Source organism: Catellatospora methionotrophica (genome assembly GCF_011297335.1).
GTDB classification, from domain to species: Bacteria; Actinomycetota; Actinomycetes; order Mycobacteriales; family Micromonosporaceae; genus Catellatospora; species Catellatospora methionotrophica.
Genome location: NZ_JAAOTJ010000002.1, coordinates 1 through 115,343, shown reverse-complemented (window position 1 = coordinate 115,343; position 115,343 = coordinate 1). Strand labels below are relative to the sequence as shown.

The 115,343-nt window shown below is 72.5% G+C and carries 95 protein-coding genes (1 of these 95 running past the window's edge); 48 read left to right on the top strand and 47 right to left on the bottom strand.

The annotated features are described in order from the left end of the window. A protein-coding gene (locus HAV40_RS07810) for a universal stress protein (RefSeq protein WP_203670914.1) crosses the window boundary here: on the bottom strand, nt 1–819 show its 5' portion. It extends 51 nt beyond the left edge of the window; only the first 819 of its 870 coding nucleotides appear in the window; the start codon lies at nt 817–819; its stop codon lies beyond the left edge, outside the window. A 121-nt stretch (nt 820–940) separates the two neighbouring features. On the opposite strand from HAV40_RS07810, the gene HAV40_RS07805 reads away from it, so the two are divergent. Continuing rightward, the gene (locus HAV40_RS07805; RefSeq protein ID WP_166380205.1) at nt 941–1,900 is read left to right on the top strand and encodes an alpha/beta hydrolase; all 960 of its coding nucleotides are present in this window, start codon (nt 941–943) and stop codon (nt 1,898–1,900) included. A 293-nt stretch (nt 1,901–2,193) separates the two neighbouring features. Further along, nucleotides 2,194–2,667, top strand: a complete 474-nt coding sequence (locus HAV40_RS07800) for a hypothetical protein (RefSeq protein ID WP_166380204.1) — start codon at nt 2,194–2,196, stop codon at nt 2,665–2,667. 99 nt (nt 2,668–2,766) lie between these two features. Here HAV40_RS07800 and HAV40_RS07795 read toward each other — a convergent pair whose 3' ends face one another. Further along, complete coding sequence (locus HAV40_RS07795) at nt 2,767–3,024, bottom strand: hypothetical protein (RefSeq protein WP_155385943.1); 258 nt, start codon at nt 3,022–3,024, stop codon at nt 2,767–2,769. 326 nt (nt 3,025–3,350) lie between these two features. Between HAV40_RS07795 and HAV40_RS07790 the strand changes: the two genes are divergently transcribed. Further along, nucleotides 3,351–3,788 carry a GNAT family N-acetyltransferase gene (locus HAV40_RS07790; RefSeq protein WP_203670915.1) on the top strand — a complete coding sequence of 146 codons (438 nt, stop codon included), beginning with the start codon at nt 3,351–3,353 and terminating at the stop codon, nt 3,786–3,788. A gap of 34 nt (nt 3,789–3,822) precedes the next feature. On the opposite strand, the gene HAV40_RS07785 is transcribed toward HAV40_RS07790, so the two are convergent. Next, nucleotides 3,823–4,704: a DMT family protein gene (locus HAV40_RS07785; protein WP_203670917.1), complete on the bottom strand. Its 882-nt coding sequence runs from the start codon at nt 4,702–4,704 to the stop codon at nt 3,823–3,825. An 84-nt stretch (nt 4,705–4,788) separates the two neighbouring features. On the opposite strand from HAV40_RS07785, the gene HAV40_RS38820 reads away from it, so the two are divergent. The 4 genes from HAV40_RS38820 to HAV40_RS07770 all read left to right on the top strand — a co-directional run bounded on the left by HAV40_RS38820 (nt 4,789) and on the right by HAV40_RS07770 (nt 8,211). Further along, nucleotides 4,789–4,914, top strand: coding sequence for a hypothetical protein (locus HAV40_RS38820; RefSeq protein WP_275413434.1), 126 nt, complete (start codon nt 4,789–4,791; stop codon nt 4,912–4,914). A gap of 71 nt (nt 4,915–4,985) precedes the next feature. Beyond that, a complete protein-coding gene (locus tag HAV40_RS07780; RefSeq protein ID WP_166380202.1) occupies nt 4,986–6,227 on the top strand; it encodes an acyltransferase family protein in 1,242 nt (413 codons plus the stop codon). A 17-nt stretch (nt 6,228–6,244) separates the two neighbouring features. Next, complete coding sequence (locus tag HAV40_RS07775; protein ID WP_166380201.1) at nt 6,245–7,147, top strand: ABC transporter ATP-binding protein; 903 nt, start codon at nt 6,245–6,247, stop codon at nt 7,145–7,147. Further along, the gene (locus HAV40_RS07770) at nt 7,144–8,211 is read left to right on the top strand and encodes an ABC transporter permease (RefSeq protein WP_166380200.1); all 1,068 of its coding nucleotides are present in this window, start codon (nt 7,144–7,146) and stop codon (nt 8,209–8,211) included. Before HAV40_RS07775 ends, HAV40_RS07770 begins: the two co-directional genes overlap by 4 nt. 18 nt (nt 8,212–8,229) lie before the next feature. Here the strand turns inward: HAV40_RS07770 and HAV40_RS07765 are convergent, their stop codons facing one another. The 4 genes from HAV40_RS07765 to HAV40_RS07750 all read right to left on the bottom strand — a co-directional run bounded on the left by HAV40_RS07765 (nt 8,230) and on the right by HAV40_RS07750 (nt 14,463). Further along, entirely contained in the window at nt 8,230–11,271 is a 3,042-nt protein-coding gene (locus tag HAV40_RS07765; RefSeq protein WP_166380199.1) for a M48 family metalloprotease, read from the bottom strand. A gap of 2 nt (nt 11,272–11,273) precedes the next feature. Beyond that, nucleotides 11,274–11,729 carry a hypothetical protein gene (locus HAV40_RS07760; RefSeq protein WP_166380198.1) on the bottom strand — a complete coding sequence of 152 codons (456 nt, stop codon included), beginning with the start codon at nt 11,727–11,729 and terminating at the stop codon, nt 11,274–11,276. 107 nt (nt 11,730–11,836) lie between these two features. Beyond that, nucleotides 11,837–12,484, bottom strand: a complete 648-nt coding sequence (locus HAV40_RS07755; protein ID WP_166380197.1) for a response regulator transcription factor — start codon at nt 12,482–12,484, stop codon at nt 11,837–11,839. Next, nucleotides 12,448–14,463: a sensor histidine kinase gene (locus HAV40_RS07750; protein ID WP_239085708.1), complete on the bottom strand. Its 2,016-nt coding sequence runs from the start codon at nt 14,461–14,463 to the stop codon at nt 12,448–12,450. Before HAV40_RS07750 ends, HAV40_RS07755 begins: the two co-directional genes overlap by 37 nt. 134 nt (nt 14,464–14,597) lie before the next feature. Here HAV40_RS07750 and HAV40_RS07745 point away from each other — a divergent pair, with 134 nt between their 5' ends. After that, complete coding sequence (locus HAV40_RS07745; protein ID WP_166380196.1) at nt 14,598–15,332, top strand: ABC transporter ATP-binding protein; 735 nt, start codon at nt 14,598–14,600, stop codon at nt 15,330–15,332. A gap of 12 nt (nt 15,333–15,344) precedes the next feature. Then, on the top strand, nt 15,345–16,088 hold the full coding sequence (locus tag HAV40_RS07740; RefSeq protein WP_166380195.1) for an ABC transporter permease: 744 nt from the start codon (nt 15,345–15,347) through the stop codon (nt 16,086–16,088). A 66-nt stretch (nt 16,089–16,154) separates the two neighbouring features. Here HAV40_RS07740 and HAV40_RS07735 read toward each other — a convergent pair whose 3' ends face one another. From HAV40_RS07735 to HAV40_RS07720, 4 genes are all read right to left on the bottom strand, one after another. Then, nucleotides 16,155–16,400: a DUF6458 family protein gene (locus HAV40_RS07735; protein ID WP_166380194.1), complete on the bottom strand. Its 246-nt coding sequence runs from the start codon at nt 16,398–16,400 to the stop codon at nt 16,155–16,157. 37 nt (nt 16,401–16,437) lie between these two features. Beyond that, the gene (locus HAV40_RS07730; RefSeq protein WP_166380193.1) at nt 16,438–17,685 is read right to left on the bottom strand and encodes a cation diffusion facilitator family transporter; all 1,248 of its coding nucleotides are present in this window, start codon (nt 17,683–17,685) and stop codon (nt 16,438–16,440) included. A gap of 94 nt (nt 17,686–17,779) precedes the next feature. Next, nucleotides 17,780–18,619 (bottom strand): alpha/beta hydrolase, encoded by an 840-nt coding sequence (locus HAV40_RS07725; RefSeq protein ID WP_239085709.1) that lies wholly within the window; start codon nt 18,617–18,619, stop codon nt 17,780–17,782. Nucleotides 18,620–18,718: 99 nt separating this feature from the next. Beyond that, entirely contained in the window at nt 18,719–19,879 is a 1,161-nt protein-coding gene (locus tag HAV40_RS07720) for a hypothetical protein (RefSeq protein ID WP_166380192.1), read from the bottom strand. A 173-nt stretch (nt 19,880–20,052) separates the two neighbouring features. Between HAV40_RS07720 and HAV40_RS07715 the strand changes: the two genes are divergently transcribed. Beyond that, nucleotides 20,053–21,858 (top strand): glycoside hydrolase family 15 protein, encoded by a 1,806-nt coding sequence (locus HAV40_RS07715; protein ID WP_166380191.1) that lies wholly within the window; start codon nt 20,053–20,055, stop codon nt 21,856–21,858. Nucleotides 21,859–21,906: 48 nt separating this feature from the next. On the opposite strand, the gene HAV40_RS07710 is transcribed toward HAV40_RS07715, so the two are convergent. Both HAV40_RS07710 and HAV40_RS07705 read right to left on the bottom strand, forming a co-directional pair. Next, on the bottom strand, nt 21,907–24,684 hold the full coding sequence (locus tag HAV40_RS07710) for a glycoside hydrolase family 9 protein (protein ID WP_166380190.1): 2,778 nt from the start codon (nt 24,682–24,684) through the stop codon (nt 21,907–21,909). 118 nt (nt 24,685–24,802) lie between these two features. Continuing rightward, nucleotides 24,803–26,686 carry a cellulase family glycosylhydrolase gene (locus HAV40_RS07705; protein ID WP_239085739.1) on the bottom strand — a complete coding sequence of 628 codons (1,884 nt, stop codon included), beginning with the start codon at nt 26,684–26,686 and terminating at the stop codon, nt 24,803–24,805. A gap of 400 nt (nt 26,687–27,086) precedes the next feature. Here HAV40_RS07705 and HAV40_RS07700 point away from each other — a divergent pair, with 400 nt between their 5' ends. From HAV40_RS07700 to HAV40_RS07690, 3 genes are all read left to right on the top strand, one after another. Beyond that, the gene (locus tag HAV40_RS07700; RefSeq protein WP_166380188.1) at nt 27,087–28,067 is read left to right on the top strand and encodes a phosphotransferase family protein; all 981 of its coding nucleotides are present in this window, start codon (nt 27,087–27,089) and stop codon (nt 28,065–28,067) included. A gap of 79 nt (nt 28,068–28,146) precedes the next feature. Beyond that, on the top strand, nt 28,147–29,805 hold the full coding sequence (locus HAV40_RS07695) for an NAD(P)/FAD-dependent oxidoreductase (protein WP_166380187.1): 1,659 nt from the start codon (nt 28,147–28,149) through the stop codon (nt 29,803–29,805). Further along, nucleotides 29,802–31,223: an ATP-binding protein gene (locus HAV40_RS07690; RefSeq protein WP_203670923.1), complete on the top strand. Its 1,422-nt coding sequence runs from the start codon at nt 29,802–29,804 to the stop codon at nt 31,221–31,223. The genes HAV40_RS07695 and HAV40_RS07690 overlap by 4 nt, the downstream gene beginning before the upstream one ends. 3 nt (nt 31,224–31,226) lie before the next feature. Here the strand turns inward: HAV40_RS07690 and HAV40_RS07685 are convergent, their stop codons facing one another. Both HAV40_RS07685 and HAV40_RS07680 read right to left on the bottom strand, forming a co-directional pair. Beyond that, nucleotides 31,227–32,108 carry a helix-turn-helix domain-containing protein gene (locus HAV40_RS07685; protein ID WP_166380186.1) on the bottom strand — a complete coding sequence of 294 codons (882 nt, stop codon included), beginning with the start codon at nt 32,106–32,108 and terminating at the stop codon, nt 31,227–31,229. A gap of 82 nt (nt 32,109–32,190) precedes the next feature. Further along, nucleotides 32,191–32,424 (bottom strand): DUF397 domain-containing protein, encoded by a 234-nt coding sequence (locus tag HAV40_RS07680; RefSeq protein WP_166380185.1) that lies wholly within the window; start codon nt 32,422–32,424, stop codon nt 32,191–32,193. Between the two features lie 402 nt (nt 32,425–32,826). Here HAV40_RS07680 and HAV40_RS07675 point away from each other — a divergent pair, with 402 nt between their 5' ends. Then, on the top strand, nt 32,827–33,054 hold the full coding sequence (locus tag HAV40_RS07675) for a hypothetical protein (RefSeq protein ID WP_166380184.1): 228 nt from the start codon (nt 32,827–32,829) through the stop codon (nt 33,052–33,054). A 78-nt stretch (nt 33,055–33,132) separates the two neighbouring features. On the opposite strand, the gene HAV40_RS07670 is transcribed toward HAV40_RS07675, so the two are convergent. From HAV40_RS07670 to HAV40_RS07660, 3 genes are all read right to left on the bottom strand, one after another. Continuing rightward, nucleotides 33,133–33,975, bottom strand: coding sequence for an SAM-dependent methyltransferase (locus HAV40_RS07670; RefSeq protein WP_166380183.1), 843 nt, complete (start codon nt 33,973–33,975; stop codon nt 33,133–33,135). Nucleotides 33,976–34,063: 88 nt separating this feature from the next. Next, nucleotides 34,064–35,428, bottom strand: a complete 1,365-nt coding sequence (locus tag HAV40_RS07665) for a lysine N(6)-hydroxylase/L-ornithine N(5)-oxygenase family protein (protein ID WP_166380182.1) — start codon at nt 35,426–35,428, stop codon at nt 34,064–34,066. 153 nt (nt 35,429–35,581) lie between these two features. Beyond that, complete coding sequence (locus HAV40_RS07660; RefSeq protein ID WP_203670925.1) at nt 35,582–36,421, bottom strand: NAD-dependent epimerase/dehydratase family protein; 840 nt, start codon at nt 36,419–36,421, stop codon at nt 35,582–35,584. A 230-nt stretch (nt 36,422–36,651) separates the two neighbouring features. Here HAV40_RS07660 and HAV40_RS07655 point away from each other — a divergent pair, with 230 nt between their 5' ends. Beyond that, the gene (locus HAV40_RS07655; protein ID WP_239085710.1) at nt 36,652–37,827 is read left to right on the top strand and encodes a metallophosphoesterase; all 1,176 of its coding nucleotides are present in this window, start codon (nt 36,652–36,654) and stop codon (nt 37,825–37,827) included. 16 nt (nt 37,828–37,843) lie between these two features. Here HAV40_RS07655 and HAV40_RS07650 read toward each other — a convergent pair whose 3' ends face one another. Both HAV40_RS07650 and HAV40_RS07645 read right to left on the bottom strand, forming a co-directional pair. After that, complete coding sequence (locus tag HAV40_RS07650) at nt 37,844–38,815, bottom strand: DNA polymerase domain-containing protein (RefSeq protein ID WP_166380180.1); 972 nt, start codon at nt 38,813–38,815, stop codon at nt 37,844–37,846. A 90-nt stretch (nt 38,816–38,905) separates the two neighbouring features. Then, a complete protein-coding gene (locus HAV40_RS07645) occupies nt 38,906–39,955 on the bottom strand; it encodes an iron-siderophore ABC transporter substrate-binding protein (RefSeq protein ID WP_166380179.1) in 1,050 nt (349 codons plus the stop codon). Between the two features lie 109 nt (nt 39,956–40,064). On the opposite strand from HAV40_RS07645, the gene HAV40_RS07640 reads away from it, so the two are divergent. Genes HAV40_RS07640 through HAV40_RS07630 form a run of 3 tightly spaced genes read left to right on the top strand, consistent with a single transcriptional unit; the run spans nt 40,065 to nt 43,011 of the window. After that, nucleotides 40,065–41,123, top strand: a complete 1,059-nt coding sequence (locus HAV40_RS07640) for a FecCD family ABC transporter permease (RefSeq protein ID WP_166380178.1) — start codon at nt 40,065–40,067, stop codon at nt 41,121–41,123. Nucleotides 41,124–41,128: 5 nt separating this feature from the next. Next, nucleotides 41,129–42,190, top strand: a complete 1,062-nt coding sequence (locus HAV40_RS07635; protein ID WP_409364918.1) for a FecCD family ABC transporter permease — start codon at nt 41,129–41,131, stop codon at nt 42,188–42,190. Then, nucleotides 42,187–43,011: an ABC transporter ATP-binding protein gene (locus HAV40_RS07630; protein ID WP_166380177.1), complete on the top strand. Its 825-nt coding sequence runs from the start codon at nt 42,187–42,189 to the stop codon at nt 43,009–43,011. Before HAV40_RS07635 ends, HAV40_RS07630 begins: the two co-directional genes overlap by 4 nt. A gap of 69 nt (nt 43,012–43,080) precedes the next feature. Here HAV40_RS07630 and HAV40_RS07625 read toward each other — a convergent pair whose 3' ends face one another. Then, complete coding sequence (locus HAV40_RS07625; RefSeq protein WP_166380176.1) at nt 43,081–44,355, bottom strand: lysine N(6)-hydroxylase/L-ornithine N(5)-oxygenase family protein; 1,275 nt, start codon at nt 44,353–44,355, stop codon at nt 43,081–43,083. A gap of 93 nt (nt 44,356–44,448) precedes the next feature. Here HAV40_RS07625 and HAV40_RS07620 point away from each other — a divergent pair, with 93 nt between their 5' ends. From HAV40_RS07620 to HAV40_RS07605, 4 genes are read left to right on the top strand one after another with little or no spacing between them, the layout of a single operon-like run. Beyond that, on the top strand, nt 44,449–45,402 hold the full coding sequence (locus HAV40_RS07620; protein WP_166380175.1) for a methionyl-tRNA formyltransferase: 954 nt from the start codon (nt 44,449–44,451) through the stop codon (nt 45,400–45,402). Then, entirely contained in the window at nt 45,399–46,592 is a 1,194-nt protein-coding gene (locus tag HAV40_RS07615) for an ArgE/DapE family deacylase (RefSeq protein WP_166380174.1), read from the top strand. The genes HAV40_RS07620 and HAV40_RS07615 overlap by 4 nt, the downstream gene beginning before the upstream one ends. Before the next feature lie 40 nt (nt 46,593–46,632). Then, nucleotides 46,633–48,357, top strand: coding sequence for an ABC transporter ATP-binding protein (locus HAV40_RS07610; protein ID WP_166380173.1), 1,725 nt, complete (start codon nt 46,633–46,635; stop codon nt 48,355–48,357). Continuing rightward, nucleotides 48,354–50,144 carry an ABC transporter ATP-binding protein gene (locus tag HAV40_RS07605; RefSeq protein ID WP_166380172.1) on the top strand — a complete coding sequence of 597 codons (1,791 nt, stop codon included), beginning with the start codon at nt 48,354–48,356 and terminating at the stop codon, nt 50,142–50,144. Before HAV40_RS07610 ends, HAV40_RS07605 begins: the two co-directional genes overlap by 4 nt. A 9-nt stretch (nt 50,145–50,153) precedes the next feature. Here the strand turns inward: HAV40_RS07605 and HAV40_RS07600 are convergent, their stop codons facing one another. After that, nucleotides 50,154–50,996, bottom strand: coding sequence for a HEAT repeat domain-containing protein (locus tag HAV40_RS07600; protein WP_166380171.1), 843 nt, complete (start codon nt 50,994–50,996; stop codon nt 50,154–50,156). A gap of 126 nt (nt 50,997–51,122) precedes the next feature. Between HAV40_RS07600 and HAV40_RS07595 the strand changes: the two genes are divergently transcribed. Then, entirely contained in the window at nt 51,123–52,325 is a 1,203-nt protein-coding gene (locus HAV40_RS07595; RefSeq protein WP_166380170.1) for an FAD-dependent monooxygenase, read from the top strand. Between the two features lie 10 nt (nt 52,326–52,335). On the opposite strand, the gene HAV40_RS07590 is transcribed toward HAV40_RS07595, so the two are convergent. Further along, nucleotides 52,336–52,971 (bottom strand): TetR/AcrR family transcriptional regulator, encoded by a 636-nt coding sequence (locus HAV40_RS07590; protein ID WP_239085712.1) that lies wholly within the window; start codon nt 52,969–52,971, stop codon nt 52,336–52,338. Nucleotides 52,972–53,029: 58 nt separating this feature from the next. On the opposite strand from HAV40_RS07590, the gene HAV40_RS07585 reads away from it, so the two are divergent. From HAV40_RS07585 to HAV40_RS07570, 4 genes are all read left to right on the top strand, one after another. Then, nucleotides 53,030–53,323 carry a hypothetical protein gene (locus HAV40_RS07585; protein WP_166380169.1) on the top strand — a complete coding sequence of 98 codons (294 nt, stop codon included), beginning with the start codon at nt 53,030–53,032 and terminating at the stop codon, nt 53,321–53,323. Further along, nucleotides 53,323–54,180, top strand: coding sequence for a class I SAM-dependent methyltransferase (locus HAV40_RS07580; protein ID WP_166380168.1), 858 nt, complete (start codon nt 53,323–53,325; stop codon nt 54,178–54,180). The genes HAV40_RS07585 and HAV40_RS07580 overlap by 1 nt, the downstream gene beginning before the upstream one ends. Before the next feature lie 52 nt (nt 54,181–54,232). Then, nucleotides 54,233–54,634 (top strand): hypothetical protein, encoded by a 402-nt coding sequence (locus tag HAV40_RS07575; RefSeq protein ID WP_166380167.1) that lies wholly within the window; start codon nt 54,233–54,235, stop codon nt 54,632–54,634. 87 nt (nt 54,635–54,721) lie between these two features. Further along, nucleotides 54,722–56,629 (top strand): Xaa-Pro dipeptidyl-peptidase, encoded by a 1,908-nt coding sequence (locus HAV40_RS07570; RefSeq protein ID WP_166380166.1) that lies wholly within the window; start codon nt 54,722–54,724, stop codon nt 56,627–56,629. 378 nt (nt 56,630–57,007) lie between these two features. Here the strand turns inward: HAV40_RS07570 and HAV40_RS07565 are convergent, their stop codons facing one another. Next, entirely contained in the window at nt 57,008–58,387 is a 1,380-nt protein-coding gene (locus HAV40_RS07565) for a hypothetical protein (RefSeq protein WP_166380165.1), read from the bottom strand. A 319-nt stretch (nt 58,388–58,706) separates the two neighbouring features. Between HAV40_RS07565 and HAV40_RS07560 the strand changes: the two genes are divergently transcribed. Then, nucleotides 58,707–59,657 carry a phosphatase PAP2 family protein gene (locus HAV40_RS07560; RefSeq protein ID WP_166380164.1) on the top strand — a complete coding sequence of 317 codons (951 nt, stop codon included), beginning with the start codon at nt 58,707–58,709 and terminating at the stop codon, nt 59,655–59,657. On the opposite strand, the gene HAV40_RS07555 is transcribed toward HAV40_RS07560, so the two are convergent. Genes HAV40_RS07555 through HAV40_RS07545 form a run of 3 tightly spaced genes read right to left on the bottom strand, consistent with a single transcriptional unit; the run spans nt 59,626 to nt 62,887 of the window. Further along, the gene (locus HAV40_RS07555; RefSeq protein ID WP_166380163.1) at nt 59,626–60,078 is read right to left on the bottom strand and encodes a response regulator; all 453 of its coding nucleotides are present in this window, start codon (nt 60,076–60,078) and stop codon (nt 59,626–59,628) included. The genes HAV40_RS07560 and HAV40_RS07555 overlap by 32 nt on opposite strands. Then, nucleotides 60,075–61,694, bottom strand: coding sequence for a sensor histidine kinase (locus HAV40_RS07550; protein WP_239085713.1), 1,620 nt, complete (start codon nt 61,692–61,694; stop codon nt 60,075–60,077). The genes HAV40_RS07555 and HAV40_RS07550 overlap by 4 nt, the downstream gene beginning before the upstream one ends. Continuing rightward, on the bottom strand, nt 61,691–62,887 hold the full coding sequence (locus HAV40_RS07545) for a PP2C family protein-serine/threonine phosphatase (RefSeq protein ID WP_166380162.1): 1,197 nt from the start codon (nt 62,885–62,887) through the stop codon (nt 61,691–61,693). Before HAV40_RS07545 ends, HAV40_RS07550 begins: the two co-directional genes overlap by 4 nt. 336 nt (nt 62,888–63,223) lie before the next feature. Here HAV40_RS07545 and HAV40_RS07540 point away from each other — a divergent pair, with 336 nt between their 5' ends. Then, nucleotides 63,224–65,713: a transglycosylase domain-containing protein gene (locus HAV40_RS07540; RefSeq protein WP_166380161.1), complete on the top strand. Its 2,490-nt coding sequence runs from the start codon at nt 63,224–63,226 to the stop codon at nt 65,711–65,713. A gap of 72 nt (nt 65,714–65,785) precedes the next feature. On the opposite strand, the gene HAV40_RS07535 is transcribed toward HAV40_RS07540, so the two are convergent. Then, the gene (locus tag HAV40_RS07535; RefSeq protein ID WP_166380160.1) at nt 65,786–67,069 is read right to left on the bottom strand and encodes a cytochrome P450; all 1,284 of its coding nucleotides are present in this window, start codon (nt 67,067–67,069) and stop codon (nt 65,786–65,788) included. 148 nt (nt 67,070–67,217) lie between these two features. Between HAV40_RS07535 and HAV40_RS07530 the strand changes: the two genes are divergently transcribed. Continuing rightward, a complete protein-coding gene (locus tag HAV40_RS07530; RefSeq protein WP_166380159.1) occupies nt 67,218–68,366 on the top strand; it encodes a hypothetical protein in 1,149 nt (382 codons plus the stop codon). Here HAV40_RS07530 and HAV40_RS07525 read toward each other — a convergent pair whose 3' ends face one another. After that, a complete protein-coding gene (locus HAV40_RS07525; RefSeq protein WP_166380158.1) occupies nt 68,367–69,116 on the bottom strand; it encodes an SDR family NAD(P)-dependent oxidoreductase in 750 nt (249 codons plus the stop codon). A gap of 66 nt (nt 69,117–69,182) precedes the next feature. Between HAV40_RS07525 and HAV40_RS07520 the strand changes: the two genes are divergently transcribed. Beyond that, nucleotides 69,183–70,130 (top strand): phosphotransferase enzyme family protein, encoded by a 948-nt coding sequence (locus HAV40_RS07520; RefSeq protein WP_239085741.1) that lies wholly within the window; start codon nt 69,183–69,185, stop codon nt 70,128–70,130. A 472-nt stretch (nt 70,131–70,602) separates the two neighbouring features. Here HAV40_RS07520 and HAV40_RS07515 read toward each other — a convergent pair whose 3' ends face one another. The 3 genes from HAV40_RS07515 to HAV40_RS07505 are packed head-to-tail and all read right to left on the bottom strand — an operon-like array spanning nt 70,603 to nt 87,840. Beyond that, complete coding sequence (locus tag HAV40_RS07515; protein WP_166380156.1) at nt 70,603–70,821, bottom strand: MbtH family protein; 219 nt, start codon at nt 70,819–70,821, stop codon at nt 70,603–70,605. Beyond that, the gene (locus tag HAV40_RS07510) at nt 70,818–86,762 is read right to left on the bottom strand and encodes a non-ribosomal peptide synthetase (protein WP_166380155.1); all 15,945 of its coding nucleotides are present in this window, start codon (nt 86,760–86,762) and stop codon (nt 70,818–70,820) included. The genes HAV40_RS07515 and HAV40_RS07510 overlap by 4 nt, the downstream gene beginning before the upstream one ends. 52 nt (nt 86,763–86,814) lie before the next feature. Then, entirely contained in the window at nt 86,815–87,840 is a 1,026-nt protein-coding gene (locus HAV40_RS07505; RefSeq protein ID WP_239085715.1) for an iron-siderophore ABC transporter substrate-binding protein, read from the bottom strand. 142 nt (nt 87,841–87,982) lie between these two features. Here HAV40_RS07505 and HAV40_RS07500 point away from each other — a divergent pair, with 142 nt between their 5' ends. The 3 genes from HAV40_RS07500 to HAV40_RS07490 are packed head-to-tail and all read left to right on the top strand — an operon-like array spanning nt 87,983 to nt 90,898. After that, a complete protein-coding gene (locus HAV40_RS07500) occupies nt 87,983–89,020 on the top strand; it encodes a FecCD family ABC transporter permease (protein WP_239085716.1) in 1,038 nt (345 codons plus the stop codon). Between the two features lie 5 nt (nt 89,021–89,025). After that, complete coding sequence (locus tag HAV40_RS07495; RefSeq protein WP_203670927.1) at nt 89,026–90,090, top strand: FecCD family ABC transporter permease; 1,065 nt, start codon at nt 89,026–89,028, stop codon at nt 90,088–90,090. A 1-nt stretch (nt 90,091) separates the two neighbouring features. Then, nucleotides 90,092–90,898 (top strand): ABC transporter ATP-binding protein, encoded by an 807-nt coding sequence (locus HAV40_RS07490; RefSeq protein WP_166380154.1) that lies wholly within the window; start codon nt 90,092–90,094, stop codon nt 90,896–90,898. Here HAV40_RS07490 and HAV40_RS07485 read toward each other — a convergent pair. The 3 genes from HAV40_RS07485 to HAV40_RS07475 all read right to left on the bottom strand — a co-directional run bounded on the left by HAV40_RS07485 (nt 90,888) and on the right by HAV40_RS07475 (nt 94,123). Then, the gene (locus tag HAV40_RS07485; RefSeq protein WP_166380153.1) at nt 90,888–91,592 is read right to left on the bottom strand and encodes a hypothetical protein; all 705 of its coding nucleotides are present in this window, start codon (nt 91,590–91,592) and stop codon (nt 90,888–90,890) included. The genes HAV40_RS07490 and HAV40_RS07485 overlap by 11 nt on opposite strands. A gap of 189 nt (nt 91,593–91,781) precedes the next feature. Further along, entirely contained in the window at nt 91,782–92,834 is a 1,053-nt protein-coding gene (locus HAV40_RS07480; RefSeq protein ID WP_203670929.1) for a Gfo/Idh/MocA family protein, read from the bottom strand. Further along, nucleotides 92,831–94,123: an enolase C-terminal domain-like protein gene (locus HAV40_RS07475; protein WP_239085717.1), complete on the bottom strand. Its 1,293-nt coding sequence runs from the start codon at nt 94,121–94,123 to the stop codon at nt 92,831–92,833. Before HAV40_RS07475 ends, HAV40_RS07480 begins: the two co-directional genes overlap by 4 nt. Before the next feature lie 283 nt (nt 94,124–94,406). Here HAV40_RS07475 and HAV40_RS07470 point away from each other — a divergent pair, with 283 nt between their 5' ends. Both HAV40_RS07470 and HAV40_RS07465 read left to right on the top strand, forming a co-directional pair. Further along, a complete protein-coding gene (locus HAV40_RS07470; RefSeq protein WP_166380151.1) occupies nt 94,407–94,817 on the top strand; it encodes a hypothetical protein in 411 nt (136 codons plus the stop codon). 16 nt (nt 94,818–94,833) lie between these two features. Further along, on the top strand, nt 94,834–95,361 hold the full coding sequence (locus HAV40_RS07465) for an SET domain-containing protein (protein WP_166380150.1): 528 nt from the start codon (nt 94,834–94,836) through the stop codon (nt 95,359–95,361). Nucleotides 95,362–95,404: 43 nt separating this feature from the next. On the opposite strand, the gene HAV40_RS07460 is transcribed toward HAV40_RS07465, so the two are convergent. Then, entirely contained in the window at nt 95,405–96,037 is a 633-nt protein-coding gene (locus tag HAV40_RS07460; protein ID WP_166380149.1) for an HNH endonuclease family protein, read from the bottom strand. Between the two features lie 200 nt (nt 96,038–96,237). Between HAV40_RS07460 and HAV40_RS07455 the strand changes: the two genes are divergently transcribed. Beyond that, nucleotides 96,238–96,825 carry a hypothetical protein gene (locus HAV40_RS07455; RefSeq protein ID WP_203670931.1) on the top strand — a complete coding sequence of 196 codons (588 nt, stop codon included), beginning with the start codon at nt 96,238–96,240 and terminating at the stop codon, nt 96,823–96,825. 10 nt (nt 96,826–96,835) lie between these two features. Here HAV40_RS07455 and HAV40_RS07450 read toward each other — a convergent pair whose 3' ends face one another. Together HAV40_RS07450 and HAV40_RS07445 are read right to left on the bottom strand one after the other, a co-directional pair. Next, nucleotides 96,836–97,825, bottom strand: a complete 990-nt coding sequence (locus HAV40_RS07450; protein ID WP_166380148.1) for a LacI family DNA-binding transcriptional regulator — start codon at nt 97,823–97,825, stop codon at nt 96,836–96,838. Then, nucleotides 97,822–100,194: a glycoside hydrolase family 3 C-terminal domain-containing protein gene (locus HAV40_RS07445; protein WP_166380147.1), complete on the bottom strand. Its 2,373-nt coding sequence runs from the start codon at nt 100,192–100,194 to the stop codon at nt 97,822–97,824. The genes HAV40_RS07450 and HAV40_RS07445 overlap by 4 nt, the downstream gene beginning before the upstream one ends. 116 nt (nt 100,195–100,310) lie before the next feature. On the opposite strand from HAV40_RS07445, the gene HAV40_RS07440 reads away from it, so the two are divergent. Further along, nucleotides 100,311–100,622 carry an ArsR/SmtB family transcription factor gene (locus HAV40_RS07440; protein WP_166380146.1) on the top strand — a complete coding sequence of 104 codons (312 nt, stop codon included), beginning with the start codon at nt 100,311–100,313 and terminating at the stop codon, nt 100,620–100,622. Then, nucleotides 100,619–101,023 carry an SRPBCC family protein gene (locus tag HAV40_RS07435; RefSeq protein WP_166380145.1) on the top strand — a complete coding sequence of 135 codons (405 nt, stop codon included), beginning with the start codon at nt 100,619–100,621 and terminating at the stop codon, nt 101,021–101,023. The genes HAV40_RS07440 and HAV40_RS07435 overlap by 4 nt, the downstream gene beginning before the upstream one ends. Nucleotides 101,024–101,087: 64 nt before the next feature. On the opposite strand, the gene HAV40_RS07430 is transcribed toward HAV40_RS07435, so the two are convergent. After that, a complete protein-coding gene (locus tag HAV40_RS07430) occupies nt 101,088–101,249 on the bottom strand; it encodes a hypothetical protein (protein ID WP_166380144.1) in 162 nt (53 codons plus the stop codon). On the opposite strand from HAV40_RS07430, the gene HAV40_RS07425 reads away from it, so the two are divergent. Together HAV40_RS07425 and HAV40_RS07420 are read left to right on the top strand one after the other, a co-directional pair. Beyond that, entirely contained in the window at nt 101,248–101,718 is a 471-nt protein-coding gene (locus HAV40_RS07425; RefSeq protein WP_166380143.1) for a GNAT family N-acetyltransferase, read from the top strand. The genes HAV40_RS07430 and HAV40_RS07425 overlap by 2 nt on opposite strands. Nucleotides 101,719–101,776: 58 nt before the next feature. Further along, nucleotides 101,777–102,388, top strand: a complete 612-nt coding sequence (locus HAV40_RS07420) for a kinase (protein ID WP_166380142.1) — start codon at nt 101,777–101,779, stop codon at nt 102,386–102,388. A gap of 36 nt (nt 102,389–102,424) precedes the next feature. Here HAV40_RS07420 and hemC read toward each other — a convergent pair whose 3' ends face one another. Next, nucleotides 102,425–103,348: a hydroxymethylbilane synthase gene (gene hemC / locus HAV40_RS07415; RefSeq protein WP_203670933.1), complete on the bottom strand. Its 924-nt coding sequence runs from the start codon at nt 103,346–103,348 to the stop codon at nt 102,425–102,427. A 183-nt stretch (nt 103,349–103,531) separates the two neighbouring features. Here hemC and HAV40_RS07410 point away from each other — a divergent pair, with 183 nt between their 5' ends. Continuing rightward, on the top strand, nt 103,532–104,764 hold the full coding sequence (locus HAV40_RS07410) for an SGNH/GDSL hydrolase family protein (RefSeq protein WP_203670999.1): 1,233 nt from the start codon (nt 103,532–103,534) through the stop codon (nt 104,762–104,764). Between the two features lie 66 nt (nt 104,765–104,830). Here the strand turns inward: HAV40_RS07410 and HAV40_RS07405 are convergent, their stop codons facing one another. Next, nucleotides 104,831–105,709 carry a phosphotransferase family protein gene (locus HAV40_RS07405; protein ID WP_166380139.1) on the bottom strand — a complete coding sequence of 293 codons (879 nt, stop codon included), beginning with the start codon at nt 105,707–105,709 and terminating at the stop codon, nt 104,831–104,833. Nucleotides 105,710–105,717: 8 nt separating this feature from the next. Continuing rightward, on the bottom strand, nt 105,718–106,134 hold the full coding sequence (locus tag HAV40_RS07400; protein ID WP_203670935.1) for a DUF4259 domain-containing protein: 417 nt from the start codon (nt 106,132–106,134) through the stop codon (nt 105,718–105,720). A gap of 116 nt (nt 106,135–106,250) precedes the next feature. Between HAV40_RS07400 and HAV40_RS07395 the strand changes: the two genes are divergently transcribed. Further along, nucleotides 106,251–107,615 (top strand): metal-dependent hydrolase family protein, encoded by a 1,365-nt coding sequence (locus tag HAV40_RS07395; RefSeq protein ID WP_166380138.1) that lies wholly within the window; start codon nt 106,251–106,253, stop codon nt 107,613–107,615. A gap of 10 nt (nt 107,616–107,625) precedes the next feature. Continuing rightward, nucleotides 107,626–108,465: an ABC transporter permease gene (locus HAV40_RS07390; RefSeq protein WP_166380137.1), complete on the top strand. Its 840-nt coding sequence runs from the start codon at nt 107,626–107,628 to the stop codon at nt 108,463–108,465. Nucleotides 108,466–108,471: 6 nt separating this feature from the next. Here HAV40_RS07390 and HAV40_RS07385 read toward each other — a convergent pair whose 3' ends face one another. After that, a complete protein-coding gene (locus tag HAV40_RS07385) occupies nt 108,472–108,894 on the bottom strand; it encodes a phage holin family protein (protein ID WP_166380136.1) in 423 nt (140 codons plus the stop codon). 174 nt (nt 108,895–109,068) lie between these two features. On the opposite strand from HAV40_RS07385, the gene HAV40_RS07380 reads away from it, so the two are divergent. From HAV40_RS07380 to HAV40_RS07370, 3 genes are all read left to right on the top strand, one after another. Beyond that, a complete protein-coding gene (locus HAV40_RS07380) occupies nt 109,069–109,899 on the top strand; it encodes an alpha/beta fold hydrolase (protein WP_166380135.1) in 831 nt (276 codons plus the stop codon). A gap of 8 nt (nt 109,900–109,907) precedes the next feature. Then, nucleotides 109,908–110,507: a phosphoribosylanthranilate isomerase gene (locus HAV40_RS07375; RefSeq protein WP_166380134.1), complete on the top strand. Its 600-nt coding sequence runs from the start codon at nt 109,908–109,910 to the stop codon at nt 110,505–110,507. A 148-nt stretch (nt 110,508–110,655) separates the two neighbouring features. Beyond that, nucleotides 110,656–110,937 carry a DUF3040 domain-containing protein gene (locus HAV40_RS07370; protein WP_166380133.1) on the top strand — a complete coding sequence of 94 codons (282 nt, stop codon included), beginning with the start codon at nt 110,656–110,658 and terminating at the stop codon, nt 110,935–110,937. Here HAV40_RS07370 and HAV40_RS07365 read toward each other — a convergent pair. The 3 genes from HAV40_RS07365 to HAV40_RS07355 form a co-directional block, all read right to left on the bottom strand. Then, nucleotides 110,934–111,971 carry a glycoside hydrolase family protein gene (locus HAV40_RS07365; protein WP_203670937.1) on the bottom strand — a complete coding sequence of 346 codons (1,038 nt, stop codon included), beginning with the start codon at nt 111,969–111,971 and terminating at the stop codon, nt 110,934–110,936. The genes HAV40_RS07370 and HAV40_RS07365 overlap by 4 nt on opposite strands. Before the next feature lie 214 nt (nt 111,972–112,185). After that, nucleotides 112,186–113,397 (bottom strand): FAD-dependent oxidoreductase, encoded by a 1,212-nt coding sequence (locus HAV40_RS07360; RefSeq protein WP_166380132.1) that lies wholly within the window; start codon nt 113,395–113,397, stop codon nt 112,186–112,188. 185 nt (nt 113,398–113,582) lie between these two features. Then, nucleotides 113,583–114,230: a PadR family transcriptional regulator gene (locus HAV40_RS07355; RefSeq protein ID WP_166380131.1), complete on the bottom strand. Its 648-nt coding sequence runs from the start codon at nt 114,228–114,230 to the stop codon at nt 113,583–113,585. A 75-nt stretch (nt 114,231–114,305) separates the two neighbouring features. On the opposite strand from HAV40_RS07355, the gene HAV40_RS07350 reads away from it, so the two are divergent. Continuing rightward, nucleotides 114,306–114,461, top strand: coding sequence for a hypothetical protein (locus HAV40_RS07350; RefSeq protein ID WP_166380130.1), 156 nt, complete (start codon nt 114,306–114,308; stop codon nt 114,459–114,461). 12 nt (nt 114,462–114,473) lie between these two features. Here the strand turns inward: HAV40_RS07350 and HAV40_RS07345 are convergent, their stop codons facing one another. Continuing rightward, on the bottom strand, nt 114,474–115,223 hold the full coding sequence (locus HAV40_RS07345) for a phosphotransferase (RefSeq protein ID WP_166380129.1): 750 nt from the start codon (nt 115,221–115,223) through the stop codon (nt 114,474–114,476). Nucleotides 115,224–115,343: the final 120 nt, after the last annotated feature.

Below are 115,343 nucleotides of genomic sequence, written 5' to 3'. Positions count from 1 at the left end.
CAGTTGCTGGCTGACCGAACCCAGCAGCAGCCCCTTGAATCCGCCCCTACCCCGTGCCCCGACCACCATCAACTGCGCCTGCTCGCTCAGCCGCAGCAGCTCCCGCCCGGTCCGCCCGGACACGAGCCGGGTGCGCACCCTCACCTCGGGATGCTGTTTGCGTACGGCGTCGATGGCCGCGTCCAACTCCTGCTGCTCGGCCGTGCGCGCGGCGTCGGCGTCGTAGAGCGCGGGCATCGAGTAGGACAGTGTCGTGGCCGCGTCGTGCCACACCCGCACCGCCAGCACTTCCGTGTCGCGCTGCCGGGCCTCGCCGAACGCCTCCCGTACCGCCGCCGCCGACCCCGGCGAGCCGTCGACCCCGAGCACGACCGGACCGGGCCGGGTCTCGCCGCGTACCACCAGCACGGGCGTGGCGCAGTGCGCCGTAACCTCGACCGCGACCGAGCCCAGCAGCAGTCCGGCGAACCCGCCCAGGCCCCGGTCCCCGAGCACCAGCAGCCGCGCGCCCCGCGCCGCCCCCAGCAGCACTCCCGCCGGACCGCCCGTGACCAGGTCGGCCGTCACCTCGACCCGGCCATTCGCGGCCTTCGCCACCTTGGTCGCCTCGGCCAGCACCCGCTCCGCGTCGTGGCGCAGCCCGCCCTCGGGCACGAGTTCCGACGGGCCGGTGTCGACATGCATGAGGGGCCAGATGAAGGCGTGCACGATCCGCAGCCCGCACCCGCGCCACGCCGCCTCGCGGGTGGCCTCGCGTACCGCCCCCAGCGCCGACGCGGACCCGTCCACGCCCACCACGACCATCGCCTGCTCGCTCATAGCGTGTCCCCCACCCCCAGTATCGATCCAGATGGCGGGCCGTGTGTCCCGGTTGACGGCCGGTCCGGGGATTTCCGCCGAAGGCCCCCCGGTCCAGCCGGGCGCGGCTCAGATTGGAGAGGTGGGACTGGACGAGAGCACGTTCGCGCAGACGGCGTACGCACCTGACGTCGTCGAGTCCAACGCCGCCCTGGGGGCGATCGTCCGGGAGATGGGCTGGCCGCCGGACAGCGCGCAGGCCTACCGGGCCCAGGCCCGCGAGCGGCTCGCCGCACTGGCACCGGGCGGAGTCCTGCCGCGCTCGGCGCTGGCCCGCGAGATCACCGTCCCTCTGCCGCACGGGTCGATGCGCGTCCGCGTGTTCGACGCACCGACCCCGACCGGCCTGTACGTACACGTCCACGGCGGCGGCTGGGTCGTCGGCGCGGCCGACGAGCAGGACTCCTACCTGGAGGACCTGGTGCGCGGCACCGGCCAGACGGTGGCGAGCCTCGACTACGCGCTCGCGCCCGAGCGGCCGTTCCCCGGCCAGCTCGACGACTGCGAGGCAGCCGCCCGCCACCTGCTCGACCACGTCCGCGACCTCGGCGCCGTCACGGCCACCATGGGCGGCGAGTCGGCCGGGGCCAACCTCGCCCTGGCCGTCGCGCTGCGCCTGCGCGAACGCCCCGCCGCAACGGCCCTGCGGGCCCTCAACCTTTGCTACGGCGCATACGACCTGACCCTCACCCCGAGCGCCCGCGACTGGGACGACGCCCGCGGCGGCGTGCTCACCACGGAACGCATGCGCTGGTACGCCGAGCAGTACGCGCCCGACCCCGCCCAGCGCACCGACCCGGCCGCCTCCCCGCTGTACGCCCGCCTCGACGGCCTGCCGCCCGTCCTGCTCACCGTCGGCACCGAGGACCCGCTGCTCGACGACACCCTGTTCCTGTACGCCCGCCTGCTCGCCGCCCGTTCGCCGGCGCGACTGCTGGTGGTGCCGGGAGCGGGCCACAGTTTCAACTTGATGCCGGTGTCGGTCGCCGGACCCGCCAACGCCGCCGCGCAGCGCTTCCTGCGGGACGCGCTCAGCAGCTGAGCACGGCCACTGTCGCGAACCCGTCGCAGGATCTTCTCGCAGGTCGGCCGTTGCGGCAGCGGGAACCGGTCGGACAGCTCTCGCCGAGCGCACACCGTGGTGGGATGATCGGCGCGCCGCTCGCACGGCCCCGTCCGCGAAATGCCCCTCAGCTCCACCGGACCGGTGCTGCGCGACCCTCGCAACCGTACGTCCACCTCGGCCGATGTCGTTCCGATCTGGATGACCGCGGCCGCAGGGGCCCCGCGCCGCGGGAGCGCCGGCGTGAACGGTATCGGTGAGGGAGGAACGCTGTGACGCAGGCAGAAGCCGGCGCATTCAAGATTCTCAAGGGCCTGGGCATCGCGATCGTGATCGTGGTGTCCCTGGTGCTGATCGCGGTGTACTGGCAGCCCGTGCTGTCCACCATCGTGGACCTGTGGAACTACCTGGTCGACCGGATCCCGTCGGACGGCGGCCAGCGCACCGCGGTGCTCGTCTACATGATCGCGGCGGTGGTGATGGGCGTGCTGTTCTCGCAGGCCGGCCACTTCACCGCGTACGGCATCGCGATGGGCCTGGTGCCGCTGCTGTGGGTGCTGTTCTGGGAGGGCTTCCCGCCGCTCGGCCTGGACCCCGTGTGGACGTCCAACATGGGCGTCGCCCACCTGCGCCCCAGCCAGGTCGCGCTGTGGGCCGTCGTCGCCGCGGTGCTCACCACGGCCGTGTTCGTGCCGCTGGAGATGCGCGAGAAGTGGCAGCGCCGCCGGCGCTCCCGCCGGGGCTGAGAAAAGCCGGGGCGGGTGGCGCCGGCATCGTCGGCGCCACCCGCCTGGCCCGGTCCGGCCCCCGAGGCTACGCGAGAGCCGGCTCGGTCTTCGGACACCTCACACGTAGGTCACGGTGTCGATGTAGAGGTACACGTCGTCACGGACCATGAGGTGGGGTGCGGTCATGGTCTCCTCCACGACCCCGGAGTCGCCGCCGCAGATGACCACGGCCTTGTCCGGTGAGATGTCGGAGATGATCCCTGCCTGCCACTTGCGCTCGCGATACACCCAGACCCGATCTCCGGACTGGTACGAGTCGGTGGCCGCGATCTCGGCGGAAGCGCGCCGGGCGGGGTTGATCCTGGGAGCTGGCATACGTGCCTCACTGCGGCGTACGTGCTCACGGATGGGAGGTGGAGCCGGGCGGTCCGGGTGGGGTCCGTGCCGTCCGCCCGGCGCCGTGTCACCACGTCGTCCGGGCCACAGATGCAAGTGCCACAATGCAAACGTTACGTCGTTGCGTATCCCATCATGCAGACGATCCTGTGCAGGCGCAAGCGCCGGATGCACGTGCAGATGACTTTTGGCACTCCTTCCCCGTACAGAGCGTCACCTGCCTGGCGTAACGCGGGCGACATCCGGATGAGATATGGCGCTCGATGGGCTGGTCATCGTCCCACCTGTCGAGAAAAGATCGATTGGTGACCATCATCCGGCCCGTCCGACCCGGCGATCTTCCCGAACTGCTCGCCCTGATCGCCGACCACGCCTCCTACGAACGCGCCGCGCCGCCTCCGCCCGGCCTCGGCGAGCGGCTGGCCCCGGCCCTGTTCGCCGACCCGCCGAAGCTGCGCTGCCTCGTCGCCGACGACGCCGGAACCCTCGCCGGGTACGCCACCTGGACCCGCGACTTCGCCACCTGGACCGGCCGCCCCTACACCCACCTCGACTGCCTCTACCTCGCCGCCACCCATCGCGGCCAGGGCCTCGGCACCCGCCTCCTCGACGCGGTCCGCGCCGCAACCGGCGACGACGACCTCCAATGGCAGACCCCCACCTGGAACACCGACGCCCAGCGCTTCTACGAACGCCAAGGCGCCCGCCCCGCCCCCAAAATCCGCTACACCCTCCCCCGCTGAGCCGCCCGCGGCGGGCGTAGTAGCTACGGCGGGCTCAGCCGGTTCGCGGGAGGGAGACTGACGGTGCGGCGGGGGTGTCGCCGGAGGAAGATTTGCTCAGTTCGCCGAAGCGGGCCAGGGCCAGGGCGCCGCCGACGGCCAGCAGGAAGCCGCCTACGGCGACCGGCACCCAGCCGGGGCGGGCCTCGTCGCCGAGCACCACGACCCCGACCGCCGCGGGCAGCACCGTCTCCCCGATGACCATCGCCGCGGTGGCCGTGGTGACCGAGCCGCCCGCCAGCGCCATCGTCCACAGCACCAGCGCGATCAAGCTCGCCGCCGCGACCAGGTACGTCGCCGGTTCCCGCATGAGCCGCGCCGGGTCCAGCTGCGGCAGGGTCCGCGCCGCCAGCGCCAGCACCCCGAAGCACAGCCCCGCGCACAGGCCCAGGGTCACCGTGCGCCACCGCCCCGGCAGCCGGCCCGCACCCGCGCCGAGCACCGCCAGCCCGACCAGGCAGGCGGCCAGGGCCGTGTAGAAGTCGGTGTGCGCACGGTTCGCCCCCTCGGGCCCCGCCGACACTCCGAGCAGCGCGAGTCCCACGCAGACGGCGGCCACGGCGCACTTCTCCGCCCGCCCGAGCCGCTCCTTCATGACGACGGCCGCCGCGACGGCGGTCACCGCCAGCGCGGACGCGATCGCCGCCTGCACCAGGAACAGCGGCAGATGCCGCAGCGCGACCAGCTCGAACCCGAACCCGAGCAGGTCCAACCCGGTCCCGGCGAGGAAAGGCACCGTCAGCCAGGCGCGTACGAGCGACTTCGGATCCTGCTCGCTGACCGGCCCCGCCCGGCGCATGCCGACGGCCTGCATCACCGACGACAACCCGAAGCACACCGCCGCGGCCAGCGCCCCGCACAGGCTCACCATCAGCACCGCCTCATCGTTTCACCGGCGTACCGGTGTGAGCGGGTGTTCACGGGTCCTGCCGACGAAACTATAGGATCTTCGACACCTCCAGTGAAACCGTTTACTGTCGCTGCGTCCTGCGACTTCGCGGCCACCCACGGCACCCTCGACCCGGCCGACCTCGACGCCACCCCGTGGGTGGAGCAGCCTGGACTCGACGTGTCGAAAGTAGACTGAACGCGGCACCCACCTTCGGCGTCCCCCGGCGCGTCCATCAGCAGGACGCGTTCGGCGGCGAAGGAGGCGGCATGGGCGGCGAGCAGGAAACCGTGACGCGGGTGCGGCGGCGGCCGGAGCTGGACGCGATACGCACGCTGGTCGTGGTGGGTTTGATCTTCTTCCATTCGGCGCTGGTGTTCGACGAGCGCGACGACTACTACGTCAAGAACGCCGACACGACCGAGGTCACCACGATCCTGTCCGGGCTGGCCGTGGTGTGGGCCATGCCCGCGCTGTTCCTGATCGCCGGGTTCGGCGCGCGTCATTCGCTGCGCCGCCGTGGACCGGGTGGTTTCGCCGTGGAACGCCTGCTGCGGCTGGGCGTGCCGCTGCTGTTCGCGCTCGTGGCACTGCTGCCCGTGCCGCAGTGGCTGCGGCTGAAGGCCGCCGATCCCGGCTACCACGAGTCGTACTGGAGCTTCCTGCCGCGCTTCTTCGACGTGCGGTTCGACCTGGGCGAGTTCCCGTTCGTGGTGCAGGGCGAGCATTTCGAGACCGGGCACCTGTGGTTCGTGGTGCTGCTGCTGGCGTGGGCGCTGATGCTGGCCCTCGCGGCCCGCCTGCTGCCCCCCGAACGGCTGCGCCGGGTACGCGACCGCGTGGCCGCCGTAGCCGGTCGGCGCGGCCTGGTGCTGCTGCTGCCCGCGCTGCCACTGGCGCTGATCAGCGCCCTGGACGGCATGGAGGAGAGCCTCGCCGGCTGGAGCCGCTGGGCCTACCTGCTGTTCTTCGGGTACGGCGTCGTGCTCGCCACCGACGACCGGTTCCGCGAGGCGATGCGCCGCGACGCGGTGCTCGCCGCCGTCTCCGGGGTCGTCCTGATGGGCGTCGGCATGCCGCTGTTCTTCGTGGTCAGCGAGAGCGGCGGCGACCCGTTCACCGACCTCACCGGCCCGGCCGTGGCGATGCGCGCCCTGTACGGCATGACGGGCTGGTGCTGCGTGGTCGCCATCCTGGGCCTGCTCGACCGGAGAGCGTCCGCGCGGCGGGAGCCGCCCCCGGCGGATGCTCGGCCGAGCCTGGGCCGACGCGCCTACCTCTACCTGGCGCTCGGCGCGCTGCCGATCTACGTGCTGCACCAGCCGATCGTGGTCGCGGTCGCCTACGGTGTCGTGTCGTGGCACGCGCCGATCGCCGTCAAGTACGCGGCCCTGGTGGCGATCGCGCTGGTGCTCACCATCGCCGCGTACGACCTGCTGGTGCGCCGCAACCCCGTCCTCCGGCCGCTGTTCGGCGTGCGTCCGAACACGACGGAGCGGCCTGGCCAGTGAGGAGTACGGTGCAGGACATGTCACCGACGATCAAGGTCGAGGAGCTGCGCAAGTCGTACGGCGAGCCGCGCGCCGTCGACGGCGTCTCCTTCGACGTGCAGACCGGGGAGTTCTTCGGCATCCTCGGTCCCAACGGCGCGGGCAAGACCACCACCCTGGAGATGATGGAGGGGCTGCGCAAGCCTGACTCCGGCACCGTCACCCTGTTCGGCGAGAGCCCCTGGCCGCGCAACCCGCGCCTGCTCCCCCGCATCGGCGTGCAGTTGCAGGCCAGCGCGTTCTTCGAGCGCCTGACCGCCCGCGAGCAGATCCGCACGTTCGCCTCCCTGTACGGTGTGCCCGCCCGCAAGGCCGACGAGTGGCTGGCCGTGGTCGGGCTCGAGGACATGGCGGGCAAGCGCAACGAGGACCTGTCCGGCGGCCAGCAGCAGCGCCTGTCCATCGCCTGCGCCCTGGCCCACGGGCCGGACCTGGTGTTCCTCGACGAGCCGACCTCGGGCCTGGACCCGCAGGCCCGCCGCAACCTGTGGGACGTGCTGCGCGACATCAGCGCGCAGGGCCGCACCGTGGTGCTGACCACGCACTACCTCGACGAGGCCGAGTCGCTGTGCGACCGGGTCGCCATCATGGACCACGGCCGCATCCTGCAGTCGGGGCCGCCCGCGACACTGGTCCGCGACCTCGACGCGCCGACCCGGATCTCGGTGGAGACCGGCACGATCACCGCCGAGGCGGCGCGCGGCCTGGCCGACGGGCTGGAGGTCAGCGACGACGGGGTGTCGCTGACCATCGCGACGCGTACGCCCGCGCCCGTGCTCTCGGCCCTGGCCGAACGCGACGCGCTGCGCGGCCTGTCCGTGCGCGGCGCCACCCTGGAGGACGTCTTCCTGCACCTGACCGGACGGGAGTACCGCGCGTGACCGGCTTCGTCAGCCTCTCCACGGCGATGGCCCGCGGCTTCTTCCGCGACCGCACCGCCCTGTTCTTCACCATCCTGTTTCCGCTGATGTTCCTGGTGCTGTTCGGCGGCCTGTTCAAGGACGCGGGAGCGTCCAAGACCGACATCCTGCAGATCGGCGCGGTGCCGGTCGTCGACCAACTGCCCGCCGAGGCCGCCGCCGGGCTCGACCAGGTGCTCTCGGTGACCCGCACCGCCGACCGCGCCGCGGCGCTGGACGAGGTGCGCAGGGGCGACAAGGCCGCCGCGATCGAGCAGGTCGGCGGCGAGCTGATCGTGCACTACTCGGCCGCGGACGCGGTCAAGTCGGCCACCGTACGCGGGATCGTCGAGTCGCTGGTCCAGCAGTCGAACCTGGCCGCCGCAGGGGTCACCACACCCGCGGTGACCATGCGCAGCCAGCCGGTCGAGGACCAGTCCCTCAAGGCGATCCAGTACATGACCCCCGGCCTGCTGGGCTGGGCGATCGCCACCGGCGCGACGTTCGGCGCGGCGCTGACCCTGGTCACCTGGCGGCAGAAGAAGATCCTGCGCCGCCTGCGGCTGTCCCCCGTGCCGGTCGCGTCGATCATCGGCGCGCGGGTGTCGGTGAGCATCGCCATCGCGGCCGCGCAGTGCGCGATGTTCATCGGCGTGGCCCTGCTGCCCTACTTCGGCCTCAAGCTGTCCGACCAGTGGTGGGCGTTCATCCCCGTCATGATCGCCGGAACGCTGGCCTTCCTGTCCATCGGCCTGGTCGCCGGTGCCGCCTCCAAGACCCCCGAGGCCGCGAGCGCCATCGCCAACCTGATCACGCTGCCGATGGCGTTCCTGTCGGGCGCGTTCTTCCCGCTCGACGGCGCGCCGAAGTGGCTCCAGCAGGTGTCCGAGTTCTTCCCCCTCAAGCACCTCGTCTCCTCGATGCAGGACGTCATGGTCCGCGGCGAGAGCTTCGCCGTGACGCTCCCCGACATCGGCATCCTGCTCGGCTTCACCGTCGTGCTGGCCGCCGTCGCCGCGTTCCTCTTCCGCTGGGACGACGCCTGACCCGGCAGAGGCCCGTTCTCACGGCACGGCTCCGGCCGCGCTGTCCAGCACCTTGCGGAGCAGTTCCTCGTCGACGGGCTCACTGAACGCGTCGTAGGTGACCTGTACGAGGGTGTGTCCGATGCGGATGAGCACGATGACGAGCGCGCCCTGGAACGACATTCCCGAGGACTCGGCGGTCATCGCGAGGTCCACCCGCCAGGCCTGGTCCCCCAGTGCGGGCGGGCTTACGGCACTGACGGTGTAGTGCAGTTGCATCCCCTCCCCGGTCGTGTAGGTGAACCGGCGACAGGCCTGCTGGGCGTTCTCCGCGGCCGTGAACATCGCCGAGGGCACCGGCTGCGGATACGAGCGCACGGTGACCTTGATCGACGAGGTCGTGATCTTGTCGCCGTCGGTCCACCGGCCGTGGGCGACGACCGGCTCCGGACCGTCCCGGCCCGTCAGGTACTCCTCGTCCACCAGCGCCGTGCAGTGCTCAGGGTCGTCGAGGACCGCTGTGCCGCTGCTCGTCGACTCCGGCAGGGTGCGCCAGTGCCGGGGCAGCACGGGACGCGCGGCGTCGGCGACCCGCTGCACCTCGGCCTGGGTCAGCACGCGGGCCACTGCAGCGCCGGACCGGGTCGGGGCGGGGACGGCCACCGCCGCCGGGGTGTCCGTCATCGCGGTCAGGGTGCTGCCCGCGGCCACGCCTACGGCCACCAGCACCGCGGTCGTGGCGGTGAGGATCGCCGACCGGACCCGGGGCCGGGCCGGCACCAGGCCGGGGAAGACCGCGGCCGCCCGCTTGAGCAGGAGCACGAGCACTCCGACGGCGAGCGCGCCCAGCACACCCTGGACCACGACCGCGTCCAGCAGGAAGTCCGCGTAGGCGAGGTCGATCCCGGCGTTGCACGTGCCCTCGCGCAGCCGCAGCGGCGGCACACACCTGCCGAGCACCGACGCCCCCTGCTCACCGACGATCACCGCGGCGGCACAGGTGAGGGCCGCGACCTGCCCGAGCATGAGCCCTCGGCGCTGCCGGGCCGCCAGCACCCCGCCCACGACCGCCTGCACGGCGATGGCCAGCGCGAGCTGGGCGTACGAGTGGTAGGACACGATCCCCGGCGCGTCGTAGGCGGCCTGGTGCAGCACGGCGCGCAGCACCAGTGTCAGGACGACGAACGCCCCTGCACCGGCCAGCCCGGTCAGCACCGCCGAGCGCACTCCGCGCCTGCCCGGTGGACCCGGCTCGGGGGCAGGCGGGCCGTTCACCGGCTCTGCCCCGGCATCGGCCGGGCGGACGGCGACCCGGCGGGGCAGCAGCGCGGCGAGCGGGTAGAGGCACGCCACCACGAACGCCGGCACGACCAGCGGCCGGGCCGCGAACAGCTGCAACGGCGGGTAGACGGCGGAGAACAGGGCGAACCCGGGCCCTTGCCAGAGCCGTTCGCCCAGGGTCGTGAAGTCGGCTGCGGTGAGGTGGTAGAACCGGCCGATCAGGAAAGGCGCGGGCCGTAATTCCAGCCAGATGCCGAACCACACGGCGAACGGGGTCACCGTGGCGGCGGCACCGGCCAGCCAGGCCCACCGGCCGTACCCGCCGGGCGGCCAGGCGCGGGCACCGGCGGCGCAGGCGGCCGCCACCAGGACTATCCCGATGGTGAACGCGGTCGCGCCGACCAGGCCCGCGGTCAGGCTGAGATTGCCGACCTCGACACTGCCGGCCAGGGCCATCCTGCCCCTGCCGACCGGTCCGCCGAACACGCCCCACATGCCGCCGAGGTTGAGGACCGAGGCCAGGTCGCCGAGCAGGCAGCCCAGGCTGAAGCCCAGCGCGGCGGGCAGCACCGAGGCGCGCGGCGACAGCGCCTCGGCCCGCCAGGCCGCCATGGCCAGCACACCGACCACGACCGGCGCCAGCAGCCAGGCTATGTAGCGGCCGGCCGGGGTGCCGTCGTGGGGCAGCCCGAGACCGCCGACGAGGGTCAGCGACCCCGCCGCGAGCATGGTGGTCATGCCCGCCCCGAACATTTCAGCGAAGCCGGGGCGCAGCGTCGTGAGCGGATGGTCGATCGCCCGCAGCCGCGCCGCGACGGCAGGGTGCACCCCGAACCGGCGCAGCCACGACGGACTGGTTCTCCGCGCTGCGGCGGCGGCCATCACCGCGCGCAGTCCGTCGGCCGCGCCGTGCTCGGCGGCGCGGGCGTCGGCGAGGAGTTCGCGGGTGCGCAGCACGGAGTTTCGCACCAGGTAGACGATCAGCACGAACAGCACCGTGCGGCTGCCGGTGTTGAGCAGATCGCGGGGGTAGTCGGGGTTCACCCACGGGGCGCTCAGCGGGTCGGTCAGGATCCTCGGCTGCACGATCGCGACCGCCATCGGCAGGAGCGCCACCGCGACGAACGCCCGCCACAGAGCCATCGTGGCGTAGGCGATGTCGACGTCTCGGTTGCGCAGGTGGGCCAGTTCGTGCAGGACCACGGCCCGGAACGCGGCGGGATCGGTGACCCGTAGCGGCACCAGCCCGGCGTTCACCCGGACCCAGTAGCGTCCCGCCCGGCCGAAGGCCAGCCCGCCCCGTACGGCGGCGTGCGGTGCCAGCACGAACCGGGGTGGTCGGCGCAGGCCGCTGTCCGTCACGAGTTCGTTCAGCGCGGCGTGCAGGCGAGGGAAACCGTCGGCGGTGATCGGCACGAGTCCGGCCCGCCGCCGGGTCCACCACGGCGCGGCCAGGTAGAGGCCGAACGCCACGGCCAGCAGCAGCGCCAGCCCGGCCATGATCCAGGCTGTCTGGGCCAGTTCCATCGCCTCGAGGCAGCGGCTGGCCCGCAACGAGTCGCGTTCTGCGGCCTCGATCGCGGCAGGGTCCAGGGTCAGGCCGAGTTGGCCGGGCCGCCGCAGCTCGTTGCAGCGTGCGTACGTCATCATGCTCAGCCCGGCGTTGCCCGGCAACCGCGTGTACACGACGCTGAAGGCGAAGGTGCCGGTGCCGATGATGGCCATGACCAGCGATACGAAGCGCAGTGTGGTGCCGGAGACGACGGCGGAGACCGGCCGGTGTGGCCCGGCTGCGGTCATGCTCATACGGCGTCGCGCAGCGCGCCGGCCACGGAGTCGGCGAGCAGCCGCGAGCGGCCTTCCTCAAGTCCCGCCTGCGCGCACTTGTCGAGCACGATGGCACGGACGTGGGCGAGCTGGGCGTCGTCCAGGTGCGGGACGGCGGGTTCGGCATCGGCCGCGCTTGGCCGGGCGCGCCGCAGGGACAGCCTGGCCCGGACCGTGGAGCCGTACTGCTCGGTCAGGTAGCGCACGACCTCGGTGACCGAGGCCAGCACCACGGGCGTGACGAGCGCGGCCAGCGTCTCCACGCCGAAGCCGAGCATCTCGTCGCTGCCCGGCCCGTGGGCCGTGAGCCGGGCGGGGTCCTTGCGGTAGACCCCGTCGAGCACCGTGAACAGCTCGTCCTCTTCGGGTGCGACCAGCGCGGCGACCCGGCGGGCCAGGTCCTGTTCGGCGGCGATGATGTCGGGGTCCACCACGGAAGGATAGGTTCCGGTCACCCTATGTCAGCAGCAGCTGTCGATTTACTGACAGACGTGGAGAATTGCAGCGAGCCGGGCAGACTCGGCACGCTGAGCCCCGGTCAGCCCGCCCCGAGATAGGCCAGCACCGCCAGCACCCGCCGGTTGTCGTCGTCGGACGGCGCGAGGTCGAGCTTGCCGAAGATGCTGGCCGTATGCTTGCCGACCGCGCTGTCCGACAGGAACAGCCGCTGCCCGATCGCCGCGTTGGACCGCCCCTCGGCCATCAGCTCCAGCACCTCCCGCTCCCGCGCCGTCAGCCGGGCCAGCGGCACGTTGCGGGTGGGCTGCTGCAGCAGCTTCGCGATGACCTCCGGATCCATCGCCGTGCCGCCCCCGGCGACCCGGCGCACCGCGTCGAGGAACTGGTCGGCGTTGAAGACCCGGTCCTTGAGCAGGTATCCGATCCCGCCCGTCCCGTCGGCCAGCAGCTCGCGGGCGTACAGCTGCTCGACGTGCTGCGACAGCACCAGCACCGGCAGCCCCGGCACCTGCCGACGTGCCGTCAACGCCGCCTGCAGCCCCTCGTCGGTGTTGGTGGGCGGCAGCCGCACGTCGACGACGGCCACGTCCGGCCGGTGGGTCAGCAGGGCGTCGAGCAGGTCGGGGCCGGTCTCCACGGCGGCCACGACGGTGCAGTCGTGCGCCTCCAGCAGGCGGACCAGCCCCTCCCTCAGCAGGTAGAGGTCCTCGGCGAGGACAACGCGCACGGTATCTCCAGGGTCAGCACGGTCGGGCCGCCCGGCGGGCTGTGCAGGGCGAGGGTTCCGTCGAATGTAGCGAGCCGCCGTCGCAGCCCGTGCAGCCCGCCGCCGTACGACGGCTCGGCTCCCCCGCGCCCGTCGTCGGTGACCGTGACCCGCAGCAGCCCGCGGGTATGCCGGATGTCCACGCCGACCCGGCTGGCCTGGGCGTGCCGGGCGGCGTTGGCCAGTGCCTCGGCGACGGCGAAGTACGCGGCCGTGGCCACCGGCGACGGCGGCTGCCCCGGCAGGTCGGCGCGCACGTCGACCGGCAGCGCCGCGTCCAGGGCCAGGGCCCGTACGGCGTCGGCGAGGCCGCGCTCGGCGAGCACCGGCGGGTGGATGCCGCGGACCAGGTCACGCAGCTCGGCCAGCGCCGCCGCGGAGGTCTCGCGGGCCTGGGCGAGCAGCGCGCGGGCGGCGGCCGGGTCGCGGTCCATCAGCTGCTCGACCGTGCCGAGGCTGAGCCCGACCGCGACCAGCCTGGCCTGCGCCCCGTCGTGCAGGTCGCGTTCGATGCGGCGCAGCTCGGCGCTCTGCGCGTCGACGGCATCACGGCGGGTCTGCGCCAGGTGCTCGACCCGCTCGGTCAGCCGGGCCGAGCGGCTCGGGGAGAGCAGCAGCCGCGCCCAGCCGGTGATCACCCGCAGCACCGGCCTGGCCAGCAGCACGCCGAGCAGGCCGAGGGCGAGGCCGATCGGCACGGACACCCAGCCCGGCACGGCGTCGGCCGCGGGCATACCCAGCGTGAACAGCTGCCAGATGTACCAGGGGCTCACCCACCAGCCGGTGATCAGGCCGAGCGGCACGGCCCACAGCGGCCAGAACACCACCTGCCAGAACAGGCCGAAGTAGCCGATGCCGATCAGCGCGCCGGGAACCACGGCGGGCAGCGCCGTCAGCGGCGCGGTCGCCATCCAGGCCAGGTCGCGCCAGGTGGCCGGGTCACCGAGGACCCACGGGAAGAAGCCGGCCCGGCGGGCCCCGTCGCGGGTGGCGTAGAGGGTGCGCCCGGCCCGGTAGCGGCCGTCGGGTCCGGGTTCGGAGACGTCTTCGCGCTGGCGGTACGGCTCGGGCAGCGGTGCGCCGCCGCCCCACTCCACGCACAGCCGCCGGTAGTGGTTGACCATCGGCCGGATCGCGTACGCCAGCCAGGCGATGCCGAACCCGCCGCTGACCAGGGTCAGCAGGAGGGTCAGCAGGAACACCGCGAACCCGGTCAGCGACAGCCCGAGCAGCAGCGCCGCCTTCCACGCGTCGTGGCCGCCGCGGCGCAGCCACGCACCGATCCCGGACCGCTGCCACCAGTTCAGATAGGGGTCCCCGAGCCAGACGCGGGCCCAGCGGCCGTGCAGTCGCAGCAGCGCGGGCCCCGCGAGCACGCCGATCGCCACCGCGCCGACACCGGCGGCCGCCACGGCCCAGCCCGGCACCACGACATCGGGCCAGGTGACCAGGTCGGTCAGCCCGGTGGCGGCCAGCGCCCGGCGGCCCGGGGCGGTCACGCTCGCCACCAGCAGCAGTCCCGCCACGACCAGCGCCGGGGCGAGCAGCACGACCACCCCGCCGAGCGGGGCGAGCAGCACCAGCCACGTCCAGTCCCGGGCCGACGCCGGGTCGTCGCCGAGCCACTTCATCCGCAGGAAGAAGGCCGGATAGCGCTGAGTCTTGTAGAGCTGGCCGTCGAGCTCGTACCAGCCGTCGGGGCGGCGTGCCGGCGCGGGAGCCGGACCGGCGCGGTACGGCGGGTCGATCCGCACCCCGCCCCAGGCGCTGGCCAGCCGCCGCGACAGGCCCGCCATCCGGCGCACCAGCTGCAGCACGTACGGGTAGGTGACGACCGCGCCGACCGCCGTCATCAGCGGCAGCATGGCGACGCAGCCGAGGACGGCGAGCAGCGCGAGAGCGACGCAGCGCAGCGGGGCGAGGGCGTACGACCGGATCATGCGACACATCGTCGCCGATCGGCCACGGTCGCCGCACTGGGCGAAGGCCTCCGGCCGGGGTGGGGTTTCCTACACCCCCGCTCGGCGCGCAGCCGCATACCGGCGCTCGCCCCGCAGACCTACTGTCTGTCGGCATGACAGTCATCGAAGTCAACGGGCTCAGCAAGCGGTACGGCGACCGCACGGTCGTCGACGGAGTCTCGTTCACCGTCGCCGAGGGCGAGATCTTCGGCATCCTCGGCGAGAACGGCGCGGGCAAGACCACGACGGTCGAGTGCATCTCCGGCCTGCGCACCCCCGACGACGGCAGCATCAGCGTGCTCGGCCTGGACACCCGCACCGAGCGCGAGCAGCTGCGCCGGCTCATCGGCGTGCAGCTGCAGGAGAGCCAGCTCCAGGACCGGCTGCGCGTCGGCGAGGCCATGCAGCTGTACGCCTCGTTCTACCCCGACCCCGCCGACTGGCGGGAGCTGATCGCCGCGGTCGGGCTGACCGACCAGGTCCGGATGCCGTACGCGAAGCTGTCCGGCGGCCAGAAGCAGCGCCTGTCGATCGCGCTGGCGCTGATCGGCAACCCGCGCGTGGCGATCCTCGACGAGCTGACCACCGGCCTGGACCCGCACGCCCGCCGCGAGACGTGGAAGCTGATCCGCCAGATCCGGGACCGCGGGGTGACCGTCCTGCTGGTCACGCACTTCATGGACGAGGCCGAGCGGCTCTGCGACCGGCTCGCCGTGCTCGACGGCGGCAAGATCGTCGCGCTGGACACCCCGGCGGCGCTGATCGCCAACGTCGGCGACGTCGACGGCTACCGCGCCAACCTCGAGGACGCGTTCCTCGCCCTGACCGGCTCCGGCCGCGACAACTGAACAGGAGCGACCATGTCCACCCTGACCCGACTGGCCGGCAGCGAGGCCCGGCTGTTCCTGCGCGAGCCGATGAGCGTGTTCTTCGCGCTCGCCTTCCCCGCCGTGCTGATCGTCGTGCTCGGCAACGCCATCCCCGCGTTCAGCGAGCCGTCCGCCGACTTCGGCGGCGAGCTGCCCATCAACCTGTACCTGCCCGTGGTCCTGGCCCTGGCCGTCGGCACCGTCACGATGACCAGCCTGCTCACCGTGCTCTCGCAGTACCGCGAGCGCGGCGTGCTCAAGCGGCTGGCGACCACCCCGGTGAAGCCGTCGGCGCTGATCGGCGCGCAGCTCATCGTGAACATCGGCGCGCTGCTGGCCGGTTCGGCGCTGATGATGGCGGCCGCGGCCGTCGCGTTCGGCAGCCGGGGGCCCGAGAACTGGCCGGGCCTGCTGGTCGCGTTCCTGCTCGGCAGCGCCGCGATGATCGGGCTGGCGCTGCTCATCGCCGCGGTGACGCCCAATTCCCGCGCCTCGGCGGGCGTCGGCAGCCTCGTGTACTTCCCGATGCTGTTCTTCGCCGGGGTGTGGACGCCCGGCGACATGATGCCGGAGGGCGCCCGGCGCGTCGCGGACTTCACCCCGCTGGGCGCCGCGTCGCAGGCCATGCAGGACGCCTGGTACGGCGACTGGCCGCAGCCCCTGCACCTGGCCGTCACCGCAGGTTACATCGTGGTCACGGGCGTCCTGGCGATCCGGCTGTTCCGCTGGCAGTGACCGTCGGCGCCGACCGGAGCCGACGAAGGCGGGGCCCGCGACGGGCCCCGCCTTCTCGCATGACGGTCAGAGCGTGCCCGGGGGCACGGGGTCGCGGTCCTCCTGGATGACCTGGCGCTCGACGGGCGTGGTGGTCACCACGCTGCGGCGGCGGCCGCTCCAGATGGTGAGGGTCAGGATCATCCCGACCACGCCGACGACCATCAGGATCCAGCCGACCACGTCCAGGTCCAGCCCGCTGATGCTCACGTCCAGGGCGAACGTGAGGATCGCGCCGAGGGCGATCAGAAACAAACTCGCGCCGATACCCATGTCAGCCTCCTTCTGGCGACCTTCGCCTCGCCAGCGGCTATACCCGGTCGTGCGCGCCGCCAACCCGGTTTCCCGGGTCGCGATGGTGGCTCAGGGCCGCGTGCGGATCGGCGTGCGCCCCGGCCGGATCGGCGTGCACCATGGCCGCCGTCAGTTTGGGCACCGCGTGCAGCAGCCGGTGCTCGGCGTCGACCGCGATCGCGTGCGCGCGGACCACGGTCAGCTCGGCGTCGACGGCCACCGCGCACTCCGCCCGCAGCCGGTGCCCGATCCAGCGCAGCCGCACCTCCCCGACGTCCACCACGCCGGGCGTGGCGCGCAGCGTCTGCTCGACCGCGTCGACCAGTTTCGGGTCCACCGCGTCCATCAGCCGCCGGTACACCTCCCGCGCGGCGTCCTTGAGCACCAGCAGGATCGCCACCGTGATGAGCAGGCCCACCACCGGGTCCGCCCACCACCAGCCCAGCGCCGCACCGCCCGCGCCCAGCAGCACCGCGAGCGAGGTGAACCCGTCGGTGCGGGCGTGCAGCCCGTCCGCGACCAGCGCCGCCGAGCCGATCCGCCGCCCGACGACGATGCGGTAACGCGCCACCAGCTCGTTGCCCGCGAACCCGATCAGCGCCGCGGCCGCGACGTAGCCCAGATGCCGTACCGGCTGCGGGTCGAGCAGGCGGCGGAACGCCTCGTACCCGGCCAGCGCCGCCGACGCGGTGATGGTCAGCACGATGAAGATGCCGGCCAGGTCCTCGGCGCGGCCGTAGCCGTACGTGTAGGACCGGGTCGGGCTGCGGCGGCCGAGCAGGAACGCCACGCCCAGCGGCACCGCCGTCAGCGCGTCGGCGACGTTGTGCAAGGTGTCGCCGAGCAGCGCGACGGAGTGGGAGAAGTACACGACGACGCCCTGCAGCACCGCCGTGAAGCCGAGCACCACCAGGGAGATCCACAGCGCGCGCAGGCCCTCGCGGGACGACTCCAGGGCGGAGTCCACCTTGTCCGCCGAGTCGTGCGAGTGCGGGCTGAACAGGTGGCCGACCTGGTGCTTGAGCCGCGAGAACAGGCCGCCGTGGTCGCCGCCGTGCGGGTGGTCATGGCCATGGGCGTGATCGTCGCCATGATCGTGCCGGTCCGCGTGATCGTGCGCGTCGCCGTGGTCGTGGCTGGCGCCGTGGTCGTGGCTGGCGGAGTGGTCGTGCCCGGCGTGGTCGTGGTCGCCGGATGCCGGTCCACCGTGCCCGTGGCCGTTGCTGTGCGCATGGCCGGTGCTGTGGCGGTGATCCTCGCTCATGGCGTACCTCCCGCGCTCACTTAAGCAGAAGTCGATCGTGCGCGCTTCCCGGCACGCCAGCACGGCCGGTCGAGCGAGCCGGCGGCCTCCGGGATCAGGGCTCGCCCTCGATGCGGTCGGCGAGCCGGTCCACCGCCGCCATCAACTCGCCGCCTTCGAACAGCACCGCGTCGTTGTGGTCCGCGCCCTCGACAGGCGAGATCTCCACAGCGCCGCCCGCCGCCTTCGCCACCGCGAGGCTCTGCTCCGCGGGCACGACCGAGTCCTCGGTGCCGTACACGACGGCGGTGGGCACCATGACCCCCGCGATCTGCTCGGCCACCGGGAACCGGTCGCGCAGCAGGAGGCGTACCGGCAGGAACGGGTAGTGCTCGGCGGCGGTCGCGGCGAGGTCCGTGAACGGCGAGCGCAGCAGCAGCCCGGCGGGTGGGTGCTCGGCGGCCAGGCCGGTGACGACGGCGCCGCCCAGGCTCTCACCGAAGTAGATGATCCGGTCCGGGCGCTTGTTCTCGACATCGACGAGGTGGCGGTAGGCCGCGCGGGCGTCCAGGGCCAGTCCGGCCTCACTGGGGCTGCCCGGGTTGCCGCCGTACCCCCGGTAGTCCATGAGCAGCACGGTGAATCCGCGTGCGGCGAGCGACTGCGCGATCGTGGCCCGGCCCGCCCGGTTGCCCGCGTTGCCGGGTGCGACCAGCACGGTCAGGTCGCGGTCCGCGCCGGTCGGCGGCACCAGCCAGGCGGTCAGCGCCAGCCCGTCGGCGGTGTGCAGGGTGACGTCGCGGGCGCCCGGGATGGTCTGGGCGGCGGGGCCGGGGTGCGCGGTGTCCGGCAGGAAGACCAGCCGCCGCTGGAGCAGCCACAGCGCGGTCACCAGCACCGCGATGACCAGCAGCACGATCAGCGCGGGGCGTACCAGCGACGAGGCCTTCAGCACGGCCCCATTCTCCCCCGTCGGCCCGCACCGCGTCCGCAGACCCATGACCGCTGCCGTCGAGCCTACGGCGATGGGAAGGTGCCCTTCCTTCGGCGGGGGTCAGCGGGTGGGGGCGGTGGTCCAGGAAGTCTGGTCGGCGGGGTGGGCGAGGGTGGTCAGGGTGGTCGTGCCGAGGATCTGAATGTGGCGGTAGAAGGGGATGAGGCCGTCGCCGCCGGCCAGGCGGGTGGTCTCCTCATTGCTGGACGAGACGATGACGTACGGGCCGGGGTCGCCGTATACGGCCAGGTCGGTCGCGCCGGTCGGGGACTGCTGCTTGATCGCGCGGCGGCCGTCGACGGTCGCGTTGCTGCGGTCGCCGGTCCAGCCGTATCCGGGGATGATCGCCTCGGCGCGTACCGCGAGCGTGGCCTGTGGGGTCGCACTGCCGTGGCAGTAGGGCCCAGCCGTGAATATCAGGACGCTGCCCCAGCCGACCTTGGAACGCTCGGTCACCGAGGCGACGGCCAGCCGCAGCCCGTCCGGGACGCCGCCGACCACCAGCGGGAAGCGCAGCGACTCGACGCCGTAGTGCAGGTCGTCGGCGATCCGGGCCAAGAGGTCCAGGTTCGCCACCGGGTCGTCACCGGCGCCTGCGGCGAGGTCCTTGCCGACCGCCTCGGCCCACGCGCCGGGTGCGTACTCCCAGCGCAGCCGCCCGTCGACCAGCTTCGCGGGCTTGCCGTGCACGTGTGCGGCGGCCGGGGCAGCCGGTGAGGGCTTCGTCCCTGCGGGCGGGCGGACCATGTTCGCGGCGGCGTGGCAGTCGCGGTGCGGGGCGACACCGTTCGGGAAGAACGTGACCGCCACCTGCGCACCGAGGCTGCGCTCCGGTAGCCCAGCCTCGATGGTGTAACCGCCCCGCTGCCCCGCCTGCACCACGGTGGTGCGGGGCACCATGCCCGCGGGCAGCCGCCCGAACCGCGCGAAGCGCACCAGCGGGTCGAAGGTGCCCGGAGCCTGCGCGGGCGGCGTCGTGCCGAACGCGACCGGAACGACCGGGACATCTGCGACCCGCGCGGACCTGCTGGCGGCACCCGGGCTCGGTGTGGCCGGACCGGTGGCGGTGTCACCGGGCTGCGACGCGCTGACGGCCACACCCGTCACGAGCAGCGCGGCACAGCCCGCGATCGCCCACCGGGCAGCACCGCGGCGGCGCGGCGCGTGGGGTGCCGACGCGGTGACGTCGGGCGAGGCGTACGGCTCGGGCAGCTGGCTCATGGCGGTCTCCGTGATCGGCAGGGGCGGCGCGGCTCTTTGAGCACTCGCTCAAGCCCGAGGATAGTGCCTTTTGAGCAATCGCTCAAGTGACCTCCCGTCAGCCGTGAAGCCTGCCCCGGTAACGTCCGGATCGGAACCGTTAGACCTGGGCGTACGCGGGTAACGTCGGTGCCATGCCACTTCGTATCGAGGATTACGCGGTCATCGGGGACACGCAGACCGCGGCGCTCGTCGGGAACGACGGGTCGATCGACTGGCTCTGCCTGCCCCGGTTCGACTCCGGGGCGATCTTCGCGGCGCTGCTGGGCGAGCCCGAACACGGCCGCTGGCAGATCGCCCCGGCGACGCCGATCCGCGCGGTGCGGCGGCGTTACCGCGGGGACACGCTGGTGCTGGAGACGGAGTTCGACACCGACGAGGGCACCGTACGCCTGGTCGACTTCATGCCGCCGCGGGGCGAGGCCGCCGACGTGGTGCGCATCGTCGAGGGCGTGCACGGCCGGGTGCCGATGCGGATGGACCTGCGGCTGCGCTTCGACTACGGGCACGTCGTGCCGTGGGTGCGCCGCGTCGACACCGACACCGTCGCGATCGCCGGGCCGGACGCGGTGTGGCTGCGGACCCCGGTCGCGCTGCACGGGGAGAACCTGGCCACGGTCGCCGACTTCAGCGTCGGCGCGGGCTTCCACGTCCCGTTCGTGCTGACCTGGCGCGAGTCGCACCTGCCCACCCCGCACCCGGTGGACCCGATCGTGGCCCTGGAGGGCACCGTCTCCTACTGGGAGGAGTGGATCGCGGGCTGCAAGTACGAGGGCCCGTGGCGCGAGGCCGTGATCCGCTCGCTGCTGACCCTCAAGGCCCTGACCTACGGCCCCACCGGCGGCATCGTCGCCGCGGCGACGACGTCGCTGCCCGAGGAGCTGGGCGGGGTGCGCAACTGGGACTACCGCTACTGCTGGCTGCGCGACGCCACGATCACGTTGCAGTCGCTGATGTACGCCGGTTTCGTCGACGAGGCGCGGGCCTGGCGGTCGTGGCTGCTGCGGGCGATCGCGGGCGACCCGTCCCAGCTGCAGATCATGTACGGCGTCGCGGGCGAGCGCCTGCTGACCGAGCGCATCGCGGAGTGGCTGCCCGGCTACTGCGGCAAGCCGGTGCGCATCGGCAACGCCGCCTCCGAGCAGTTCCAGCTCGACGTGTACGGCGAGGTCATGGACGCGCTGCACCAGGCCCGCAAGGCCGGGCTGGAGTACGACCAGCACACCTGGGATCTGCAGCGGGCCCTGATGAGCTTCGTGTCGGAGAACTGGACCCGGCCCGACGACGGCATCTGGGAGGTGCGCGGCGGGGCGCAGCAGTTCACCCACTCGAAGCTGATGGCCTGGGTCGCCGCCGACCGCGCGGTCAAGGACGCCGAGCAGTTCGGCCAGACCGGCCCGGTCGAGCAGTGGCGGGAGCTGCGCGAGCAGATCCGGGCCGACATCCTCGCCAAGGGCTGGGACCCGATCCGCAACACGTTCACGCAGTACTACGGCTCGGTGGAGCTGGACGCGTCGCTGCTGATGGTGCCGCTGGTCGGTTTCCTGCCCGCGACCGACGAGCGGGTGCGCGGCACGGTCGCGGCGATCGAGCGCGAGCTGATGACGGACGGCTTCGTGCAGCGCTACACCCAGCAACCGCAGCAGCATCCCGACACCACCGTGGACGGTCTGCCGCCGGGCGAGGGCTCGTTCCTGGCCTGCACGTTCTGGCTGGCGCAGAACTACGCCCTGATGGGGCGGGTCGACGAGGCCCGCGAGCTGTTCGAGCGGCTGCTGGCCCTGCGCAACGACGTGGGTCTGCTGTCGGAGGAGTACGACTCCGACGCGCGCCGCCTGGTCGGCAACTTCCCGCAGGCGTTCAGCCACGTGCCGCTGATCGACACCGCGCGCCACCTGGCCGACGCGATGGGCCCGGAGGAGAACCGGCCCCGCGAGTGACGGAGGTGCCCGGGGCTCCCCTGGCGGGAGGAGCCCCGGGCGGTCCGGTCACGCCGGTGGGGTGCCCCAGGAGAGCACGCCGCCGGTGTATCCGGGGATGGTGGGCGCGTCCGCGAACGCGGTGTTGGTGCCCCGGCTGTAGTCGCCTACCTCGTTGAACGGTCCCCAGTCGGCCCTGTGCAGCCGTAGCTGGATCTCCCCGGTCGACGCGCCCGCGGCGAGGGTGCCGCCGGTGAACGCGATCTCGACGTAGGTGTCGGCCCCGGCGACCGGGGTCGCCAGGTTCACCACGGTGGTGCGTACGCCGCCGCAGCCGAGCTGGGCCCAGTCGCAGTACACCGTCACGCCCGCCGACCCGTCGCGGGTCAGGTAGTAGCGGGCGGTGACCGTGGTCAGGCCGAGCGCGGCCGTGCCGGTGTTGACGACCTGCACGCCGAACCGGATGGAGTTGTCGGTCGGCGAGCCGTCGTTGTTCTTGTAGCGGACGGCCAGGCCGCCGCCGGTCGGTGGGTTCGTCGTGGTCGCGGTGATCGGCGCGGACCACGCCGACGCGTCACCGGCGGCGTTGCGGGCCTGCACGGTGTACGTGTACGCCGTGTTCGGGCTCAGGCCGGTGTCGGTGTACGACGTGCCGGTCACGACCGCGACCTGCACCCCGCCGCGCCGCACGGCGTAGCCGACCGCCGTCGGCACCGCGTCCCAGGCGATGGTGAGCGTGGCGCTGCCCGCCGCGGTGACCCGCAGGTTGACCGGGGTGGCGGGCGGCTGCACGTCGCCGCCCTGGGTCGTCGCGGTCACCGGCGACGACGCCGCCGATACGTAACCGGCCGCGTCGCGGGCCCGGACCGTGTACTGGTACGCCGTGGACGCGGACAGGCCGGTGTCGGTGTAGGACGTGCCGGTCGGGGTGCCGACCTTGGCCGTGCCCCGGTAGACGTCGTAACCGACGACGCCGACGTTGTCGGTCGACGGGTCCCAGGCCAGCGAGACCGACGACGTGCCGGTCGCGGTGACGCGCAGGTTCGCGGGCACGGTCGGCGGGGTGACGTCGGTGCCGCCGGTCAGGTCGGCCGCGTTGCGGTCCAGGTAGGTGGCGACCCAGGCCAGCGGGGCGTTCCAGTTGATCGTGTTCTCCTTGGAGCCCCACGCGTCGGGCGCGGTGTTCTTCGGCGCGTACGACTTGGCCGCCGGGCGGCCGGTGGGCGTGGCCGGGTCGTTGATCAGCTCGTTGTTCGGGCCGCCGGCGAGCCAGCCCTTCGGGTAGGCCAGTCCCGGGTACTTGCCCCACGCCCAGCGGTCGTGCAGGTCGCTCTCGCTGTACTCGCCGTAGCCGGTGACGTACGACAGGCGCATCGCGTTGTTGCCCATCAGGTAGTTCAGCGCCTTGAGGTAGGTCAGGCTGCCCGAGTCGTCATAGGCCACGCCGAGCACCAGCATCCGGTTGGCGATGAACGAGTTCGATCCCCACGGGTACGCCTGCGCGCCGCCGATCAGCGACGGGTAGCCCTCGCCGCGCAGCGTCGTGACGATCTGGTCGGCGAAGCCGCGCACGTTGGCGCGCATCGTGGCCAGGTCGGCGGCGGGCAGGTCGTTGGCGACGCTGACCAGCGACAGGGTGCCGGTCGCGGCGACCTCGGCCCAGTCGAACTGCCCGATCTCCCGGTAGTGCGCCGACCCGGTCACCGCGCTGCGGTAGCCCGACAGCGCCGTGTCGGTGCGCTTGAGCGCGGTCAGGTACAGCTCGGCGGCCGCCGCGTACCGGTCGTCGCTGTTCTTGCTGTCGCCGTAGTCGCCGCCGCCCTCGGCGTCGGAGGACTCGTTGTAGTCGACGTTCGGCTGCGCCTCGGCCCTGGTCCAGGCGTCCTTCGCGATGCCCCACAGGGTCGCCGCGCGCGCCGCGTCGTACGGTGCGAGCACCCGCGCGAGCTGCGCGTTGGTCCGCGCGACGGCGTACGTGGCGTTGGTCGACGGGCCCATCGCCGAGCGGGCCAGCCCGTTCTCGGAGTCGACCGAGGTCACCGGGAACGCGCTCCAGGCGTGGTTGTGCACCTTGTGCGAGGCCAGGCCGGTCGACGGCAGCAGCCCCGCCATCCAGCGCGAGCCGAACTCGACCTCGTCCAGGACGTCCGGGCGGCCGTTGGCCCGCTCCGGGATCGCCAGCGACCCGTCGCCGTACGCTCCCGGCTCGCGTTCGAGCAGGTTGAGCAGCGTCCACGCGGACACGGCGTGGTTGACCGCGTAGATGCCGAAGTCGCCGGCGTCGGCCCAGGAGTAGCGCACGTTCAGGCGCTGGCTGCCGCACCAGTTGTTGAAGCAGGGCACCGACTCGTCGCCGGGGTGCAGCGCGGCGTGGCCGTGCCCGGCGTTCTGCAGGTACTGCCCGTCGACGGCGGTGCCCATGCGGTGGAAGTAGAAGTACTGCATCGCCTCGCGGCCCAGGGCCGGGTAGAGCGACGACGCCGAGATGGTGAACGGCACGCTGGTGCCGACGCCGTCGACCCAGAGCACATAGTCGCCGGGCGTGGTCAGCGCGCTGAAGTCGGCCTGCTGCACGGCGTCGCCGGAGGCGCGGTCGTTGCCGTACACGCTGGTGGTCCCGGACGCGACCGTGGTGCCGCCGGAGGCCCGGCGCACCTGCCAGGCGCGGGCGCCGCCCGTGGCGACCACGGTGGCGATCTTGTCGGCTCCGGTGAGGTAGCCGATCTGGTTGACCCGCACGGGGCTGGTGTCTACGTCGGCCGCCGCGGGCGCCGCGGGCAGCGGTAGCAGGAGAGCGGCGACGGCCGTGGCGAGCACCACGCGCAGTCGTCGGGAGGGGCGTCTCATCATGGACTCCAGTGATCGGCTGGATGGTCGGCGGTGGTGTGCCCGCGGAACGCGCCGCAGGTGGCGCGTTCCGCGGGCCGGCCGGCGACGGGGAGGGGCCCGCCGCCGGCCGGGGCGGTCACGGCAGCGCGAGTGCGCAGCTGGTCACGGTGACCGTGCCGGTGCCGTTGGCGACGAACCCGAACGTCGTGCTGCCCGACGGGGCCAGCGAGCCGTTGTGCGGGGCGTTGGCGACGGTGCTGCCGGTCCGGCTGCCGTTCCACAGGTTGGCGATGGTCAGCGTCGACGGGATGTTCAGCACCACCGCCCAGGCCGCCGAGGTGGAGGTGGTGGTGTTCTTGACGGTCACCTCCGCCTGCATGCCGCCCTGCCAGGAGCCGGTCACCAGCAGCGTGGCCGTGCAGCCGCTGCCGCCTCCGCCGCCACCGGACGTCGTGCCGGTGACCGCGGCGGAGGCCGCCGAGACGTTGCCCGCCGCGTCCCGCGCCCGCACCGTGTACTGGTACGCCGTCGACGCGGACAGTCCCGTGTCGGTGTACGTCCGCCCGGAGACCGTGGCGACCTTGGTCCCGGCGCGGTAGACCTCGTACGCGGTGACGCCGACGTTGTCGGTGGCCGCGCCCCAGGACAGCGACACCGAGCTGCTGGTCACGCCGGTGACGGCCGGGTTGCCGGGCGCGGACGGGGCAATGGTGTCGCCGCCGGTGCCCCCGCCGCCGTACACGTCGGCGAGGCTGTAGCCGGTGGTGCTGGTGCCGCCGCCAAGCCGGACCTGGTGGTCGAGGCTGACGAACTTGCCCTGGTGCTGCCACAGCGCGGGCTTGAGCAGGTTGTACTTGGCGGTGTCCCAGGTGGCCCAGTCGTCGAGCAGCAGGCCGCCGGTGTCGCCGGAGTTAGGGTTGAGCACCCAGAACGTCTGGTGCAGCCGGTACTGCACGATCAGGTCGCGCAGCGCGGTCATCCACTTGTCCTGGCGGGCGTCCTGGCCGAGGCGGCCGCCCCACTCGCCGATCAGCAGCGGCGCGATGCCGTCCTCGTGGATGTAGAACCAGTTCGGCCGCCACACGTCGTTGGTCAGCGAGGCCTTGTCGAACGTGCCCTGGAACCAGGGCTGCTCGTAGACCAGCGGTCCGTAGTCGTGCGGGGAGTACATCAGCTGGTCCTGGTTGGCCCCGAGGTTGATCGGGTTGGTGCGCACGCCGCGCAGGTTGCCGCCCCACCAGTTGTAGAAGTAGTTCGGCGTCAGGTCCGGGTCGGTGTTCGGGGAGCTCCAGGTCTCGCCGGGACGCGGGTAGACCTCGATGCCCTCGCACAGGATCAGCACGTTGGGGTTGATCGCCAGGATGCGCTTTCCTGCGGTCTCGCAGACGTACTTGAAGTTGTCCTGGTCCGTGCTGTTGTCCCACTTGGCCCGCGGGGGCTGGTTGGGGGTGCCGTGCGGCTCGTTCTTGATGTCCATCGCGACGATGGTGTCGTTGTTCTTGTACCGGTTGGTCACCCACTCCCAGCCCTGGTAGAACTGCTCGGTCGTGATGGTGCCCTTCCACCACACGGGGTGGATGTGGCCGGAGTTGTCGGCCTCGGCGCTGTGCACGTCGAGCATGACCTTGATGCCGTACTGCTCGCACAGCTGCAGCCAGAAGTCGAAGATCTGCAGGTTGTTCTTGCCGAGCAGCTCGGGGTTGGCGTACGTGTTCACGTTCGGCGCGGCGACGGTCTGCCCGGCCTTCCACTCCAGCAGCAGCTGGGTGGAGATCGGCACGCGGACCAGGTTGATGCCGCGGTCGGCCATGCCCTTGGTGATGGTGGTGATGTTGCCCGACCACAGGCCGTGGAAGACCCGCTCGGAGGCGTTGTAGCCGAACCAGTTGACGCCGGTCAGCCAGACCTCGTTACCGGCCTCGTCGACGACCTTGTTGCCCTGGACGTGCAGCCAGTCCTTCTCCGGCACCGCGGCGGCGGCGGTGGTCGGGGCGAGCACGGCCGCGCCGGACGCCAGCATCGTGGCCAGCGTGGCCAGCGCGAGGGGGATGCGCAGTCGCCTGCCGATCCCCGCCTTCCTACTGAGTGCCATGGAGAACCTTCCGGAAGCGGTGGGCGGACGGCGATCGGTAGCCGGCCGCAGGTCGGGAGCGCTCCCATTCACGGGCCGGATACGGCCACTCCCCCGGCGGGCACCGGCGGCGACACGAGCGGTCCGCCGAGGCGGTCCACCCGGTTCCCGACCCTGCCGACGGCGGTCCGGAGTGGACCAGATATAGACGACAGTGAACGGGAGCGCTCCCACTTGTGTTGGAGCGTAGGGCTCCCGTAACCCGGACGCAACAGTCTGCGTCAATCTCGCGCCCGCCGGAGCCGACGGCGGTTGCGACAGGAAGCGCTCTCGCGGCACGATCCGACCTATGCGCAGTATCACCAAGCCCGTGCTGTCCGATGCCGACATCACCCGCCTGATCAGGCAGGGCCTGGGCGACAACGCCGTCGTCACCGGGCACGAGGAGTTCACCGACGGCTTCTTCAACGCCGCGCACGCCGTGCTCCTGGACGACGGCCGGGAGGTCGTGCTGAAGGTCGCGCCGGAACAGGGCCTGACGATGCTGACCTACGAGGTCGACCTGATGCACACCGAGATCGAGTTCTTCGAGCGCGCCGCGGCTGCGGGCGTGCCGCTGCCGACGATGTGGCACGCCGACGCCGACGGCGGCATCATAATCATGTCGCGGTTGCGCGGAGTCTCCTTCGAGCAGGCAAAGCAGACCATGGCCGCCGAGCACGTGCTCGCGATCCGCCGTGAGCTGGGCCGCATAGCCGCGCACAGCACCACCGTCACCGGCGCGCGCTTCGGCTACCCTCGCCGCGACGGACGCACCCGCTCGGCGTCCTGGCGGGAGTCGTTCCTGTGCTTCATCGACGACATCCTGGCCGACGCCACCGCCACCGACCGGCCGCTGCCCAGGCCCGCCGCGCAGATCCGCGAGCTGGTGCTGCGCCACGCGCCGCTGCTCGACGCGGTCACCGTGCCCGCCCTGGTCCACTACGACCTCTGGGACGGCAACGTGTTCGTGCTGCCCGACGGCGACGGCTGGCGGGTCGAGGGCATCATCGACGGCGAGCGCGCCTTCTACGGCGACCCGCTCGCCGAGTTGGTCTCACTGGCCTCGTTCGCGCCCGAGGACCAGGCCGCGGCGGCGGTCGACGGCTTCCTGGGCCGAGCCCTGCATCCCGGCGAGGAGATCCGGCTGGCCATGTACCGCGCCTACCTGTGGCTGATCCTGGTCGCCGAGACGGCCGTGCGCGGCTACCCGGAGAAGGAGAACGCCGACCTGCTCGCCTGGTCCAGCGAGCGGCTGGCCAACGACCTCGACGCGCTGGCGAGCGCGTGAAAGTTACACCTGTGACCGGTGATGCCATTGTGATCAACTTGCCATGGAAAGCGGCCGGGAAGGTGTTTTGATAGGTGACATGAGCACTCCGGCGATCCTGACCGTGGACGACGACCCGAACGTCTCCCGCGCGGTGGCGCGTGACCTGCGCCGGCACTACGGTGAGAACTACCGGGTGGTGCGGGCCAGTTCGGGCGCCGAGGCCCTGGACGCGCTGCGTGAGCTGAAGCTGCGCGGGCAGCAGGTGGCGGTGCTGCTGGCCGACTACCGAATGCCGCAGATGAACGGCATCCAGTTCCTGGAATCGGCGATGGACCTCTACCCCCGCGCGCGGCGGGTGCTGCTGACCGCGTACGCCGACACCGACGCGGCGATCAACGCGATCAACCTGGTCGACCTCGACCACTACCTGCTCAAGCCGTGGAACCCGCCGGAGGAGCACCTCTACCCCGTTGTGGACGACCTGCTGCAGTCCTGGCTGGCGACCCCGGACGCGGCGACGGCCGAGCTGCGCGTCGTCGGGCACCGCTGGTCCGCGCACTCCTACAAGATCCGTGACTTCCTCGCCCGCAACCTGGTCCCGTTCCGCTGGTACGTCGCCGACGACCCCGAGGGCGCGCGCCTGCTGGCCGCGGCCGGGCTGACCGCTGACGACGTGCCCCTGGTGGTGACCGCCGACGGCAAGACCCTGGTCCAGCCGCACGAGGCCGAACTCGCCGCCAACATCGGCCTGACCACCACCCCCGCCTCGGACTTCTACGACGTCATCGTCGTCGGGGCGGGCCCGGCCGGGCTCGGCTCGGCCGTGTACGCCGCCTCCGAGGGCCTGCGCACCGTGCTCGTCGAGCGCCGCGCGACCGGCGGGCAGGCCGGGCAGAGCAGCCGCATCGAGAACTACCTCGGCTTCCCCGACGGCGTCTCCGGCGCGCAGCTCACCGAACGGGCCCGCCGCCAGGCGCTGAAGTTCGGCGCGGAGCTGCTGTCGGCCCGCGAGGTCACCGCCCTGGAGACCTGCGGCTCGGCGCGCGTCGTGCACTTCGCCGACGGCAGCCGCATCGCCGCGCACAGCGTCGTGCTGGCCACGGGTGTGTCGTACCGGATGCTCGACGTGCCCGGCTGCGCGGACCTGACCGGCCGCGGCGTCTACTACGGCTCGGCGGCCACCGAGGCGCCCGGCTGCCAGGACCAGGACGTCTACATCGTCGGCGGGGCCAACTCGGCGGGCCAGGCCGCGGTCTACTTCTCCCGGTACGCCAGCCGCGTGCACATGCTGATCCGCGGGGAGGACCTGCGCCGGTCGATGTCGCGTTACCTGATCGACCAGATCGAGGCGATCGAGAACATCACCGTGCACCCGTACACCCAGGTCAAGGAAGGCAGCGGCGACGACCACCTGGAGCGGCTGACGCTCGTGGACACCCGCACCGGGCAGGAGTCCGCGGTCGACGCGTCCTGGCTGTTCATCTTCATCGGCGCGGAACCGGGCACCGACTGGCTCGACGGCGTCATCGCCCGCGACGAGCACGGCTTCGTGCTGACCGGGCCCGACCTGCTCAGCGGCGGCAAGCGCCCCGCCGGGTGGCGCCTGGAGCGCGACCCCTACCACCTGGAATCCAGCGTGCCGGGCGTGTTCGCCGCCGGTGACGTGCGGTCCGACTCGGTCAAGCGCGTCGCCTCCGCCGTCGGCGAGGGCGCCATGGCCATCTCACTCGTACACCGATACCTGGAGGGGCAGTGACCATCGAACTCACCCCCGAGCTGCTACGCGGGCTGTTCCTGTTCGAGCAGCTCACCGACGACCAGCTCCGCTGGCTGGCCGAGCACGGCCGGATCGAGTGCATCCCCGCCGGTCCCGTCTTCGCCGAGGGCGACGAGGCCAGCTGCTTCTACGTGCTGCTGTCGGGCACCGTCGCGCTCAGCCGCATCGTGCACGGCGACAGCATCGAGGTCAGCCGCACCGACCAGCGCGGCGTCTACGCCGGAGCCACCCAGGCCTATCTCGGCGACCGGGTGCCCCAGAAGTACGTGCACGCTATGCTCGCCGTCTCCGACGCCGAGTTCTTCGTGCTGCCCGCCGCCGACTTCGGCACCGTCATGCGCGACTGGTTCCCGATGGCGATGCACCTGCTCGAAGGCCTGTTCTTCGGCATGCGCAGCATGCAGACCATGGTCGGCGAGCGCGAGCGCCTGCTGGCCCTGGGTTCGCTGTCGGCCGGGCTCACCCACGAGCTGAACAACCCCGCCGCGGCCGCCGTACGCGCCACCGCCGTGCTGCGCCAGCGCGTCGCCGGGATGCGGCACAAGCTGTCGCTGATCGCTGACGGACGCCTCGACGGCACCCAGCTGCGCAAGCTCGTCGACCTGCAGGAGGAGGCCGTCAAACGGATCGACGGCGCGGCCGAGCTGACCCCGGTGCAGACCTCCGACGCCGAGGACGCCCTGGCCGACTGGCTGGAGGACCGCGACATCACCGGCGCGTGGGACATCGCCCCGACGCTGGTCGCGGGCGGTGTCGACCAGGACTGGCTGGAGCGGGTGTCCGACACCGTCGGCGCGGAGAACTTCGAGTCCGCGGTGCGCTGGCTGACCTACACCCTGGAGACCGAGCTGCTGATGGGCGAGATCGACGACTCGGTCACCCGCATCTCCGGCCTGGTCGCCGCGGCCAAGCAGTACTCGCAGCTCGACCGCGCGCCGTACCAGGAGGTCGACGTCAACGACCTGGTCAAGGCGACCCTGGCCATGTTCGCCGGCAAGGTCACCAAGGACCTGACCGTCGTCAAGGAACTGGACCGGACCCTACCCAAGATCCCGGCGTACGCCGCCGAGCTGAACCAGGTCTGGACCAACCTCATCGACAACGCCCTCGGCGCGATGAACGGCTCCGGCACGCTGACCATCCGCACCGGCCGCGAGAACAGCTGCGTGTACGTCGAGATCGGCGACACCGGCGGCGGCATCGACCCGGCGATCCGGCCGCGCATCTTCGAGCCGTTCTTCACCACCAAGCCGGTCGGCGAGGGCACCGGGCTCGGCCTGGACATCTCGTACCGCATCGTGGTCAACAAGCACCACGGCGACATCAAGGTGACCTCGGAGCCCGGCGACACCCGGTTCCGGGTGCTGCTGCCCATCGAGGAGATCCCGGACGCGTGAGGCTCACCCGTCCAGGTCGCGCAGGATGGCCTCCAGGATGCGCGGGGTCTCCTGCGGCGGCGCCGCGTCGACGCACAACTGCTCCATGACGGCGACGTACTGCTCGACGTCCTCGCGCTTGTCCAGGTAGAGCGCGCTGGTCAGCTGCTGCAGGTAGACCACGTCGGGCAGGTCGTGGTCGGGGAAGCGCAGCAGCGAGAACGCGCCGCTGCTGAACGCGTGGCCGCCCTTGTCGAACGTCATCACCTGCAGGGTGACCTTCGGCAGCCTGGCTGCCTTGAGCAGCGCTTCGAGCTGGCCGCGCATCACCGCCCGCCCGCCGACGGGCCTGCGCAGCGCCGCCTCGTCCACCACCGCCCACAGGAACGGCGGGTTCTGCCGGTGCAGGATCTGCTGGCGCGTGATCCGCAGCTCGACGCGCCGGGTGACCTCGGCCTCGGGCTTGCCGCCGTGGCCGAGCATGATGACCGCGCGCGCGTAGTCGGCGGTCTGCAGCAGGCCGGGCACGAACTGCACCTCGTACGTCCGGATGATCTGCGCGGCGGACTCCAGGCCCAGATAGGACTGGAACCACGCCGGGTAGACGTCACCGTACTGGTGCCACCAGCCGGGCTCGTTGGCCTGCCGGGCCAGTGCCGCCATGGCCTCGCGTTCGGCCTCGTCGGTCACCCCGTAGTAGGTCAGCAGGTCGGCGACGTCACGTTCCTTGAAGCCGACCCGGCCCAGCTCCATCCGGCTGATCTTCGACTCCGAGGCGCGGATCTGCCAGCCCGCGTCCTCCCGGGTGATGCCGCGGGACTCCCGCAACCGCCGCAGCTGCGCTCCGAGCAGCATACGCAGCACGGTAGGACCGCCGCCCGACCCACTGTCCGGGTCTGCCGCCATACCTGCGCCCTCCGCCTGCCAGCCCGCGTGATCTCCTGCGCATACTGTCGCAAAGCGCGGGCTGACTGTCGAGAATCAACGGTCAAGAAAGTAGATCGTCGAAGTCACCGTCGTAGACACCCAGCAGAAACGCGTTCATCTCCGCCGGCGTGTAGAGCAGCACCGGCCCCAGCGGGTCCCGCGAATGCCGCACCGCGAAGCCCGACCCCCCGGGCAGCTTGCCGATCTCCACACAGTTCCCGTCCGCCCCGCTGCGTACGCTCTTGCGCCACGCGACCGCGGCGAGTTCCCTCGCACCACCGTGGATGTGCGTCATCGCGATCCTCCGCCCCCAGAGAGATAACAACGCCCCGTGCAGATGACACGATCATCTGCACGTGCATCAGCGCTTGCTTTTGCACAGGATAGCCGTGCATCATGAGGTCGGCTAAACGAACTCAGTCAATGGAAGCGCTGCCGGAGACCAACCCGCCGGTGGCGCGACCCCCTCCACCTGGGCAGACGGCACGGACCCCTCCCGGACCGGCAGGCTCAGCCTTCTCGGGATGCGGCTACCTCCCGGGCGCGTCGCGCTACGCGGTGTGACCGAAGGCGGCCTGTCCTTGGGACGTGGGGAGTCGCCGGGCACACACGGCAACGAGCCACGTCGGAATGTTCCGCCCCACAGGAGGACACCCGATCCATGGCACCACCGAAGATTCACCCAGACGAGCGATCCGTGGCCGACGTCGTACCCACCGACGCGTACGCCCCCCACGACCGGGTCTGGGTGTACCGCGACGGCCAGTGGCGTCCCGGCATCGTCTACGACGCCAGCAGCCACGCCGCCACCGTCATCTACAGCTCGACCACGGCCCGTGGCACGGAGGTCGAGATAAGAACCGCGCGCTACGTGGCGCGGCGTGACCGCATCGACCTGTCGATCGACGCGCTGAGCTACGTCTGACCCTCCTCAGGTCACCGCCGGGCGGGCGACGACAACGGTGCGAGTTGTCCTCGCCCGCCCGGCGGCGGGTCCTGAAGGTCAGCGCTTGCGGGCCATGCCCGCCCAGTAGAAGGCGCCGTTGGCGTCGTCGAGCTCGCTTTCGGGGTGCCAGCCCATGACCGGCACCACGCCCGGCTCGACCAGGTCCCAGCCGTCGAAGAACCGCGCCACGTCAGCCTGGGTGCGCGGGATGACCGTCATGCCGCCGCGCTCGGCCGAGGACCGGATGACCTCCATCGCCTCCTCGTCGAACTCACGCCCCGGGTGCGTGATGGTCAGGTAGCTGCCCGAGGGCAGCGCTTCCATCAGCTCGCGGACGTGGCCCCACGGGTCGTCGGTGTCCTTGAGCAGCATCAGCACCGCGACCATCATCAGCGCCACCGGCTTGCTCAGGTCGAGGGTCTGCAGTAGCGCCGGGTCGGACAGGATCTCCTGCGGCTTGCGCAGGTCGGCGTGGATGTACTCGCTGCGGCCCTCCTCGGAGCTGACCAGCAGCGCCCGCGCGTGCGCCAGCACGATCGGGTCGTTGTCCACGTAGACGACCCGGGTCTCCGGGGCGATGGCCTGCGCGTCCTCGTGCAGGTTGGGCCGCGTCGGGATGCCCGTGCCGATGTCCAGGAACTGCCGGATGCCCACGTCGGCGACCAGGTACTTCACCGCGCGGCCGAGGAACTTCCGGTTCTCCTTCGCCATCGTCTTGATGGTCGGGATCGCCTGGATGAAGGCGTCCCCCATGGCGCGGTCCGCGGCGAAGTTGTCCTTGCCGCCCAGCCACCAGTCGTACATCCGCGCCGAGTGCGGCGTGCTCGTGTCGACGCCCGGCGGCGCGACCTCCTCGCCACCCGCACCCAGACCGCCGTCCTGCGACACTGACGCCTCCATTGACCGTCGTGGTGATGCAGCGGAAGCATAGACCCGCCGCCTCGCATCGAGCCACACGGTGCGCCACGGAAGTGCTACAGAGAGATCATCACAGTGCTCCACCGAGGACGGCCGGTTGCGCGTGGGCGGTCCTCGGACGGGTGATCAGGGCGGGCACCTGCGCGGTCAGCGTCGCCGACGGCCCGTCGCGGTGGTCGAGAACGGACTGCAGGATCTCGCCCGCGCGCACCGCGGTCGCCGACAGCAGCGAGGACGTGATGCCGTGCGAGTGCTCGGTGCCGCCCTGCAGGTACACCCCGCAGCCCAGATCGGACGCCGTGGCCAGCCGGTAGTCGCGCCCGGCCACCAGGCGGCCGTCGCCGTCGCGTCGCACGTGCCCGGCCAGCTCGCCGAGCAGACCCGACGGGTCGGCCTGGCGGTAGCCCGTGGCACAGACCAGGATGTCGGCGTCCAGCGCGGTCTGCTCGCCGGTGAGCAGGGAGGACACCTCGACCTGGACCCGGTCGCCCCGGTCGTGCACGGCCGTCATCCGGCTCGCGTTCAGGATGCGCAGCCGCTGCCTGCCCAGCACCTTCTCCTGGTAGACCCGGCCGTAGAGGTCGTTGATGAGGTCCAGGTCGACGACCGAGTAGTTGGTGCTGCGGTGGTAGTCCAGCAGCATCTGCTTGGTCTGCGGCGGCGAGGTGAAGAAGTCGTCGACCGCGGCCGGGTCGAAGATGCGGTTGGCGAACGGGCTGTCGTCGGCGGGGCTGTAGCCGTACCGGGAGAACACCGCGCAGATCTCGGCCGACGGGAAGCGCTCGTGCAGGAACGCGGTCGCCTCGGCTGCGCTCTGGCCCGCGCCGACCACCACCAGCCGCTGCGGGTCGGTCCACTGCCCCACCTGGTGCAGCAGGTCCTGCGTGTGCCAGACCCGGGGCGAGGCGGCGACGCCGTCCGGCAGCTGCGGGGTCAGTCCGGTCGCGAACACGACATTGCGCGCCCGCAGCGCCGTCGCGGTGCGCGGGCCCTGGGCTACCACCATCAGGTGGTCGGCGCGGCCGCGCTCGTACACCGGGTGCACGTCGACGACCTCGTGGTCGTATCGGACCATGCCGCTGACCTGTGCGGCGGCCCATTCGAGGTAGTCGTGGAACTCGACGCGCAGCGGGTACAGGCTCTTGTGGTTGATGAAGTCGATCAGGCGGCCCCGGCTGTGCAGGTAACACAGGAAGCTGAACCGGCTCGCCGGGTTGCGCAGGGTGACCAGGTCCTTCATGAACGAGACCTGCATCGTGGCGTCGTCGAGCAGCATGCCGCGGTGCCAGCCGAACGCGGCCTGCCGTTCCAGGAACACCGCGCTGACCGGTGCCGGGCTCTCCGCGGCGGCGATCGCCAGGGCCAGGTTGGACGGACCGAATCCCACGCCCACGATGTCATGGACGACGTCCCCGCCGAACGATTGTTCTGTCATTGCGGTCCCGTTCCTAAGCGTCGCCGGCGCGCCTCCTCGCCAGCACTTAGGTTAGGCTAACCTACGCCATTCGGCTTGCCAATACGGGGCCGCTTTCAACGCAGGTCGTGAATGGAATTCTCATCCACATCGGTAAATTAGGCAAGGCAAACCTCAGGCGTACAGGTGCTCAGGAACCAGACCGAGCAGGCGGTCGGCCAGGGAGAGGTCGAACGGGACGGTGCGGCCCGGCAGCGGTGTGCGGCGCGGCACCCCGGGGTGGAAGCGGTCGAGCAGCTCCTCTGTCGGCAGCGCGGCCAGCGTGATCGGGGCGGCGACGAAGATCTCGTGCGCGCCGGACAGCGGCCGGGTCAGGGCCAGCCAGTTGGCCGTGGCCGCGTCGCGGTCCTCCAGGTACGCCCACAGCGACCGGGCACCCTGCACCGGGTCGGCGCGGTAGTGCGAGGCGAACGTGGGCAGGCGCTCGGTCATGCCGCCGAGCAGCGGGAACCGCAGCGTCACCACGGTCATGCCGTAGCGGCGGGCCATCATCTGGCCGGTCTGCTCGTCGACCTGCTTGCTCAGCGCGTACGGGTCGGCGGCCAGCAGCGGGTGCGCCTCGTCGACCGGCAGGTAGAGCGGCGCGATCGGCTCCGGCGACCAGGCGAACCCCAGCGCGGACTGGCTGCCCGCCAGCACCGCGCGGGTCACCCCGGCCTGTGCCGCCTCCTCCAGCACCACGAACGTGCTGCGGGTGTTGCCGCAGAACACGTCCTCGGCGGTGCCGAGCGTCGGCGCGGGGATCGCGGCGCAGTGCACCACCGCGTCCACCCCGGACAGCGCCTCCCGGACCGTCTTCACGTCGCCGGTGTCGCCGACGACGACCCGCGCCGCCGGCAGATCACCGGGATCGTGCAGGTCGAGTGCCGTGGCGGCGACCCCCTCGCGCGCGAGCAGGTCGAGCGTGGCCCGCCCGAGGCGGCCTGCCGCCCCGGTCACCAGCACGCGATTCACCGACGCCACCGTCCGACCCCACTGCGCATAGTCACGTCACCGTTCTACCCGCCCCGCTCCCCCGCCCCACACCCGCCCACCGGAATCTGGATCTTCAGGAGTGGTGCCTGCATGACACGACCCTTCCCGCCAGCACGTCAAAACGGACAAAAAACCACAAGTCACCGATCGGCAGGTGTTCGTTCGAGCGTGGCATGCTTGGCAGTCCGACCTTCGAACGAGGAGTACACGTGTCGACTGGCGAGGCCGTGCAGGCCGCCCCGGCACGGCGGTCACTGCGACCGCTGCTGTTCGGCCTGACCGTGACCACCGTGCTGGCCCTGCTGTTCGGCGTGCCGTGGTGGACGCTGCTGCTGGCCGGAACCCACTGGCCGACCCCGGTGGTCGCCGGCGGAACCGCCCTATTCGCCGTGGCGGCGCTGACCTTCCCGTACCTGATGTTCCAGGGCCACGCCCGCGGCAAGGACTGGGCGTCGCGCATCGCCGACACCACGCTCGGCGTGATCTGGGTGCTGTTCGTGTGGGCGCTGCTCGGCAACGTGCTGCGCGGCGCGCTGGCCCTCGGCGGCGTCGCCGACCCGCTGCGTTCCCGCGTGACGGCCGCGGCGGTCGCGGCAGTCGCCCTGGTCCTGGTCGTCTGGGGGTACGCCGAAGCCATGCGCGTGCCCCGCGTACGCCGTGTCGAAGTGATCCTGCCCCGCCTGGGCAAGGGCCTCGACGGTCTGAAGGTCGTCCTGCTGACCGACACGCACTACGGCCCGATCGAGCGCTCCCGCTGGTCAGCCGGGGTGACCAGGGCGGTCAACGCACTGGACCCCGACATCGTCTGCCACACCGGCGACATCGCCGACGGCACCGTCGCCCAGCGCACCGCGCAGGCCGCGCCGCTCGGCGACATCCGCGCCAAGCTGGCCCGCACCTACGTGACCGGCAACCACGAGTACTACGGCGAGGCCGAGGGCTGGCTCGCGCACATGCAGCATCTGGGCTGGGAGTGCCTGCACAACCGCCACCTGGTGGTCGAGCGCGGCGGCGACCGCCTGGTCGTGGCGGGCGTCGACGACATCACCGCCGCGCACTCGCGCACCGGTCACTCCATGGACCACGCCGCCGCCCTGGCCGGGACCGATCCGGACCTGCCGGTGCTGCTGCTGGCCCACCAGCCCAAGCAGATCGACGCGGCCGTCGCGCACGGCGTCGACCTGCAGATCTCCGGCCACACCCACGGCGGCCAGATCTGGCCGTTCCACTACCTGGTGCGCGTCGACCAGCCCGCGGTGCAGGGCCTGTCCCGCCACGGCGACCGCACCCAGCTCTACACCAGCCGCGGCACCGGCTTCTGGGGCCCGCCGCTGCGCGTCTTCGCCCCGAGCGAGATCACCGAGCTCATCCTGCGCTCCGCCTGACCCCGTCGCGGCGGGCTCAGGCGTCCTCGCCGGCTTCGCGGCGGGCTTTGGCGCGGCGTTTTCCCTCGTGCATGGCCTGGACGCGGGCGATCGGGATGGTGTGGCCCTCGGCGACCAGGTCGGCGGGCAGGGCCTGCGGGGCGGGCATGAGGTCGGCCCACGGGTCGGACTTCGCGACCATGGCGGGCACGGTGCGGATGGTGAAGTCTGCGGGCGTGACACCCTCCAGGTCCGCCCAGGAGACCGGGAAGGACACCGGCAGGCCGGGGCGGATGCGCGGGCTGTAGACGGCGACCACCGTCGCGCCGCCGGAGCGGGTCGCGTCGAGGAAGACCTTGCCGTGCCGGTCCTCGCGGATGAACGCCGTGGTGGCGAGCTTCGGGTCGAGCCGTTCGGCGCGGGCGGCCACGGCCCGGGTCGCCGCGGCGACCTCCTCCGGGTCGGCTTTGCCGTCCAGCGGCACGAACACGTGCACGCCCTTGCTGCCGCTGGTCTTGACCGCGCCGTCCAGCCCGCAGTCGGCCAGCGCCTGGCGGACCAGCAGCGCGCCCTGCACCGCCTTGCCGAAGGTGTCGTCGCCCTCCGGCGGGTCGAGGTCGAGGATCAGGTGCGTCGGCGACAGCGGGGACGCCGCCAGCGCCAGCGCCGCGTGATACTCCACGGCCCGCTGGTTGGCGAACCAGATGAGCGTGCGCCGGTCGTTGCCCAGGGCGTACGTCACCTCGCGGTGCGACGCCTCGGCCCAGACCGCGGCCCGTGGCACCCAGTCCGGGGTGTACTTGGGCAGGTTCTTCTGCATGAACGCGGGCTGCCCGGGGCGGATCCGGATCACCGACAGGGCCCGGTCGCGCAGCGCGGGGATGATCGCCTCGTGTACCGCGTCCAGGTAGTCCACCAGGTCGCGTTTGGTCGCCCCGGCGTCGTCGAACAGGGGCTGGTCGAGGTTGGTCAGCGCCACCCCGTCGCGGGTCTCACCGTCTTTCGGCATGTGATCACCATTACCCGGCGGTGACCGTCCGTCAACGCGAGTACGGAAAACGGGGCGGACGGATGTCCACCCCGTGCTCCGTGCGTCGGGTCAGCTCGCGCGCTTGACCTCGGTCGCCGGGTCGCCGTCGACCGCCGCGGCCAGCTGCGGCACCAGGCCGTCGAGCAGGTACGGCAGGCTCAGCGGGGTGATGAAGGAGGTCGCGCCGCCGAGCACCTCGCCGTTCTCCAGGAAGACCTCGCGGGATTGGGTCTTGACGTCGAGCTTGGCGTACAGCGGGTCGGCGTGGATCTTCGCCGCGTCGGCGTCGTGCTTCTCGACCAGCCAGACCAGCACGTCGGTGTCGAGCAGGTCGGTGCGCTCCCGGCTGATGCTCTTGCCGAACTCCTTGCCGGTGATCGCGTCGAGCCCGTCGGGCAGTTTGAAGCCCAGGTCCTGCAGCAGGCGGCCGCGCGGGTCCTGCGAGCCGTACACGTAGTAGCCCTCCCACGGCGCGGCGATCAGCGCGGTGGCCCCGGCGAACGTCGGGTTGGCGGCCTTGGCGGCGGCGAACTTGGCCTCGACGTCGGCGATGACCTGCTCGGCCTTGTCCTTGCGCCCGACGGCGGTGCCGACGGTGCGGGTGGCCTGCTGCCAGGACACGCCGTAGTCGATGCTGTCCTTCGGCTGGGCCAGCGTCGGCGCGATCTTCGACAGGGTGGCGTAGTCCTCGGCGGTGAGGTTCGAGTACAGGCCGACGATCAGGTCCGGGCGCAGTGCGGCGACCTTCTCGAACGTGATGCCGTCGGTGTTGGTCAGCACCTCGGGCTTGGCCGCCGAGCCGAGCTCGTCGGTCGCCCAGGGCCAGATCGCGCCGGGGTGCCCGCCCCACCACTCGGTGGTCGCGACCGGCACGACACCCAGCGCCAGCAGGGCGTCCTGCTCGACGAGGCCGACCACGACGATGCGCTTGGGCTCGGCCTTGATCTCGGTGCTGCCGTACTTGTGCTCGATCGAGACGGGGAAGGCCGCCGAGGTCGCGCCCTGGCTGCCGGCGCTGCCGGACGGCTCCTGGTCGGTGCCGCACGCGGCGAGGCCGAGGCCGAGGATCACCGCGGTGGCGGTGGCCGTCAGCGTACGGACGGAAGTGAGAAGCCGCACGGTTGGTCCTTTCTGTGCTGGTGGGAGCCGCCCCCTGGCAGGTCCCGCCGAGGAGCATAGGTTAGCCTCGCCTAATCTCAAACCCGGGGTTGATCAGAACGGAGCGGTGATGACGCAGACGACCAGCGTGCTGCCCGCGCCGCGCGAGGCCGCACCGGTCCGCGCGCCGCGCACCGGCCACGCCCGGCGGCGCGGCGGGCTGGTGATCGGCGTACTGGCTCTGGCCTGCGTACTCGCGCTGAGCATCGCCGTCGGCAGCCGCACCATCGCGCTCGACACGGTGTGGCGGGTGCTCTGGCACGACGACGGCTCCCCGCAGTCGGTGATCGTGCACCAGCTGCGCATCCCCCGGACCCTGCTCGGCCTCGGTGTCGGCGCGGCGCTCGGGCTGGCCGGGACGCTGATGCAGGCGCTGACCCGCAACCCGCTGGCCGAACCGGGCCTGCTCGGGGTGAACCTGGGCGCGTCCTCGGGCGTCGTCGTCGCGATCGCGTTCCTCGGCCTGACCTCGCCCAGCGCGTACGTGTGGTTCGCCTTCGGCGGCGCGGCGCTGACCGCCACGGCCGTGTTCGCGCTCGGCGGGTCCGGGCGCTTCCCGACCCCGGAACGCCAGGTGCTGGCCGGGGTGTCCATCACCGCCGTGCTCGGCGCGCTGGTCTGGGCGGTGCTGGTCACCCACCGCGGCACGTTCGACCGCTACCGGCACTGGGACGTCGGCTCGCTGGCCGACCGCGACGGCGACACCCTGGTCCGCATCGCGCCGTTCCTGATCGCCGGGATCCTGCTCACACTGACCCTGGGCGGCCGCCTCAACGCGCTGAGCATGGGGGACGAGGCCGCCACCGCGCTGGGCGCGCACCCGGGCCGGGTCCGCGTGCTCGGCGTCGCCGCGATCACGCTGCTGTGCGGCGGGGCGACCGCCGCCTGCGGCCCGATCTGGTTCCTCGGCCTGGCCGTGCCGTACATCGCCCGGCTGATCACCGGCCCCGACCACCGCTGGATCCTCGCGTACGCCGTGGTGCTCGGCCCGATCCTGCTGCTCGGCGCGGACGTGCTCGGCCGGGTGCTGACTGCCCCGTCCGAGCTGCAGGTCGGCATCGTCACCGCGTTCCTCGGCGCGCCGGTCTTCATCGCGCTGTGCCGCCGCCGAAAGCTGGGCGCCCTGTGAAAACGATCACCGAACCCACGCGGGGCCGACGGGCGCGGCAGCTGGTGCTGCGCACCCCCGGTGGCGCGCTGTCACTGCGGGTGCCCGCCCGCGCCCTGCTCGTCGGCACCACGCTGCTGCTGGCGGCCGTCGCAATCGCGGTGGTCAACCTGTCCAGCGGGGACTTCCCGATCCCGGTCGGCGACGTGCTGCGCAGCCTGGTCGGGCAGGGCGATCCGGGCACCGACTTCATCGTGCACGAGCTGCGGCTGCCCCGGGCGCTGGTCGCGCTGCTGGTCGGCGCGGCGCTCGGCGCGAGCGGCGCGGTGTTCCAGGGCCTGACCCGCAACCCGCTGGGCAGCCCCGACTTCGTCGGCATGACGGTCGGCGCGGCCACCGGCGCGCTCGTGGTCATCCTGCTGCTGGACGGCAGCGGCATGCAGGTCGCCGCCGGTGCGATCGCGGGCTGCGTGCTCACCTCGATCGCCATCTACCTGCTCGCGTTCCGGGGCGGCACCCAGGCGTTCCGCCTCATCCTGATGGGCGTCGGGGTGTCCGCGCTGCTGGAGGCGTTCAACTCGTACCTCATCGTGAAGGGCCGCCTCGACGAGGCGCTGGCCGCGCAGGTGTGGCTCATCGGCAGCCTCGGCGGCCGCGGCTGGACCGAGGTGACCATCGTCGGGCTGACCCTGGCGGTGCTGCTGCCCGTGGTCCTGCACTTCGGCCGCCACCTGAACATGCTGGCGCTGGGCGACGACACCGCGACCCTGCACGGCGTACGCGTCGAGCGCAGCCGGGCCGTGCTCGCCCTGGCCAGCGTCGGGCTGGCCGCGGGCGCGACGGCGGCGGCGGGACCGATCGCGTTCGTGGCGCTGGCCGCCCCGCAGCTGGCCGCCCGGCTGACCCGCTCCCCCGGCCCCGGCATCCTGCCCGCGGCGGGCATGGGCGCGGCGCTGCTCGCGGGCAGCGACTGGGCCGCCCAGCGGGTGCTGCCCGACACCGACATCCCCGCCGGCGTGGTCACCGCCGCGATCGGCGGGCTCTACCTGACCTGGCTGCTGGCCCGCGAATGGCGGCGCGGCCGATGAGCACGAAGGAGCACCCGATGCGGCTGCGGGCCGAGAACCTGACCCTGGCGTACGACCGGCGCGTGGTCGCCCGCGACCTGGGCGTGCAGATCGCCGACGGATCGTTCACCGTCATCGTCGGGCCGAACGCCTGCGGCAAGTCCACGCTGCTCAAGGCACTCGCGCGGGTGCTGAGGCCGCAGGCGGGCACGGTCTACCTCGACGGCGCGGCGATCGCCTCGCTGCCCTCGCGGCAGGTCGCCAAGCAGCTCGGCATGCTGCCGCAGTCGCCGGTGGTCCCCGCCGGGATCGCGGTCGAGGACCTGGTCGCCCGTGGCCGGTTCGCCCACCAGCGACTGCTGCGCCAGTGGTCGGCCGACGACGAGGCCGCGGTCCGTGAGGCGATGGCGGTGACCGAGGTCTCCGACCTGGCCGACCGGTACGTCGACGAGCTGTCGGGCGGGCAGCGCCAGCGCGTCTGGCTGGCCGTGGCGCTAGCCCAGCAGACGCCGATCCTGCTGCTGGACGAGCCGACCACGTTCCTGGACCTCGCGCACCAGTTCGAGGTCCTGGACCTGTGCGCGGAGCTGCACGAGCAGGGCCGCACCGTCGTCGCGGTGCTGCACGACCTGAACCAGGCCTGCCGCTACGCCACCGACCTGGTCGTCATGCGCGCCGGCGAGATCGTCGCCCAGGGCCCGCCCGCAGCAGTCATGACAGCCGACCTGGTCGAGCACGTGTTCGGCGTAGCCAGCCAGGTGATCACCGACCCCCAGACCGGCACCCCCATGGTCGTCCCAGCGGACCGCCACCGCCGCCGCACCCCCCGGACCGCCGCCTGACCCCTGTCGCAACTCTTAAAGACTTGCGGTATCCAGCTGCCCCGGAGCCGCAAGTCTTTAAGAGTTCAGTCAGGCGTGGGCGGGCGTGGCGGCGCGGGTCAGTGAGTGGGCGATTTCTGCGGCGCGGACGGCCGTGTTGGACAGCAGGGTCGAGCTGATGCCGTGGGTGTGCTCGGTCGGGCCCTGTACGTAGATGCCGCAGCGCACGTCGCCCGTGGTGGCGACCCGGTAGTCGCGCTCGACCTGCAGCTGCCCGTCGTCGCGGCGCACGCAGTGCTCGCCGAGCTCGCCGAGCAGCTGCAGCGGGTCACTGCTGCGGTAGCCGGTCGCGCAGACGACCGCGTCGGCCTCCAGCACGGTGCGCTCGCCGGTGGGCAGGAACTCCACGGTCACCCGTACCCGGTCGGCCTCCTCGACCAGCTCGACGACCCGGGACGCGCCCATGATCCGCAGCCGCTCCCGGCCGAGCACCTTCTCCTGGTACATGCGCCGGTAGAGGCCCTGAATGACGTCCAGGTCGACGACCGAGTAGTTCGTGGACCCGTGGTAGCCCATCAGCATCCGCTTGACGTGCTCGGGCGCGGCGTAGAAGTCGTCCACGGCCGCCGGGTCGAAGATGCGGTTGGCGAACGGGCTGTCGTCGGCGGGGGTGTAGCCGTACTTGGCGAACACCGCGCACACCTGCGCGTTCGGGAACGTCCGGTGCAGGTGGTCGACGGCCTCGGCACCGGACTGGCCCGCGCCGATGACCAGAACCCGGCGCGGGTCGCGCAGGTCGGGCAGGCGGCGCAGCAGGTCGCGGGTGTGCCAGACGCGCGGGCCGGAGCGCACGCCCTCGGGCATCCGCGCTTCGAGCCCGGTCGCCACGACCAGGTTGCGGGCCCGCCGGGTGACCAGGTCACCGCCCTGCCGCGCGATGATCTCGCAGCCGGTGATCACGCCGCCGTCGTGGACCGGGCGCACCGCGACGACCTCGGAGCCGTACTCGACCTGGTCGGCGAACCCGGCGGCGGCCCATTCCAGGTAGTCGTGGAACTCCACCCGCGACGGGTACATCGTCTTGTGGTTGATGAAGTCGATCAGCCGGTCCTTGGCCCTCAGGTAGCTCAGGAAGGTGTAGGGGCTGGCCGGGTCGCGCATGGTGGCCAGGTCCTTGAGGAACGACACCTGCATCGTGGTGCCCTCGATGAGCATGCCGCGATGCCAGCCGAACCGCGGCTGCTTCTCCAGGAACACCGCGTCCACGGACTGCTCCAGCTCGCGTAACGCGATGGCCAGAGCCAGGTTGGAGGGCCCGAAGCCGATCCCTGCGAGATCGTGGAGGTGTGCGTCCGGCGTGGACATATGACCCCTTCCGTTGCGTCCCCCGACAATTACATTAGGCTTACCTTAGCAAGGTAAGCCTTGCCTTTTGCTTCGTCCAGAGGAGGGCACCCCATGCGGGTCGCGATGTTCGGTTACCAGACCTGGGGGCACCGCACGCTCCAGGCCCTGCTGGAGGCACCCGACCTGGAGGTCGTCCTCGTCGTCACGCACCCGAAGAGCGACCACGCGTACGAGCGGATCTGGAGCGACTCCGTCGCCGACCTCGCCACCGAGCACGGCGTGCCGGTCCTGATCCGCGAGCGCCCCGACGACGAGGAGCTGATGGCCGCGCTCAAGGAGGCCGACCTCGACGTCATCGTGGCCACCAACTGGCGCACCTGGATCCCGCCGCAGGTCTTCACCCTGCCCCGGCACGGCACCCTCAACATCCACGACTCGCTGCTGCCGAAGTACGCCGGCTTCTCGCCGCTGATCTGGGCGCTCATCAACGACGAGCCCGAGGTCGGCGTCACCGCGCACATGATGGACGACACCCTCGACGCGGGCGACATCGTGCTGCAGCGCGCGGTGCCGGTCGGCCCGCGCGACACCACCGCCGACCTGTTCCACAAGACCCTCGCCCTGTTCGGGCCGCTGACCGTCGACGGGCTGCGCCTGATCGCCGAAGGCCGCACCGAGTGGACGCCGCAGGACCGCACCCAGGCCAGCTTCTTCCACAAGCGCGCCGACGAGGACCTGCGCATCGACTGGACGTGGACCGCACAGGAGCTGGACCGCCTGGTCCGTGCCCAGTGCGACCCGTACCCGAACGCCTACACCTACTACCGCGGCCAGCGCATCCGCGTGGTCAAGGCCTCGGTCTCCGAAGCCGTGTACGGCGGCACCCCCGGCCGGGTCTTCTACCGCGAGGGCGACGGCGTCGCCATCGTCGCCGGGGCCGAGGCCCGGCGTGGCCGCAGCAAGGGCCTGGTCATCGAGCGGGTACGCCTCGACGACGGCACCGAGCTGGCCGCCACGGACCTGTTCAAGACCATGGGCGGCTACCTGGGACACTTCCCGGCATGACGGAACTGACCGAGCTGCTGGCCGACCTGGTCCGCATCCCCAGCGTCGGCGGCTCGCCGCACGAGGCGGGTATCCAGGAGGTGCTGGCCGACTGGATGCGCGCCGAGGGTCTGGAGGTCGACCTGTGGGAGCTGGCCGTGCCCGAACTGGCCGCCCAGCCGGACTTCCCCGGCATGGAGGTCGCCCGGGAGCGGGCGTACGGGCTGGTCGGCCGGCTGCCCGGCACCGGCGGCGGCCGGTCGATGATGTTCAACGGACACGTCGACGTCGTGCCGCCCGGTGACCTGGACGCCTGGACCGACGACCCGTACAGCGGCCGCGTCGACGGCGACCGCCTCTACGGCCGGGGCGCCTGCGACATGAAGGGCGGCCTGGTCGCGGCCCTGTTCGCGATCCGTGAGCTGAAGCGTGACCGCCCGCGCGGCGACGTGCTGGTCGCCTGCGTGGTCGGCGAGGAGGACGGCGGGCTGGGCACGTACGGGCTGCTGGAGCGGGGGTGGCGGGCCGACGCGTGCGTCATCCCCGAGCCGACCGGGCTGGCCGTGGTGCCCGCCAACGCGGGCGCGCTGACGTTCCGGCTGCGCGTGCCGGGGGTCTCGGCGCACGCGTCCCGGCGTACCGCAGGGGTCAGCGCGGTCGAGAAGTTCCTGCCCGTGTTCACGGCGCTGCGCGAACTGGAGGCGACCCGCAACCGCGACGTCGACCCGCTGATGAAGCGCTGGGACGTGCCGTACGCGCTGGAGATCGGCACCGTGCACGCTGGTGACTGGTCGTCGTCGGTCCCGGACCTGCTGATCGCCGAGGGCCGCTACGGCGTGGCCCTCGGCGAGTCCCCGCAGCGGGCCAAAGCCGAGCTGGAAGCGGCCGTGGCCGCCGTCTGCGCCACCGACCCGTGGCTGGCCGAGCACCCGGTCACCGTCGAGTGGTGGGGCGGGCAGTTCCTTCCCGGCCGCAACCCCGACCCGGCGTTCACCGCCGCGCTCGTCGGGGCCACCGGCGTCACGCCCGAGCAGTGGGGTGCGCCATACGGCAGCGACCTGCGACTGCTCTCCGGGGCGGGCATCCCTGCCGTCCAGTACGGACCCGGCGCGATCGAGCTGGCCCACGCCCCCGACGAGTACGTGCCGATCTCCGAGGTGGTCACCGCCAGCGCCACCCTGGCCCGGCTCGCGGCAGCACACTGCCGCTGACCGGCCGCTCCACCCCCACGATCCACCCCCAGGAGGGGACATGCCACAGCTGACCGGCGGCCGCGTGCTGCGCGACGCCCTGCGCGGGCAGGCGGGCCGCATCGCCGGCAGCGCGCTGCTCAGCACCGGCCACCAGGGCGGTGAGGCGATGGTGCCGGTGGTGATCGGCGTGGTCGTCGACCGTGCCGTCGGCACCGGCTCCAGCTCCGAGCTGCTGATCTGGCTCGCCGTGCTGGGGGCGGTGTTCGTGACGCTGTCGTTCAGCTTCCGCTTCGGCGCGCGGCTCGGCGAACGCGCCGCCGAGCAGGCCGGGCACGCGCTGCGGGTGCGGCTGACCGACCGGGTGCTCGACGCGCGCGGCGGGGCCGACACCGGCCGCCTGCCGGGTGCGCTGGCCAGCGTCGCCACCAGCGACGCCGGGCGCGTCGGCATGGTCGCGCTCGCCCTGCCGCTCGGCGTCGCGGGCATCCTCGGCCTGACCGTCGGCGCGGTGGCGCTGCTGCGGGTGTCGCTGACCCTCGGCCTGCTGGTGCTGCTCGGCACCCCGCTCATGATGGGGCTGGCGCACCTGCTGGGCCGCCCCCTGCAGCGGCGCAGCGAGGTCGAGCAGGACCGCATCGCGCACACCGCGGGCCTGGCCGCGGACATGGTCGGCGGTCTGCGCGTGCTCAAGGGCATCGGCGCGGAGCGCGCGGCCGCCGAGCGCTACCGGCTGTCCAGCCGCGCCGCGCTCACCGCCACCGTGCACGCCGCCCGCGCCAAGAGCTGGCACGACGGCACCCTGCTCGCCGTCAACGGCCTCTTCCTGGCCGTCGTGGCGCTGGTCGGCGGGCGGCTGGCCGCTGACGGCGACATCAGCATCGGCGCGCTGATCGCCGCGGTCGGCATGGCGCAGTACCTGATCGGGCCGCTGTCGATGCTGGTCTGGGTCAACGGGGAACTGGCCCAGGGACGCGGCAGCGCCGTACGCATCGCCGAGGTGCTGTCCTCTCCCCCGGCCGTCGGCGGCGACGCCCCGCTGACCGGCCCGGTCACCGGGCACCTGGCCGTACGCGGCCTCACCCACGCGGGCCTGCGCGGCCTCGACCTCGACGTCACCGCCGGTCAGCTCGTCGGCGTCGTCACCGCCGACCCCGCCCACGCCGAGGCCCTGGTCGACCTGCTCGGCCGCGAACGCGAACCCGACTCCGGCACCATCACCCTCGACGGCCACGACCTGTCCACCCTGGAGCCCGAGGCCGTACGCGGCGCGCTGCTGGTAGCCGCCCACGACGCCGACCTGTTCGAAGGCACCCTGCGCGACAACGTCCGCACCCCGGCCGACGACAACGGCCTGCCCCGGCAGCGCACCGGCGAGCAGGCCGACCGCGACCCGCTAGCCGCCGTGCTCGCCGCGTCCGGCGCGGACGAGGTCGCCGCGACCCTGGCCGGGGGTGTCGACGGGGTGCTCGCCGAGCGCGGCCGGTCGCTGTCCGGCGGGCAGCGACAGCGCGTCGCCCTGGCCCGCGCGCTGGCCGCCGACGCCCCCGTACTGGTTCTGCACGAACCCACCACCGCCGTCGACGCGGTCACCGAGCTGCGCATCGTCAACGGCGTACGCCGCCTGCGCGAAGGCCGCACCACCGTCGTCATCACCACCAGCCCCGCGCTGCTGGCCGCCGCCGACACCGTGCACTACGTCGCCGACGGCATCGTCACCGCGACCGGCACCCACGACCAGCTCGTCCGCGAGCACACCGGCTACCGCGCGACGGTGCTGTCATGACCGGCCAGGAGGCGACCCCCATGACCGCGCAGCGCGAACTGCTGCCCACCGCCACCGGCCGGCAGACCGTCGCCGCGCTGCGCGCACTGCTGCGCCCCCGGCGCCGGCTGGCCGCGGCCGGGCTGTTCGTGCTGACCGCCGCCACGGCGATCGGGCTGGCCGTCGCGCCGCTGCTCGGCCACGTCGTCGACCTCGTCACCGGCGGCGCACCCGCGTCCGCGATCACCGATCCGGTCGTCGCCCTCGCCGTGGTCGCGATCGCGTCCGGCGCGGCCACCGCGTACGGCCTCACCCTGATCGCCCGGCTCGGCGAAGGGGCCCTGGCCGAGCTGCGGGAACGTTTCCTCAACCGGGCGCTGCGGCTGCCGCTGGGCCAGGTCGAGCGGGCCGGGTCCGGTGACCTCACCTCCCGCGCGGGCAACGACCTCAACGCCGTCGCCTCGGTAGTCCGCTCCGGCCTGCCCGAGCTGGCCCGCTCGCTGCTCGCGATCGGCCTCACCATGGCCGGGCTCGCCGTGCTCGACTGGCGCTTCATGCTCGCCGCGCTGCTCGCCGCACCCGTGCAGCTCTACACCGTCTGGTGGTACGGCGGCCGCGCCCTGCCGCTGTACGCCCGCCAGCGCGTCGCCGTCGGCGCGCAGCAGCAGCAGCTCCTGGAGACGATCGGCGGCGCGCCGACGGTCCGCGCGCTGCGCCGCCGCGAGCAGCACCTGGGCCTGGTCACCGGGCGCTCGCAGGCCGCCGTCGACCTGACCATGCGCGGGGTCAACCTGATCACCCGTTTCTACGCCCGGCTCAACCTGGCCGAGTTCATCGGCCTGTCGGCGGTGTTGGCCACCGGCTTCCTGCTGGTGCGCTCCGGCGAGGTGACCCTCGGCGCGGCCACCGCCGCGGCGCTGTACTTCCACAACCTGTTCACGCCGGTCAACATCGCCCTCGGGCTCATCGACGACGTGCAGTCGGCGACCGCCGCGCTGGTCCGCATCGTCGGCGTCGCCGAGCTGCCCGAACCGGTCGCGCCGCCCGCGCCGCGTACGCCCGCGGACGCGTCGCTGCACGCCGACGCGGTCAGTCACGCGTACACCGCGGATCGTCCGGTCCTGCACGAGGTCACCATCGCGGTGCCCGCCGGGCAGCGCGTCGCGCTCGTCGGGGCCAGCGGCGCGGGCAAGAGCACCCTGGCCGGGCTGGTCGCCGGGGTGCACGAACCGACGTCGGGCAGCATCCGGGTCGGCGGCGTCGGCATCGGCGACCTCGACCCGTCCGGGCGGCGGGCCGTCGCGCTGATCACCCAGGAGGTGTACGTCTTCGCGGGCACCCTCGCCGAGGACCTGCGGCTGGCCCGCCCCGACGCCACCGACGCCGACCTGACCGCCGCGCTCGACCGCGTCGGCGCGGCCGAATGGGCCGACGCGCTGCCCGACGGACTGTCCACCGTGGTCGGCGAGGGCGGCCACCGCCTCACCGCCGCCCAGGCACAGCAGCTCGCCCTGGCCCGCCTCGTGCTGGCCGACCCCGCCGTGGCCGTGCTGGACGAGGCGACCGCCGAAGCGGGCAGCGCGGGCGCGCGGGTCCTGGAGGCGTCGGTCGCCGCCGCGCTGCACGGGCGCACCGGCCTGCTGGTCGCGCACCGGCTCACCCAGGCGGCGCTCGCCGACCGCGTCATCGTGCTCGACGAGGGCCGCATCGTGGAGAGCGGCTCCCACGACGAACTGCGCGACACCCCCGACGGCCGCTACGCCGAACTCTGGCGCGCCTGGTCCGGCCGCCGCGACTCCGACAGCTGAGGTCGGCGCTCAGGCCGCGTCGTCGTCGTCGCCGGTCTGAGCGCCGTCCCCGCCGGACCGCCCGGCGATGGCGGCCTGGATGCGGCGCTGCGTACGCAGGGCCTTCTTCGCGGCGACGCTGACCCAGCCGTCGAACTCGGTCCTGCCCTTGTCCTGCGCCATCAGCCGCTCCAGCGTCGGCACCACGCTCTCGTCACCGGTCGAGCCCAGCGCGATGGCCGCCCAGTAGCGCAGGTCCGGGTCGTCGTCATCGGCGGCCGCGAGCAGCCTCGGGAGGACGTCCGGCGCGAACTTCGACAGCGCGCTCGCGACGTAGCCGATCCGGGTATAGCCGCGGTACTCGAACGCCTCCCACAGGGCCGCGAGCGCTTCGTCGCCACCGATCGTGGCCAGCGCCTCGGCACCCCGCTCGCGCAGCCATTCGGGTTCGGACCACAGCGTACGCTCCAGCTCCGGCACCGCGGACGCGTCGCCGATCCGGCCCAGGGCGAGCACCGCCTGCTCCTGGCCCATCCAGTCGCCGCGCTCCAGCAGCGCCGTCAGCCCAGGCACCGCCGCCCGCAGGCGCAGCACGCCGCACCCCATCGCGGCCCAGGCCTGGCAGTTGTACCGGGTGTCGGCGAGCGCGGCAAGCAGCGGCTCGGCCAGGGAGTCGTCGACGAAGACCTCGGCGTGGTTCATCGCCCGGCTGTAGAGCGAGCGGTGGAAGTCCGCGTATCCGCGCACGAGCATCCGCAGCGCTTCCAGCGCGGACTCGTCGCCGCCCGCCTTCACCCGGTCGAGGAGCCGGTACAGGTGCTCCTCGCGGGTGTCGAGGTCGCCGTCCTTGAGTGCGCGCTGATCAGGGTTCACCCGGCAACGGTAGACCCCGCTGACGGCGCTGACGCCGTCGGTCCCGCACCGCGCGAGGCGGCCACGTCACCGGATCGCCCGCCCCACGTTGGGAACACTGTCCCCGACCTGCACAGGAGGAAGCCGATGACCGGCCACCGGGTTCTGGTCTCCGGGGCGAGCATCGCCGGTCCCGCGCTGGCCCACTGGCTGCACGAGTACGGAATGACCTCGGTGGTCGTCGAGCGCCACGACGGGATCCGGCCCGGCGGCCAGACCGTCGACCTGCGCGGGGCGGGCCGTACCGTCGCGCAGCGGATGGGCATCGAGGACGCCGTCCGGGCCGCCTCCACGGGCGAGGCCGGGGTCGCGTTCGTCGACGCCCGCGACCGGGTGAAGGCCGCGTTCGCCGCGGAGGCGTTCGGCGGGGAGGGTTTCGTCGCCGAGTTGGAGATCCTGCGCGGCGAGCTGGCGAACCTGCTCTACCAGCGCACCCGCGAACACACCGAGTATGTCTTCGGCGACCGCATCACCGCCCTCGACGACCACACCGACGGTGTCCGGGTCTCCTTCGCGCACGGCCCGGACCGCACCTTCGACCTGGTCGTCGCCGCCGACGGCATCGGCTCCTCGACCCGGACGCTGGCGTTCGGCGACGAGGCGCGCGTCGTGCCGCTCGGGCTCTACACGGCCTACCTCACCATCCCCCGCGCCGCCTCGGACGGGTCGTGGGCGCGCTGGCACAACGCCCCGCGCGGCCGGGTCGTCGCGCTGCGACCCGACAACCTCGGCACGACCAGGGCGCTGATGTCGTTCCTGTGCCCGCCGCGCGGCTACGAGCGGCTCCGGACCGACGAGCAGAAGCAGTTGCTGCGCCACGTCTTCGCCGGGGTCGGCTGGGAGGCGCCGCGCGTGCTGCGCGAACTCGACGCCGCCGACGAGTTCTACTGCGAGCTCGTCGGCCAGGTCCACGCACCGCGCTGGAGCAAGGGTCGGGTAGCCATGCTCGGCGACGCCGCGTACTGCGCCTCGCCGATCAGCGGCATGGGCACCAGCCTGGCCCTGGTCGGGGCGTACGTGCTGGCGGGTGAACTCGCCGCGCACGCCGCGCACCGCGACGCGTTCGGGGCGTACGAACGGATCATGCGCCCTTATGTCGCCCAGGCACAGCACCTGCCGCCGTTCACGCCGCGTATCGCGCACCCGCGCAGCCGACTCGGGATCGGTCTGCTCAACACGCTGCTGGCCACCGCCGCGAACCCGGTCGTGCAACGCGTCGCCAGGCGGTTCACGTCGCCGCCCGCCGACCGGATCGACCTGCCCGACTACACCCGCCTGCGTACTAGATGAGCCTGGGCACTCACGCCAGCACAGCGGCACCGACGGTGTCGACATACCACCGCTCGAACTGCTCGACCGACCAGCCGCGCGTGCGTACCAGCCAGTCGTAGTTGCGCGGGTCCATCGCCAGCCACAGCACGTCGGCGACGCTGTCGACGTCGTGCTCGGGGCGCACCCCGCCGGTCGCGACGAGTTCGGCGGCGAACATGCCCATGCCGCGCCGCCGCTCTTCGACGCTCTTGCGCCAGATCGCGGCGGCGTCGGCGTCGGCGGTGGCGGCCCCGGCCAGCGCGACCATGACCGCGGCGTTGCGCTGGTGGACCTCGGTGAGCTGCCGGGCGTACCGGGCGAGTTTGGCCCGCGGGTCGGCCAGCGCCCGGATCTCGGCGACGAACGCGCGATCGGGGAGCGCCACCGGCTCATCGTCACCGGCGGTCGTCACGTCGACCAGATCGGACAGCAGCTGCCGCTTGTTGCCGAACACCGCGTACACCGTCTGCACCGCGACCCCCGCCTCGGCGGCGACCGCCGTCAGCGGAGTCGCGGCGTATCCGGCCCCGGCGAACAGCCGACCGGCCGCGTCCAGGATCGCGCGGCGGGTCTGCCGGGCCTGCTCCTGTCGCCGCTCGGACTCGTAGCGCCTCTTGACAACCACCGCCTCACTGTAGTGCTCTATTCGTTAGAGCGAAACTCTAACCAAAGGATGTGTTCGTATGCCGTTCGGTGTGCTGCAGGAGATGCCCGGTGTGAGCGAGGCCGAATACCGCCTGGTCGAACAGCACCTCGGCCCGGACCGGCCGCCGGGCCTGCTGGCTCACGTCGCCGGACCGACCGAGGACGGGTGGCGGATCATCAACGTGTGGCAGGACGAGGCGGCGTTCCGGCGCTTCCAGTCCGAACGACTGGTACGTGCCGCTGGCCTGGCCGCCCAGTCCGACGGCTTCGACGCGGCCAAGAGCGCCGGATTCCGGGCGATGACCGTCGACGGCGCCGAGCTGCCGTTCTGATGACCGACACCGCCGAACTGCGCGCCCGCAACAGCGCGTTCTGGGCACAGGCCGCGCCCGGCTGGATCCGGCACGCCGACCGCCAGGACCAGCTCGGCGAGCCGTTGGGCGCGGTCGCGATGACCCGGCTGAACCCGCGGCCCGGCGAGCGTGTCCTTGATGCCGGCTGCGGCTGCGGCGGCACCACCGCGGCACTGGCCGCGGCGGTCGGGCCGACCGGCGCGGCGCTCGGCGTGGACCTGGCGGAGTCCATGGTCGCCGCAGCGGCCACCCGCTTCCCGCCCGAGCACCATCCCGGTCTGCGGTTCGCCGCCGCCGACATCGAAACCGAGGCGCTGCCTGACGGGCCGTACGACGCGGCGTACTCCCGGATGGCCCTGATGCTGCTGGCCGATCCGGTTGCCGGGTGCGCCAACATCCGGCGGGCACTGCGGCCCGGCGGGCGGCTGGCCGCCACGGTCTTCCGCGACGGCACCGCCAACCCGTGGCTACCACTGGCGGTGCTCGGGGCCGCGCCGCACGTGGGGGCGCTCCCACCGCTGCCGGTCGGCGACGAGCCCGGCCCGTTCGCGTTCGCCGACCCGAGCCGGGCGCGCCGGATCCTCGCCGCGGCGGGTTTCGACACGATCGCCGTCGAACGCCACGACACCACGATGCCGGCACCCGACGAACCCGACACCGTGAGCGAGTGGCTCATCGAGATCGGACCGGCCGGAGCCGCGTACCGGGCGGCGCCCGCATCGCAGCAGGCCGCCGCTCGCGTCGCGACGGCCGGGCTGCTCGACCGGTTCCGTGAACCCGGGGTCGGCTACCGGCTCCCCGCCGGACTCTGGCTCATCACGGCGACCGCACCCTGACACCCCCGGACCGCCCGTCCACACGTCGAACCTCTCCAGAACGGCTGACCACATGAAACCCCGAAGCCGCACCACCACCCTGCTCACATCGACGATCCTCTGCCTGGTCCTCGGCCTGACCGCTTGCGGCGACGAGGCGGACCCCGCCCCACCGGCGACGGCCGGCACCTCCGCTGCGGGTGAGCCGACGGACTCCTGCGGCGGGGCCGCCGACCGGGTGAAGGACCACCTGGACAGCGCCAAAGTCGGCTCGGTCGTCGTGAACGGCCAGTGCACCTCGGTCGTGATCACCACGACCCTCGGCGACGACGCCGGTGCCGACGCTGTGCAGCTCTGCGAATCCGCGGCCCAGGTCGCCTACACCGGCGACGTCAACGCCGTCACCGTGCTGGCCGCCTCGACCAGAGAACTCGCCATCGGCATCGCCGGAGCGAAGTGCATGGCCTCGGCCTGACCCGCGTGGGAGCGGCGTTCCCCGCGCGGGAGCGCCGCCCCGCGCGAGCACATGGACAGTGACACATGGCGATGACAATATGTATCGATGCGTCGCATACCCCTCCTGTGCGTGCTCGCCATGCTCGGCGCCACCGCGCTGGCCGCACCCGCATCCGCTGCACCCGTCGCGCTGCTCAGCGACCCGGTCTACGACTACACCACCGCCATCCGCGAGACGGTGTACGTCGAGACGACCCTCGACAACGACGGCAACGGCACCCCCGACAAGGTCGTCGCGGACGTCATCCGACCCCGCGAAGCCGCCACGGCCGGGGTGAAGGTGCCGGTCGTCATGGACGCCTCGCCCTACTACCAGTGCTGCGGGCGCGGCAACGAGTCCGAGAAGAAGGTCTACGCCGCCGACGGCACGGTGACCAAGTTCCCGCTGTACTACGACAACTTCTTCGTGCCGCGCGGCTACGCGTTCGTCGCCGCCGACCTGGCCGGCACCAGCCGCTCCACGGGCTGCGAAGACGTCGGCGGGACCGAGGAGGTGCAGGGCGCCAAAGCGGTCGTCGACTGGCTCAACGGCCGCGCGGTCGGCCGCACCGCGAGCGGCACCATCGTGAACGCGACGACCTGGAGCACCGGCAAGGTCGGCATGATCGGCAAGTCGTGGGACGGCACCATCGCCAACGCCGTCGCCGCGACCGGGGTGCAGGGCCTGGAGACCATCGTGCCGATCGCCGCGATCTCCAGCTGGTACGACTACAACCGGGTCAACGGCATGGTCAACCCGAAGGTCAGCTCCGTGCCCAGCCTGCACACGACCGTCAACGGCCGCCCCTCGGGCACCTGCTCCGCCGTGTCCAGCGCCCTGAGCAGCGGGGCCGTCAGCAACGGCAACTACAACGCGTTCTGGGCCGCCCGCAACTACGTCCCCTCGGCGGCGTCGGTGCACGCCAGCGTCTTCGTCGTACACGGCCAGAACGACCTGAACGTCCAGGGCGTGCACTTCGGACAGTGGTGGGACGCCCTGGCCGCCAACAACGTGCCGCGCAAGATCTGGCTGTCCCAGGAGGGCCACGTCGACCCGTTCGACTTCCGGCGCGCCACGTGGGTCGACACCCTGCACCGCTGGTTCGACTTCTGGCTCAAGGGCATCGACAACGGCATCATGAGCGAGCCGATGGCCGACGTCGAACGCGCCGCCGACGTCTGGCAGACCAGCACGCAGTGGCCGCCGTCGGGCACCACCACGGCCAACTACGTGCTGCAGGGCACGGGCAACCCCGGCGTGCTGGCACCGTCGGGAGCGGGCTCGGGCAGCCTGTCGCTGACCGACGCGCCGTCACTGAGCGAAGCCAACGCGGTCAGCTCGCCGACCACCGCCCGCACCGGCCGCAAGGTCTACCAGACCCCGGTGCTCACCTCCGACCTGCGTATCGCCGGCACCCCGACGATCACGCTCCGGGTCCGGTCCAGCAAGGCCACCACCACGCTGACCGCCAAGCTCGTCACGTACGGCACCGCCACGCGGGTCAACTACCGCGCCTCCGGCGAGGGCATCAGCACCCTGACCAGCCAGTCGTGCTGGGGCTCGTCGTCGAGCACCGACGACGCCTGCTACAAGGACACCGCCAAGGTCGTCTCCAGCGCGGCCTACCAGGTGCTGTCCCGCGGCTGGATGGACGGCCAGCACCGTGACTCGCTGACCAGCACCACCGCGATGAACACCAGCACCTACTACACGATCACCTGGAAACTGCGCCCCATCGACCAGGTCATCCCCGCCAGCCAGCGACTCGGTGTCGTCCTCACCCTCACCGACCCCGAGTTCGTCAGCGCCCACTCCACCGGCGCCACCGCCACCATCGATCTCGCCGGCAGCGTCCTGAAGCTGCCGATCGCGCCCGCCACCGGCCTGTCGGCCCAGACCCTCACCCCGCAGCCCCTCACCCCGCTCGTCATCGACCCGAGCTGGAACCCCAGCACCGGCACCCGCTTCCAGTAACGAAAGGAAGGGCACCTTCCCCTCGAATTCCGTGGTGGAAGGTGCCCTTCTCCACCTCGCCTGTGCCGCGATCAGCGGCTTTCGGCCACGATCCCCTCGCGGGCGTCGAGCAGTTCGTCCCAGTGTTCCCGCGCCCAGGCGCAGGCCGCATCCATCGGCGCGAGCATGCTGCGGCCCAGCGGCGTCAGCGCGTAGGCCGGCCGCCGAGTGAGGACCGCTGCCGCGTCCGCACCAGGGCTCTGGAACCAGCCGACCTGACATAGGTCAATGGATCTGAGGCCTCATCGACGTACTGCCGCAAGCGCTGCGGCGGTGAGTGCCGGGGCGGGCTCGCAAGACCATCTCCCAGCGGACTGCGAGCCCGCCCTCCATGACCCGCTAGCGGCGTACGCGTTCGCGGATGGCGAGCAGGCCCAGCGCCAGCAGCAGCGGGGCGACCAGGCGGAGCACGAGTTCGATCCAGTCGCCGGTCGGGGTGAGTGCCACGTCCGAGCCGCGTAGCAGGGTGGAGGCGGCGCGCAGGGCGTAGCGCAGGGCGTCGTCGTACGCGGTGGGGGTCTGGAAGCCCCAGCGGTCGAGGGCTCCGGCGGCCACGGCGACGACGACGGCGAGGGTCGTGAAGGCCCGCCAGGCCCGCTGGCCGTAGCCGGACAGCAGCCAGTACAGGCACAGCAGCAGCCACTCGCCCATGGCGCTGAACGCCGCCCGCCAGTTCCTGGCCTGTAGCCCGGACCGTACGCTGCGACGCAGGCCGATGCGGCGCATCTCCATCTCGCCGTAGTAGAAGTCGGACGCGGCCCGCTGGTCCTTGCGGTCCTGCATCATGCTGCGCAGGGCGTGGTAGTCGGCCTGCACGCTGTCGAGCGAGGGCGCTTCCCGGCCGGCGGGGCCGGGCAACGCCCACCGGGCGTGGCCGCGTACACGGTGCTCGTCGGCGAGCGTGACGCGGTGGGTGACCCACAGGCCGCGCGGCGAGGTCCGCCAGCCGTGCCAGTCTTCGACGGTCAGCTTGTCGAGGTGGTGCGCGCCGGCGAAGGAGCACTCGGACAGATCCACGTAGGACAGGCGCACCTGGCTGAGATCGGTGCCGAGGGTGCGGCCGAGGATCGGCCGGTCCTGCATCCGCCAGGCTTCGACGGTCGGCGCGGCGGCGGTGATCGCCGACGGGCCGCCGAGGTCGACTTCTTGCAGGTCGAACCGGGTCGGTCCGGCGAAGGTGAGGCGTACGCCGCGCTGGAAGCCTGCCCGCAGCAGGTAGACCCGGGTCACGTCGCCGAGTTGCAGCAGGGCACGGTGCTGGAAGGTGGTACGGCGCAGGTCCAGGCTGTGGGCGCGCCAGCCATCGATCTCCACGGATCCGGCGAGCGTGCTGCGGGCCAGCGTGGCCACGCCCGTGCAGGCGACCCTGGACAGGTACACGTCGCGTTCCAGCACCGCGTCACGCATGCGGAACGGTCCGCCGGCGGTCAGGCCCTGGATCGACACGTACGCCTGCATCTGGGCGTGGTTGAAGTCGACGAACCCGCCGACGTCGACGTCCCTGACCCGCAGCGGGCCGCGGAAGGTGGTGCCGGCGCAGTTGAGATCACCGGTGATCACCAGGTTGTCGAGCTGGACGTCGTCGAGTCGCCGCCCGCTGAGGTCCAGCTCGGCGAGCACGGGCCGGCCGACGTCGTCGGTCGGGCAGCCCTCGATGTGGTGCGGCAGGCACCGTTCGCCGACGACGGCCTCGTTCGAGCACTGCGCGCAGTTCGCCACGGCCGAGACGTTAGCCCATCGGCACCATCACCGGTCACCGGTCCGTCCAATGCAGATCCATTGCTTCCCCTCCAAACAAGATCTGTTTTTGTGGACGCTGGACGCCGCTATAGGGACACCCAGCGTCCACAAAAACAGATCTTGACCGACACCGTGCCGGATTCCGGCTATGTCGCCAGACCGCCCCGAGGCGAACGCGGTCCCGCATAGGCGGCTCAGGCCCGAAGGAACGTTTTGCGAACAAGCGTGGCATTTGCGAGAGTCGGCGGCAGGAAATGTTGCGTCGTTTAGTGCGTCGTTTGGCGGGTACAGTCGAGCCGTGGCCATCGTGCACGACACCGTTACGGCTCGCACCGCCCGTGAGGCACCGGTCGCGGGCGATGCGGCCAAGGGCGGGTTGCGGCCGGTCGATGTCGTGGTGCTCGGCTATCTGGCGGTCGTGTCGACCCTGGTCGCCTCGGGCCATGATCGGCTCCCGCACTGGGGTGGGTATCTCGCCGCCTACGCCGCCATGGCCGCCGCGGTTCTCGGCCTGACAGCCGTGCAGGCCCGCAGACCGCAGGTCATGGCGCTGCGCGTGTTGCGCACCGCCTACCCGCTGGTGCTCGCGCCGATCGCGTACAGCCTGACCGGTCCGACGGTGCTGGTGATACACGGCCGGTACCTCGACGCCGCGATGAACTCCTTCGAATCGGCCGTCTGGAGCGTCCACCCGTCGCTCTGGCTGGACGGCCTGGTCTCGCGACCGCTGACCGAGCTGTTCTACGCCGCCTACATCAGCTACTACCTGTACATCGCCGTGCCGCCGCTGTTGCTGATCATGCGGCGGCGGCTCGACGACCTGGAGCGGCTGGTCACCACGGTCAGCGCCGCAGTGTTCACCTGCTACCTGGGCTTCCTGCTGATGCCGGTGCGCGGACCGGTCCACTCGCTCGCGGGGCAGTTCGACCCGCCCGTGCTGACCGGTTACGTGCTCGCCCCGGCGCAGCAGTTCCTGATGGCGCACGCCGATCCGGCGGGCACCTGCTTCCCGTCGGCGCACGTCGCCGGGGCATGGGCCGTGGTGTTGGCGGTACGCCGGATAGGGGGCCGGGCCGCCTTCCGACGGCTGCTGCTGCCGACGGCCCTGCTCACCATGTCCGTGGTCTACACCCGCTACCACTACACCGCCGACGTGGCGGCCGGGCTGGCGGTCGCGCTGGCAGCGGACGCGCTGGTGAGCAGGATCAGCGGGCGGGTCAGCGACGGGTCGGCAGGCGTACCACGCTGACGAAGAAGTCGTCGATCTGCTTGACGACGGAGATGAACCGCTCGAAGTCGACCGGCTTGGCGACATACGCGTTGGCGTGCAACTGGTAGCTGCGCAGCACGTCCTCCTCGGCCTGCGAGGTGGTCAGCACGACCACCGGGACGCGGCACAGCTCCGGGTCGTTCTTGATCTCGCGGAGCACCTCGCGGCCGTCGCGGCGGGGCAGGTTGAGGTCGAGCAGGATCAGGTCGGGGGTGTGCACGTCGGCGAACTCCCCCTCCTTGCGCAGGTACGCCAGTGCCTCCACGCCGTCGCTGACGACGTGCAGGGTGTTGCGCATCTTGTACTCCTCGAACGCCTCGCGCGTCATGAGCACGTCGCCCGGGTCGTCCTCGACCAGCAGCACCTCGATGGGGCGGCCGCCCCTGTCGTCGTCGATCATGCGGTCAGCTCCTTGTGCTGCGTCGGCACGGCGGGCTGGATCGCCGCGCCGGCGTCCTCGCTGATCGGCAGCGAGAACGTGATGGCCGCACCGTCGGTCCGGGAGGAATCCACCCAGATGCGGCCGTCGTGATATTCCACGATCTTCTTGGCGATGGCCAGTCCCATGCCGGTGCCAGGGTAGGCGTCCTTGGCGTGCAGCCGCTGGAAGATGATGAAGATCTTCTCAGCGAACTCGGCCTCGATGCCGATGCCGTTGTCGCTGACCGTGATGTCCCAGGCGTCGTCCTCGCGCACCGCGGACACCTCGATGCGCGCCGGCACGTCCGTGCGGCGGAACTTGAGGGAGTTGCCGACCAGGTTCGCCAGCAGGGTCTCCAGCAGCGCCTCCTCGCCCGCGACCGTCGGCAGCTCCGACCACGTCACGGCGTCGGCGCCGTACTTCTCCTCGACGTTGAGCTGCTCGAACACGGCGCGCATCACGGCGTCGAGCGAGACCGGCTGGAAGCCGCTGGTGTTGCGGCCGATCCGGGAGAAGGCGAGCAGGTCGTTGATGAGCCGCTGCATCCGCTGCGCGCCGTCGACCGCGAACAGGATGTACTGGTCGGCGCGCTCGTCGAGCTGCCCGGCGTAGCGGCGCTGCAGCAGCTGGCAGAAGCTGGCCACCTTGCGCAGCGGCTCCTGCAGGTCATGCGAGGCGACGTAGGCGAACTGCTCCAGGTCGCGGTTGCTGCGGGTCAGCTCGGAAGCCTGCTGCTGGAGCTGCTGGTTGATCAGTTCGACGGCCTGCCGGGCCTCGCGGACCTCGCTCAGGTCCGAGGCGATCTGGCGGCGCATCCCGTCCACGTCGCGGCCCAGGCGTTCCAGCTCCGGCGAGCCGGTGGCGACGATCTCGGTGTCGTAGGCGCCGGAGGCGACGTGGCGCACCTGCTCGGCGAGGTGCGTCACCGGGCGGCTGACCATCCGGTTGATCAGCACCACCAGGATCGTGCCCATCACCAGCACCACCAGCCCCGCCGCGATCAGCAGCACGACGAGGTTCTCGCTGCCGGACTGGACGTTGGCGACCGCCGCGTTGCGCAGCGTGACGATCTCCTGCTGGAGCGTCGCGAGCTGGGCCCGTGCCTGGTCGAACCGTTCCCGCCCGCCGACCTGGTTGAGCAGCTGCTGACCGGCCGCAGGGCCCTGGTCGCGGGTCGCGGTGACGGCCGGTTCGGCCACGGTCGTCCGCCACGTGGTGGCGGCGGCACGGGCGCGCTCCAGCTGTGCCCGGATCGCGGGCTCGTCGGCCAGCAGCGGGATCATCGTCTCGTACAGCCGCTCCTCGGCCTCCCGGCCGCTGCGGTACGGGCCCAGGTCGGCGGCGTCACCGCTGAGCACGTAGCCGCGCACCCCGGTCTCCTGGTCGACCAGCGAGGCGCCCAGCTGCTCACCCGACAGGCGCAGCACGCCGGTCTTGTTCAGCACCACGTCGAGCTGGTCCAGGTTGGCGGTGGCCAGCAGCGCGGCGCTGATGGCGAACACGGCCAGCAGTGCGGCCGTCGTCGTGACCAGCGCGGTGATCCTGGCACGCAGGGACCAGGTTCGTGGGTGGGTGAACTGCACACGCTTGATCACGAACTGGGTTCCTTACTCAGCAGGACGATGGCGACGTCGTCGGCAAGCGGGCCGCCGTTGAGCGTCTCGGCCGACTCGACCAGGCTCGCGGGCAGGCGTTCCATGGTGTCACCTCGGGCCAGCCGGGTGGCGCACAGGCCGACCAGGCCCTCGTCGCCGAGCCGGTCCGAGCTGTCGCCCAGCCGTCCTTCGACCAGGCCGTCGGTGTAGAGCAGCAGCGACCAGCCGTCGGGCAGGTCGACGTCGGCGGACTCACGTGGCGCGTCGCCGATGCCGAGCAGCAGGCCGTACGGGGCGTCCACCGGCACCGCCCGGCCTTGGGCGACCAGCAGCGGCGGCGGGTGCCCGGCCAGCCAGCAGGTGGCCCGCGCGGCCGCCAGGTCGATCCGCACCAGCGCCATCGTCGCGAACGTGCTCGGGTGGTCGCGCTCGGTGGTGATCACTCGTTCCAGCGCGACGAGCGTCGGCTCGGGCTCGACGCCGGCCAGGGTCAGCGCCCGCCAGGCCACCCGCAGCGCGACGCCCAGCGCCGCGCCGTCGACGTCGTGCCCGCTCACGTCCCCGATCATCGCGTGCACGGTGTCGGGGCTGGTCTGCACGACGTCGAAGAAGTCCCCGCCGAGCAACGCCTCGTAGCGGCCCGGCCGGTAGAAGCTGTGCACGGCGATCTGGTCGGTGGTCATCACCGGCTGGGGCAGCAGGCCGCGCTCCAGCCGGGCCGACTCGGCCTGGCGCAGTTCGACCTCGCGCAGGCGGCCCGCGCTCACCTCGGCGTGCTTGCGCTCCACGGCGTACTGGACCGAGCGCTCGAGCAGCGCGCCGTCTACCTGACCCTTGACCAGGTAGTCCTGCGCGCCCTCGGCGACCGCCGTGATGCCGATGTGGGTGTCCTGCTGGCCGGTCAGCACGCACACGGCGGTGCCGGGCGCGTGGGCGAGCACCCGGCGCAGGCCGTCGATGCCCTGCGCGTCGGGCAGGCCCAGGTCCAGCAGGATGCAGTCGACCTCGGCCATCAGCTCGCGGGCGTCGCGCAGGCTGCGCGCCACCGTCAGCTGGATCGCGGCGTCCTGCTCGTGCAGCAACTCCTCGACCAGGAACGCGTCGCCCTCGTCGTCCTCGATCAGCAGCACACGCAGCCGGGTCAGCCGCGCGGGTCCGCGCGGCTGCGTCGGCACGGATGCAGCACTGAACATGACTCCCCAACGTCTCGTGCCGCAGGTCGGCGATGAATACGGTTTCGTCGACCGCACCGCAGATCATGCCTGTGGCGGGCCGTTCCGCACAACTTACCGGAGCCGCCCCATGCCAAGGCGTTATGCCATCCCAGGGCATCGATCGGGCCCGTCGCGGCCGGTCGCCGACGACCCGCCGAAAGCCCTTGTGCGGCTTGCACCGGAGTCGCATCCTCAAGGTGTGATCGCGGGTGGCGTCCCGACCCTCCGCCCCTGAGGCGATACCCGCCGATCGCCCGATCTGATGCGGTTTGCGGGGGCTTGGGCCAACGCACCCTGATCCGAGGCGGTGACCTGATGAGCTCGCGCTACCGCAATCCACTGGTCAACATCGCGTCCATGCTCGTATGCGGCCTGCTCGCCGGGGTGGTGGTCGCCTCGGCGGCCTTCCCCGCGGTGGCGCTGTCCGGCCTGGCGGCCATCGTCGGCGGCGACGCCCTCGGCAAGCTGCCCGACGAGCTGATCGTCAAGCGCTCACCCCAGCTGAGCTACCTCTACGCCGCCGACGGCAAGAGCCTGCTGGCCACCATGTACGACGAGAACCGGCGCGACCTGCCGCTGGCCGACATCCCGCTGATCGTGCGCCAGGCGGTGCTCGCCGCCGAGGACCAGAAGTTCTACGAGCACAACGGCGTCGACATCAAGGGCATCGCGCGGGCGTACATCGCCAACAAGAAGGCCGGCGACGTCGAGCAGGGCGCCTCGACGCTGACCATGCAGTTCGTCCGCCTCTCCATCTCCTACTCGGCCGACACCGCCCAGGAGGTCGTCGACGCCACCGAGGACACCGCCAAGCGCAAGGTGCGCGAGATGCGCTTCGCGATGGCGATCGAGCAGCGGATGAGCAAGGACGACATCCTCGAGGGGTATCTGAACACCGCATACTTCGGTAACCGGGCATACGGGATCTTCGCCGCCGCCCAGGTGTACTTCGGCAAGCAGCCCGCCACGCTCACCGCCGCCGAGGCCGCGTTCCTCGCCGCGCTGGTCAAGTTCCCGGGCGGCTTCGACGTGATCAGCCTCAAGGGCGCGGCGCTGGCCGTGGACCGGCGCGACTACGTGCTCGGCGAGATGGTGCAGACCGGCGCGCTCACCGAGCAGCAGGCCGCGCTGGCCAGGGCCGAACCGCTGAAGGTCACCGGCAAGTTCACCCCGAACGGCTGCGTGCAGGCGACGAACATCAAGTGGGGCTTCTTCTGCGACTTCTTCCAGCGCTGGTGGAACCAGCAGCCCGTGTTCGGGGTCACGCCGTACGACCGGGAGCGCTCGCTGAAGTCGGGCGGGTTCAGGATCGTCACCTCGCTGGACGTCACCGCGCAGTCCGCGATGGACCGCGGCATCGACCGCTCGGTCAACAACAACCCGGACCTGCCGGGCGGGAAGTGGAAGTACAAGTCCGACGCGGTGATGCTGGCCGCCGTGGAGCCCGGCACGGGCAAGGTGCGCGGCCTGGCCACCAATCGCAACTTCCGGATCGACAGCAGGACCAAGCCGCAGAACGGCAAGGCGTCCAACCCGGCGCTGGCCCGCCGTGGCGTGCGGGGCAGCTACCCCAACACCACCAACCCGCTGCTGTCCGGCGGCCCCGACATCGGCGGCTACCAGCCCGGCTCCGTCATGAAGATCTTCACGCTGGTGGCGGCCCTGGAGAAGGGCTACCCACTGTCCACGATCATCAACACCCGCGCCCCGTACGTCTCCCGCACCAGGATCACCGGGTCCCCTAACTGCGGCGGCTACTGGTGCCCGACCAACTCCGGCGGGCGCAACTTCGGCGCGCAGAACATGTGGAACGGCTTCGGCAGCTCGATCAACACGTTCTTCGTGCCGCTGTTCGAGATGACCGGCGGGTCGCGGGTCGTCGACACCGCCAAGCGCATGGGCCTGACCTTCTACGACAACCCGCGCTCGAACCTCGACGACTACTACTACTCCACCCAGGCCGCCGACGGCTGGGGGCCGTTCACCCTCGGTGCGTCCGACCACACGCCGCTGCAGATCGCCAACGCCTTCGCCACGCTGGCCGCCGACGGCCTCTACTGCGAACCCACGCCCGTCGAGTCGATCACGACGAACAAGGGCGAGAAGCTGGCCGTCGGCGACCCGCGCTGCAAGCAGAACATCGCCGTCGACGTGGCCCGCGCCGCGATCGACGCGGCCCGCTGCCCGGTCGGCGACCAGTCGCTGTACGGCAAGTGCCAGGGCGCGACCGCCCGCGACTCCCGCGAGATCATCGGCCGGTACATCGCGGGCAAGACCGGCACCACCGACAACTCCAAGTCGGTGACACTCACCATCACCACCAAGCAGCTGGCCATCTCCGGTTTCCAGACCGACCCCGACTGGGCGCAGGTCAACCATCAGATGTCACACCGCGTCATCAACCCGGCGGTGCAGTACGCGCTGCGCGACGCGATGAAGGCCAAGAAGTCGATCCAGTTCTCCCGGCCGAGCAACACCCGGCTGATCACCGGATCGCAGGTCACCATCCCCGCGGTCAAGTGCCGCACGCTGCCTCAGGCCCGCTCGATCCTCAACGGCAGGGGCTTCAAGCCCGAGGTCGCGCCCAAGCAGGTCGACTCGGACTGCCCCAAGGGCACCGCGGCGGGCACCAGCCCGTCCGGCCGTACCATCAGGAACGGCGTCGTGGTCATCGAGATCAGCAACGGCAGCCGGGCCAAGCCGAGCACCCCGCCGAGCCCCCGGCCCGGCACCCCGCCGAGCACTCCGCCCAGTCCCGGACCGAACCCGCCGCCGCCCGCCGAGGCGGCCGCACGCTCTGGCTGACCGCCGCGAATCCTGCCTGGTCACCGAGCCGCCCGCCGACTGCGGGTGGCCCGGTGACCGGCCGGCCTCCGATCAGGCCGCCCCGGACGCAGGGAACGCCGCGCCGACCGCCGGGGTCGGCGTGAACGTGGCAGGCATGCCGATGTAGCCGTTGATGGCGCCGATCGACGGGTAGCGCAGCGCGGCGTCCTCGTCGATGACGTAGTCGGGGATGCGCCGCAGGATCTCGTCCAGCATCACCACCGCCTCCACCTTCGCCAGGTGCGCGCCGACGCAGCGGTGCACCCCCGAACCGAACGCCACGTGCCGGTTCGGGCTGCGGTCCAGCCGCATCTCCGACGGGCAGTCGAACGCCGCCGGATCCCGGTTCGCGGCGGCGAAGGCCAGCATCACCCGTTCGCCCGCCGCGATGCGCTGACCGCCCAGCTCCACGTCGCGGGTGGCCGTACGCGACATGAACTGCACCGGGGCCAGCACCCGCAGGAACTCGTCAACGGCCGTCGGCAGCAGATTTGGATCGGCGATCAGCCGGTCCCGCTCGGCCGGGTTGCGGTACAGCCAGTGCAGGGCGTGCGACACCAGCGCGGTGGTGGTGTCCACTCCCCCGGCGACGACCAGCCCGGCGGTCGCGATCACGTGGTCGAGCGGCAGCAGTTCACCGTCGTCGCCCCGTGCCGTGGCCAGCACGCTGACCAGGTCGCCCGTCGGCTCGGCGCGCCGGGCCACGACCAGCGCGCCGAGTGCCGCCATCATCTCGCCGACCGCGGCCATCGCCTCGTCCCAGGTCGGGCTGCCGGGCGGGGAGTAGGTCAGCAGGTGGATGGGACCGGCGTACTTGGCCCAGTCCGCCAGCGGCATGCCGAGGATGCCGAGGGTGACGATCGCGGGGACCGGGTTGGTCAGGTCGGCGACCAGGTCGGCCCGCCCCTGCTCGGTGAACCGGTCCAGGCAGGCGGCGGTGACCTGGCGGATGAACGGCTCCTGGCGGCGCGACTGCTCCGGCGACAGCGGCCCGTTGAGCAGCCGCCGGTAGACGGTGTGCAGCGGCGGGTCCAGTTCCTGCGGCACGTTCAGGGCCGGGATCGGCGGGTTGCTGGTGCCCCGCATCGGCGCGTCCGGGTCGGTGTGGTCCTGGTAGGAGGAGAACACGCCATGGTCGCGCAGGGCCTCCACCACCGGCTCGTACCCGGACACGACCCACGTCCCGCCGTACGCGGCAGTGTGCGCGACGGGGCATCTGGCCACGTTGCCGTCGGAGATCTCCTGCCACCGGTCGCGGTAGTCCGCGCCGTGGTGGTCGAGTTCGATGGTCGCCCGTGCGGTCAGGTCGCCGGCGTCGGGATGGTCAGCCTGCATGGCATCCTCCTCAGTCACCGTCCATCATGGACCGCGGCTCGCCTCGCCCACAGTGACGGTTCGGTCACCCGCGCCCTCGGCCGCTGGTCCCGGGTTTCCGGCCGCCCGGCCGGTGGCGCGCGGGCAGGACCTGATCGATGATGACGGCGTGCTGGAATTCACCGTGCTGAGCGCCGTGCTGGTCCTGTTCAAAGCCGCCTTCGCGGGCGAGGACCTGGATCGCAAGGTCGGCGCGGACGTCATCTCCACCATGCTGAGCGGCCTGCTCCGCACCACCTCGCCCACCGATCCGGTGCTGCTCAAGGTGTACGAGATCGCTAAGGAGCTCAACGCCGCCGACTACCGGCAGGCCATGTCCGGCGGTCACCGCTACCTGGCCGAAGCCCGGCTCGGCACCGGCATACGTCCCGAGAAACTGCAGCTCGCCCGCGCGCAGCTGGTGGACGCGGCCTCGGCGGCGGCACGGATGGACGTCCCGATGCTGATCGCCAACGCCGAGTTCGCCGTCGCCAAGTGCGACGCGCTGCTCGCCGCGCCACTGGACGCCGCCATGGCCCTGGACCGGGCGGCGGCGGCGCTGGAGCAGGCCATCGAGGCGCTCGACGACAGCGGGGCCACCTACCGGCTGCGGATGCTGCGCGAGGCGAAGTCCGCCCAGGACGGCTCGGTGTCGAACTGGCTCACCCGAGCGGCCGACCGCGACCTGATCAGGCAACGCGACCTCGACAACCTGGTCAAGGCCGCCGACGACCTGCAGAGCGAGCTGCTGGAGCTCACCGCGCTGTACAGCGAGGTCCAGACCGCGGCCTTGGCCGCCGACGGCGCCGCGCAGCCGGTGCTCTGGGCGCCGCCGGAAGGCCAGAGCGTGCAGACCGGGCTCGACGCGAAGGCGGTGACGACGGCGACCGCCGACGCCCCGGTCCGCGGCTTCGGCCTGACCCTGCAGGTCCAGCAGCAGCGGATCGCGCGCGACGCCGCAGGCGGGCTCACCGTCGCGCTGGCCCTGAAACTGACCGTGCACGACGAGCGGCTGCTGCACTGCCGCGTCATGGCGTCCCCCACCGCCCGGCCTGCCGCCCCCGGCGCCGGGCTCAGAGGGCTGACCGGCATCCTCGCCCCGCTCAACCCTCCCGGTGCCACCTCGGTCCTCGTGCCCCCGGGCAGCCACCAGCGCGTGCTCACGCTGCCCGTCGAAGGTGGCGCGGTGGACGCGGTGAAGATCAGGATCTCGCGGCCGACCGGTCTCGGCCGCCAGGCCAGCACCGGAGGGTGCATCCTCATCCCGGTGTCCGCCTGATCAGGTACGCAGGTACGACGCGCCGTTCAGGTCGATGATCGTGCCCGACGCCCACTCCGCCTGAGGCGAGGCGAGCCAGTGCACCGCCGCGGCGACCTCCGCCGGCTGGGCGACGCGGCGAAACGGGCTCTGCGCCCGGATCTCGTCGGCCCGGTCGGACCTCAGGTGCTCGCTGACCATGTCCGTCTCCACGAAACCCGGCGCGACCGCCGCCACCGCGATGCCGTACGGGGCGAGGGCCACCGCCAGCGACTGGGTCAGCGAGTTCAGGCCGGCCTTGCTCGCCCCGTACGCGACCTGGCCCGGTTCGCCGCGGAACGCCCCACGCGAGGAGACGTTGACGATGCGGCCGCCGCGCTCGCGCATGTAGCGGGCGGCGCACCAGATCACGTTGGCCGCGCCGACCAGGTTCGTGTCGAGGGTCGCCCGCCACTGCCGCTGCCAGTCCTCGTACGAGGTGTCGAAGATCGGGTGAGGGGTGAACACCCCGGCGTTGTTGACCAGCACGTCCAGCCCGTCGAGCGCGTCGGCGGCCTGGTCGACCATGGTGCGTACGGCGTCCGGGTCGGCCAGGTCGGCCAGCACCACGACATGGCCCGCACCTGGTAGCGCGTCCCGCAGTTCCTCGGCCGCGCGCACCGACGCTCGACAGTGGATCGCGACCCGGTCGCCGCTGGCCGCGAACGCCTCCGCCACCGCTCTGCCGATGCCTCGGGATGCACCTGTCACCAGCACTGCGCGCCCAGTCATTCCGATCATCCTGCCAGGACCCGTGACAGCCGATCAACCGTGTGCTGAGGTGGACCGGTGGACGCCATGGAGATCGCCGCCCGGTTCGATCTCGGCGCGGGTGCGAAGCTGTCGGACGGGCCGGTCGCGAAGGGACGCCAGGGCGCCATCTGGCGGCTGGAGACGTCCGACGGCCGCTGGGCGGTGAAGACCCTCTTCCGCCCCGCCGACGAGGACGAGGTGCGGTCGGCGACCTTGTTCCACGAGGCCGCCCACGCCGCCGGAGTGCCGACGCCGCAGGTACGCCGGACCGTTGCCGGGACCGTGTTCGCTTACGCCGGGGATACGCAGGTCCGGGTGTACGAATGGAAAGATCTCCAGGAATGCGACCCCGGCCTCGATCCGGAGCTGGTGGGCGCCGTGGTCGCCGCGATCCATCAGGTGCCGTGGACCGAGGCCGGGCCGATGCACCCGTGGTATCGCGAACCAGTCGGCCCCGAACGCTGGGACGAGCTGGTCGAGCAGCTGCACGCCGCTGGGGCCCCGTTCGCCGGACGCCTGGCCGGGCTGCGAGACGAGCTGGTCGCGCTGGAGTCATGGCTGGAGCCGCCCGCCGACCTGCGGACCTGCCATCGTGACCTGTGGGCCGACAACGTGCTGCCGACCGCCGACGGCGGCGTGTGCGTCATCGACTGGGAGAACAGCGGTCCGGCGGATCCGAGCCAGGAACTGGCGTGCGCGCTGTTCGAGTTCGCGCGCACCGACCCGGGGCGGGTACGGGCGCTGGTCTCCGCGTACGAGCAGGCAGGCGGGCCTGGCGCGGTGTCCCGGCGCGGCCACTTCTCGATGCTGATCGCGCAGCTCGGGCACATCACCGAGGTCGCCGCCACCGACTGGCTCCACCCGAACTCCCGCAACCCGCGACGCGAGGACTCCGCCGCCTGGATCAGCGAGGTCCTCGACGAGCCCCACACCCGCAAGCTGCTCGATGACCTGCTGCGCACCGTCGGCGGCACCGACTCGCGCAACCGATGACATCGCCCACAACGTATTCATGATCTGTTTTTGTGGACGATGGACGCCCCTATAGGGGCAGTCAGCGCCCACAAAAAAAGATCATGACGGACGGCACCGCGTCCACAGTGGAAGTCGGACGTCCGAGAAACGATGGAGGAAACCATGGGCCGGGTCGTGGTTCCGGTGAGTCTTCACGGGCTCACCGGCGAAGTCGCCAGTGAGCTGGCTGCGGCGTACAGCGATGAGGTGGTCTTTCCAGACCGGATCATGGTCGACCATCCCGGAGATCCGGACAGCAGGTTTCCCGGGTGGCCCACGCCGGTGCTGGTGATCTCCATCGAGAACCAGGGGGTATGCACGTGGGGTGTGCCGCTGGGCAGCCCGGATCCGCCGGTCCTCGTCGGCGGTGAACTACCGGCACCTGGGCGTATCAACGGGCAAGATACGCACAGGTGCCCGGCAAGTCGGATGACCATGACCGGCGACGCGGTCAGGCGGTGGTGGCGGCCATGCGTTCGCGGAGGGTGCGGGGGCGCAGGTCGGTCCAGTGGGACTCGACGTAGGCCAGGCAGGCCTCGCGGGTGTCCTCGCCGAAGACGGTGTGCCAGCCCGCTGGGACGGCCGCGAAGGCGGGCCACAGCGAGTGCTGGTCCTCGTCGTTGACGAGCACGAGGTAGCGGCCGTCGGCGTCTTCGAACGGGTTGGTCATGACTTCATCTCCTGTACTCCGGTGCCTGTCGGGACGAGCCCCGACAGGGTCGTCTCGGGTCGTGCCACCGACGCGGTCAGCACGCTCACCAAGTCGGCGGCGATCCGCTGCGCGGTGGGCCGGTCGAAGCGGGCCGTGGCGTACTCAAGCTCCACGTGCACCGGGCCGTCCCCTGCGGGCTCGTAGAAGCTGACGGTCAGTTCGGCGCGTACGGTGCCGGTCGGTAGCTGGTCGAAGCGCAGCGCGCCGTCGCCCAGGCCGGCCTCCTCGTGGTGCACCACCATGACCCGCGGCCCGTCCAGCCCCGGCGCGACGGCGTCGAGCACGGCCGCGAACGGCACGTCCTGGTGGTCGAGCGCGGCCAGGTCGGTCGCCCGGACCCGGTCGAGCAGCCCGGTGAACGCCGGGTCGCCGGAGGTGTCGGTACGCATGATCACGGTGTTGTAGAAGCAGCCGGCCAGGTCGGTCAGCGTCTCCTCGGTGCGGCCCGCGACGAGGCTGCCGACGGGCAGGTCGGTGCCGCAGCCGTAGCCGGTGAGCAGGGTCGCGAACGCGGCCTGCACGACCATGAACATGCTGGTGCCGGTGCGGCGGGCCAGCTCGTCGATGCCGCGGTGCAGGTCGGCGTCGAGCAGGAACTCGACCGTCTCACCACGCCGCGACACGACACCGTCGCGGGCACGGTCGGCGGGAAGGGCCAGGTCCGGCATCCCCGCCAGGGTCAGCCGCCAGTACGCCAGCTGCCGCGCGTGCCGGCTCGACGGATCCGCCGGATCACCCAGCAGCGCGTACGCCCACCGCGTGTAGTCGGCGTACGCGACCGGCAGCGCCGACCAGTCCGGGGCCGCTCCCCGCTGCCGGGCCTGGTAGGCGGTGCCCAGGTCGCGCAGCAGCGGAACCACCGACCACTCGTCGACGCCCAGGTGATGCGTGGTCAGCAGCAGCGCCCGCTGCGCCGTGCCCTGCTCGTCCGCCCCGATGACCAGCCTGGCCCGCAGCGGCGGCTGTTCGGTCAGGTCGACGTTCTCCCTGGCCAGCGCGTCAAGGCGCTGCGCCAGTGGTGTGCCGTCGTCGGCGACCGGTTCGAGCACCCGCCCGCCCGGCACGCTGCGCGGCGTGCCGTCGGCGCCGGTCACGGTGTGCAGGGGCCGGTGTCGGGTGATCACGTCGCGTAGTGCCGCTTCCAGGGCGACGACGTCCAGGTCGGACGCGGGGACCGCGAAGGCGATGTCCCAGCCCGGTCGGTCGACGGCGCGGTGCAGCCGCCACGGATGCAGTTGCACCGGTGCGAGCCGGTCCGCGAGCCCGTCGGTGACGCGGGCCAGGCGCGGGCGGTCGCCCGTCGCGGCGCGGTCGAGGCGTTCGGCGAGTTCGGCGACGGTCGGGGCGTCGAAGACGTCGCGGATCGCGAGGTCCGCGCCCAGCGCGGTGCGTACGCGGCCGATCAGGCGCATCGAGGCCATGGAGTGGCCGCCGAGGTGGAAGAAGTTGTCGTGGATGCCGACCTCGGGCAGGCCGAGCACGTCGGCGAACAGCTCCGCGAGCTGGTGCTGGCGGGCCGTGACCGGTTTGGCGTCACCGGCCAGCGAACCCCAGTCCGGTGCGGGCAGCGCCCGCCGGTCGACCTTGCCGTTCGGGTTGACCGGCAGCGGCCCGTCGAGCACCACGACCAGCGACGGCACCATGTACTCGGGCAGCACCGCGCCGACGTGGGCGCGCAGCACCGCCGGGTCGGCGGGACCGTCTGGGGAAACGTACGCGACGAGCCTGGTGGTGTCGCCGGTGCGGTCGGCGACCACGGCGGCCTGCCGGACCGTGTCGTGTCCGGCGAGCACGGCCTCGATCTCGCCCGGCTCGATCCGGAAGCCGCGGATCTTCACCTGGTTGTCGGACCGGCCCAGGAAGTCGATGTTGCCGTCGGCCTTCCAGCGGGCCCGGTCGCCGGTGCGGTACATGCGTGCCCCCGGCTCGGCGAACGGGTCGGCGACGAAGCGCTGCGCGGACAGCCCCGGCTTGCCGAGGTAGCCGCGGGCCAGGCCGCGCCCGCCGACGTACAGCTCGCCGACGACGCCGACCGGCACCGGCCGCAGCCGGTCGTCGAGGATGTAGGCCAGCGTGTTCGGGTCGGGGCGGCCGATCGGCACCGGCGCGTCCCACTCGGGCACGGCCCGCCACAGGGTCGAGTTGACCGTGGCCTCGGTGAGGCCGTACGCGGCGAACAGTTTCAGGTGCCCGGCCCAGCGGTTGATCAGTCCGGCGGGCACGGTCTCGGTGCCGACGAGCACGCACAGGCCCTCGGGCAGGTCGGCGTCGGGCGGCAGGATCGAGACCAGGGACGGCGGCAGGATCGCGTGGGTGACCCCGTGGGCGTACAGCAGCTCCGACAGCGCCGCGCCGGGGGTGCGGGCCTCGTCGGGGGTGATGACCAGCGCGGCCCCGGTGCACAGGGCCATCGACACCTCGAACGCGAACACGTCGAAGCCGATCGAGGCGAACTGCAGCACGCGGCTGTCGGCGGTGACGCCCATCGGGTCGACGGCGGTCTCGACGAGGCTGCCTATGCCCTCGTGCGACACCGTCACACCCTTGGGACGGCCGGTGGAGCCGGAGGTGTAGATGACGTACGCGGCGTGGTCCAGGCCCTTCGGCGCGGGCAGCACCGGCCGCACCGGGGTCGCCTCGGTGATGTCGTCCAGCACCAGGACCGGGGTGGCCGTCTCGGGTAGCAGGCCCTTGGCCTTGCCGGTGGTGACCACCAGCGCCGCCCCGGAGTCCTCGATCATGTACGCGAGGCGGTCGGCCGGGTGGTTGAGGTCCAGCGGCAGGAACGCGGCGCCCAGCCGGTTGACGGCGAGCACGGTCACGATGGTCTCCAGCGAGCGGGGCACGGCGACGCCGACCACGCTCTCGGGGCGTACGCCCTGGTGGGCCAGGACCCGTGCGAGCCGCCCGGCGCGGGCGGCCAGCTCCACGTAGGACACCTCGCGCTCGCCGTCGATGACCGCGACCGCTTCAGGGGCACGGGCCACCCGCAGCGCGAACGCCTCGGGCAGGGTCAGCTCGGCCACCGGCCGCGCGGTCGCGTTGAACCCGCGCAGCACCTGCTCGAACTCGCCATCGACGAACAGGTCCAGGTCGGCCAGCGGCAGGTCGGGCGTCGCGCAGACCGCCTCGGACAGTCGCGCCAGCCGCCGCCCGAGCAGCTCCACGGTGTCCCGGTCGAACAGCGCGCCACGGTACGTGAGCAGGCACTGCAGCTCGCCGTCCGCGCTGTCCAGCAGCTCCACGACCAGGTCGAACCGGGCGGTCGTGACGTCCAGCGGCTCGTCGGTGACCTCCAGTCCGGCCAGGCCGGACCAGTCGCCGGTGTGGTTGCGGTGCACGACCATGACCTGGAACAGCGGGTTGCGGCCCGGCGAGCGGGCCGGGTTGACCGCTTCCACGACCGCGTCGAACGGCACGTCGGCGTTGGCGAACGCGGCCAGGTCGGTCTCCCGCACCCGGGCCAGCAGCTCGGTGAACGACGGCGCGCCGGTCAGGTCGGTGCGCAGGACGAGGGTGTTGACGAAGAACCCGACGAGGTCGTCCAGGCCCTCCTCGCCCCGGCCCGCGATCGGCGCGCCCAGCGGCAGGTCGTCGCCCGCGCCGACGCGGTGCAGCAGCGCCGCGGTCAGCGCGTGTGCGGCCATGAACATGCTCGCGCCGGACCTGGCGGCGAGGTCCCGCAGGCCCGTGGCCACGGTCGCGGGCAGGCTGAGGGAGATCGAGCCGCCACGGGCGTCCGGCACCGCCGGGCGGGCCCGGTCGGTCGGCAACGTCAGCTCCTCGGGTGCCCCGGCCAGGGTCTTCGTCCAGTACGCGAGCTGCCGCGCGGCGAGGCTGTCCGGGTCGGCGGGGTCGCCGAGCAGGTCGCGCTGCCAGAGCGTGTAGTCGGCGTACTGGACCGGCAGCGGCTGCCACGACGGGGCGTGTCCCGCGAGGCGAGCCTCGTAGGCGGTGGCGAGGTCGCGCAGGAACGGGCCGTCGGACCACTCGTCGGTCGCGATGTGGTGCAGCAGCAGCGCCAGCACGTGCTCGTCCGGCCCCGCCTCGATCAGCGTGCCGCGCAGCGGAAGCTCAGCGGCGAGGTCGAACGGCCGTGCCAGCACCGCCTCGACCAGCCGCGCCACGGCAGATCCGGTGGCACCGGCCACCTCGTCGGCAGCGGTGGGTCCCGCCTCGCCGTCGGCCCGGCGACCAGCCCCGGCGTGCGGCGGGGCGAGGGAAACGACGTCGGCGGCCAGCACCAGGTCCAATACCGGCCGGGCCTGGTCGGTGGGCAGGATGTGCTGGTGCGGCTCGCCCTCGGCCGTGGCGAACACGGTGCGCAGGGACTCGTGCCGGGCCGCCACGTCGTGCAGGGCGTCGTGCAGCGCCGCCCGATCGAGCGGGCCGCGCAGGCGCACCACCAGCGGGAAGTTGTACGCCGCCGACGGACCCGACAGCTGGTCCAGCAGCCACAGCCGCTGCTGGGCGGCCGACAGCGGCAGCGCGCCCGCGCGGGGGCGGGCGACCAGCTCGGCCCGCGCGGTGGACGCCGCCGGGTCGATCCGGGCGGCGAGCTGCGCCACCGTCGGGGCCTCGAACAGGTCCCGGATGGACAGTTGCGCGCCCAGCGCGGTGCGGGCCCGGCTGACCAGGCGGATCGCCAGCAGCGAGTGGCCGCCCAGGTCGAAGAAGCTGTCCTCGACGCCGACTGCGGGCAGGCCCAGCAGCTGCGCGAACAGCTCGCACAGCGTCTGCTCGGCGGGTGTCGCCGGTGGGCGGCTCGCCGCGCCGGTGACCACGGTCGCCCTGGGCAGGGCCCGGACGTCGAGCTTGCCGTTGACGGTCAGCGGCAGCCGCTCCACGGCCGTCAGCGCGGCGGGCACCATGTAGTCGGGCAGGGAACGCTTGAGGTGTTCACGCAGCGCGGGCAGCACCGCCTCGTCGGGGCCGACCCAGGCGGGGCCGCGTACGACGTAGCCTGCCAGGCGTTTCGCGCCGTCGCCGGAGCTGTCCACGATCACCGCCGCGTGCGCGACGGCCGGGTGGGTGCCCAGCGCCGATTCGATCTCACCGAGCTCGACCCGGTAACCCCGGATCTTGACCTGGTCGTCGGTGCGGCCGAGGAAGTCGATGTTCCCGTCGGCGCGGCGGCGCACCAGGTCACCGGTGCGGTACATGCGCTCGCCCGGCGCGCCGTACGGGTCGGCGACGAAACGCTCGGCGGTCAGGTCCGGGCGCAGGTGGTAGCCCCGGGCCAGGCCGATGCCCGCGATGTACAGCTCACCGGGCGAGCCGGGCGGCACCTCGCGCAGCAGCGCGTCGAGCACGTACGCGCGGGTGTTCCAGATCGGCGCGCCGACCGTCGGGGTGTCGCTGTCCAGGGTGCCGCCGCCGAGGGTGTTGATCGTGTACTCGGTCGGTCCGTACAGGTTGTAGCCCAGCGTGCCGGGGGTGTCGCGCAGCGCGGCCCAGACCGCGTCGGAGACGGCCTCCCCGCCGAGCAGCACCAGCGGCGGCCGATGCCGCCCCGGCCCGTCGGCCAGCAGCCCCTCCTCGATCAGGTGCTGGGCGTACGTCGGGGTCACGTTGACGACGTCGACGCCGTGCCGGTCGCAGTACGCGACCAGCGCGGGCGCGTCGCGGCGCAGCTGCTCGTCGCAGACGTGCACCTCGTGGCCCTCGACGAGCCACAGCAGCTCCTCCCACGACATGTCGAACGCGAACGACACGGTGTGCGCGACCTTCAGGCGGCGTCCGCCCGCGGCCCCGATCACCGGATTGAAGATCGCCTCCCGGTGGTTGAGCTGCATGTTCGTCAAGCCGCGGTATGCCGTGACGACGCCCTTCGGGCGGCCCGTCGACCCCGACGTGAAGATCAGGTACGCGGGGTGGTCCAGCCGCCCCGCCACCCCCGGCGCGAACAGCGGCCGCTCCGCGTCAGCCAGGTCCCCGCCGCCGTACGCGGCCAGCTCGGCGCGGGTGTCCGCGCCGTCCAGCAGCACCAGGCCCGCCAGGCCGCCGGGCAGCCGGTCGGCGACCGTGGACGTGCTGAGCACGCACATCGGGGCCGTGTCCTCGATCATGAAGCCGAGGCGTTCGGTGGGCAGGTCCAGTTCCAGCGGCAGGTACGCCGCACCGGTGCGCAGCACCGCGAACAGCGCCACGACCATGTCCACGGTGCGCGGCAGGGCCAGGCCGACCACGGTCTCCGGTCCCGCGCCCCGCGACAGCAGCAGCCTCGCCATCCGGTTGATCCGCGCGTCGAACGCGGCGTAGGTCAGCGTCAGCGCACCGTCGACCAGGGCCGTCACGTCGGGCGTACGGGCCGCCTGCTCGGCGAGCAGGTCCGCGACGGTCAGCTCGCCGATGTCGTGCGCGGTCCGCGCCCACTCGGCGCTCTGCGCGGCCCGCTCGCCGTCCAGCAGCAGGTCCAGCTCCCGGACCGGCGCGTCCACGTCGGACACGAGCCGGTCGAGCACCGCCAGCAGCCGGTCCAGCACCGCCTGCGCGGCCGGGCCGTCGACGATGTCGGGCCGGTGGTCCAGCGCCACCCGGATCGCCCGCTGCGGCGTCACCACCAGCGTCAGCGGGTAGTGCGTGGCGTCGACGCCGTCGACGGCCTCGATGCCGTGCCGGGCACGCAGGTCGGCGCTGCCGTCCTCGTCGACGAAGTTCTGCAGCACGTACAGCGTGTCGAACAGGGTCGCGTGCCCGCTGTCGCGCTGCACCTGACCCAGCCCCACATGGTCGTACGGCATCAGCGCCAGACGCTGCTCCTGCACCCGGGCCAGCAGGTCGCCGACCCGCTCGCCGGGCGCCGGGGCGATCCGCATCGCGACGGTGTTCAGGAACAGGCCGATGACGTCCTCGACCCCTTCGACCTCACTGTGCCGCCCGGCGACCGTCATACCGAACACGGCGTCCGGCCGTCCGGTCAGCGCGCCCAGGGTCAGGCCCCACGCGGTGGTCAGCACCGTGTTCAGGGTCAGCCCCCGCGCCCGCGCCACCTGCCGCACCCGCTCGCTGACCTGCTCCGGCAGCACCGCCTCGACCCGCTGCGGCACGGCCGGGGCCGGAGTGCGGTCCGCCGGTCCGATCAGCGTCGGCTCCGCCAGCCCCGCCAGCGCCGCGCGCCACGCCGCCGCCGCTTCCTGCCCGTCCTGCTCCCCCAGCCACGCCAGGTGATCGCGGTACGACCCCGGCACCGGCAGCCCCGCCGCGTCCCCGTCCCGCTCGTACAGCGTGAACAGCTGCTCGACGAACAGCTCCTCGGACCAGCCGTCCCACAGGATCAGGTGGTGGGTGATGACGAGCCGGTCCCGGCCGCTCGGCATCCGGATCAGCAGCATCCGGCACAGCGGCGGCCTGGCCAGGTCGAACCGGGCCACCCGGTCCGCCGCCATCAACGCCGCGGTACGCGCCGCGGCCTGCTCCTCGCTCAGCTCCGACAGGTCCGCCTCGGTCAGCGGCAGCTCCAGCCCGTCGGCGACGTACTGCGCCGGACGCGACAGCCCCTCACTGGTGAACCCGGCCCGCATGGCCGTGTTCCGCCCCAGCAGCGCCCGCCCCGCCCGCCGCAACCGCTCCGCGTCGACCCGGTAACCGAGATCGAACGCATCCTGTCCGGTGTAGACGTCCAGCGTCGCGGTGTCATAACTCGCGTGGAAGAACAGCCCCTCCTGCAACGGCGACAACGGCCACACATCCGACACCGTCCCCGGACTCACCTCCGCGAGCCGCACCATCTCCTCCGCGCTCAACTCCAGCAGCGGCCGGGCCGCAGTTTCGGGGAGACTGCGCGCATGCGGGCCGTCATCGGTGCTGTTCGCCTGAATCTGCGGCCCGGCTGCCGCGAGGGCGGCGAGGGCGTCGTGCCAGAGGGTCGCGAGGTCGGTGATGTCAGTGGTGGAGAGGGTGGCGGTGGGCCAGGTCCAGGTGGTGGTGAGGGTGGTGCCGTGAGGGCCTTCGGCGGCGACGATGTCCAGTTGGAGCAGGTGTGTGGCGGGTAGGCCGGCGTTGAGCGGGGTGATCGCGTCGGACTCTGCGGCGGGCGTCCACGGCGCGCCGGTCGCGGCCGGGAAGCGGCCGAAGTAGTTGAACAGCACCTGCGGGGTGGCCAGGCGGGCCAGCAGTGGGGCGGTCTGCGCGTTGAGGTGGCGCAGCATGCCGTGGCCGATGCCGCCGTCGGGCACCGCCCGGACCCGCTCGCCGACGGCTGCGATCAGCGTGGCCGGGTCGGCGTCGGCGAGCGGCAGGCGGACCGGCTGCACGCTGGTGAACCAGCCGACGGTACGGGACAGGTCCAGGTCCGGTTCCAGCTGCTCACGGCCGTGGCGCTCCACGTCGACCAGCAGCTCGCCGGCGGCGCGGCCGTGCTGCTCCTGCCACCGGCGCACGGCGGTCGCCAGCGCGGCCAGCAGCCCGTCGGTGATCTCCCCGCCGAGCGCGGGCACCGCCGCCAGCAGCGACGCGGTCACGTCGGCGGGCAGCGTCGTGGTCCGGCTGTCGACCGCGTCGGCTGCCACGATGCCCGGCAGCAGGTCGGCGCCGGGGGCGAGGGTCCGGGCCCAGTGCTCCAGTTCGGCCAGGCGCTGGGGCTGCTGGGCCTGGGCGGTGATGGCCTGCCCGAAACGGCGCAGCGAGGTGTGGACGGGCGGCAGCGACGCGACGGTGCCCGAGGTGGCGGCGTGCCAGGCGGTGGCCAGGTCCTCGAACAGGATGCGCCAGGACACGCCGTCGACGGCCAGGTGATGCACGGCCAACAGCAGGCGGCCCGGACGGTCGCCCGCGTCGAACCAGACCGCGCGCAGCATGCTGCCCGCGTCCGGGTCGAGCAGCGCGGTGGCCGTGGCGGCGTGCGCGGCCAGCAGACCCGGCAGCGCGGCCTCGTCCACACCAGACACCTCGACACGGAGCAGCAGGTCTGCCGCGATCAGCGTGTCGGCAGGCTCGGTGCGCAGGGTCCACAGCACGGACGCGATGCGCTGCAGGCGCAGCCGCAGGCCGTCGTGGTGGTCCAGGACCGTCTGCAACGTCGCCGCGATGGACCGCTGATCCGCCCCGGCCGGAGTGACCAGCAGCATCGGCATCGTGAACCGGTCGACGGCCGCACCACTGTCTCTGAGCCAGTGCACGATCGGCAGCAGCGGCACATCACCGACCCCGTCGCCGACTGGCCCGGTCACGCCCAGCGGGCGGTGACCGGTCGCCGTCACCGGCGAACCGACGCTATCCTGCGCGCCAGTCGAATCCGTGACCATGCCTGAGTCCACCGATCCGGCGTTCGCGCTCGCGGCAGCCGAGCCCGCGACAGTCGGCGCAGGGGATGTTCCCGTGCGCGGCGACATCATTTCTGATGTGGGCACATCATTCTTGATGTGAGGCAGCGGCGACTTACCTGCTGCGGCGAGGTCGGCCAGGCGGCGCGGGGTGCGGGCGGCGAGCACGTCACGCGGGCTGACCGGCAGCCCCGCGCGGCGGGCGCGGCTGGACACTCCGATGGACAGGATGCTGTCGCCGCCGAGGGCGAAGAAGTCGTCGTCCGGCCCGACGGCCGCGATCCCGAGGACCGCCCCGACGATCTCGCACAGCGTCGCCACCGGCCCGGTCGCGGCCTCGCCCGTGATCGCCGGAGTTGCCTGGCACTCGTGCGTATCGTGGGCGTGCTTTCGCCCACATGCCTGGCAAGTCGGGTGATCGAGGGACGTGGGGTGTGGGGCAGGCAGGGCGGCGCGGTCGAGTTTGCCGCTGGAGGTGCGCGGGAGGGCGTCGAGGACGACGAACGCGGCCGGGACCAGGGCCGGAGGCAGCGCGGCGGTGGCCGCGTCGCGCAGGGCCGCCGGGTCGAGGGCGCGGCCGGGGGCCGGGACCGGGTAGGCGACGAGTTGGACGGCGGGGCCGTCGGCGCGGGCGATGACGGCGGCCTGGACGACGTCGGGGCGGCTGGTCAGCCACGACTCGACGTCGGCGGGATCGATGCGTACACCACGGATCTTGATTTCGTGGTCGGTGCGGGCCAGGTAGGTCAAGGTGCCGTCGGTGTCGCGGACGACCAGGTCGCCGGTGCGGTACATGCGCTCGCCGGGTGCGCCGGACGGGTCGGCGACGAAACGCGTCGCGGTCAGCGCGGCGCGGCCGAGGTAGCCGCGGGCGAGCTGCGCGCCCGAGACGTACAGCTCGCCGGGCACGCCGACGGGCACCGGGCGCAGGCAGTCGTCGAGCACGTGCAGGCCGGTGTTGGCGACGGGGCCGCCGATCGGCACGGCGGTGCCGTGGTTGCCGTCGTTGGGCCACCAGGTGACCTGTACGGCGGTCTCGGAGGGGCCGTAGAAGTTGTCCAGGCGGTTGCCGGTCGCCTGGGCCCAGCGCCGGGCCAGGTCCCCGGTCAGGGCCTCGCCGCCGCAGGAGACCCAGCGCAGGTCGGCGGCCCAGGACGGGTCGGCGAGCACGTCGTCGGCGAGCAGGAACGCCTCCACCATGGACGGCACGAACGTCGCGGCGCTGACCCGGTGGGCGCGCATCAGCGCGGCCAGCTCGGCCGGGTCGTGCTGCGCGCCCGGTTCCGGCAGGACGACAGCCGCACCGGCGGTCAGCGGCCAGAACAGCTCCCACACCGACGTGTCGAACGTCGCGGGGGCCAGTTGCAGCATCCGGTCGGCGGCGTGCAGGCCGAAGACGCGCTGCGACCAGTCGAGCTGGTTGGTGATCGCCCGGTGCGTGACCAGCACGCCCTTGGGGCGGCCGGTCGAACCGGAGGTGTAGATGACGTACGCGGGGTGCTCGGGGTCCACGGGCACGGGGGTGCCTGTGGTTTCGTCGGTTCCGGCGAGCACGTACGACAGCCCGGCCCGGCGGGGCAGCCGGGACAGCAGGTCCGGGGTGGTCACCACGACGGTGACCCCGGCGTCGGCGAGGACCGCGTCCAGGTTCGGTGACGCGGGGTCGACCGGCAGGTACGCGGCCCCGGAATACAGCACGCCGAGCATGGCCGTGACCTGGCGGGCCGAGCGGGGCAGCGCGACGGCGACGACGTTCTCCGGTCCGGCTCCCCGCGCGGCCAGCCGTGCGGCGAGCGCGGCGGCGCGACCGGCGAGCTCGCCGTACGTGAGCTGCTCGTCGGCGGCGATGACGGCGATCGCGTGCGGGGTGTCGGCGGCGTGGGCGGCGACGAGCCCGGCCAGGCCGTGACCGCTCTGGGCGGCGGTTTCGCCGCGCAGCGGTTCGGGCGCGCCGCCGAGGTCGACGGCGCCGGCGGCCAGGTCCGGCGTGGCCAGTACGGCGTCGAGCAGGGCGGGCAGCCCGGTGCGCAGCCGGGTCAGGGTCGCCGCGTCCAGCCGGGCCGGGTCGTACTCGATGACCAGGCAGAGTCCGTCGCCCGGGGTGGCGAGCAGGCTGACGGGGTAGTGGGTGGCCTCGCGGTAGGACACGCCCGCGACGCGGACCGTGCCGGAGGCGTCGCGCAGGTCGCCGTCGGCGGGCAGGTTCTCCACCGTGACGAGGCTGTCGAACAGCTCGCCGCCGCCCGCGAGGCGGGTGATCGCGGTCAGGCCCAGGTGCTGGTGGTCCAGCAGCGCGGTCTGCGCGTCCGCGAGCCGGGACAGGACCTCGCGCAGCGGCTCGTGCGGGGCCCAGCTCACCCGGACCGGCACGGTGTTGATGAACAGGCCGATCATCGACTCGACGCCGGGGGTGTCACCGTCGCGACCGGACACGGTGCTGCCGAACAGCACGTCCCGCCGTCCGGTGAGACGGCCCAGGAGCAGGCCCCAGACGGCGTACAGCAGGGTACTCGGGGTGGTGCCGTGCGCCCGTGCGGCGGCGGCCAACCGTGCCCCGGTGCCGTCCGGCACAGCCACCGCCACCTGACGCACGTCGGTGGGCGCGCTGCCCTGCGGAACGTTCCCGGCCTCGGTCGACACGGGCTCGCCGCCGGTGGACGGCGCCGACCCGGCTTCCGGAGCAGCGCCGGCCACGGACACCGACTCGCTCACGCGCCCGACCAGGGTCGGTCCGTCCACCCCGGACATCGCCGAGCGCCACGCCTGCTCGGTCGCGGCGTGGTCGCGGGCGGCCAGGCGGCGCAGGTGCTCGCGGTACGGGGTCACCGACGGGAGCCGGACGGCGTCGCCGGTGGTGTACAGCGCCGTCAGTTCGCGCAGCGCGATGGTCGCCGACCAGCCGTCGGTGACGATGTGATGGTGGGTGAAGACCAGCGTGTGCCGGTCGTCGCCGTGGTCGACGAGCAGGTGGCGCACCAGGGGCGCGACGGCGGGGTCGAAGACGGCGGCCTTCTCGTCGGCGAGGATCTGCGCGAACAGCTCCGCCGACGCGGCGGCGTCCATGCGCGACAGGTCGACCTGCCGCCAGGGTGCGGTCGCGGTCGCGGAGACGGCCTGGACGAGGCGGCCGTCGGCCAGCTCGTGGAACGACGCGCGCAGCGGCGCGTGCCGGGCGACGATCGTGTCGACGGCGCGGCGGACCGCGTCGGCGTCGACGGGCCCGTGCAGCTCCACGACCTGCTGCACCTGGTAGCTGCCGTCCCCGGTGTACGCGTGGAACAGCAGTCCCTCCTGCAGCGGTGACAGCGGCAGTACGTCGTCGAGGCCCGGCACCAGGGCGGCGAGCCCGTCGACGTCGGCCTGGACCAGTGCGACCAGCGGGAAGTCCGACGGGGTGTGCCCGCCCGCGCCCGGTGCGGCGGCGGCCTCGGCCAGTTCGGCGAGCGCGGCGAACCAGCCCTCGGCCAGCTCGCGTACGGCGTCCTCGCTCAGCAGGTCGGCCGGGAACGCCCAGGTGACCCCGAGCGCGGGCCCGTCCGGGCCCTCCTGCGCGAACGCGTTGACCTCCAGCGTGTACGGCGCGACCGGCATCGCCGCGTCGTAGCCCCCGGCCAGCATGCCGGTGCCGGGCAGGGCGGTGAAGTCACCGGCCTCGTCGACGCCGAAGCGGCCCAGGTAGTTGAAGCTGATCTGCGGCTGGGGCAGGGCGGCCAGCAGCGGGGCGGTCTCCGGGTTGACGTGGCGCAGCAGTCCGTAGCCGACGCCGTGGTCGGGCAGGGCGCGCAGCCGCTCCTTGACGTGCTTGAGCGCCGCGCCGAGATCGTCGGGGTCGGGGCCCAGGTCCAGGCGCACCGGGAAGATGCTGGTGAACCAGCCCAGGGTGCGGGACAGGTCCGCGCCGGGCACCAGGTCCTCCTCGCGCCCGTGGCCTTCGAGGGCGACCAGGACCGGTGGCGTCGCCGTGCCACGGGCCTCGCGCCACCGGTTGACGGCGGTGGCGAGCGCGGTGAGCAGTACGTCGTTGACGCCCGCGTGCCAGGCTGCGGGGACGGTGGTCAGCAGCGGCGCGGTCGCGGCGGCGGGCAGGTGCAGCGTGAGGTGGCGGACCGTGGCCAGGTCACCGACCGGGTCGAGGGCGCGGTGCGACAGTGCGGGGTCGTCGCCGTCGAGCATGCCGGTCCACAGGTCCAGTTCGGCGAGCCGGTCCTCGGCGACGGCGGTGAGCTGCTGGGCCCAGGTGCGCAGCGGAGTGCCGATCGGGGCGAGGCGGGGCAGGCGGCCCGCGGCGGCGTCGGCGTACGCGGCCGCCAGGTCGGGCAGCAGGATGCGCCAGGTGACGCCGTCGACGATCAGGTGGTGCAGCATGACCAGCAGGTGTCCGGGTGCGTCGGGTCCGGCGTCGAGCCACACAGCCTGGAACATCACGCCGCCGGTCGGGTCGAGGCGCTGCCCGGCCTCCTGCGCGGCCGAGTCCAGGCACTCGTGGAGTGCGTTGTCCACGGCCAGCTGAAGGTGGTGCAGGTGGTCGGTGGCCGCGACGGCGCCAGGCGCTAGAACGGTCAGCGATCCGGCGCGGCCGACAGTGGCCCGCGTCAGCCGTGAGCGCAGCACGTCGTGGCGGTCGGTGACGGCCTGCAAGGCGGCGGCCAGGGTCTCGCGGGTCGCGCCGGCGGGTACGCGTACGGCCAGCCACTGGCTGAACGCGTCGATGTCGCCGCCGCAGCCGTCCAGCCAGGACATGATCGGGGTCAGGGGCAGGTCGCCGACGCCGGCAAGCGGGTCGTCGGCGCGGGCCGGGTCGGCCGCGACCGTGACCAGCGCCAGCCGGGCGACGGTGCGCTGCTCGAAGACCTGGCGCGGGGTGACGGTCAGTCCCGCGCGGCGGGCGGCGATGACGAGCTGGATGGACACGATGCTGTCGCCGCCGAGGGCGAAGAAGTCGTCGTCGACGCCCACGCCGGTCAGGCCGAGGACCTGGTCGTAGAGGTCGCACAGCAGCTGCTCGCGGGCGTCGCGGGCGGCCTGCCCGCTGGTCATCGTCGTGAAGTCGGGCGCGGGCAGCGCGGCCCGGTCGAGCTTGCCGCTGGTCGTCACCGGCAGCCGGTCCAGCACCACCACGGCGGCGGGCACCATGTGCTCAGGTAGGAAGCCCTGGGCGTACTCCCGCACGTCCGCCGGTGCCACGTCCTGCCCGTCACGGGCCACCACGTACGCCACGAGCCTGGTGTCGCCGGGGCGGTCCTGGCGGACCACGGCCACGGCCTGCCCGACGGCGTCGTGCTGTAGCAGCACCGACTCGACCTCGCCCAGCTCGACCCGGTATCCACGGATCTTCACCTGGTCGTCGGTGCGGCCGGTGAAGTCCAGGCGGCCGTCGGGCTGCCAGCGCACCAGGTCACCGGTGCGGTAGAGGCGCTCGCCGGGCGCGCCGAACGGGTCGGCGACGAACCGGGTCGCGGTCAGCGCGGGCCGGTTGAGGTAACCACGGGCCAAGCCGGGGCCGCCGAGGTACAGCTCACCCAGCTCGCCGACGGGCACCGGGCGCAGCGCGGCGTCGAGCACGTAGCAGCGGGTCCCCGGGTCGGGCACCCCGATCGGCACGCTGGCCAGCGGGTCCATGTCGGGGTCGCACAGGCCCAGCGTCGAGTTCACGGTCGCCTCGGTCGGGCCGTAGGCGTTGAACATCTCGCGGCCCCGGGCGAAGCGGGCCACCAGCGCGGTCGAGATGCGCTCGGTGCCCGCCAGCAGGGTCGCGCCTTCGGGCAGGTCGCAGCCCTCGGGTAGGGCGGCCAGCAGCGCCGGGGGCAGGATCATGAAGGTGATGCCGTGGGCGCGGGCGTAGTCGGTCAGCTCCGGTCCGGGCACGCGGCGCTCGGCGGGCACGACGACCAGCCGCGCCCCGGTGAGCAGGCCCAGGCACAGGTCGAAGAACGCGACGTCGAAGCTCGGCGACGCGAACTGCAGCACCCGGCTGTCCGGCCCGACGCCGAGCCGGTCGGTGGCCGTGGCCAGCAGCTTCACCACGCCCGCGTGCGACACGACGACGCCCTTGGGCCGTCCGGTCGAACCCGACGTGTAGATGACGTACGCCGCCCCGAGCACGCTCAGCGGCCCGCCGCGCTCCTCATCGGAGGGCGTGGTCTCCGGTGATGCGGCCAGCTCCGCCAGGGTCGCCGCGTCGTCGATCACCAGCAGCGCCGGGTCCCCGGGCAGGACCGAGGTGAGGTCGGTGGTGGTGACCAGGCAGGCCGGGCGCGCGTCGTCGACCATGTACGCGATGCGGTCGGCCGGGTAGTCCGGGTCCAGCGGCAGGTAGGCGGCACCGGCTTTGAGCACGGCGACCTGCGCGACGATCATCTCCGCGGAGCGGGGCAGGCACAGTCCGACCACGCGCTCCGGGCCCGCGCCGCGCGCGAGCAGCGCGTGCGCGAGCCGGTTGGCGGCCGCGTCGAGCTGGCCGTAGGTGAGGCTGGTCTGCTCGTACACCAGCGCGATGGCGTCACGCCGTGCCGCGACCTGGCCGGCGAACAGCTCCGGCCAGGTCGACGGCGGTTGCCCGCAGGCGGTGTCGTTCCATGCCACGAGGATGCGGTGCAGCTCGGCGTCCGACACGGGCTGGGACACGGTCTCGGTCACGGGGAGACACCTTTCGGGGGCGGTACGGGGTGGTGCGGTGGTGGGGCGGTGCTCAGCCGAGCAGCGGGACGAGCTGGTCCAGCGCGTACGGGATGCTCAGCACCGTGCTGAACGACAGCGCGGCGCCCAGCGGGGGCGTCTCGTACGGCAGGAACACGGCCCGGTTCTCCTTGGCGACCTTGAGCGTCGTGTAGACCTTGTCGGCCTTGACGGTCGTCTCGGTGGACGCGTCGGCGGTGAGGAAGACGAGCTTGTCGACGTCGACCAGGTCGAGGCGCTCGGAGCCGATCTCGGCGGCGTACTCCTTGCCCGCGGCCTGGACGATGGCCTCCGGCACGGTGAAGCCGAGCTGCGTGAGCAGCACGACCTTCGGGTCGCTGGGGGCGAACACGGCGTACTTGCCCGGCTCGTACGGCTCGACGACGGCCACGGTCTTACCGGTGAACTGCGGGTTCTTGGCCTTGAGGTCGGCCAGGCGCTGGTCGATGGCGGCGATCAGCTCGGCGGCCTTGGCGGACTGGCCGAGCGCCCGTCCGGCGTGCATGGTCATCTCCTGCCACGGCGCGCTGTAGTCGTCGTAGCCCTTGACCTGCGCCACGGTCGGCGCGATCTGGGTGAGCTTGGTGTACTGCTCCTGGCTCATCCCGGAGTACATGCCGATGATCAGATCGGGGTTCAGCGCCGCGATCTTCTCCAGGTTGTACTCGTCGCGCTCGCCGACGATCTCCGGAACCTTGCCGCCCCAGGTCGCCCACGGCCACTTGCCGTAGGGGCGCTCGCCGAACCAGTCGATGGAGCCGATCGGCACGACGCCGAGGGCGAGCACCGGGTCCTGGTCGCTGAGCCCGAGGGTGACGACGCGGGCGGGGGCCTTGTCGATGACGGTGTCGCCGTACTTGTGCGACACGGTGACGGGGAAGGTAGCGCCCTGAGCTGCGGAACCGTTCGGCGCGGGCGTCGCGGCCGGGTCACCGCCGCAGGCGGTGAGGGCGAGCGCGGCCACCGCGAGCGCCGTGGCCAGGCGGCCGACCGGCCACTGACGACGGACGCGCACGGAGTGCTTCGGCAGGGTGGACATGACTTCCCCTCGACGTGGTGGGCAACTGAAGGGATGGTAAAGTAAGGCTAACCTAATTTCAAGATTCACGGCTTTTGCGCAGCTCAGGCCCTGCTTTCCGGTAAGGCTAGGCTCACCTTAAGATCTGATCCATGAGGTCGACGTGACCCCGCTCCCCGCACCCCCGCCACCGGCCCGACCGCGCCGCGCTGCCGCCTACCTGCCCGCCGCCGCCCTGCTGCTGGCCGTGCTGTGCCTGCTCTCGCTGGCCTTCGGCAGCCGCGCCGTCCCCATCGGACAGGTCGCCGACGCGCTGTTCGACCGCGCTCACGTCGACCCGCAGATCGAGGCCATCGTGTGGAGCGTGCGCCTGCCGCGCACCGCCACCGGCCTGCTCGTCGGCGCGGCGCTCGGCCTGGCCGGAGCACTCATGCAGGGCCTCACCCGCAACCCGCTCGCCGACCCCGGCCTGCTCGGCGTCAGCGCCGGGGCGTCGTTCGCCATCGTGCTCGCCGTCGCCGTGTTCGGCGCGAGCACCGCACCGACCAACCTCATCTGGTACGCCTTCGCGGGCGCGCTCGCCGGGGCGGTCAGCGTCCACCTGCTCGGCGGGCTCGGCCGTGGCGGCGCGACCCCGGTCAAGACGGCGCTGGCCGGGATCGCGGTGACGTTCCTGCTCGGCTCGTTCACCAGCGCGCTGGTGCTCAGATTCCCGCTGGCCCTGGACCGGTTCCGGTTCTGGGCCGCCGGGTCGCTGACCGCCGCCGACGCCGCCACCCTGTGGCAGGTGACCCCGCTGCTGGCCGCCGGGGCGGTGCTCGCGCTGGCCACCGCACCGGCCCTGAACAGCCTCGCGCTCGGCGAGGACGTCGCCGCCGCGCTGGGCCGCCGCGTCGGCCTGATCCGGCTGCGGGCCGCCCTCGCCATCACCGTGCTCGCCGGGACCGCCGTCGCGCTGGCCGGGCCGATCGTCTTCATCGGCCTGGTCACCCCGCACCTGGCCCGTATGGTCACCGGCCCCGACCAGCGCCGCATCCTCGCCCTGACCCTGCTCGGCGCACCGAGCCTGCTCATCGCCGCCGACGTGCTCGGCCGCGTCGTCGCCCGGCCCGAGGAGATCCAGGCGGGCATCGTCGTGGCGTTCCTGGGCGGCCCGTTCTTCATCGCCCTGGCCCGCCGCCGACGCCTGGCCGAGATGTGAGCACCGTGACAGTGCTGAAGACAGCCCCCGGCACGGGCCGCCGGACCCGGCTGCGGCCGTCGTTGCTGGGCCTGCCGCTGCGCCCGCGCCTGATCGCCGCCTGCGCCGTCACGGCGGTCGCCGCGTTCGCGATGTTCTGCCTGGGACTGGCGCTCGGCGACTACCCCGTGCCACTGGTCGACGTCGTACCGGCGCTGTGGCGCTCGGGCGCGCGCGGCACCGTCTTCATCGTCCACGAGGTGCGGCTGCCCCGCGCGCTCACCGGCGTGCTGGTCGGCGCGGCGTTCGCGGCCTCCGGGGCGGTCCTGCAGGCGATCACCCGCAACCCCCTGGCCAGCCCCGACATGGTCGGCATCAACGCCGGGGCCACCACCGCCGTCGTCGCCGGGATCGTGCTCGGCTTCGGCGACACCCTCGGCACGCCGACCCTGGGCCTGGCCGGCGGGCTGCTCGGCGCGCTCGCCGTGTACCTGCTGGCCTGGCGGCGCGGCAGCACCGGGTTCCGGATCGTGCTCGTCGGCATCGGCGTGTCCTGGATGTGCACCAGCGCCACCGACTATCTGCTCACCCGCGCCAAACTGCACCAGGCGCAGGAGGCGGTCGGCTGGCTGGTCGGCAACCTCAACGGACGCGGATGGGAGGCCGTACGCCCGCTGGCCGTCGCCGTCGCGGTGCTGCTGCCCGCCGCCCTGCTGCTGGCCGGATGGAACCGCAACCTGCAGCTCGGTGACGACGTCGCCCGTGGCCTGGGCACCCCCGTCCAGCTCGCCCGTGGCCTGCTGCTGCTGGTCAGCGTCGCACTGGTGTCGTTCGCGACCGCCGCGGCCGGACCGGTGCTGTTCGTGTCGCTGGCCGCGCCGCAGATCGCCCAGCGCCTGGCCCGGCTGTCCGCGCCACCGGTGCTGCTGTCCGCGCTGACCGGCGCGCTGCTCGTGTCGGGCAGCGACCTGCTGGCCCGGCACCTGCTCCCCGACCTCGACCTGCCGGTCGGGGTGGTGACCGGGGCCATCGGCGCCGGGTTCCTGCTCCGGCTCCTGGTTCGCTCCAACCGTGCCGGCAGTGGAGGCTGACATGACCGGAATCCGGGCCGAAGGCCTGACCCTGGCCTACGACGACCGCACCGTCGTATCCGACCTGGACCTGCAGGTCCCGCCCGGCCGGGTCACCGTCGTCGTCGGGGCCAACGCCTGCGGCAAGTCGACCCTGCTGCGCGCGCTCGCCCGGCTGATGCGCCCCGTCGACGGTGCGGTGCTGCTGGACGGGCGGGCCATCCATGCGCTGCCGACCCGGCAGGTCGCCCGGCAGGTCGGCATCCTGCCGCAGACCCCGGTCGCCCCCGAGGGCATCAGCGTGCTCGACCTCGTCGGGCGGGGACGCGCCCCGCACCAGACCTGGTGGCGGCAGTGGTCGGCCGCCGACGAGGACGCCGTGGCAGCGGCGCTGGCCGCGACCGGCATGACCGAGCTCGCGCACCGGCCCGTCGACGAGCTGTCCGGCGGGCAACGCCAGCGGGCCTGGATCGCGATGGCCGTCGCCCAGCAGACACCGGTGCTGCTGCTCGACGAGCCCACCACCTACCTGGACCTGGCGCACCAGATCGACGTGCTCGACCTAGTCACCGACCTCAACCGCCGCGACGGCCGCACCGTGGTGATGGTGCTGCACGACCTCAACCAGGCCTGCCGCTACGCCGACCACCTGGTGGTGATGCGTGACGGCCGGATCGCCGCCGAGGGCGATCCGGCCACGGTGGTGACGGCCGAGCTGGTCACCGCGGTGTTCGGGCTGGGCTGCCAGGTCGTGCCCGACCCGGTCACCGGCACCCCGATGGTCATCCCGCTCAGCCGTCACCACCCCGCCCGGTCCGTCACGGCGTGACGCGCGGCGGCGGTCCCGCGTACACCTCGGGCCGGTTGTCGGCCAGTCCCTGGATCCGGCTCGCCGGGGCGGTCCCACCGCTGAAGGCCGCCCGTCGCAGCGGTGTCGCGGTGGCTCCACGACCGGTCGGTCCCTCGACGTCGCCGCCGGTCGGCGCGGCGGCCCGGCCGCCACGGGTCGCGGGCCACAGCGCCGCCGTGATGAGCAGGCCCGACAGCGGCAGCAGGTCCAGGGTCACCGGCGGCAGGACGATGCCTGCGAGCAGGACGACCGGGCTCCACCACGGCATCCGCCCGGCCCGCGCCGCCAGGATCGTCAGCGTGAGCAGGCCGACGAAGAACAGCTGCGGCCCCACCTGGTAGACGACCAGGTCGACGCCGGGGATGTCCCCGAAGTCGCCGGAGAGGGCCTGCATACCGGCCTTGTCGTCGGCCCGCAGCGCGAACCAGATGTCGGCGCTGAACTGGACCGCCGAGGCCGCCAGCCCGAACATCGTCACGGCCACGGTGCCGGTGCGCCACGGCCCGCGCGGCAGCAGCCTGCCCAGGTGCAGCACACCCGGCACGAACAGGAACACCCCGGCGAGGGCGAGCAGGTGGGCGGCCTGCCAGTCCCAGCCCGGCCCGTACACACCGTCGGACTTGCCGATGATGCGGACCACGCCGTACGCGGCGAGCAGGAGTGGAGCGGTCATCAGCGCGATTGCGGCAGATTTCTTCACGGCTCGATCCTCTGCCGGAGCGGGCGGGTGCACCTCCGGGCCACGCCCGGACGCCGACCCCGATGTCCCGCCAGGGAATCCACTGAGCCCGTTCGTCACCGCACCAGGTGCCCGGCAGGCGAACTCCTCCCCGACCTGCCGGGCACTGCCCATCACCCGCTGCTACGCGGCCCAGGGCATCGGGAGCGGGGCCGGGAACGTCGAGGTGACGTCCACGGGGGCGCCGGTCCGCTGGGAGTGGCTGGCGGCGGCCAGGACGTCGACGATGTGGGCGGCGTGCTCGGCCGAGCAGCGGTGCGGGCGGCCCTCGTTGATCGCGGAGACGAACTCGGCGACGCCACGGCCCCAGGGGATGCCCCGGTAGGGGTCGCCCAGCAGCGGGACCGGCTCCGGGGGCAGGCCCGCGCGGATCTCGGAGTCGAAGTTCGTCCAGTCCGCGATGTGGATGGAGCCGCGCTCGCCGTGCAGCTCGATGCCGGACTGGCGGGTGCCCGCGCCGACGTAGAAGTTCGCGGTCAGCCGGACCGTCGCGCCGCCGGCCAGTTCCAGGACGACCACGGAGAAGTCGGGGGCCTGCGGGGAGAACATCTCACCGGACAGGGTGACCCGGTCGGCTTTGAGGATCGTGCCGTACGCCCACACCCGGCGCGCCGGGCCGAGCATCGCGGTCAGCGCCGTCAGCGAGTACACGCCCACGTCGTACAGCGGACCGGACCGGTACGGCCCCTGCGGAGCCGGATGCCAGGACTCGATCCGGTCGTGGTTGACCTCGGCGTACACCAGCTTGATCGGCCCGACGGCGTCGTCGCGGACCAGCTTCCACGCGGTCTGGATCGCCTCCCCGAGGTACGTGTGCGGCGCGCAGCCCAGCCGCCGCCCGTGCGCGGCCGCCTCGGCGATCAGCGAGCGCGCCTCCGGTGCGGTCGGTGCGAGCGGCTTCTCGCTGAACACGTGCTTGCCCGCGCGCAGTGCCGCCCGGGTGACCGGCGCGTGCGCCGCCAGCGGCGTCAGGTTCACCACCACGTCGACCTTGTCGTCGGCCAGCAGCTCGTCGAAGCTGCCGTAGATCGGCAGGTCGTGTGCGGCCCCGAACGCCGCCGACCGGGCCTGGTCGTCGTCGTAGCCGCCGACCACCGCGATGCCGGGGTAGGTGCGCAGGTCGGTCAGGTAGCCGGCGGCGATGTTGCCGGTGCCGACGATCGCGAGTGTGGTCACGGCGCCTCGATCCCCCCGTCGGGCCGGCGTACCCGGGCCGACCATCGTTCGTGCAGGTGGGTGACGGCCGGATACGTGGCCGCCGCCTTCTCGTCGACCTCGATGCCCCAACCGGGGGCGTCGTTCGGATACAGGTAGCCGCCGCGCGGATCGAGCGTGCCCGGGAACACCTCACGCACCGGGTCCGGCCACAGGTGGCCCTCCTGGATGGAGAACGCCGGGCTGCTCACGTCCAGGGCCACGTTGCAGGCCGCGCCGATCGGCGACACGTCGGCGGGGGCATGCCAGGCCGTGCCGACACCGGTCAGCTCGCACAGCGCGACCAGCTTGCGGGCCGGAGTCAGGCCGCCGATCGCCGAGATGTGCAGCCGGAGCAGGTCCACCCCGCCGCCGGTGACCAGCCGGGCCGCGTCGGCGACCGAGGCGACCTGTTCGCCGACCGCGATCGGCATCGGCGCGGCGGCGCGCAGCTCGGGCAGGCGGTCGTACAGCTCCAGGGGGATCGGGTCCTCCAGGAAGAACAGCCGGTACGGCTCCAGGGCGCGGGCCAGCGCCACGGCCTGCTTCACGGTGAGCCGGTGGTGCACGTCGTGCATCAGGTTCGGGGTCTCCCCCAGCACCTCGCGGGCAGCCGCGAACAGCTTCGGGGTGTCACGCAGGTACTGCTGCACGTCCCAGCCGTCCGGGTACGGCGCGTCCGGGTAGCCGCCCGGGGTGCCGGGTGCCCCGTAGGTGCCCAGGCCGGGGCCGCCGGTCTGCAGGCGTACGTGCCGGTAGCCGGAGTCGAGGATCTGCTGGGCGTGCTCCAGGGTCTGCTCGATCGTCGCTCCCGCGGCGTGCAGGTAGGTGTCGGCGGCGGCGCGGACCCGGCCGCCGAGCAGCTCGTACACCGGCATCCCGGCGCGCTTGCCCGCGATGTCCCACAGCGCCTGGTCCACCCCGGACAGGGCGCTGTTGAGCACCGGACCGCCCCGCCAGTACGACGACAGGTGCACCATGCGGGTGATGTCCTCGATGTCGGCCGGGTGCCGCCCGAGCAGCATCGGGCCGACGTGCTGGTCGACGGCCGCCACGACGGCGTGGAAGCGCTGGGTGAACGTGGCGCAGCCGTAGCCGTACAGGCCGGGATCGCTGGTGTCGACGCGGACGACGACCAGGGGCAGGCCCTCCGGGGCGGTGACGATCGCGCGTACGCCGGTGATCCGCAGACCGTCGCGCGCCGCCCAGGGTGCCTGCGTCTCCGCCATCACGACCGGCGGGCCGGAGTCCGCCGCTTGCTCCTGCAACATGTGCCGTCCTTCGGTGCGCCAGGGCCGGGGACGTGAGCGGACGCCGTCCGGCGGGATCATCGCGACCCTACCGCCAGCAGGCCTTTTCGCAAGATCTGGTCCACGGGTGGGGACGAGGACGCGCGACGCTGGCGGTAATCACCCGTTCGAGTCGAACAGCGGGTCACGATTCAGTCCTGGCCGTGTACGACATGGCGTAACTGACTTAGTCGATGCAGAATATCGAGCGAAGGGCACGCCGGCGGTCTGGACGGCCGGCAGCCGGCATGGGGAGGATGAATTGGTGACCAACAAGAACCTGGAAGAACGCGTAGTCACGCTCGAAGCCGAGTCGTATCGCAACACTCGCCGCTTCGCCGCCATCGACGACCAGTTCGGCCTGCTCCGCGGAGCGGTCGACGAACTCTCAGCCGACCTGCGAGAACACCGCCAGGACACGCGGGAACAGTTCGCCGCCGTGAACCAGCGCCTCGACCGGATCGACGAGCGTTTCGACGGCATCGACGGGCGCCTCGACCGGATCGATCAGCGTTTCGACGGCTTCAACGGTCGGCTCGACGGGATGGACCGGCGTTTCGCCGGCATCGACGGGCGGCTGGACGGGATGGACGGCCTGCTGCGGCAGATTCTGGCGGTGGTCACGCCCGCTACGCCGGAAGTGGTCCGGCAGCACGTCGCGGCACCGGTCGGCTGACCGCAGGCTTTCTCCGATGAGTCGCGCGCCCATGCCCGCAGCCGACTGCTGGCTGCACGCCGCCGTCGAGGTCGGGGTGTCCTCGATCGCGGGCGAAGGCCTGTTCGCGCGCACCGCCCTCCCAGCCGGGACCGTCGTGTCCCGGCTGGGAGGGCGTCTGGTCAGCGGTGCGGAGCTGCGGGAGCTGTTCACGCAGGCGGCGCTTCGGCACCGTTACGTCGACACCGTCGGCGTAGGCGAGGACCTGCATCTCGTGCTGCCGCCGCGCCGCCGCAACGGGTACGGCAACCACAGCTGCGACCCGAACCTGTGGTGGCTCGACGCGTACACCCTGGCCGCCCGGCGTGACATCGCGGTCGGTGAGGAGATCACCAACGACTACGGCACCAGCACGGCGGTGGCGGACTTCCGGATGGACTGCGGGTGCGGCTCGGCACTGTGCCGCGGCGCGGTCACCGGAACCGACTGGCAGCGTCCGGAACTGCGCGAACGCTACGGCGATCACTGGATTCCGCTGCTGCTCGACCGCATCCGCGCCGGCTGACGGAGGCAGCCCCGGTCCGTGAGGACCGGAGCTGCCTCGCCGGTCAGCAGGTGGCGAGCATGCCGTTGAGGGCCGACTTCTCCCCGCTGTCGACGGACAGGTTGTAGTACCACTTCACCTGGATCCAGGCGCGGGCGTACGTGCAGCGGAACGACGACAGCGACGGCTGCCACTCGGCCGGGTCCTTGTCGCCCTTGGACTGGTTGACGTTGTCGGTGACCGCCCACAGCTCGGGCCCGCCGAGGTCGTTGGCGTAGGTCTGGCGCTGCGGGGTCGTCCACGCCCACGCACCGGACGCCCAGGCCTCCGACAGCGGGACCATGTGGTCGATGTCGACGTCGGCGGCGTTGGTCCAGGTCGCGCCGTCATACGGGCTGTACCAGGAGCCGGAGGTCGCCGCGCAGCTGCTGTTGACCACGACGCCGACACCGTCGCGCTTGAGGACCTGCTCGCGGGCGTTGCAGGTGCCCGTGATCGTGATCCAGTGCGGGAACAGGTCCCGGTTGTACGTCGAGCCGTGCGACTCGGCGGCGACGGTCAGCGCCGCGAGACGGCTGACCGCGGTGCTGTAGGAGGGGATGTTCGGCGGGGTGGCGTGGGCCGGTGTCGCGGTGAGGGTGAGCGACATGGCCAGAACGGCCGCGGTGGCGGCCATCGCCTTCAGGACACGGGACATCAGAGGGTCTCCCGACTGCCCGCCGCCGCGGCCGGATGGGGGTTTCCGGCTAGGGTCACGACGACGACAGATGGACCATCTCAAATGTGTTGCGGGTCGATCCAGACCGGAGCCGTACGACGGCATGAATTTCTTGTAAAGCCACGGCCGCGGTCCCGGTGCCCCACGCGATGCGGCCCGGTCGGGTAGCGTGCCGGTCCGTGCTCCGACGAATGATCCTCCTGGGCGTGGCGACGCTCCTGCTCGCCGCCTGCGGCACCGGCTCGCCCGCCGCCGACCGGTCCGCTGCCACCTCGTCCGATATGGGTGCCATGCAGGGCCGATGGTGGACCTGGGCGGCCGCCGAACCGGAGGCGAGCAATCCGGTCGCCGACCCCACCGGTGAGTTCTGCGCCCTCAACCAGCCCGCCGACGTGTGGTTCCTGGCCGGGACCTTCGGCACGCGGGCACAGCGCGCGTGCACCGTGCCGCAGGGCCGGACGATCGTGGTGCCCGTGCTCAACCTGTTCGGCGCGAAGGACGACTGCGACGGCTTCATGGCGACCGCCGAGGGGACCGCGGAACTCGACGGCACCGCGCTGACGCTGGAGCGGTTCACCGGCGTGCCGATCGAGGTGACGGCTGTCGCGGGCAACGCGCTCGGTCAGGAGGCCGGCACGTTCGAGGCGCTCGGGTGCGGGATCTGGGCGCGGATCAGCGCACCGGCGGCCGGTGCGCACCAGTTGCGGATCCGCGGCACGTCCGGGAACTTCGCGGTCAGCGTCGACTACGACCTCACGGTCGCCTGAACCCGCGCGCTCAGGTGGTGGCGCGCGGCGTGAGGTGCAGGACGTCCTCGACCGGGACGGGAGTGGCCCGGTCGCCGGACAGGCGCGCCACGGCGACGCGGGCCAGGTGGCGGGCGGCGGCGGCCGGGGCGACCGTGATCGTGGTCAGCGGCGGCGCGCTGTAGGCGGACAGCGGGATGCCGTCGACGCCGATCAGGGCCATGCGGGCGGGCACGGCGACGCCGAGTTCGCGCATGCCGTGCAGGACCGCGAGGGCGACCTCGTCGTTGTACGCGCAGATCGCGGTGACCTGCGGCGCATCGTCCAGCAGGGCGCGTACGGCGGCGACGACGGCGGGCGGGTCGCCGGGGACGGTGAACGCGACCGGTGCGGGCAGGTCCCGCGCGGCGCAGGCCTGGCGTACGCCGTCGTGGCGGGGGTCGGCGAACACGGACAGGCGCGGGTCGGCGGGCAGCGCGTACGCCAGGTGCGTGTGCCCGGCCCCGGCCAGGTGATCGACCTGCATGCGGCCCTGTCGGCGGGTGAGCGCGGCGACGGCGTGGCCGTCGGACTCGGTCCCGGCGGGCACGGCTCGTACGCCCAGCCGCCGCAGCGCGGCCAGTTCGGCGTCGGGCAGCGGCAGCAGGCTGAGCACGGCGCGGACCGACAGCATCGCGGCCAGGCGGGGCAGGCGGGGCGCGGACGGCACGTCGAAGTGGACGACCACGGTCAGGCCCTGCGCGGCCAGCGAGCGGGTCACCGCGTCGATGAACCGGGACGTCAGCTCGCCGGAGGGCACGTCGGGCATGGCCAGCAGGACGATGTCGCTGTGCCCGTTGGCCAGGGCCCGCCCGGCAAGTGACGGGGCGTACCCGAGGCGGGCGGCGGCGGCGAGCACCCGTTCGCGGGTCGGCTGGGCGATGCGCTCGCCGGGAGCGTCGTTGAGCACGTAACTCACCGTCGCCCGCGACACCCCGGCTTCGCGGGCGACGTCGGCGCTGGTGGGGCGGCGTCCGGTCATCGCCGCCGGGCCAGCGCGCGCAGGCCGCGCGCCCAGCGCCCGTTGGCGAGGTCGAGCAGTCCTTCCTGGACCGGGCGGCTGATCCTGCCGCGGCTCATCATCGACAGCATCCGCAGCGGCATCTCGTCGAGCATCGCGCCGATGAGCAGCGCCATCGGGCTTTTCGGGTCCTTGACGAAGCCGCGGGCCTGCCGCCGGGCGGTGGCCTGCAGCAGCCGCGTCACCGGGGAGCTGCGCATGTCGTGCAGGGGCGTGTTCAGCGTGAACGTGCCGGGGGCGTCGGCGGTGTTGTCGGGCAGCGGGCGGCCGTACACGGCGGCGAAACCGTCCCGGTCCCACTGCTGCCCGGGGGCGGGCACCGGGTAGGCCGGGGCGGGCGGGGCGTCGCCGGTGACGTCGACGGCGACGGTGGCGCGGATGTCGCGCGACGACGCGCCGACGCGGATCTCGTACCGGCCGCCGGTGACGGCCCAGGATGCTGTCGTGACGTCGTACCAGGCGAAGGCTCGCCGGTCGAGGACGACCGTGACGGCGCGTGACTCCCCGGGCGCGAGACGCACCTTGGCGAAGCCCTTGAGTTCCTGGTCGGGGCGCGCCCCGGCGGCGGCTGGGTGGTGCACGTACACCTGGACGACCTCGCTGCCTGCCCGCTCGCCGGTGTTCGTGACGGTGACGGTGACCTCGACGGGTCCGGTTCCGGTGGCGGACAGGCCCGTGTGGTCGAACGACGTGTAGCTCAGCCCGTGTCCGAACGGGAACAGCACATCGGCACCGGCGGTGTCGTAGTAGCGGTAGCCGACGTGCACGCTTTCGCGGTACTCGGCCTGGCGGGGACCGTTGGGCAGCGCGTGGACGGGGTTGTCGGCCCAGCGGTGCGGGAACGTCTCGGCCAGCCGCCCGCCGGGTTCGGCCAGCCCGAACAGCACGTCGGCCACGGCGCTGCCACCGGCCTGCCCGCCGAGGTACGCCTCGACGATCGCGGGCACGTCACCGTGCCAGGGCAGCTCGACGGGCGCGCCGTTGTGGAGCACCACCACGGTCCGGGGGTTGGCCGCGGCGACGGCGGCGATCAGCGCGTCGTGGCTCGCGGGCAGGCGCAGGTGGGTGCGGTCCAGGCCCTCGGTCTCGTAGCTGTCGGTGAGCCCGGCGTACACCAGGACGGTGTCTGCGGCCCGCGCGACCGCCACGGCCTCGGCGAGCAGGGCCTCGTCGATCTCGTCGGAGTCGCGCCGGTAACCGGGCGCGTAGGTGGCCTCGGCCAGTGCGGACAGCCGGGTGTACGCGTCGTCGAGGCGGTGCGGGTTGATGTGCGAGCTGCCCGCGCCCTGGAAACGGGGCTGCTTGGCGAACGCGCCGATGACCGCGATGCGCGCGCCCGGGGCCAGTGGCAGCAGACCGCCGTCGTTCTTGAGCAGCACCGCTCCCTCGGCGGCGACCCGTCCGGCCAGCGCGTGGTGGGCGTCGCGGTCGTAGGTGTGCCCGTCCTCGCGGGCCTGCGCGGTGCGCTCGACGAGCGTGAGGAACCGGGCGGCGGTCCGGTCGAGCACGTCGGCGGGCAGGGCCCCGGCCTGCACGGCGTCGACGACGAGCTGGTCGTGGTGGCCGCCGAAGCCGGGCATCTCCAGGTCCAGCCCCGCGGCCAGGCCCTCCACCCGCTCGTTGACCGCGCCCCAGTCGGAGACCACGATCCCGTCGAAGCCCCACTGCTCGCGCAGCACCCGCGTCAGCAGCCACTCGTGCTCGGCGGCGTAGGTGCCGTTGAGCCGGTTGTACGCGCACATCACCGTCCAGGGTGCGCCGCCGGTGATGGCGCCCTCGAAGGCGGCGAGGTACACCTCGCGCAGGGCCCGTTCGTCGACGAGCGCGTCGACGCTGAACCGGCGGTGCTCCTGGTTGTTGGCGGCGAAGTGTTTGAGCGACGCGCCCACGCCCTGGCTCTGCACGCCGCGGATCCAGGCCGCCCCGAGCCGCCCGGCCAGCAGCGGGTCCTCGCTGAAGTACTCGAAGTTGCGGCCGCACAGCGGGGTGCGCTTGATGTTGACGCCGGGCCCGAGCAGCACGCTGACGCCCTCGGCCCGCGCCTCGGCGCCCAGCGCCCGGCCGACCTGTTCGATCAGGTCCGGGTCCCAGGTGGAGGCCATCGCGGCCGCGGTCGGGAAGCACGTGGCGGGCACACTCTGGCCGAGCTGCACCTGCCCGGTGCTGAGCTCCTTGCGCAGGCCGTGCGGGCCGTCGGCGACGAGCAGGGCGGGCACGCCCAGGCGGGGCACGCCGTACAGGGACCAGAAGTCGCGTCCGGCGCACAGCGCCGCCTTCTCCGCCAGCGTCATCGACGCCACGACCCGGTCGGTGCCTGCCGTAGCCGTCATAGCGCTCTCCTTCACGGGACTCCCCTGATGGTTACGCGCGTAACCACCACCGTCAACCCCGCGACGTGTCGGAAGAAGTTGACACGTCGGGATTCTCCGACGTATCGTCACCGGCCGTGACCACTGACGTGTTCAGCGCCTTGGCCAATCCGGTACGCCGCCAACTGCTCGACGCGCTGCGTGAGGGCCCGCGCGCGGCCGGCGAACTCGCCGGGCTCTTCTCGCTCAGCCGCCCCGCCGTCTCGGAGCACCTGCAGGTGCTGCGCGGGGCGGGCCTGGTGCGCGAGGAGCCCCGCGGCCGCCATCGGTACTACCACCTGCAAGCGCAGCCCCTGGCCGAGATCGGGCAGTGGCTGCACCCGTACGAACACTTCTGGCGCGGGCGGCTGCGGTCGTTGCGCGACACACTCGACGAGGAGTTCTCATGACCGAACCCGGTGTCATCCGCTGCGACCAGTTCCTGAGCCACCCGCCCGCGCGGGTCTGGCAGGCGCTGACCGACCCCGAACTGCACGCGAAGTGGTGGGCCGCGGGCGATGTGCGGCCTGTCGTCGGCCACCACTTCACCCTCGACATGGGCTCGTGGGGCCAGCAGCCCTGCGAGGTGCTGGCCGTCGAACCGGGCAGGCTGTTCAGCTACAGCTTCGCGACCGGTTCGCTGGACAACGTCATCACCTGGCGGCTGGAGCCCGAAGGCACCGGCACCCGCCTGTTCCTGGAGCAGTCAGGCCTCGACCTCGACTCGCCCATGGGCCGCTCCGCCTTCGAGGGCATGTCCCGCGGCTGGCCCGCCCTCCTCCGCCGCATCCCATCCGCCCTCACCCCCTGACCCCGCTCTTGCCGCAACTCTGAAAGACTCGCGGCCTGCGGGTCGTCCCGAAGCCGCGACTCTTTCAGAGTTGCGGCAAGGGGCCGCGGCGCGGGGCGGCGCCGAGCAGGCCGCGGGCGGTCAGCTCGGCGACGGTCCCGATGCAGAAATCCATGATGCCGTCCGTGTCCCGCCCTTCGGTCCCATAGGCATCGACGCCCGTCCGACCTGGCATGATGCCCGACATGACCGCCCCTGTCACGCCTGATCCCATCCGGCTCGCACCCGTCGACGCCGTCAACTGGCGCGCCGTCACCGCGCTCACCGTCGCACCGGAGCAGGCCGACTGGGTCGCCGCACCCGCGTACTACCTGGCGCTGTGCCAGTACGGCGAGGCGGGCTGGCGGCCGCTCGCGGTGCTCGACACCGAAGGCGACGTCGTCGGTTTCCTGATGTGGACCGTCGACCCCGCCGACGGGGCGGCCTGGCTCGGCGGCGTCATCATCGACGCGACCCGGCAGGGCCGCGGCTACGGCCGGGCCGCGGTACGCGCGGCGATCGCGCTGCTGGCGGCCGAGCACGGGCTGAGCAGCTTCGCGCTGTCGTACGAGCCGGCCAACACCGCCGCCCGGCGCTGCTACGCCAGCATCGGCTTCACCGAGACCGGTGAGACCGAGGACGCCGAGGTGGTGGCGCGCCTGCACGGCACGGCCTGACCGGCGCGGCCCGCCCGTCGTCAGGACCGGCGGGTGCCCGTGGTGGCATCATCGGGCGGTGCGAGAAACCGACGCCTGCGGGTCGACGTCCACGATCCTGGTCGTGATCCGGGGCAACTCCGGTGCGGGCAAGTCGTCGATCGCGCGGGCGGTGCGCCTGGCGTACGGCCGCGGCTGTGCCCTGGTCGAGCAGGACCACCTGCGCCGGATCATCCTGCGCGAGCACGACGGGCCCGGCGGCCTGGCCCCGGACTTCATCGACGCCACCGTGCGCTACCTGCTCGACCACGGCTACCACGTGGTCCTCGAAGGCATCCTGCACGCAGCCAAGTACGGCCCGACGGTCAGGGCGCTGATCGCCGCGCACCGCGGTGTCAGCTCGGCGTACTACCTCGACATCCCCTTCGACGAGACGGTCCGCCGCCACAGCACCCGCCCCCAGGTCACCGAATTCACCGCCGACCAGATGCGCGGCTGGTACCGCGCGGGAGACGTGCTCGGCGTCGACGGCGAGCACGTCATCGGCCCGACGTCGACGTTCGGCGACAGCGTCGCGCTGATCGCGGCCCGGTCCGGGCTGGCCTCGGCCTCACCGCGCCCGGACGCCGAGCCCGCTGTGACCGCTCCCCCGCCGCAGCGCAGTGAGGCTGGCGACGAACGCGGGTCGTAACGCGTGCTGGATGCACAGCCGGGCAGGGCGGCTGAGTCAGCGCAGGTACGGGTCGAGCAGCTTGCGGGCCCCGAGGGCCAGCAGCTCGTCGGCGGCCTGGCGGCCCAGCGCGGGAGCGGCGGTGCGGTCGCCGGCGACGACGGTCGCCAGTGTCCGGTCGCCCTCCGGGGCGTACACGGCGGCGTGCAGGGTGACGGTGTCCCGGTCGATGCTCGCGTGGCCGCTGACCGCGCTGTTGCAGCTCGCGCCGAAGCGGTGCAGCAGGGCCCGCTCGGCCAGGCTCGTATCCCGGCTGTCCGGGTCGTCGACCGCCATGACCAGCGCGTACGCCGGACCGGACGTGCGGGTGGTGACCACGATGGTGCCCGCGCCGACGGCCGGGCCCATCAGCTCGGCGGGCAGCACCTGCGTGATGCGGTGCGCCTGGCCGATGCGGTGCAGCCCGCACGCGGCGACCACGATCGCGTCGACGTCGCCGGAGTCCAGCCGTGCGATGCGGCTGTCCACGTTGCCGCGGATCGGCTTGACCCGCAGGTCGGGCCGGGCCCGCTGCAGCTGCGCCTGGCGGCGCAGCGCGCTGGTCCCGACGACCGCGTCGCGGGCGAGCTGGTCCAGGCGCAGCCCGTCGCGGCTGATCAGCGCGTCGCGGGGGTCGTCACGGGGCAGGTAGGCGGCGATGCAGATGCCCTCGGGCAGCGCGACGTCACCGGGGATGTCCTTGAGGCAGTGCACCGCCAGGTCGATGTCACCGGCCTGCAGTAGCGCGTCGATCTCGCTGGTGAACGCGCCTTTGCCGCCCGCGGTGACGAGGCTGCCGGTCCAGCGGTCGCCGTGGGTGGACACGGGCACGATCCGCACCGCCAGGCCCGCGTGCGCGGATTCCAGCTCGCGGGCTACGTGGCGGGCCTGCGCCAAAGCCATGGTGCTGCCCCGGGTGCCGAGGCGGACGGTCGTCGTCACCTGAGGAACCCTACGGCCAGGCGACATGAACAGGCCGTGAAGCGATTCAGGCGTGTCGTGCAGAAGCTTTTCTTCACCGTGAACGACAGCATTGACGTACTTCGCCGCACGTGATTCGATCTCGCGAACCGTTCTCACATTCCATATCGGAGAGGCAGCTCAGTGCTTCGACTTCGTAAGGCGATGGCCGCCACGGCCGCCGCCGCCCTCGGCTGGGGCGCGTTTGCCGTAGCCACCGCCGCACCCGCCACGGCCGCCCTGCCCACGGCAGCCGTCGCGGTCGGCGACAGCTTCATCAGCGGGGAGGGCGCGGGCGCGTACACCGCCGTCGCCGACCTCAACGGAACCTCCCAGGCCTTCCCGGGCTGGTCCGCGGCGAACAACAACGCCTACTTCTGCCACCGCTCAGCCAACGCGTCGCTGAACGTGGCCGCCCTGTCGGGCATCGCCGCCCGGTTCAACCTGGCCTGCTCGGGCGGCCAGCCGCACGACATCGCCAACGCGTCCAACACCCGCACCAACGGCCGCCTGGTCGCCTCGCAGCTCAACCAGCTGCGCGCGGTCGCCCAGACCCACGACATCGACGTGGTGCTGGTCGGACTGGGCTCCAACAACAGCTCGTTCACCTTCGGCGACGTGGCGACCCTGTGCGCCAACCGGTTCATCGCCGACGCGTGGACCGGCTGGTGGGAGTTCTGGGCCTACATCAACGGCCCCGTGCCGCAGGAGCCGTGCACCGACGCCGACCTGGCCTCGGCCGCCGAGGTCGCCGCCGCCACCACGGAGACCACCAACGCGCTGCGCCAGCTGATCACGACCCTGAACGAGATCGACGCCGACGGCCAGCACCGCATCGTGTTCCAGGACTACACCAACCCGCTGCCCTTCGACGTGTACAGCTCGTTCATCGAGCAGGACGGCCGCCAGGACGACCGGGACAAGTTCCGTGACCTGGGCGCCGAGCGCTACGCGGCGGGTTGCCCGATCCACCGCGCCAGCCTCGCCCCCGGCCACCGCTTCTCGGCCAACCTCGGCAACGTGGTCCGCAACTCCCACGCCAACCTGTCCGCCGAGTTCCCCGGCCAGGACCTGGTCTACCTCAACGTGCAGCGCGCCTTCGACGGCGCCCGGCTCTGCGAGAACGCCAACAGCCCCACCGGCGCGCTGGCCACCCCCGTGCGCATCATGGACGGCCCGAGCGGCACCCACATCACGAACCTGTCCGGATACGACAAGCTCGCCATCCAGCGGTTCGCGAACGCCTGCGTGACCTACTTCCAGACCTGCCAGGAGTCCTGGCACCCGAACGCGGCCGGCCACGCCGTCCTCGGCCAGTGCTTCGCCGCCGCGGCCACCACCGCCAACCGCACCATCTCCTGCATCCGCAACCCCAACGGCACCCTCACCTTCCAGTGACAGCAGGAAGGGCACCTTCCCACCGTCACACGGCGTGGAAGGTGCCCTTCCTTACGAAGCGCCCCGCTACGCGGGGAACAGCCAGGCCATAGCCTCCAGCGCCCGCCGCGCGTAACCGTCGCGGCCGGTGTCGACGCCATACGCCAGATCCTCGAAGACGCTGCACCGGGCGTAGAAGACCGCACGCTCGCCGAGACCCTCCACCCCGCCCGGGTACCGGTCCAGGGCGGCACGCAGCGCCCCCGGCCCCAGGTCGCGGAAGATCAGCCCGAAGTCGTACGCCGGATCCACCAGCGCGGCGTCACTCCAGTCGATGACCCCGGTCACCATCCACACCGCAGGGTCGACGAGCACATGCTCGACCCCGAGATCGTTGTGGGAGAACACCAGGTGCCGCCCCCTCGGCGGCGGCGGGGTGTCGAAGAACGACGCCACCGCGCGGCGATACCGGGCCGGAACATGACCGGCGACCGACGCGAACAGTTCCGCAGCCTCGGAAAGCCACTGCTCCATCGGCTGGTCGTCGACGTCCACCAGCCCGGCCCACCGCTCGGCAGGCTCGGCGTGCAACGCGGCGAGCATCGCGCCCAGCACCGCCGCGACCGGCCCGCCACGAGCCGACCGCCCAGCCAGCTCCGCCAGCGGCACACCGGCCAGCTTCGCGTACGCCAGACAGCCCCGCTCGGGGACCGTGAACACCGGCTCGGGCACCGGCAGCGGACACACTGCGGCGACCGCGGCCAGCAACCGCGCCTCGTGCTCGACCAGCGCGGCCCGGCGCACCGGATCGGACTCCCGGCTGAACCGCACCACCAGCGCACCGTCCACCACGAACGCCTCATTGTCCAGACCCGCCCCGAGAGCGGACACCACCGCGACCCCGTGACCGGGCAGGTACGCACGGACGAGTTCACGCACCTCGGCGACATGCCGACCACCGGACATGCCTCACCCTAACCAAGCAGCAGCGCCGTACGCAGATCACCGACGACCGCCAGCGCATCGACGAGATCACCGGTGTCCTCCCACAGCTCACGCCACTCGGAATCCACCCCGGTCACCCGGTCCAGCGCCCGGACCGCCAGCGCCGCGACATCCTCCGGCACCACCAGCGACTCCCCCTCCAGCAGAAACTCCGGCGCGTACGGCGAAGTCAGCGGCTCCGCCCCGGCCCGCTGCGACACGATGACCGCAGCCGCCGCGACCGCCCGCACCCCCAGCCGGTCATCGAGATACCCGGCCTGGTCGGCCACCACCGCCAGCGTCTGCCGGACCACCTCCAGCCGCTCGGCCGGATCGGCGTCGCTCAGCGCGCCGCACCAGTCCGCGGCGCTGTCGTTGTCGAACGGACCCGAATCCCAGGTGCCCACCAGTGCCTCCTCCGCAGGGCGCAGCGGGAACGTACCGGACCCATGCGACATCGGCCCGGCCACCGATCCGGCCCGTTCCGCCACGCGGGCACACCCCCGGCCGCGACACTCGACAGATGGCACGCGAGCAGGCAACCGCAGTGACGGAGTTCCGCGACGTGCGGGTGTTCGACGGCGTCGGCCCCACCCTGTCCCCGCCGACCACCGTCACCGTCACCGGCGGCCTCATCACCCGCGTCGGCGACCGGACCGGCCCCGGCGACCCCGCACCCGACACCGCCGCGCACGGCGACCCGGTCCACCCCGACGGCCCGTCCGGTGCCCGGCCGCACCGCACCGTCGTCGACGGCGGCGGCCGCGTCCTGATGCCCGGCCTGATCGACGCGCACTGGCACGCCATGATGGCCGCCGTGTCGCTACCGGTGCTGGCCACCGCCGACCCCGGCTACCTGCAACTGGTCGCCGGACGCGAAGCCGAGCGCACCCTGCTGCGCGGCTTCACCACCGTCCGCGACGCCGGCGGGCCGGTGTTCGCCCTCAAACGCGCCATCGACGAAGGCGTCATCACCGGCCCCCGCATCTACCCCAGCGGCGCGTTCATCAGCCAGACCGCCGGACACGGCGACTTCCGGTCCCTGCTCGACGTCCCCCGCGAACCCGGCGCCCCACTGACCATGGTGGAACGCACCGGCACCGCCGCCATCGCCGACGGCGTCGACGCCGTGCTGAGGGCCACCCGCGAACAGCTCATGCGCGGCGCGAGCCAGATCAAGGTGATGGCCGGCGGCGGCGTCGCCTCCCCCTACGACCCGATCGACGTCACCCAGTACACGTTCGCCGAACTGGCCGCCGCCGTCGAGGCCGCCGGACACTGGGGCACCTACGTCATGGTGCACGCGTACACCCCCGCATCGGTGCAGCAGGCCATCCGCGCCGGGGTCCGCTGCATAGAACACGGCCACCTCCTCGACGACGAGACCGCCGCCATGATGGCCGAACACGGCGTCTGGTGGTCACTACAGCCGTTCCTCGACGACGCCGACGCCATCCCGATCACCGACCCCGACGGCCGGACCAAGCAGCTCGCGGTCACCGACGGCACCGACAGCGCCTACCGGCTGGCCCGCAGACACGGCGTACGGCTGGCCTGGGGCACCGACACCCTGTTCGACGCCCGCCTGGCCACCCGCCAAGGCGCGCAGCTCGCCAAACTCGCCCGCTGGTTCACCCCCGCCGCAGTGCTGCGCATGGCGACCTCCGACAACGCCGCCCTGCTCGCGATGTCCGGACCCCGCGACCCGTACCCCGCCCCGCTGGGCGTGATACAGCCCGGCGCGTACGCCGACCTGCTGCTCGTCGACGGCGACCCGCTGACCAGCCTCGACGTGCTCGCCGACCCCGCCAACCTCCGAGTGATCATGAAAGACGGCAGGACCGTCCAGAACACCCTGACCGGCGCGGCCACACCCCCGCATCCGTAACGTGGACCCCATGCCCGTCGACCAGACCCAGCACCCCGGCGCGACCCGGACCCCGCCGCGCCGGCACGGCCACCGGCGCATCCCGTTCTTCCTGTTCCTGCCCGCCGGACTCGGCCTCGCCTTCCTGGTCCTGCCACTGTTCGCGCTACTGCTGCGCACCCCCTGGCGCGAACTGCCCCAGCACCTGACCGCACCCGCGATCGGCGAAGCACTACGGCTCTCCCTGCTCACCGCCACCCTCGCCACGATCTTCTGCATCCTGCTCGGCGTGCCACTGGCCTGGCTGCTCGCCCGCGTCGCATTCCCCGGACGGCGGCTCGCCCGCGCCCTGATCACCGTGCCGCTGGTCCTGCCACCCGTCGTCGGCGGCGTGGCGCTGCTGCTGCTGTTCGGCCGCCGCGGCCTGATCGGATCCTGGCTCGACGAGACCTTCGGCTTCACCCTGCCGTTCACCACCGCCGGCGTCGTCATCGCCGAAGCGTTCGTCGCGATGCCGTTCCTCGTCATCGCCGTCGAAGGGGCCCTGCGCGGCGCCGACACCCGCTATGAAGAAGCCGCCGCGACACTCGGCGCCGGACGCTGGACCACCTTCCGCCGGGTCACCCTGCCCCTGGTCGCACCCGGCATCGCCGCAGGCGCGGTGCTGTGCTGGGCCCGCGCCCTGGGCGAGTTCGGCGCGACCATCACCTTCGCCGGAAACTTCCCCGGGCGTACGCAGACCATGCCGCTGGCCGTATACCTGGCCCTGGAAACCGACCTCGAAGCCGCGATCGTGCTCAGCCTGATCCTGCTCGTCGTCTCGGTGACCATCCTGGTCAGCCTCCGCGACCGCTGGATCAGCAGCCCCTGACGCGGCTCAGCCGCCGCGGCGCTCCACACCCGTCGGCGCCGGCCGGGACTTGTCCAGCCCGGCCGCGTCCTCGCGCAGCGGCCGCCACGCGTACTGGCCCACCGGCGCGCTCGCCCGCCTGCCACGCGACCGGGCCGCCAGCCCCAGCCCGACCCCGAGCAGCACCAGCCCCGCCGCCACGCACGACACGGCCGCCCACACCGGCATCACCCGCGCCAGGCCGAGCACCCCCGCCACGACCAGCGCCGGCAACACCCAGATCAGCAGCAACCCGGCCGTGCTCATCCGGCCCTGCGCCCTGCCCGCATCGCTCGCCGCACCCCGCAGCCACGTCCTGGCCAGCGCGAACTCGGCACGCGAAAGACTGCTCAACTGCTCCCCGGCCCCGCTGCCCGGATCTGACGACGTCTGGCGGTGTGTCTCGGACATCAGGTCACCTCCACCTGCCTACCTTCTGCCCTCATCCCAGTGTGCCGAATCATTTCCGCCGATCCATGCCATGATCTTCACCCGCACGTGTGAACCCGCCGTGAAAGAACACCGCGCCACCGGCCCGCCGCCGCACCCGATCACCGCCGCACACCGCGTACTAGGCTGGCACTCATGCAGATCGCGGCACGGGGCCTGGTGTTCGACCTCCACACGGGCGGGCCCGAGAACGGTCCGGTGGCACTGCTGCTGCACGGCTTCCCACAGCACGCCGGCGAATGGGAACCGGTCGCCGAGCGCCTGCACGACGCGGGCGTCCGCACCTACGCCTTCGACCAGCGCGGCTACTCCCCCGGCGCCCGCCCGACCGCCGTCGCCGACTACGTCATCGGCGAATGCGTCGCCGACGCGCTCGCGGTGCTCGACGCGCTCGGCGTGGACCGCGCGCACGTCGTCGGCCACGACTGGGGCTCCGTCGTCGCCTGGCACCTGGCCGCCGGGCACCCCGACCGGGTGCGCACCCTCACCGCGATCTCCGTGCCGCACCCCGTCGCGTTCGCCAGGGCCATCGCCACCGACCCCGACCAGCAGCAGCGCTCGGCGTACATCGGCCTGTTCCAGCAGGAGGGCAAGGCCGAGGACGTGCTGCTGGACCAGGACGGCCAGCGGCTGCGGGAGATCTTCACCGGCGTGCCCGCCGACCGGGTCGAGCGCTTCGTCACCCCGATGCTCGACCGCGCCCGCCTCACCGGCGGCCTGAACTGGTACCGGGCACTGACCCTGGGCTCCGGGTTCACCCCCGCCGGACGCGTCGCGGTGCCGACCACGTTCCTGTGGAGCGACGGCGACTGGGCCATCGGGCCCCAGGCGGCGCAGAGCTGCGCCGACTACGTCACCGGCGACTACCGCTTCGTGAACCTGGCCGGGGTCAGCCACTGGATCCCCGACGAGGCCCCCGACGACACCGCCCGCGAGATCCTGGCCCGCATCGCGGCCGAAGGCTGAGGCACGCCGTGTTCGTCAAGATCTGCGGCCTGTCCACCGCCGAGACCGTCGCCGCCGCCGTGGACGCCGGTGCGGACGCCGTCGGCTTCGTGCTGACCCGCAGCGTACGGCAGGTGACCCCGGACCGGGCGCGGGAACTGGCGGCGGCCGTCCCACCGCACGTGCTGACCGTCGCGGTCGTCGCCGGAGCGGACATCGCGACCGTACGCGACCTGGTCCGCGACTGCGGCCTGCGGGCGCTGCAACTGCACGGCGACTACTCCCGCGACGACTTCGCCGCCGTCGCCGACCTGGGCCTGACCCTGGTGCGCGCGACCAGCCACGAAGCCCCGGACCTGCGCATCGGCGCGTACGGCGAGGATCTGCTCCTGGTCGACGCGACCGAGCCCGGCTCCGGTGGCGCGTGGGACTACGCGGCGCTGCGCGAACGCAGCCCCGGTGACGGCTGGATCCTCGCGGGCGGCCTGTACGTCGACACCGTCGCCGACGCGATCCACCGGTCCGGGGCGGGCGGCGTCGACGTGTCCAGCGGCGTCGAATCCGCGCGCGGCGTCAAGAGCGAGGCCCTGATCAGGGACTTCATCGCCGCCGCCCGCAAAGCGGGCTGACCGTTCCGTCCCCCCGGGTTGCCCGCCGCCGCCATGATGATCGCGCGGGCACGCAACGCCGTGCCGGCCTGCCGTCGTCTACCGGTGTGCGGCCCGGCCACGACGGGTACGGCGGACACACGGCGCGACGGGGATGAGGTGAGGTCGGGTGGCACTCGGCCCGGAGGACGAGAGCCGGCTCGCGGAGCTGGCCGAGCGCACCCGCGCGCAGGACCCGCGCTTCGCCCGCGGGCTCGGCGCGGGTGAGCCGCAGCCGCCCGCCGAATACCGCGTACGGCGCACCGGGTGGCGGATCGCCCTGGCCCTGACCGGGTGCGCGGTGGCCCTGTTCCTGTTCTCCGCGGGCGCACCCGGCGGCGGCTTCCTCGCCGCGCTCGGTGCGGTGCTGGCACTGGTCACCATCGGCGACGGCTTCGGCAACCGGGCCTAACCTGCCGCCCGATAGGCCCGCCCGGCCGCGGTCGGGCTGTCGCCGTCGCGGTACAGCGCGGTGCCCTGATGGCCCTCGGTCGGCCACGGCAGCGCGAACCACGCATAGCGCTCCACGTAGGACAGGGCCTGCATCATCTTCGTCGAGCCGGTGACGAACGCGGCCTGCTGCGCGTCGCTCGGATACACCGCCCCGTTCGCGTCCCACTTGATCAGCGCGTACTCCGTCACCCAGATCGGCATCCGGTAGCGCTGGTACACCGCCTGCAGGTAGTTCTTCAGGTGCCCGACCGCCGCGGACGAGAAGTCCCCGCCGTACCAGTGCAGGGTGATGAAGTCGACCCGGTAGCCGCGTGATCTCGCACCGGCCATGAACCGGTCCAGCCAGCCCCCGGCCCGGTCCGCGCCGACCGCGACCGCCGGGCTGCCCAGCCGCAGGCCGGTCGCCTGCAACCGGGGCCACAGGTCCAGGGCCCGCTCGACGGTCATGTTCGACTGGCTGGCGAAGTCGGGCTCGTTGAAGCCCAGCAGGATCTTGCCGGACTTCTTCGCCCGCGCCAGCTCGGCGTCGGTCACCGACTTCTCGCCCCAGATCATCGGCACGAACGTGGCACTGCTGCCCGCGCCCTGGGTCGGACCCGACGCCCAGTTGTAATACCAGCTCGCGCGTACGTCGGTGAGGGCCGCACCGAGTCCGCTGGACTGCCAGACACTGACGCCCTTCTTCGACGACGTCTTCGCGGGCGCACCGGCCGGAGTCTTCGGGCTCGCCGACGCCGACGGACGCGGCGACACGGACGCGCTCGCCGACGGCACCGCCGAGGCCGAACCGGACACGGCGGGCTCAGCGCCCTGCGTGGCGGTCGCGGGCTCCCCCGGACCCGCGGTGGCGGTCGCGGGCTCCCCGTTCCACAGCCGCACGACCGCGTACGACCCTCCTGAAAGGACTGCCACCGCCAGCGCCACCGCCAGCCACCGCTTGCGGCGGTCATGCCGCACGTGCCTGCCGGGTAACCGCTGCGAGGTGTGGTCCACGAGCCGAAACCCTAACCGCCCCACCACCCCCCGTCCCCCCAGCCCCCTGGATCACCACCCCTACTCCGTCCTAGGTAGCTGGACCGGTACCGGATCCGGGCGTCGCCACCCACCCGTGAAGATCACTGTTACGGGTCAAAAGCTGCGGTTCAGGCCGAGGTTCTGACCCGAAACAGCGATCTTGGCCGTGTATACACACGCCGGCGCGGGCAGGTCAGGGGGTTACCGGGGTCGGCCAGTCGATGCGGTGGTCGAACTGCCAGGCCATCTTCTCCGGCTTGGCCAGCAGTCTCATCGCCGTGGGCAGGAGCGCGTCACGGAGCACCCGGGCCACCGGTCCTGCGGCCTTGTTGCTGTTGGTACGTGCCGCTGCGGCGATGATGCGCTCGACCCGCTCCCGGCGCAGCCGCTCGTACGCGACGAAGGCCTGCTCGGCGGGCAGGTCGCGCAGGCACCGGGCGAGCTGCACGGCGCTCTCGGCGGCCAGCGACGCGCCCTGGCCCGACGAGGGCGACGTGGCGTGCGCGGCGTCGCCGACCAGCACCATCCGGCCACGGTGCCAGTGCGGCACACGCGGAATGTCCTCCATCCCGCCGACCGCGACGAACTCGGACTCCACGGACGTGCGCAGGATGTCCAGCACCGGCATCCGGTCGTCGGCGAACGCCGCCATGATCAGCCGCAGCCACTCCTGCTTGCCGGTCTTGTTGGCCTGCGTCCAGGACATCGGCTGCGGGTGCGGCAGGTTGGCGAACCAGCCGCAGCGCCCGTCGGGGAACACCTGGTAGCCGAAGAACGCGCGTTTGCCGAACATCATGTACATGGCGTCGCCGGTGCTGGCCAGGCCGGTGCCGGTCGACCATCCGCCGAAGCCGAGCAGCCCGGTGTAGCGGGGCCGTGGCGCGGCCGGGTCGATGATCGTACGCACCGTGGAGCGGATCCCGTCCGCGCCGATGAGCACGTCCGCCTCGGCGGTGCTCCCGTCGGCGAAGTGGGCGCGTACGCCCGACGGCGCGTCCGGTGCGCCCAGGTGCTCCGCGGAGACCAGCCGCCTGCCGTGCTCGACGGGGATGCCGCGGCGCGCGGCCTCGCCGTAGAGGGCCTGGTAGAGGTCGGGCCGCATCACGAAGCGCTGCGGCTCCAGGTCGGCCGGACCGGCGAACGAGGCCAGCCGCTTGCCGGTCCAGCTGTGCATCACGATGCTCGACATCGGCAGGCCGATGGCCCGTACCACCTCGTCGGCGCCGATCACCTTCAGCGCGGCGAGGCCGTTGGGCGCGATGCTCAGTCCCCCGCCGACGTTCTCGGCGGTGCTGCCGTACGCCTCGTACACGCGGGCCTCGATGCCCGCCTGCCGCAGGGCCATCGCGGCCACGGGGCCGGCGATGCCGCCGCCCACGACCAGTGCGGTCTTCACCTTCGTCATGACTGTCCACTCCCCAGGGGTAGCCGTCCGGTCGGCCGACCGGCACGGTGCGGTCGCGCACCGAACCGGCAGGGGAACCCGGCTATCCTTGCGGTTGCCACCTCTCGTGGCCGGGCCCCTGCGGTGCGGTGCGAGGGTTGAGGTCTCCGGTGGCGTGTTGGCGCACGCCGCCGGGGACCGTTTCTTCACTGCGGGTGCAGGCCTCTCTCCATCAGTTCGGCCAGTTCCGGCGGGACGACCCCGGTCTCGCTGAAGGTCTGCCAGTCGGCCAGGCCCGGGAACGTGCCGGAGGTCAGCTCGCCGAGCAGCCCGCGCACGAAGCCGATCTCCGCCTCGGCGACGGCCAGCTCGTACTCCTCCTCGACGAGGAACAGCCGCGGCACGTCGCGGGCCGCCTCGGCCAGGGCCGCCTGCCGCCCGGCAAACCGCTTGTCCAGCGCGTCGAGCCGCTGGGCCAGCAGGTCGGCCGCCTCGGCGGGCGACAGCACCGCCAGCACCGACAGCGCGGCGGTGAACCGCGACTGCTCCTGCTCGGGCGTGGACAGCAGCTCGCGTACCCAGTCGGTCAGCTCGGCCCGGCCCGCGTCGGTGATGCCGTAGACGGTCCGCTCCGGGCGGCCGCCCTGGCGCACGCTCTCGGTGGCCTCGATCAGGCCGTGCTTCTCCAGGTTCTGCACGACGGTGTAGAGCGAACCCCACTTGATCTTCATGTTCTGGTCCTTGCCGTGCTCGCGCAGGACCGAAGCCATCTGGTACGGGTGCATGGGCTGCTGGACGAGCGCCGACAGCACGGCCAGCGCCATCAGATTGCCGACCTTGCGCCGCTTCGCCACGCCCGCCACTCCTCCATACTAGTGATTTGATTACTCGCTCACGAGTATACGCATCCGAGCAATGCCGCGCCACCCATGGGCGCGATACCGCCGACCTGCACTGCCGCCCCCGTCGCACAGACCGTCGCCGACACCTGGGCCTGGCTGACCACGACCCCGGCCCCGCTGCCGTCCGGCGGACTCGGGCCCCGACTGGAGGCCGCCCTGCTGAACGCGGCCGACCGGCGCTGACACCGGAACGGCTCAGGCGAGAGCCGCCGCCCAGACCGCAGTGTGCCGATCCAGGTAGTCGGCGGTGCCGCGCCAGTACGGGCCGTCCTCGGTGAAGATGCGCGCCCATGGCTGACGCTGCTCACGTGCGCCGGTCTCCAGCAGGTGGTACATCGCGCGGGCACGGCGGCCGAGCAGCGCGGCCAGCTCCGGACCCCGCCGCGCGTCGAGGCCGTAGCCGTCGGTGTAGGCGCGCAGCCTGGCGGCCGACTCCGCCGGGGCGCGGCGCGCGCTCATCCCGGCCATGCTCTGCGCGGCGTACGCCAGGTCCCACAGGCGCGAGCTCGGAGCGGCACCGTCCCAGTCGATCAGCACCCAGCCGCGCTCGGCGCGGATCAGGTTCCACGGCGCGACGTCGTTGTGGCAGACCAGCTCGGCACGGTCCGGCGGGATCGGCGTCGCCCACCGGGTCCCCGGCGCGGGCACGAAACTCGCCGCAGCGTCGTGCAACGCCCGCTGCATCCGGCCGATCTCCGCCAGCTCGGTCAGGGTGTACGTCCCGGTCGCGTCACCGATCTCGCCCGCCACGTACGCCAGCACCTGCCGGCCCTGCTCATCCCTGCCGAGCGGCTCCGGCGCACCCCCGAACCCGGCCGCACGCAGGTGCCTCAGGAACGCGTCCACCCCGTCGGTCCACGCCCCCGCAGGCCGCCGCACGGTCTTCCCCACTCGCACGACACCCGAGGTCACATTCCCGACCAGCGCCTCTTCACCCTCCACCATCCGCCGATCCTCAACCCCCACCCCCACCACCGCCAACCCCGCCGCCCCGACCTCTCCCGCCGCAACTCTTAAAGAGTCGCGGCTTGGCAGACGTCACGAAGGCGCAACTCTTTAAGAGTT

What these genes read in the sequence shown, in the direction of transcription:
- HAV40_RS07795 (WP_155385943.1), bottom strand. Translation starts at nt 3,024, where the DNA reads ATGCCAGCTCCCAGGATCAACCCCGCCCGGCGCGCTTCCGCCGAGATC.
- HAV40_RS07780 (WP_166380202.1), top strand. Translation starts at nt 4,986, where the DNA reads ATGGGCGGCGAGCAGGAAACCGTGACGCGGGTGCGGCGGCGGCCGGAG.
- HAV40_RS07775 (WP_166380201.1), top strand. Translation starts at nt 6,245, where the DNA reads ATGTCACCGACGATCAAGGTCGAGGAGCTGCGCAAGTCGTACGGCGAG.
- HAV40_RS07765 (WP_166380199.1), bottom strand. Translation starts at nt 11,271, where the DNA reads ATGACCGCAGCCGGGCCACACCGGCCGGTCTCCGCCGTCGTCTCCGGC.
- HAV40_RS07750 (WP_239085708.1), bottom strand. Translation starts at nt 14,463, where the DNA reads ATGATCCGGTCGTACGCCCTCGCCCCGCTGCGCTGCGTCGCTCTCGCG.
- HAV40_RS07745 (WP_166380196.1), top strand. Translation starts at nt 14,598, where the DNA reads ATGACAGTCATCGAAGTCAACGGGCTCAGCAAGCGGTACGGCGACCGC.
- HAV40_RS07740 (WP_166380195.1), top strand. Translation starts at nt 15,345, where the DNA reads ATGTCCACCCTGACCCGACTGGCCGGCAGCGAGGCCCGGCTGTTCCTG.
- HAV40_RS07735 (WP_166380194.1), bottom strand. Translation starts at nt 16,400, where the DNA reads ATGGGTATCGGCGCGAGTTTGTTTCTGATCGCCCTCGGCGCGATCCTC.
- HAV40_RS07730 (WP_166380193.1), bottom strand. Translation starts at nt 17,685, where the DNA reads ATGAGCGAGGATCACCGCCACAGCACCGGCCATGCGCACAGCAACGGC.
- HAV40_RS07720 (WP_166380192.1), bottom strand. Translation starts at nt 19,879, where the DNA reads ATGAGCCAGCTGCCCGAGCCGTACGCCTCGCCCGACGTCACCGCGTCG.
- HAV40_RS07715 (WP_166380191.1), top strand. Translation starts at nt 20,053, where the DNA reads ATGCCACTTCGTATCGAGGATTACGCGGTCATCGGGGACACGCAGACC.
- HAV40_RS07710 (WP_166380190.1), bottom strand. Translation starts at nt 24,684, where the DNA reads ATGAGACGCCCCTCCCGACGACTGCGCGTGGTGCTCGCCACGGCCGTC.
- HAV40_RS07705 (WP_239085739.1), bottom strand. Translation starts at nt 26,686, where the DNA reads ATGCTGGCGTCCGGCGCGGCCGTGCTCGCCCCGACCACCGCCGCCGCC.
- HAV40_RS07700 (WP_166380188.1), top strand. Translation starts at nt 27,087, where the DNA reads ATGCGCAGTATCACCAAGCCCGTGCTGTCCGATGCCGACATCACCCGC.
- HAV40_RS07695 (WP_166380187.1), top strand. Translation starts at nt 28,147, where the DNA reads ATGAGCACTCCGGCGATCCTGACCGTGGACGACGACCCGAACGTCTCC.
- HAV40_RS07685 (WP_166380186.1), bottom strand. Translation starts at nt 32,108, where the DNA reads ATGGCGGCAGACCCGGACAGTGGGTCGGGCGGCGGTCCTACCGTGCTG.
- HAV40_RS07680 (WP_166380185.1), bottom strand. Translation starts at nt 32,424, where the DNA reads ATGACGCACATCCACGGTGGTGCGAGGGAACTCGCCGCGGTCGCGTGG.
- HAV40_RS07670 (WP_166380183.1), bottom strand. Translation starts at nt 33,975, where the DNA reads ATGGAGGCGTCAGTGTCGCAGGACGGCGGTCTGGGTGCGGGTGGCGAG.
- HAV40_RS07665 (WP_166380182.1), bottom strand. Translation starts at nt 35,428, where the DNA reads ATGACAGAACAATCGTTCGGCGGGGACGTCGTCCATGACATCGTGGGC.
- HAV40_RS07650 (WP_166380180.1), bottom strand. Translation starts at nt 38,815, where the DNA reads ATGCCGAAAGACGGTGAGACCCGCGACGGGGTGGCGCTGACCAACCTC.
- HAV40_RS07640 (WP_166380178.1), top strand. Translation starts at nt 40,065, where the DNA reads ATGACGCAGACGACCAGCGTGCTGCCCGCGCCGCGCGAGGCCGCACCG.
- HAV40_RS07630 (WP_166380177.1), top strand. Translation starts at nt 42,187, where the DNA reads ATGAGCACGAAGGAGCACCCGATGCGGCTGCGGGCCGAGAACCTGACC.
- HAV40_RS07625 (WP_166380176.1), bottom strand. Translation starts at nt 44,355, where the DNA reads ATGTCCACGCCGGACGCACACCTCCACGATCTCGCAGGGATCGGCTTC.
- HAV40_RS07620 (WP_166380175.1), top strand. Translation starts at nt 44,449, where the DNA reads ATGCGGGTCGCGATGTTCGGTTACCAGACCTGGGGGCACCGCACGCTC.
- HAV40_RS07615 (WP_166380174.1), top strand. Translation starts at nt 45,399, where the DNA reads ATGACGGAACTGACCGAGCTGCTGGCCGACCTGGTCCGCATCCCCAGC.
- HAV40_RS07610 (WP_166380173.1), top strand. Translation starts at nt 46,633, where the DNA reads ATGCCACAGCTGACCGGCGGCCGCGTGCTGCGCGACGCCCTGCGCGGG.
- HAV40_RS07605 (WP_166380172.1), top strand. Translation starts at nt 48,354, where the DNA reads ATGACCGGCCAGGAGGCGACCCCCATGACCGCGCAGCGCGAACTGCTG.
- HAV40_RS07595 (WP_166380170.1), top strand. Translation starts at nt 51,123, where the DNA reads ATGACCGGCCACCGGGTTCTGGTCTCCGGGGCGAGCATCGCCGGTCCC.
- HAV40_RS07585 (WP_166380169.1), top strand. Translation starts at nt 53,030, where the DNA reads ATGCCGTTCGGTGTGCTGCAGGAGATGCCCGGTGTGAGCGAGGCCGAA.
- HAV40_RS07580 (WP_166380168.1), top strand. Translation starts at nt 53,323, where the DNA reads ATGACCGACACCGCCGAACTGCGCGCCCGCAACAGCGCGTTCTGGGCA.
- HAV40_RS07575 (WP_166380167.1), top strand. Translation starts at nt 54,233, where the DNA reads ATGAAACCCCGAAGCCGCACCACCACCCTGCTCACATCGACGATCCTC.
- HAV40_RS07570 (WP_166380166.1), top strand. Translation starts at nt 54,722, where the DNA reads ATGCGTCGCATACCCCTCCTGTGCGTGCTCGCCATGCTCGGCGCCACC.
- HAV40_RS07555 (WP_166380163.1), bottom strand. Translation starts at nt 60,078, where the DNA reads ATGATCGACGACGACAGGGGCGGCCGCCCCATCGAGGTGCTGCTGGTC.
- HAV40_RS07545 (WP_166380162.1), bottom strand. Translation starts at nt 62,887, where the DNA reads ATGTTCAGTGCTGCATCCGTGCCGACGCAGCCGCGCGGACCCGCGCGG.
- HAV40_RS07540 (WP_166380161.1), top strand. Translation starts at nt 63,224, where the DNA reads ATGAGCTCGCGCTACCGCAATCCACTGGTCAACATCGCGTCCATGCTC.
- HAV40_RS07535 (WP_166380160.1), bottom strand. Translation starts at nt 67,069, where the DNA reads ATGCAGGCTGACCATCCCGACGCCGGCGACCTGACCGCACGGGCGACC.
- HAV40_RS07525 (WP_166380158.1), bottom strand. Translation starts at nt 69,116, where the DNA reads ATGACTGGGCGCGCAGTGCTGGTGACAGGTGCATCCCGAGGCATCGGC.
- HAV40_RS07520 (WP_239085741.1), top strand. Translation starts at nt 69,183, where the DNA reads ATGGAGATCGCCGCCCGGTTCGATCTCGGCGCGGGTGCGAAGCTGTCG.
- HAV40_RS07515 (WP_166380156.1), bottom strand. Translation starts at nt 70,821, where the DNA reads ATGACCAACCCGTTCGAAGACGCCGACGGCCGCTACCTCGTGCTCGTC.
- HAV40_RS07505 (WP_239085715.1), bottom strand. Translation starts at nt 87,840, where the DNA reads ATGTCCACCCTGCCGAAGCACTCCGTGCGCGTCCGTCGTCAGTGGCCG.
- HAV40_RS07490 (WP_166380154.1), top strand. Translation starts at nt 90,092, where the DNA reads ATGACCGGAATCCGGGCCGAAGGCCTGACCCTGGCCTACGACGACCGC.
- HAV40_RS07485 (WP_166380153.1), bottom strand. Translation starts at nt 91,592, where the DNA reads ATGACCGCTCCACTCCTGCTCGCCGCGTACGGCGTGGTCCGCATCATC.
- HAV40_RS07475 (WP_239085717.1), bottom strand. Translation starts at nt 94,123, where the DNA reads ATGTTGCAGGAGCAAGCGGCGGACTCCGGCCCGCCGGTCGTGATGGCG.
- HAV40_RS07465 (WP_166380150.1), top strand. Translation starts at nt 94,834, where the DNA reads ATGAGTCGCGCGCCCATGCCCGCAGCCGACTGCTGGCTGCACGCCGCC.
- HAV40_RS07460 (WP_166380149.1), bottom strand. Translation starts at nt 96,037, where the DNA reads ATGTCCCGTGTCCTGAAGGCGATGGCCGCCACCGCGGCCGTTCTGGCC.
- HAV40_RS07450 (WP_166380148.1), bottom strand. Translation starts at nt 97,825, where the DNA reads ATGACCGGACGCCGCCCCACCAGCGCCGACGTCGCCCGCGAAGCCGGG.
- HAV40_RS07445 (WP_166380147.1), bottom strand. Translation starts at nt 100,194, where the DNA reads ATGACGGCTACGGCAGGCACCGACCGGGTCGTGGCGTCGATGACGCTG.
- HAV40_RS07435 (WP_166380145.1), top strand. Translation starts at nt 100,619, where the DNA reads ATGACCGAACCCGGTGTCATCCGCTGCGACCAGTTCCTGAGCCACCCG.
- HAV40_RS07425 (WP_166380143.1), top strand. Translation starts at nt 101,248, where the DNA reads ATGACCGCCCCTGTCACGCCTGATCCCATCCGGCTCGCACCCGTCGAC.
- HAV40_RS07430 (WP_166380144.1), bottom strand. Translation starts at nt 101,249, where the DNA reads ATGTCGGGCATCATGCCAGGTCGGACGGGCGTCGATGCCTATGGGACC.
- HAV40_RS07410 (WP_203670999.1), top strand. Translation starts at nt 103,532, where the DNA reads ATGGCCGCCACGGCCGCCGCCGCCCTCGGCTGGGGCGCGTTTGCCGTA.
- HAV40_RS07405 (WP_166380139.1), bottom strand. Translation starts at nt 105,709, where the DNA reads ATGTCCGGTGGTCGGCATGTCGCCGAGGTGCGTGAACTCGTCCGTGCG.
- HAV40_RS07395 (WP_166380138.1), top strand. Translation starts at nt 106,251, where the DNA reads ATGGCACGCGAGCAGGCAACCGCAGTGACGGAGTTCCGCGACGTGCGG.
- HAV40_RS07390 (WP_166380137.1), top strand. Translation starts at nt 107,626, where the DNA reads ATGCCCGTCGACCAGACCCAGCACCCCGGCGCGACCCGGACCCCGCCG.
- HAV40_RS07385 (WP_166380136.1), bottom strand. Translation starts at nt 108,894, where the DNA reads ATGTCCGAGACACACCGCCAGACGTCGTCAGATCCGGGCAGCGGGGCC.
- HAV40_RS07380 (WP_166380135.1), top strand. Translation starts at nt 109,069, where the DNA reads ATGCAGATCGCGGCACGGGGCCTGGTGTTCGACCTCCACACGGGCGGG.
- HAV40_RS07360 (WP_166380132.1), bottom strand. Translation starts at nt 113,397, where the DNA reads ATGACGAAGGTGAAGACCGCACTGGTCGTGGGCGGCGGCATCGCCGGC.
- HAV40_RS07350 (WP_166380130.1), top strand. Translation starts at nt 114,306, where the DNA reads ATGGGCGCGATACCGCCGACCTGCACTGCCGCCCCCGTCGCACAGACC.
- HAV40_RS07345 (WP_166380129.1), bottom strand. Translation starts at nt 115,223, where the DNA reads ATGGTGGAGGGTGAAGAGGCGCTGGTCGGGAATGTGACCTCGGGTGTC.